This window comes from Ruegeria sp. BF10 (assembly GCF_056538725.1).
The window spans coordinates 1,740,210-1,851,312 of record NZ_JBQFTR010000001.1 but is presented as its reverse complement, the minus strand read 5'-3'; the positions used below and the strand labels follow the sequence as shown (position 1 = coordinate 1,851,312).

Here is a 111,103-nt window from a genome sequence, read left to right as displayed (position 1 = left end):
ACCGGGCCGGTCGTGGTTGCCGGCGGGGCCGGTGACAACGCAGCAGCGGCCTGTGGCATCGGAAGCATCGGTGAGGGCAGCGGATTTCTTTCATTGGGCACGTCGGGTGTGTTGCTTGTCGCAAAGGAAAGCTATGCGCCCGCGCCGGAAACAGCCGTTCATTGTTTTTGCCATGCGGTGCCGGATCGCTGGATTCAAATGGGTGTGATCCTGTCGGCCACCAACAGTCTCAACTGGCTGTCCCGTCACCTCGGTCAACCCGTCGGCACGCTGGCATCGACCCTGCCGGATTCGGTGAAGGGGCCGTCAAAGATCACCTTCCTTCCGTACCTGTCCGGTGAACGGACGCCTCATAACGACAGCGCCATACGCGGAGCATTTCTGGGCCTGGATATTGCATCGGAACCCGCTGATCTGACCCAGTCCGTGATGGAAGGAGTTTCCTTTGCGATGCGCGATTGTCTGGAAGCATTAAAGAGTACGGGCACCAAGCCCGAAAGTCTGCTGGTCGTCGGTGGCGGGGCGCGGTCGCGATTTTGGCTGGAGACATTGGCCACAGTTCTGAACACACCGCTTGCTCTGCCCAAGGGAAGTGAGTTCGGTGCCGCCATCGGCGCGGCCCGTCTTGCTGCCTGTGCTGTGCAGGGCGCCGACCCCGGGGATGTCATGCTTTCCCCGGAAATTGCTGAGCGTGTCGAACCTCGGGTCGAGCTGTCCAGCGCATATGAGGCGGAATACCAGCGGTATCGCGAGTACTATGCTGCTTTGTCCCCTCTGGCCGCGCGCTGATGGCTGATCCCAAATCCATGCCTGTCGAGCAGGTCCTTCTGGAAGACGGCAACATGTCCGTTTCCCTGTTGAATTATGGCGCAATCACGCAAGGATGGTGGCTTGGCAAAACGCCTTTGATATTGGGCTACGATAATCCGCAGGATTACCTGTCGGACCCGTTTTACCTTGGCGCGATAGTTGGGCGAGTGGCCAACCGCATCGGCGGGGCGCAGTTTGCATTGCAAGGGCGCGTTCATCACCTGACAGCAAACGAAGGGCCGACCACGCTGCATGGTGGTCCGGGCGGGCTGTCGCGCAAACACTGGGAAATCGTGAAAACCACTCTGAATCAGGCGGTTCTGTCTTTGACTTCGCCTGACGGTGAAGGTGGTTTTCCCGGAGAAGTCGAATTCGAGGTGCATGTCAAACTGACCTATCCGTGCCTGACTTACACGATCACGGCGCGACCGGATCGCCCCACGCCGATCAGCATCGCACAGCACACTTATTACTCTCTGGGCTGTCCAGGGGATATCCTGGGCTGTCGGCTCAGGCTAAGATCGAACCGGGTGCTGGAGTTGGACGCGCGTTCCGTTCCTTCCGGAGATATCTCCGCTGCCGGCGAAAATGTGCCAAATTTCGCGTTGTCCCGCACCGTCGGGGCAGAGGGGCGCGAGCTGGACCATTATTTTGTATTTGAGGAAAGTGGAACCCATGACCATCCGGTCGCAGAGGTCAGGGCATCTTCGGGATTGAGGATGAATGTGTATTCAGATCAACCCGGGGCGCAGGTCTATACCGGGGTATATCTGTCAGGCCGATTTAGCCCGGGTGCGGGGCTGTGTATTGAACCGTCAGGATATCCAAACGCCGTGAATATCCCTGCGTTCCCATCCGTCATCTATACGCCGGACAACCCGTATCGACAAACACTGACACTTGAGATTTCCGAGGGACGATCATGAGATTTCAGATCGCAGCAACTGCAGTGGGCATCTGGATATCTCTTTCAGTTGCCCAGGCGCAAGACCTTGGTTCGCGCCCTGAATTCATCGAACCTGACCTTTCCAGCGTAGAGTTGGGGCAACTGCTGTTTTATGATCCGATCCTGTCGGGGAATAGGAACATCAGTTGCGCAACCTGTCATCATCCGAAACTGGGAACATCCGACGGTCTTTCGCTGGGTATCGGCGAAGGTGGGGTCGGGCTGGGTGGTCAGCGTAAGCTCACTCAAGACAACAGGCCCGAGCAGCGTATTCCTCGAAACTCACCCGCGATGTGGAACCTCGGGGCGCTGGAATTCACGACGTTTTTCCATGACGGCCGCCTCGAGACGGATACGTCACAACCCAATGGCATCAGAACCCCGTTGGGGACGCATATGAGGCCGGGGTTCAAATCGGCTTTGGCGGCGCAGGCGATGTTCCCGGTGCTGTCACCTGACGAAATGGCGGGGCACTATTCTGAAAACGAAGTCAGCAAGGCCGTGCGTCTCGGCTTGCTGACCCAAGAGGGTGGCGCCTGGGATCTGATTGCCGCGCGTGTGGTGGCGATACCAGAGTATCAAAGGCGATTTGATGACATTGCGCCCGGAGAAGACATCACCTTTACCGCAATCGCCAATGTCATTGCCGATTTCATCGCGTTTGAATGGCGGGCTGACAACAGCCTCTTTGACCGAGCGATGCGAGGCGAAGACGCGCTGCACGATCAGGCGCAACTGGGGATGGAGCTGTTCTACGGAAAGGCTGGATGCAGCACCTGCCATTCCGGCTGGTTCCAGACCGATCACGGATTCCATTCCATCGCCATGCCTCAGATCGGTCCCGGAAAAACAGCCCGTTTCGAAAAACATGTGCGGGATGACGGGCGACTGCGCGTCACCGGTGACAAGGATGATGCGTTCGCATTTCGCACGCCTTCATTGCGCAACGTGACCCTGACGGCGCCATATGGCCACAGCGGTGCCTACACACGGCTTGAGGATGTCGTGCGCCATCATCTGGATCCGGTTTCCGCATTGCGGAACTACGCCATCGAAATGGCTGATCTGCCAGAGTTTGACGGGGCAGAGGATCAAAAGGCTTTGCTGGACCCCCGGCATGTCGAAGCCATAGCAGCGTCAAACGATCTGGCGCCCATCAATCTGAGTGAGGGCGAGGTTGACGCCATCCTGAGTTTTCTGGGCACGCTGGAAGATCCGTCAGTGCGGCTGGGTGTTCCTCAATCGGTTCCCAGCGGATTGCCCGTCGATCAGTGATCAACGGCTGAGGTGGATCACCTGATTGGCATCTACCTTCTGCCAATCTCCATGTTCTCCATCAGGCCAGATCACCCGTACTTCTGCGGTTTCGAAGTCTCCTAGCCCAAAGTGGTGGAACCCGGCAATTCCGCTGGCGTGCCCCCCGCCAATGGTCACTTCACGGGTTTGAATGCCCTCGGTCGTCCTGACTTCGATAAAACTGCCGACTGCCTGTCTGTTGGGATGGCTCTGGCCGAGATCAATCATGAGCCAGTTGCCGGTCGTCGGTTCATTCTGAAAAACCTCAAGGTCCGAGCCACGATTGACCACCACCAAATCCAACCATCCATCCCCGTTGAAATCCGCCAGGGCCCCGCCGCGGGATTTTGCCATGGACGCGACACCGGCTTGTGACGCTGTTTCGACAAACTGACCGTCGGCGGTCTGCATCAACAGGTTGTTGGGGTCGTCCTGCGCCGCGTCGGGCATCTGCTCAACATTGCCTTTGGCGACAAAAATGTCGTCCAGCCCGTCATTGTTGACGTCCCCGAACTGAGCATGCCAACCGGTCGAGGGGCGGCCGTCTCCTCCTGCATGCGGCCTGTGTGCGGTAGTGCCTCGGTCATAGGTTGCATCCCGCCATGTCGGCCCATCCGTTGCGGGATCGAAAACCTGGAATTTTTGGTCCCCCATGGACGTCAGATAAACATCGGGAAACCCATCACCGGTCAAATCCCGCGAGGCAATCCCCATGCCCCAGATCGAGTAGGGCAGCCATCCATCGTCCTCGCTGTACAGGCGCGGGGGGTCTTCCATGGCCCACAGTTGCTCTTGTCCGCCACGCACATAGTAGTGGCGGTCATTGCTGACGCGCAGATCCGCGCGACCCGTGCGGGCCCAGTCGGAAAACAGGATGGATAAGGAACAATGACCGGGTTCCAAACGGATAGGATCGCCATATTCGCTCCCTTCCGGGCGGTACAGAAGCGTCGGCCCGCAAGCCTCGAAAGGTCCATCCGGATTGCTTCGGTCGACATAGGTTCCAAAGGCCAGCGTTGGCAGGGTTTGCCCGCTTTCCCAAGTGGCGGAAAAGCCGGTGGTCCAATGGTCCTGAGATTGAAAACTCAGTGCCGTGAAAGGCTCGAACGCGCAGTTCGGTTTGCCGCCCAGCAACAGGTCTTTGCCTACGCGCAAAACCGCAAGGTCCAGGATCCCATCGCCATCAATGTCCACCGGGTATGCGCCGGTCACACCGGTCAAGGATAAGGGGCCGGGCGTATCCGGAAGAAAACTGACCTTTGTGTCGGATGTGTTGATGAACAATTGCGCTGGGTTTGATCCGCCTGCCACGAACAATTCAGGGCGGTCGTCATCATTGCAGTCGAAGACCGCGCCCCCCCCGCCGACGAAATGTTCCCAGCCGCCATCGTAAACATGGCTGGGGGTTTCCACCTTTTGAAAGCTTGGAGGAACGGTTTCCGCAGCAGCAGCGGAAGCCACCGCAAGCAAGACTGTCATCTTAATTCGCATGAGCCGCCAGTTCCCTGACCTTCAGGATAGAGACCTGTTCAATTCCATAAGCCGCTGCCCCCTTTGCCCACATTGAATCACCCCAGTGGTTGACCTTGATTTCGGGCAAAGGCGCGTCGACGCTGACGACACCGTTTTGGACACGTGCCATCACCTCGTCTGAATGCAGGTAGTCAAAGCGGCCTCTGGCGCCGGACAGGATAATGCACTCGGGGTCGAACAGATTGATCAGGTTCGAAACCCCCATGCCGAACATTTGGCCAGCGCGGGCCAGAACGGAAATGGATCGGGCGTCGCCGGCTTTTGCTGCTGCGAGTATATCGACAAGAGTGCGGGGGTCCGTCGCTTCACTGGCGATCGTCGCTTCGCGGATCAGGGCGTATTCGCCCACATAGGCCTCGAGGCATCCGCGCTGCCCGCACTGGCACAACGCACCGTCCAACTGAACTTTGAGGTGCCCGAATTCTGCTCCGCATCCGCGTTCGCCGCGATAGAGCTTGCCGTCAAGAACAATGCCCAGGCCGATGCCGTGCTCGATCGTAACAACCAAGAAGTTCTTCAGCCCCTTTCCCAATCCGAAAAGCTGTTCCGCTTTTGCGACCAGATTGGCGTCGTTTTCGATGAAGGCAGGGCAGGGGAGCACCTTGGACAACAGCGGGCTCAAATCCACATTTCGTTCCGTCAGGGAAGATGACCAATGCACGAAGTTCTGATTTGCATCAATAAGGCCGGCGATGCCGATGCAGACACCGGACAAATCGGCAAGGGATCGGTTTGCCGAGGCGCAGGCCTGATCAAGCACGGCGCGGATCTTCGCGGCAAACGCATCCGGGGCCATGCGGGCTTGGTCCAGCGGATGCGTGTACGAAGTGATTTCGGTTCCTTCGAAGTCCACGAGAATGACTGAAACCTGCTGGCGGGCGACTTTCACGCCTGCGATCAGATGTGACGCGCCATTCAGTTTCAGCTGTACCCGCGGCCTGCCGCGGCGCGCTGATTTGGAAGGTGTTTCGCTTTCTATTTCCTCAATCAGACCAGCGGACAGCAGATCGGCAGTGGCGGACGTGATGGTCGCTGGGCTGGTCTCCAACGCGCTGGCGATGTCGATTCGTGAAATGGCTCCCCTGGCCCGGATTTTTTCCAGAACGCGCAGGCGAGTGATGTTCCTTTGGTCCGTGGCATTTGAAGAAGCTTTGCTTTTCAGCATCTTGCCCTCGCGAATCTAATCTCTGTTTCAACCTAGGTGGTTTTTTCTGTTACCGATAGCATAAATATTTTACCGACTGAAATAAATATGCTACTCAGAATTGTCGGGGCCACGAATCATGAAGCGATGGCTCATTGAAACCGGGAGGAAATCATGAAACGAATTCTCAGCGCCTCTGCTGTGGCGGTCCTGATGGGGACAGTTGCATTCGCAGAGCCCACGGTCGGTGTAAGCTGGTCGAATTTCCAGGAAGAGCGTTGGAAAACCGACGAAGCGGCGATCAAGGCTGCACTGGAAGCGGGCGGTGCGGAATACATCTCGTCTGATGCCCAATCTTCTTCCGCCAAGCAATTGTCGGATATTGAAAGTCTGATCGCCCAGGGCGTTGATGCGCTGATCATTCTGGCGCAGGATTCCCAGGCCATCGGCCCGGCAGTGCAGGCGGCAGCAGACGAAGGCATTCCGGTCATCGCGTATGACCGTCTGATCGAAGATGACCGTGCCTTCTATCTGACATTCGATAACGTTGAAGTTGGCCGGATGCAGGCGCGCGCGGTGTTCGAAGCGATGCCCAAAGGCAACTATGTGATGATCAAGGGCTCGCCCACGGATCCGAACGCGGATTTCCTGCGCGGCGGTCAGCAAGAGATCATTCAGGCCGCCGTTGACAGCGGCGATATTGTCATCGTGGGTGAAGCTTATACCGACGGCTGGCTGCCTGCGAACGCGCAGCGCAACATGGAACAGATCCTGACTGCGAACGAAAACAACGTTGATGCCGTCGTGGCCTCGAATGACGGTACTGCCGGCGGCGTTGTTGCAGCACTGACCGCGCAGGGCATGGAAGGCATTCCGGTCTCGGGTCAGGATGGCGATCACGCAGCGCTGAACCGGGTCGCCAAGGGCACGCAGACCGTTTCTGTCTGGAAAGATGCGCGTGAACTGGGCAAAGCTGCCGGTGAAATTGCAGTTGCGTTGAGCAACGGAACCAGCCCCGAGGACATTGAAGGTGCCATCAAATGGACTTCGCCCGGCGGAACCGAGATGAATTCGGTCTTCCTTGCGCCTGTACCGATCACCAAAGACAACCTGTCCGTTGTGGTCGATGCTGGCTGGATTCCGTTGGAAGACCTGTGTCAGGGCGTCGAAAACGGCCCTGCACCCTGTAACTAGTCCAAGTTCCAAACCATGATATCTCTGGCCCGCAAGGGTGGGCCAGAGATCATAGCTGAACATGAAAGATCGGATATGACCGAAACTTCGTCTCAGCCGGTACCCCAAAAAGCAAAGTCCAACCTGTTTCAGCAACTGGAACTGGATATGCGGCTATTGGGCATGATCGGCGCCTTCATCATCCTGTGCATCGGCTTCAACATCTTTACGGACGGCCGCTTTCTGACGCCCAGAAACCTGTTCAATCTGTCGATCCAGACCGTCTCGGTCGCCATCATGGCCTGTGGCATGGTGTTCATCATCGTCATGCGCCACATTGACCTATCAGTTGGGGCGCTTCTGGCGACCACATCTGCTGTGATGGCGATGACACAGACCGAGCTGTTGCCGAATGTTCTGGGCATGGGTTTGAACCACCCGGCGACCTGGGCGATCACGTTGGTGGTGGGCCTTGTGGTTGGCACATTGATCGGCGCGTTCCACGGTTGGATGGTGGGGTATCTGACCATTCCGGCTTTCATCGTAACGCTTGGCGGGTTTCTGGTCTGGCGCAACGTTGCCTGGTACATGACTGACGGCCAGACAATCGGCCCGCTGGACAGCACATTCCTGATGTTTGGCGGCACCAACGGAACCTTGGGAACAACCGTCAGCCTCCTGTTCGGCCTTGCCGCCACCGTTATCGCGATCTGGGCGTTGTGGAGCGGTCGCCGGTCCAAAGCGGCTCATGGGTTCCCTGTCAAGCCAGTCTGGGCCGAAGCGACACTTGCCGGGATCGTTGGCATTGCCATCATAGGCTATGTCTTTGTCGTCAACAGCTATGCCATCCCGACACGTCGGCTTGAACGCATGTTCGAAGCGCGCGGCGAGACCATGCCGGAAGGGCTGGTTGTGGGATACGGCATCCCGATTTCGGTCCTGATCCTGATCATTGTGGCGGTGACGCTGACCGTCGTGGCCCGCAAAACCCGCTTTGGACGCTATATCTTTGCAACTGGCGGCAACCCGGATGCAGCCGAATTGTCGGGCATCAACACCCGTTTGATGACCGTCAAGATCTTTGCCCTGATGGGGTTCCTGTGCGCGCTGTCGGCGGTCGTGGCCTCGGCCCGTCTGGCCAATCACTCGAACGATATCGGAACGCTGGATGAGCTGCGCGTGATTGCCGCCGCCGTGATCGGTGGAACGGCGCTGTCCGGCGGCATCGGCACGATCTACGGCGCAATCCTTGGCGCGCTGATCATGCAGGCGCTGCAATCGGGCATGGCCATGGTCGGCGTGGATGCGCCGTTTCAGAACATCGTCGTCGGCACCGTCCTGGTTCTGGCCGTCTATATCGACATCGTCTATCGCAAACGTCTGGGGGCGAAATGATGCAAGCACAAGAAACACAAAACCGGGCTTCGGGTCGCGGATCGGGCCAGCCTCCGCTGGTGGAAATGCGCGATATCTCGATTTCCTTCGGGGGCATCAAGGCGGTAGACCATGTGTCGGTTGATCTCTATCCGGGCGAGGTCGTGGGCCTTCTGGGGCACAACGGGGCCGGCAAATCCACCCTGATCAAGGTGCTTTCGGGTGCCTATCAGATGGACCACGGCGAAATCCTGATCGACGGCAACAAGGTCGAGATCAACAACCCCCGCGACGCGCGCGCCAACAATATCGAGACGATCTATCAGACGCTGGCGCTGGCGGATAACCTGGATGCCAGTTCGAACCTGTTTCTGGGCCGCGAAATGGTCACGCCCTATGGTTTGGTCAACGACGCCGCGATGGAGGCGGAATGCCGCAAGATCATGGCACAGCTGAACCCGAACTTTCAGAAGTTCAACGATCCGGTCTCGGCCCTTTCGGGTGGTCAGCGTCAATCGGTGGCCATCGCGCGTGCGGTGTACTTCAACGCCCGTATCCTGATCATGGACGAGCCAACGGCTGCGCTTGGCCCGCACGAAACACAGATGGTGGCGGACCTGATCCAACAGCTCAAGGCGCAGGGAATCGGGATTTTCCTGATCGACCATGATGTACACGCGGTGATGGAATTATGTGACCGGGCCTCGGTCATGAAGAACGGACAACTGGTTGGAACGGTTGATATTGCAGACGTCACCGATGACGATCTGTTGTCGATGATCATTCTGGGCAAAAAGCCCGGCGAAAAGACGGAATGAGGTAAATGAAATGACGAGCGGTTTTTTTCAGGGAATTGAAAAAGTCCAATTTGAAGGCGAGGACAGCAAGAACCCGCTCGCGTTCCGTCACTACAACCCGGACGAGATCATCTTGGGCAAGCGCATGGAGGATCACCTGCGGTTTGCCGTGGCGTGGTGGCATTCCTTCGCGTGGGAGGGTGGAGATCCGTTTGGCGGCCCCACTTTCGAGCGCCCTTGGCACCCACAAGATGATATGGGCCGCGCCAAGATGAAGGCCGATATCGCGTTCGAGATGTTCCAGATTCTGGGACAGCCCTATTTCTGCTGGCATGATGCCGATATCCGCCCCGAGCAGGGGAACTTTGCCGACAATCTACGCACTCTGAACGAGATCGCCGACTATATCGGTGAAAAGATGCAGGCGTCCGGTACCAAGCTGCTGTGGGGCACGGCCAATATGTTCAGCCATCGTCGCTGGATGGGAGGGGCCAGCACGAACCCTGACCCGGATGTCTTTGCCTTTGCCGCCGCCACGGTGAAATCCTGCATGGATGCCACTCACAAGCTGGGGGGCGAAAACTATGTGCTTTGGGGCGGGCGTGAAGGGTACGAGACGTTGCTCAACACCGACATGAAAACCGAACTGGATCACATGGGCCGGTTCCTGAACATGGTGGTCGAGTACAAGCACAAGATCGGATTCAAGGGTGCGATCCTTGTCGAACCCAAGCCGCAGGAGCCATCGAAACATCAATATGATTTCGACGCCGCCACCTGCATCGGTTTCCTGCGCAAATATGGGCTTGAGGATGAGGTCAAGCTGAACCTTGAACAGGGGCACGCGATCCTGGCAGGTCACAGCTTCGAACACGAAATCGCTGTGGCTGCGGCCGAGGGGATGCTGGGATCCATCGACATGAACCGGAACGACTATCAGTCAGGATGGGATACGGATCAGTTCCCCAACAACACGCCCGAGGTTGCGTTGGCCTATTACCACATCCTGAAAGCGGGCGGGTTCACAACCGGCGGCACCAATTTCGATGCCAAGCTGCGCAGGCAGTCTATCGATGCCGAAGATCTGATCGCCGCGCATGTGGGCGGGATGGATATCTGTGCCCGGGGCCTGAAAGCGGCAGCAGCGATGATGGAAGATGGCGGACTGGAACAGGCGCTGGCTGATCGGTACGCGGGCTGGAATACGCCCGAGGCGCAGGCGATGCTGACCTCTGGTCTTGACGAGATCACCGCACGGGTTCTGGCCGAGGATCTCAATCCAAAACCGCGATCGGGACGTCAGGAAATCCTCGAGAACTACGTGAACCGTTTTGTCTGATCCCTGTGGGTTACGCCGGTCCGTAAAATAACTTGTGTACAATGCCCCGGAAACGCGTGAGTTTGCTTCAGCGTTGGCCGGGGTTTTTCCTGGCCGAACGCAAAGGAATCAGAGGCCCGTCCGGGTCGAGCAGGTGGGGCGAACTGGGTTTTGGCGGATCGATCGGCAGGCAAAGCGGTGTTTCTGAGCGGCAGCCTGATGCTGCATGTGACCCGTATGTCGCTGACCACCAGCATTGGCCTGATGGCCATTTTTGCCGTCGACTTTGTCGATATGATCTTCATCTCGATGTTGGGCAAAGACGCCCTTGCGGCGGCCGTGGGCTATGCCGGTACGCTGCTGTTTTTCACCAACGCGATCAATATCGGATTGTCGATTTCGGCCGGGGCGCTGGTTGCGCGCGAACTCGGGGCCGGGCGGGCTGAACAGGCAAGGCATTACGCGTCCAGCGTAGCCGTTATCGGGCTGATTGCCGGGCTGATGACATCGGGCCTGGTCTTGTTGAATCTCAGTTACTTGCTGTCGTTGCTTGGCGCGGAAGGAGAGGTTCTGAGGCTGGCGACGCGATATGTGTCGATCATCCTTCCCACCATGTGCGTGATGTCGATTGCGATGGCGGCAATGGCGGTGCTGCGCGCCCACGGCGATGCGCGACGGTCGATGATGGCAACGATTTATGGCGGTGTGGTGAATGCTGTTCTGGATCCGATCTTGATCTTTGCTGTCGGGTTGGGGCTGGATGGGGCCGCAATCGCCTCGGTCCTGGCGCGGCTGTGCATGTTGGGGGCGGCATTGTGGCCCGCGCTGCGGGTGCATCGGGGATTTGCACGCCCTTCACTGAAGCAAGTGGGACAGGATTTGCACCCCGTGCGGGCAATAGCAATTCCTGCTGTTCTGACGAATGTCGCCACGCCGATCGGGAATGCCATCGTGGTGCGGGAGATCGCGCAATATGGTACGGATGCGGTTGCGGGCATGGCTGTGATTGGGCGTCTGTTGCCAGTGGCGTTTTCGGTCATCTTCGCGCTGTCTGGCGCGATAGGGCCGATCATCGGGCAGAATTTCGGGGCCGAAAAGTTCGATCGTGTGCGTGCTGCCTTTTTGGCTGGAATCAAGTTTACGGCCATTTATGTACTTTGCATGTCGGCCATTTTGTTTTTGCTGCGCGCACCGATTGCGGACCTGTTCGCAGCCGAAGGCGAAACCCGAAGTCTGATATATCTGTTTTGTGGCCCGCTGGCATTGGCTTCGTTCTTCAACGGCGTGATCTTCGTGACAAATGCCAGCTTCAACAACTTGGGGCACCCGGTGTATTCCACATGGATAAACTGGGGTCGCCACACAATTGGAACATGGGTTTTCGCAACGATTGGTTCACAGATCGCCGGAGCTTCCGGCGTTCTGCTGGGTCAGGCTTTCGGAGGCGTCATCTTTGCAGGTGTTGGATGGGTTCTGGTCGCGCGGGTTGTGGCACGGTTGGAGCGCTCACAAGCGCTGGAGCCTTTTTCCGATCAAGGTCGACTCCATTCACTGTTCGGGCGTCGCGGATGGTGATCAGGTCGGATCAGTTCCCCTGATTGCGCGCTTCCAGCCGTTCCAGATTGACCACGGTCGACAGCATCAGGCGATCATGGCTCCAATCCTGTGTTTGCTGTAGCGACGCAGACCCCAGTGCAAGAAGGGTGGCGAAGGTCAATGCCATCCCCAGGAACAGAGCGGGGAGGGTGGGCACCGTCGGTTGCGCATCGGTCAATGCAAGCACGCGCTGGCGCAGCACACGCTTGGCCTTGCCGCCCGTCACAAAGGCAACATTCAGAACGCGGGGATTGTTAACCGAGATCGTACGTGCGCAATAATCCAGCAGGCACGCGGTGTACTCGCGCGCATCGATCCGTTTGCGGGCCACCACGGACTGGTCGCATGCCAGTTCACGCAAGCGGCCGAACTGATACTTGAGCATCAGATAGGCAGGGTTCCAGAACAACAGCGGGCGCAGCATTTCAAAGCCCAGTTCCCATTCCACGTCACCGGCCCGAACATGCTGAAGCTCGTGCGCCAACGCAAAGCGCAGTTCGTGCGGGGTATCCAGCAGGTGGCTTGGCAGAACGACATGGCGACGGCGCAATCCGCGCACGGCGAACGGTACGGTGATGCGATCAGAAAGACGGATGTCAACCTTGGCCGACTGCCGCCAAAGAAAGCTGGACTTGACTGTCTGACGGATCATTGCCGCGTCCCGCAGCGCGCGGGCCGCAAACACCGCTGCGACCATAACAAGCAGGGCTGCAAGGGCAGTGATCACCGGCTGTTGCCCTGACAGTGCAAGATCCACCCATCGTTCACGGGTGTTCAGCAAGGCTTCGAACTGGGTGGCGGGCATGGCGATATCGCCGCGCAGATAGGCGGCAACGGCGATGTCACCAAGCGCCATGGCGCTGCCCGGCCATGCGTAAGAGGCGAATGATGACACGCCGAACGCAAGAAACGGGCTGATCAGTACGCAAACGCACAGCGCCTTGAGTGCACGCAATTGCGCGACAAAGCTATGGCGCAGGGCTGTTCGGTTCAGGGCTGCGCGTGCCACCAGCCAGATGACGGCCGACAAGGCCAGCACGATGTTGAGTTCAATGAATGCGTCGAGAACCGGTCTAACCGCTGTCATTTTGCAGTCTCCTCTCTACCAGCGCTCGAATTTCCTCAAGATCGGCTTCGCTCAGCCCCGCATCATCGACAAGCCGTGCCACCAATGTGGCGGGGGTGTCGTCGAACAGTGTGCGGGACAGGTTTTGCAGCGAACGGGCCTGATATCTGCCCTTTTCCAGAAGTGGCGTATAGATCAGGGTCTTTCCTGTCTTGCGGCTTTCCACAAAACCCTTCTCGTCCAGAATACGCAGGATCGTGGCGCCGGATGTATAGGCCAGATTGCGTTCCGAAGGCAGGCGGTCAAGGACATCGCGCACCGAGCCTTGCCCGAGGGCCCAGAGCTCGTTCATGAACTCCAGTTCAACCTCGGTCAGCAGATTTGTTGTCTTTTTCTTTCGCATCGATCTCGGTGTTGTCATGTTTAGTATGCCTGACAGACAAGCATCCTTTCGCGATTTCTCAAAGTCTAAACTTTCCAGAACACAAAAACGCCCCAGCCGATAGACAGGAAAAGAGGTATCCAGACCGGTTGCCCGACAAGACCCAACCAGGCAAGGAAGATATAGGCGGACCCCAGAAGGGTGATAAAAAGCCGATCGCCCAATGTGGTTGTCAGCCCCAGTACGCCGCGCCGTTCTATACCATCGCGATATTTGAAGCCCTCAAGAACGCCTATCACAGCGATAGCCGAAAAGATTCCTATGAATACGGCCAGTGTCGCCGGGGTCCAGGCCATCCAGAAATCGGGCCACAGTGGGGCCGTCCAGGAAAAGCCTTTTTCCTCTGGCTGGCCGACGCTGCCCCATCCGGCCTGCTGGGCAAAAGTGGTGGAAGGCAGGAAAAGAAGGGTGAGAAGAAGTTTGCGCATATCGAACCTCACACACGTCCCATCGCGAAACCACGCGCGATGTAGTTGCGGACAAACCAGATGACGATGGCGCCGGGGATGATGGTCAGGGTGCCGGCGGCGGCCAGCAGGCCCAATTCGTACCCCGCGCTGGATGCGGTGCGGGTCATCACGGCGGCGATGGGTTTGGCCTCGACCGCGGTCAGGGTCTTGGCCAGCAGCATTTCCACCCACGAGAACATGAAGCAGAAGAAGGCCGCGACGCCGACACCGGCTTTGATATTGGGCAGGAAGATCGTCACGAAGAAACGCGGGAAAGAATAGCCGTCGACATAGGCGGTTTCATCCAGCTCCTTCGGAATTCCCCGCATGAAGCCTTCCAGAATCCAAACTGCCAGCGGCACGTTGAACAGTGTGTGGGCTAGCGCCACGGCCAGATACGTGTCGAACAGACCGATGGAAGAGTAGAGCTGAAAGAATGGCAGCGCAAATACCGCAGCCGGAGCCATCCGGTTGGTCAGCAGCCAGAAAAACAGCTGTTTGTCACCTAGGAACCTGTAGCGAGAGAACGCATAGGCAGCAGGCAGAGCGACACAAACCGAAAGTACCGTGTTCAACGTCACATAGGTGATCGAGTTGATATAGCCCCAATACCACGTCGGATCGGTGAAGATGGTGATGTAATTCTCCAGCGTAAAGGTCTGGGGGAACAGGGAAAAGCCCGACAGGATCTCGTTCGTTGTCTTGAAGGACATCGCCACCAGCCAATAGATCGGCAGCATCAGGAACGCGATATAGAGGATCGGGATAAGAGACCGCTTCTTCATTGCGCGTCATCCTTTGTCATCAGAGTGTAGAAGAGCCATGAGACCAGCAGCGTGATGGCGAAGTAGATCAGGCTCATCGCCGCCGCAGGACCAAGGTCGAACTGTCCCAGCGCGATCTTCACCAGGTCGATCGACAGCAGGGTGGTCGAGTTGCCGGGGCCGCCCCCGGTCAGTACGAAAGGCTCGGTGTAAATGTTAAAACTGTCCATGAACCGCAGCAGGACCGCGATGGTCAGAACCGTTTTCATCTTGGGCAGCTGGATGTACCGAAACACCGACCATGGGCTTGCGCCGTCGATCTTGGCCGCCTGATAATAGGCATCCGGGATCGACACGAGGCCCGCGTAGCACAGCAACACGACCAGCGACGTCCAGTGCCAGACATCCATGACGATGACGGTGATCCAGGCCGAAAGCGGCTGTTGCGTCATGTCATAGTTGATGCCCAGAACGTCATTCAGGAAATATCCCAACAGACCGATCTGGGGCAGGGTAAAGATGTTCCACATCGACCCGACCACGTTCCAGGGGATCAGCATCGGCAGGGCCATCAGCACCAGGCAGACAGGCACCCAGAAACCTTTGCGCGGCATCGACAGGGCAACGATGATGCCAAGCGGCACCTCGATGATCAGGATCAGGAAGGTAAACAGGAACTGTCGTCCAAGTGCGGCCTGAAACCGGTCCGACCGCAGGATCTGTTCGAACCAACCCAGGCCTTCCCAGAAAAACTGGTTGTTGCCAAAGGTTTCCTGCACCGAATAGTTGACCACCGTCATCATCGGCACCAGCGCGTTGAACGCGACCAGTGCCAGGACCGGAAGGACGAAGAACCACGCCTTTTGGTTTTCTGTTCTCATTGGGCCCGCTCCTCGGTTGCGATCCAGCCGTCGCGGTAGACGCGGGATTGTTCGGGTTTGAATTGAAGGAAAACCTGTGATCCGGGTTCGGGCACGCTGTGTTCGGTCACGGCCTTGAGAGCGGTATTGCCGACCATCGCGCTGACCACAAAGTGGCGACCGATGTCGGAAACCTTGGTCACATGCGCCGGGATGCCGGTCTCGCCAAATCCCACATATTCCGGGCGAATACCCAGATCGGTGCGGCCGCCATCACCGTGAATGGGACCTTCCAGTATGACTTCGTGCCCTTCGAACAGGGCGCGGTCGCCGCGCGCCTCGCAGGGCAGAACATTCATGCCGGGCGAGCCGATGAAATGGCCAACGAACGTGTGCTGCGGGCGCTCGAACAGTTCGACCGGCGTTCCGATCTGCACAACTTCGCCTTCCTGCATCACAACCACCTCGTCGGCGAAGGTCAGGGCCTCGGTCTGGTCATGGGTGACATAGATCATCGTCGCCTTGACGCGCTGGTGCAGTTCTTTCAGCTTGGATCGCAGCTTCCATTTCAGATGCGGGTCGATCACGGTCAGGGGTTCATCGAACATCACCGCGTTCACGTCGTCGCGGACCAGACCGCGACCCATCGAGATTTTCTGCTTGTTGTCGGGGCTGAGGCCGCTGGCACGGGTGTTCAGCATGTCAGTGACATCCAGCATCTCGGCAATCTCGTCGACGCGGCGCTTGATCGTCGCCGGATCGACGCCGCGGTTCTTCAGCGGAAAAGCCAGGTTTTCGCCCACGGTCATCGTGTCGTAGATCACCGGAAACTGGAACACCTGTGCGATGTTGCGCTGATCGGGGGGCAGGGCGGTCACGTCACGGTCACCGAACAGGATCTGCCCCTCGGACGGGGTCAGCAGGCCCGAGATGATGTTGAGCAGCGTGGACTTGCCGCAGCCCGACGGCCCCAACAGCGCATAGGCCCCGCCATCACGCCAGGTCACGTCGATTTCCTTCAGCGCATAGTCCTCGGGGCCTTTTGGCGACGGCATGTAGCTGTGGCGGAGGTTCGAAAGTTTGATCTGTGCCATGTCAGGCCACCCTTTTGCCGTCTTGGCCGAAATACCGGCAATGGGCCGGGTTCATGAAGAATGTGTGATCCTCGCCCACCTGATAGGGATGGACACCGGCGGCCAGCGACACCCAGGCGTCCTCGCCATGCTGGAAATGCGCGCTGGAATCCGAGCCCGAAAGCTCGGTCACGATCACGCGGCCGGTCAGTTCCACGTCCGCGTCAGACGTACGGAACGGCGTCACACGATGCGGCCGCACCGCGACCATGTAATCTCCGTCGGCCATGTCGGTGACGGCCCAGCCACCTCCACCGGCCAGTTGCGCCTGCGCAGCGGAAACGGTGATGCGTGCGACATTGATCGGGGGGTCTGAAAAGACCCGCGCGGCGGCGATGTTCTCGGGGTTGCGATAGATGTCAGCGGTTGGCCCGAACTGGGTTACGCGGCCATCTTCCATCAGGGCGGTGTAGCCGCCCAGCAGCAGCGCCTCTTCGGGCTCGGACGTGGCATAGACCACCACGGCCCCGCGCCCGGCGAACAGCTCGGGCAGTTGCTCGCGCAATTCCTCGCGCAGCTTGTAGTCCAGGTTGGCCAGCGGTTCGTCAAGGAATACCGCGCGGCTGTCCTTGGCGATGGCACGCGCCAGCGCGGTACGCTGCTGTTGGCCACCCGACAGCTCGTGCGGGCGGCGGCGCAGCATCGGGCGCAGTTGCAGCAGGTCGGCGGCCTCTTCCACGCGGCCCTCGATCTCGGACTGCGCCATGCCTGCCACGCGCAATGGCGAGGCGATATTGTCGAATACGGTCATATGCGGGTAGTTCACGAAGAACTGGTGCACGAGGCTGATTTTTCGCTTCTGCGTATTCAGCCGTGTGACGTCCTGCCCATCCATCAGGACCTTGCCCGAGGCGATCGGGTCCAGCCCGGCCATCATCTTGATCAGAGAGGTCTTGCCCGAGCCCGTCGCGCCCAGCAGCACGTTGAAGTGGCCTGTTTGAAGGGTCAGGTTTGTGGGCTTGATATGGATGACGTTGCCGACCCTTTTGGTCGCGTCTTGAAGTTCGATCATGTCCGTGGGTTCCGGTCCTTCAGTGCAATGCACTGGTCTTGAAGTGGGGGTGCCTGATGCGGCACCCCCGGGTTTCAACGGCTTACTGAGACTGCCAGCGCTGAACCAGTTCGTCATAGTTGACGGTCTGGCCTTGCGGCTTTTCGTTCTCAAGCTTGGCCTTGGGCGAACCCGGCTTTTCCAACCAGAAGGACGGATCCTGCGGCTCGTTCAGGCGTGGACCGCAGCCGCCGTAGACACCGGCGCTTTCATCCGCGGCCTGCATCCGGGCCATGGTGATGTCCATCTCTTCGGCCAGACGATCCATCGCCTCTTGCGGGGTGAAGGCGCCCGAGTTCACGTCACCGATCTGCTGCCACCAGATCTGGGCCAGCTTCGGATAATCCGGCACGTTGATGCCAGTCGGCGACCATGCCACGCGGTCAGGCGAGCGGTAGAACTCGACCAGACCACCCAGCTTGGGTGCGCGTTCGGTGAACGACTCGTGGTTGACCGAGCTGTCGCGGATGAAGGTCAGACCCACATGGGACTTCTTCACGTCGACAGTTTTGGAGGTCACGAACTGGGCATAAAGCCAGGCTGCCTGGGCACGATCCGAGGGGGTCGATTTGAGGAACGTCCAGGACCCCACGTCTTGGTAGCCAACCTTCTGGCCTTCTTCCCAATAGGGGCCGTGCGGGCTGGGTGCCATCCGCCACAGCGGCGTGCCTTCGTCATCCACGGTGTTGTTGCCTTCGGACTTCGGCTTGACCATGTCGGCGGTGAAGGCCGTGTACCAGAAGATCTGCTGGGCCACATTGCCCTGGCTGAGTGCCGGCAGTGACTGGTAGAAGTCATAAGACGCGGCACCCGGAGGCGCATAGGCCCGCAGCCATTCATCCCATTTCCGGATCGCATAGACCGCAGCGGGACCGTTTGCAGCACCACCACGCGACACCGAAGCGCCAACAGGGTTACAGGTGCCCGCTTCCATGCGGATGCCCCATTCGTCGACAGGCACACCGTTCGGTTCGCCCGTGTCGCCGGCACCGGCCATCGACAGCCAGGCATCGGTCATGCGCCATCCGAGGTCGGGCGCGCGCTTGCCGTAATCCATGTGGCCGTAGATCGTGGTGCCATCGATTTCTTTCACGTCATTGGTGAAGAACTCGGCGATGTCCTCATATGCGGACCAGTTGACCGGGACACCCAGATCATAGCCGTATTTTTCCTTGAACGCGGCTTTGTTGGCCTCATCATCGAACCAGTCCTTGCGGAACCAGTAAAGGTTCGCAAACTGCTGGTCGGGCAGCTGATACAGCTTGCCGTCCGGGCCGGTGGTGAACTGAATGCCCATGAAGTCATCCAGATCCAGCGTCGGCGAAGTTGTCGCCGCCCAGTCACCGTTCATCATGTCCGTCAGCGCATAGGCCAGCTGCAAACGCGAATGGGTGCCGATCAGGTCACTGTCGTTGACATAGCCGTCATACAGGTTCCGACCCGTTTGCATCTGGGTCTGAACGGCCTGAACCACTTCACCTTCACCCAGAATCTGGTGGTTGACCTTGATACCGGTGATTTCCTCGAACGCCTTGGTCAGCACCTCGGATTCGTAGGAATGTGTCGGGATACCTTCGGACAGGACGTTGATTTCCATACCTGCGTAAGGCTGTGCAGCTTCGATGAACCACTGCATCTCGGCCATCTGTTCGTCTTTCGACAATGTCGATGGCTGGAATTCGTCGTCGATCCAGCGTTGTGCTGCGGCTTCGTCGGCCCAAGCAGGACCGTGCCCCGCAATGACGGCAGCCGCCGCCACTGCGGAAAGTAGATGTCTCCGCATCTGTCTCCTCCCAAAAATTATGGTTCTCCGGCAGAAACCGGATGCCGGACAGCATCAGCGATTTCTTGCGTATGTGTCAAACTAAAAATTTAGTAATTGACGTTCAGGCATCCCGAAAGAGGGGGGCTGAACTCATTTGCCAATTTGTGAATTCGCTGTAAGCTGGCATTGTTAATACAAAAATTACCGCTGAACCGTGCAGCGCGAATTACGAAAAACGACTTGGAACAGTGAGGATAAGCAATGTCCCGAAGTCTGTTGAAGTACACGCGTGTTCTGGAAATCGTCGGGGACACAATCAAGGTTCGAGTGCCAATCGGGGGCACTCGTGAACCGACTGTCCGGTTCAACGACCTCGCTGTGATCGAGACGGTGGATGGCCGAAAAACACTGGCCCAGACGATCTTCATCGACCGGGATGTCGTCACGTTGCAGGTGTTTTCCGGCACCAAGGGCGTATCGACCGAAGCAACGGCAACCTTTCTCGGTCACCCGATGCAGACACCTTATTCGGCCAACATTCTGGGCCGCGTGTTTGATGGCGCCGGTGTGGCCATTGATGGAGGCCCCGACCTGTCTGCGGAACCGCACATCGATATTGGCGGACCGACCGTCAATCCGGCGGAACGCGCGGTTCCAAACAGAATGATCCGCACGGATGTGCCGATGATCGACGTGTTCAACACATTGGTCGAGAGCCAGAAAATTCCGATCTTCTCGGTTTCAGGCGAGCCGTTCAACGCGTTCCTCAGCCGAATCGGTATTCAGGCCGACGCGGATATCGTGATCTTTGGCGGGCTGGGGCTGATTTTTGACGACTACCACACGTTTCGCACCTCGTTCGAAGATGCGGGTGTGTTTTCGCGCACCGTCATGTTCGTCAATCAGGCGATGGATCCTTTGGTGGAACGTCTGCTAGTGCCGGACATGGCATTGGCAGTGGCCGAGAAGTTCGCTGTGGAAGAGGGCAAACGCGTGCTGGTCCTGCTGACGGACATGACCGCCTATGCTGACGCGATGAAAGAGGTCGGCATCAGTCAGGAAAGGGTGCCATCTCAGCGCGGCTATATGGGGGACCTGTATTCGCAGCTTGCGCGCCGATACGAAAAAGCCTGTGACTATGCCAAAGGCGGGTCGGTCACGGTTCTGACCGTCACGACCATGCCCGGAAACGACGTGACCCACCCGGTGCCTGATAACACCGGCTATATCACCGAAGGGCAGTTCTATCTGCATTCCGGTGTGATCGATCCGTTCGGCAGCCTGTCGCGCCTCAAGCAGAACGTGATCGGCAAGACCACTCGCGAAGATCACGGGCAGATCATGAACACGATGATCCGTTTCTATTCTGAAAGCCGCGATGCCGCGCAGAAACAGGCGATGGCCTTCGACCTGTCAGACTATGATCACCAGTTGCTGAAATTCGGCGGCCTGTTCCGGTCTCAGTTCATGGACATCAATGTTTCGATCCCGCTGGAAGAGGCGCTGGATCTGGGTTGGAAGACTCTGGCAGAGTGCTTTGCGCCTGAACAGTTGCTGATGAAGCAGGCACTGATCGACAAGTATTTCCCGAAGGATGCCAATGGCGCGGTTGCAGCTGAATAAATCGTCGCTTGCACGCGAACAGACACAGCTGAAAAGCTATGAGCGGTTCCTGCCGTCGCTGGACCTGAAGCGGCAACAGTTGATGGCTGAACGGGCCCGGGCCCGGGAAGAGGTCGACCGTCTTGAGCAAAAGGTACAGGCACTGGTGCAACAGGTTGGTGAAAGGCTTCCGATGCTGGCCCAGCAGGGTGTCGTTCTGGATGGGCTGGTCACGCTCAGGGACTACAAGGTCAAAGAGGTCAATGTGGTGGGGGTCAAACTGCCTGACCTTGATCGGATCGATGTGGTGGTGCGCCCGTATTCCGTTTTGGCCAAGCCCCATTGGGTCGATGCTGCTGCGCTTTTGCTGCACGACGTTATCGAAGCGCGGGTGCGGGTGAAAATTGCCGAAGAACGGGTTCGCATCTTCGAAAGGGCGGTGGCCACCATTACCCAGCGGGTCAACTTGTTCGAAAAGGTTCTGATCCCGCGCGCCAAGGCCAACATCAAAAAAATCCGCATCTACCTGAGCGACGAACAGATGCAGGCTGTCGTGCGGTCAAAGATCTCGAAACGCAAGCACGCGCAGGAAGCTGTGACATGAGCGTTGCGCGTTTGAAAAAGATGTCCCTGATAGGGCCGGCTGCAAAAAAGGCGGACACGCTTGAGGCGCTTCAGACCCTTGGCTGCATGCATGTTTTGCCGCTTGTACCGCCGCCAAACGAACCGGAAAAGATCAGCGATCGTGGTGCAAGAGATGCGTATAAGGCGTTGCGTTTCCTTGTAGAAGTGCCTGAACCACGCCGTCAGATCACGCGCGCCCCGGATTTCGACATGGACCGTTTCGTGCGCGAGGTGACCGACCTCATGCAGCGCATTCGGGATACGATGGACCGGCGTGACTTTCTGGCCCATCGCATCGCCCAGGTGCGACCCTGGGGTGATTTGGATTTTCCGCCGACCGATGCGCTGGCTGGCAACAGGCTGTGGTTCTATCAGCTGCCGCTGAAGCACCGGGATGCCCTGTCCGAGGTCAGATTCCCATGGGCAATATTGGCGGAAGACCACCGGTACCTGTATGCCGTTCTGATTTCACCTGACGAACCCGATGATGGCGTTCTTCCTGTTCCGCGAACGCATGTTGGCTCGCTGCCTGTGCACGAGCTTGAGGCCCAGTTGGAAGAGGCCGAGATCGCCCTCGAGGCGTTGGAAGCCGAACGCGTTGCGCTGACGCGCTATCTGACATTGATGCGCGGGAACCTGTCCGTCGCCGAAAGTGCCGCTGAGCTTGCCCATGCAACGCAGAAAGTGCGCGATGAAGAGGCAGTGTTTGCTTTGCAGGGGTGGGTTCCCGTGGATCAGGTGGAGACTGTTCTTGCCATGGCAAACGCCAAGGGCTCGGCCGTCCTGATTGAAGATCCGGGGCCGGGCGACACGCCCCCGACCTTGTTGGAGCAGCCTGAAAACCGCAGGGCCGCTGTCGATCTGGCGCTGTTCTATCAGGTGCCAGGATATCAGTACTGGGACCCCAGCGTCATCGTCTCGGCGTCCTTCGCGATCTTCTTTGCCATGATCGTGGCGGATGCCGGGTACGGTGCTGTCATCCTGCTGGCTGTGCTGGCCTTTTGGAGACGGATGGATGGCACGGCAGGTCAAAGATCCTGGCGTCTGTTCGGCCTGATCATCTCGGCTGTTTCGATGTTTTACGGCGTCATGGTGGGCAGCTATTTTGGGGTATCACCGGCTGCCGGCTCGATTTGGGCAAGGCTCAAGGTGCTGGATTTGAACGATTTCGGCGCGATGATGATGGTCTCGATCGTCGTTGGCGTTATACACCTTGTCCTGGCCAACGCACTTGCGGCCCGCGCGGCGTGGGGGCAACGCAAGGCGGTTGCCAATCTGGGCTGGATTGCGGCGCTGATCGGCGGCTTTGTCCTTTGGCTCGGCTACATGAACGGCAAATCGCCGGTGCCGGGCGCGGCTATTCTGGCCGCCGGCATCGTGGCGATTGTGCTGTTTTCCAGCGAGCGGGTCATCCAGAGGCCGGTGGACTGGATCTGGCGATTGATCGAAGGGTTTCAAAGCCTTGCCGGGGCGATGGGCGCGTTTGGGGATGTTCTCAGCTATATGCGTCTTTTTGCGCTGGGCCTTGCCTCGGCTTCGCTGGCGATCACGTTCAATGATCTGGCGGTGTCGGTCATGCAGGCCCTTAAGGGGCCGGGCATTCTGTTTGGGCTGCTGATATTGATCATAGGTCATGTTTTGAACTTTGCGCTCGCGATGATGAGCGGCGTCGTGCACGGCTTGCGTCTCAATTACATCGAATTCTTTAAATGGGGTCTGCCGGATGAAGGCATCATCTTTCGTCCGTTTGCCCGCAAGGAGGTTCAGGAATGAATGAGCTTGTTCTTACACTGGGTTGGCTGGGTATTTATGCGCCAATGGCATTGGGGGCTGCGGCCAGCGCCATAGGGTGTTCGATCGCCGGTATGGCCAGTATCGGGGCCATGACGGAAACCGAGGGCGGCTATGGCCGTTTCGTGGGTGTATCCGCGTTTCCCTCAACGATGGTCATCTATGGGATCGTCATCATGTTTACCCTGAACCGCGACGTGACGCCTGAAAACGCGGGCGGTCTGTTCGGCATCGGCATCCTGTCGGGCATCGCGCTGATGTATTGCGGCATCTGGCAGGGTCGGGCCTGTGCGGCTGCGATCAACGCGACCAAGGAAAAGCCCGAGATTTTTGGCCTTGCCCTGGCCCCCGCCGCAATCATCGAAGGGTTTGGTGTTTTTGCCTTCGTGTTTGCACTGGTCATTAGTGCGGGGATCAGCTGATGGCACAGAACGGAACGATTTCGCACGGCGTGGACGCCCTGATCGACAAATTGCGCAACGATGGGGTTGCCGCAGGTCAGGCCGAAGCCGAAAAGCTGCGCGCAGAAGCAAAAGCCGAAGCCGCGCGCATCGTGGCAGAGGCAAAGCGCGAAGCCGAGGAGTTGAAAAAGAAAGCCCGCACAGAGACCGACAATTACAGGGCTGCCGGGGAAGAAGCATTGAACACGGCGATGCGGGATGCCGTGCTGACCATGAAGGCAGGTCTGACGGATCGCTTCAAGGCAGATGTCGAACGCCTTGTAACCAAAGAGATGTCCGATCCCGAGCTTCTCAGGCAGATGATCCTCGAGGTGGTAGGCCGGGCCGGGGCAAGTGCAAACCTGGACGGCAAGGTTTCCGTTATCCTGCCTGCCAGGGTCGCCACGCAGGAAGACATCAAGCAAAATGCCGATGACATTCAATCCGGCAAGCTGACGAAATATGTTCTTGGGCTGACCGCGAAGATGCTGCGCGAGAATGTCGAGTTGCACGCAGCCGATGACGTGCAGGAAGGCATCCGCGTCCGCGCAGAAGATCAGGGTGTTGTTCTGGACCTGACGGATAAGGCGGTGGCGTCGCTGTTGATGGAGCACTTGCAGCCCCGGTTCCGTGCCGTTCTGGAAGGGGTCATCCGCTGAAATGTCAAAGCAGGACGCCTATATCGCGTTGATGTGCAGCCTTCCGGGTTCGGAACGGCTGTTCGTTGCCAGGCAGCCGCCCCTGTCACGTATCAGGCTGGACCGTCGATTGACGGCTTTGACACCGGAGGACAGCAGAGTTCTGAAGATCCTCGAGCATGCGTTGAGCTGGAGCGCCTACGACATGGATGTCACCGACGCTCAGGCGATCCAGCGCTGCAAACAAGCGATGCTGGACATCCCTCAGCCCACCTTGCGCAAGCTTTTCATGGAACGCATGGAACTGCGCTCGGTGGTCGCGGCATTGCGATTGAGAAAACGCGGAGAACCAGCGCCATCAGGCCCTTTCGGGGTCGGACGATGGAGCCGCCACATTCCCGCCAATTGGAGTGATCCCAGCTTTCGGATGGAACGGCTCATGCCCTGGATCAAAGAGGCAACCCAATTGCTGGAAAACGAAGATCCGCTGGGTCTGGAACGTCTGCTTTTGTCGATAAGCCACAAGCAGCTCAAGCGGCACGCGGCTCGTCACATGTTCGATTTCGAGGCGGTCGCCATTTACGTTCTGATCTGGAACATCTTCGACCGCTGGGCGCAAAGCAGCGCTGCGGAAGCCGCCAAGAGATTTGAGAAACTGGCACAACAGGCCATGGCCGATTTCGCTGAAGTCGATTTTGAGGGAGCAAGCGCATGACAGCCCCAATCTCAGCCAAACACTCATCGACCGCACGTGTCGTCCTGGTTCAGGAAGGGCTTGTGCGGATACAGGCCAATTCGGACACGACCGGCCACCCCGGTCAACTGGTCAAAAACGAAGTGGTTTACATATTGCCTTCGCGTTCCGGCCCCGGTGGGCGTCAGGAAAGGCTCAAGGGCGAAGTGCTGCGCGTACGTGGGGATATGGCGGACGTTCAGGTCTATGAAAGCACTGATGGGGTGGCGGTTGACGACCCGGTGGAGCAATCAGGTCAGCTTTTGTCGGTAGAGCTTGGTCCGGGGCTGCTGGGGCAGGTGTTTGACGGGTTGCAATCGCCTTTGCCCAAGGTGGCCGCCGAATTTGGAACCTTCTTGCCGCGCGGCGCAGATGTCGCGCCCTTGGATGAACATGCAAAATGGTCCTTTACGCCGTCGGTGACGGTGGGCGATACGGTCACTGCCGGGGACAACATCGGAACAGTGCCCGAAGGCCATCTCAGCCACAAGATCATGCTGCCGTTCAACTGGACCGGCGCGTACAAGGTGGTCTGGGTGCAAAAAGGCGCGGCCACGATCCATGACATCGTGGCCCGTCTGGAAGACGAAGACGGTGGCGAGCATACGCTGACGCTTTCGCAGAAATGGCCGGTTCGGCGACCACTGCCGGAAAATGTACTGAAGCGCGCGCTATCCGAACGGTTGTATCCGACGGAACCGGTTCTGACGTCGCAACGACTGATCGACACGTTCTTTCCGATTGCGCGCGGCGGCACCGCCTGTATTCCCGGTCCGTTCGGAGCGGGCAAGACCGTGCTGCAAAACCTGATCGCACGGAACGCGAAGGTTGATATCGTGATCGTCGTGGCCTGCGGCGAACGTGCAGGTGAGGTGGTCGAGACCATCGAGGAATTTCCGAAGATGACCGATCCAACCACCGGCGGCAGCCTGATGGATCGGACGATCATCATCTGCAACACGTCATCCATGCCGGTTGCCGCGCGCGAGGCGTCGATCTTCACCGGCATTACGTTGGGCGAGTATTATCGCCAGATGGGCCACGATGTCTTGTTGATTGCCGACAGCACCAGCCGGTGGGCGCAAGCCATGCGCGAGACCTCGGGCAAGCTCGAGGAAATTCCGGGCGAAGAAGGGTTCCCGGCCTATCTGGAAAGCTCGATCAAGGGTTTGTACGAACGCGCCGGGGCGCTGAAAACGAATGATGGGGATCTTGGCAGCCTGACGCTGATCGGAACGGTTTCGCCTGCTGGCGGCAATTTTGACGAGCCGGTAACCCAGTCAACCTTGTCGACGGTCAAGTGTTTCCTCGGGTTGTCATCCGAACGCGCCTACAAGCGGTTTTATCCAGCGGTCGATCCGATGCTCAGCTGGTCCCGGTATGCTGACCAATTGTCCGACTGGTATGACAGGAACGCCGAGCCGGGGTGGACAGCCAAAGTGCGCACCCTTTTGGCCCTGATCGAAAAAGGCGAACAGGTCGATCAGATGATGCAGGTCACCGGGGAAGAGGGCGTCACAATTGACGACTTTGTAACCCAACAGAAAGCGTTGTTCGTCGATATGGTCTATTTGCAGCAGGACGCATTTGACACAGTCGATGCGACGGTGCCGCTTGAACGGCAGATAAAGACGTTCAAGCTTGTGTACGATGTGACGCAATCCAAGGCGGTCTTTGTCGACAAGACCGAGGTCAGGCAGGTGTTCACGCAACTGACCGGGCTGATGAAAAACTTTCACTACGCGGCAGAAAACACACCCGAATACAAATCCACCTGGCAAAAGATCGAAAACCTGTGCCGAGAAAAGCTTGGGGTCTGAGACAGGTCGCGCCGAATTGTTCCGGTGATCCCCGAAGGCTGGAAATACCGCGCGTTGCAGAGGTTGCACCGGCTTGTCGCATGCAGCGATCCATGCCCTTATGATGCGAAACCGAGTATTCGGAGCCGACAGTGAAGAAAAAAGCCCCAAACACCCATCGTGAACTGGAATTGCTTGACGCATTGCGGCGTCTGGGCGGGGCAGCGCGAAACTCTGATCTGGTGAATGTGCTGGGTGTGTCCGAAGAAACGGTGCGACGTACGATCAAGTCCTTGTCCAAGGCGGGCATGATCGAACGCGTTCATGGCGGCGCCTACCTTGCCGGGGCACAAGGTGATCCCGGTTTCTTTCGCCGTATTTCGCAACATGCCGACGAAAAGCGTCTGATCGCTGTGCGTACGGTCAAAATGGTGTGGGATCACATGACGGTCTCCTGGATGTCGGCTCGACCACGGCCTTTGTCGCGGAGGAATTGCGCCGGGCCAACCGTCTGACGGTTGTCAGCAATTCCATCGGCGTTGTACTAGACATTGGCGGGGATCAACGGAAACCGTGTGCTTTTGCTGGGCGGAGAACTGCAAAGCGATGAGCGGGGCACCTTCGGCCACGTCACCCAAAGGCAGTTGCAACGATATGCGTTTGATCTTGCGATCCTCAGCACGGATGCGATCTCGGACAGCAGGGGAACCTCATGCAGCGTGACATAAATCACGCGCTGGAAAAGACCAATCGTCAGATCAGAAGTCAAAGGCTGAAGATGCAGGAAAATGGTAGCCCGTAGGGGAATCGAACCCCTCTTTCCAGGTTGAAAACCTGGCGTCCTAACCGATAGACGAACGGGCCACTTGGTAGTGACGCAAGCACAAGTGGTAGCCCGTAGGGGAATCGAACCCCTCTTTCCAGGTTGAAAACCTGGCGTCCTAACCGATAGACGAACGGGCCACGCTGGCTTGTGGGGGGCCTTTTACGGTTTCACCGTGACCCCCGCAAGCCGAAAAACGCAGGGACTTGAAAGTTTTTTGCGCGGTCAGAGCGAGATGTCAATTTGCCTCTGCCGCGTCCTCGAGCCTGAGCTGCACGGATTGCCGTCCGCCCCAGGTATTCACCTCAAGCCTGCCTGCAAAATGAAAGCGCGCGCCTCCATGATTTGACAGTCTCTCGCCCATCGGACCGTCAAAGGCACCAAAGGCAATCGCATCCAGCCCGCCGCCCATGCCATCGGACAATGACAGCTTCAGGTGCGTTTCCCCCACACGTTTGGCAAAACGCACCTGTAGATCCGGAATCGCGTATCGCGGGGCAGGGGCTCCGGCACCAAACGGTCCGGCCTGTTCGATCTGTTCGACCAACTCCACTGTTGCGGCACCGGGCATAAGAGCACCGTCCAGCTTCATATCCGCCGGGCCGCCCTGACCTGCGCCTTGTTTTGCCAGCAGTTCACTGAGACGTTCCATGGCAGGTTCCAGTTTGTCGCGCATGACGGTAAGTCCAGCAGCCATCTTGTGACCACCGCCCTTGACCAGCAACCCTTCGGCCGCGAGCCGCTGGATCGACGCCCCCAGATCCACGCCCGAGACCGAACGCCCCGAGCCTTTGCCCTCATCACCGTCAAAACCGATCACGATGGCCGGACGGTTGGCGGTTTCTTTCAATCGAGACGCCACGATGCCCACCACCCCCGGATGCCAGCCCTCACCGGCGGCCCAGACCAGTGGCGCGTCGAGTCCGCGACCCTCGGCCTGCTCCATCGCGGCGGCGCGCACGGCGTTTTCGATATCCCGGCGTTCTGTGTTCAGCGCGTCCAGACGTTCGGACAGGGCCTGTGCCTCGTGCAGGGAATCCGTGCTCAGCAGGCGGGCACCCAGATCGGCCTGCCCGATGCGACCACCTGCATTCACGCGGGGGCCAAGCAGAAAACCCAGGTGATAGCTGTTGGGCGCCGTATCCATGCGCGAGACATCGGACAATGCGACAAGTCCGGGGCGTTGCCTTTGCGCCATCACTTTCAGGCCTTGTCGAACCAGGGCGCGATTGGCGCCGATCAAAGGTGCAACGTCAGCCACGGTTGCCAGGGCCACCAGGTCCAGCATCGATATCAGGTCGGGCCCCTTTGCGCCCGCCGCGCGCAATTGGCGCCCAGCTTCGACCAGCATCAGAAACACGACACCCGCCGCGCAGAAATAGCCCAGATCGCCGCTTTCATCCTGCCGGTTGGGATTCACGACGGCAACGCAGTCCGGCAGGGTTTCGCCGCCGAGGTGGTGATCCAGAACAATCACGTCCGCCCCCGTGGCTGCGGCAATCGGTTCATGGCTGAGCGTACCGCAATCGACGCAAATGATCAGGTCGTGGCTGGTTGCCAGTTCCCGCATTGCCGGAACATTCGGACCATATCCCTCATCAATCCGATCCGGCACATAAAGCGTCGCCTGCAAGCCCATCTGCCGAAGCCAGACCAACAGCAGCGCGGCAGAACTGCCGCCGTCAACATCGTAATCCGCGAACACCGCGATCTTCTCGCGACGGCGTACGGCGTCCAGGAAGCGTGCGGCCGCGACTTCCATGTCTTTCATGTCTCGAGGATCGGGCAGCAGCTCTTTGAGCTTAGGGTCCAGAAAGCCGCGCGCCTCCATGACCGGCACGCCACGACGGGCCAGAACCTGACATACCGCACGCGGCAGGTCGGTCTGTTGAGTCATCATCTCGGCAGCCCGTTCCAACTCGGCTTCCGGGCCAACCCAGCGCCGCCCGGTCAGTGATTGTTCTACGCCAAGAAAACCCATTGCCTGCCCCTTATGAACCAAGGCCGGATCCTTTCGGACCCGGCCTCTTCATCTTTTCCCAAATACTCCCGCCGGAGGCAACGGCGCAAGCCGTTAGGCGTTATCATGCGGCCACGTGGGGGTGCGATACGACATGCGGCGTACGGACCCGGTCTTTGAACGCATCAGCAGCGTCGTGGTTTCCACCCAACCCGGCTCGCGCTTGATGCGCGGCAACAGAGAACCGCCGGTCACACCCGTTGCGGCAAAGATCACATCCGCAGTCACCATCTCGTCCCGCGAATAGACCCGGTCCAGATCGGTGATGCCTGCCTTGGCGGCACGGCCTCGTTCGTCATCGTTGCGGAACAACAGACGACCAAAGATCTGTCCGCCCATGCATTTCAGCGCAGCAGCAGCCAACACCCCCTCGGGGGCGCCACCCTGGCCCATATACATATCGATACCGGTCACTTCGCTTTCCGCGCAATGCATGACGCCAGCCACATCACCATCGGTGATCAGGCGGATCGATGCTCCGGTTTCGCGCACTTCGGCAATCATGGCTTCATGGCGCGGGCGTTCCAGAATGCAGACGGTGATGTCCGCAGGCTTGCAGTTCTTGGCCTTTGCCAAGGCTTCCACCCGTTCGCGTGGAGACATGTCCAGACTGACGACGCCCTCGGGCAGGCCCGGACCAACGGCAAGCTTGTCCATGTAGACGTCGGGCGCATGCAGCATCGAGCCGCGCGGGCCCATGGCAATCACGGTCAGCGCGTTGGGCATGTCCTTTGCGGTCAGCGTTGTGCCTTCCAGCGGGTCCAGCGCGATGTCCACGCCGGGGCCGTTTCCGGTGCCGACTTCTTCGCCGATATAAAGCATCGGAGCTTCGTCGCGTTCTCCTTCACCGATCACCACGACGCCAGCAATGTCCAGCAGGTTCAGCTGTTCGCGCATTGCATTCACGGCGGCCTGGTCGGCGGCTTTCTCGTCACCTCGCCCAACCAGAAAAGCCGAGGCCAGCGCAGCCTGTTCCGCCACCCTTGCCAGCCCCAGAGACAGCAGGCGGTCGTTGAAATCGGTTTTGGCAGCACTCATTGTTCAGTATCCTCTGGTCATTTAAGCCGTTTCTATGGGCATAGCTTGCGTTTCATGCAGGCTGCAAGTTCAAACCTCTTCAATCCGCAATGCGACGGGGGCACCGGCGACCACATCCGTTTCCCGGAAACCGTCCAGCGCAACGTCCAGCGCGGCGCGGGTGGTTTTGTGGGTAACGATCAACACAGGCGCCGTGCTTTCGGCATGGGCATACTGGCGCATCCTGTCTATGGAAACACCCGCATCGCCCAGAATGGCTGCAACCTTGGCCAGGGCGCCCGGTTTGTCCAACAGGCCCAGCCGCAGATAATAAGGCGCAGGCAGGCCCGTGACGGCGGGGGCCGCAGCCTCAAGCGTTTTGGCCGGTCGGCCAAAGGTCGGGATTTGCAGCCCGCGTGCCAGATCGCAGACGTCGCCCATCACGGCGCTGGCGGTCGGGCCCTCGCCTGCGCCGGGGCCGCGCAGAACAACCTGTTCCACCGCGTCGCCTTCGATCACCACCATGTTGGTGCCGCCTTCCAATTGACCCAGCGGCGAGTCGCTGGGCACAAGGCAAGGCTGCATGCGTTGCTCCAGCCCGCGCGCGGTGCGCTGTGCCACGCCCAGCAGCTTGATGCGAAAGCCCATATCTTCGGCCTGGTCGATATCGTCGAGGCTGATTTGCTGAATGCCTTCGATCTCAATCCCGTCGAAATTGGGCTTGGTGCCAAAAGCGATCGAGGCCAGCAAAGCCAGTTTGTGCGCGGCGTCGATGCCACCGACATCCAGATTGGGGTCGGCCTCAAGATACCCAAGTTCGGCGCATTCGTCGAACAGAGCGTTGTAGCCCTGACGCTGCGATTGCATCCGGGTCAGAATGTAGTTGCAGGTGCCATTCATCACGCCCATCACGCGCGTGATCTCGTTTCCGGCCAGTCCTTCGGTCAGGGATTTGATTACGGGGATACCGCCCGCGACCGCGGCCTCAAACCGGATGACGCGACCTGCGGCTTCGGCCTGTTCGGCCAATTCCTGCCCGTGAATGGCCAGCAATGCCTTGTTGGCAGTCACGACGTCTTTGCCGCTGGCGAGCGCGGCTTCGACCGAGGCTTTGGCAGGGCCGTTTTCTCCGCCCATCAGTTCGACATAGACATCGATATCGTCGCGTTTTGCCAGCGCAACCGGGTCGGTTTCCCACGCATAATCCGACAGGTTCACGCCACGGTCCTTGTTTGGATCCCGCGCAGATACGGCCACGATTTCAATCGACCGGCCCGTGCGCGCCTTCAGCAAATCTGCATGGCGGCGGACAATCTTGACGACACCCACGCCGACAGTTCCCAAGCCCGCAATTCCCAGCCGCAGTGCCTGTGTCATTTCGTGGGTTCCTTTCCGCTCGAAACTTGTCTGATTTCGGACGCCCGCCCGATCAGCGCTGCCTTATCGGGTTCAGGCCAAGGGTGCAATCCGTCACCGGGGGATTGTAGGCGTGAAATGCCGCGCTTTAGTTGGTTTGCGCGTTTTGCAGCGCCTGGGCCTTTTTCGCCAGCGCCTCGCTGCGCTGCGTCAGGTCTTCTTCCACCTCTGCGGCCTGACTGACGGGATCAATCGAAGGCCCCAACGTTTCCTGCACCGGAACAAGACGCGGGTAGGGGGCCGATTTGACCGAGGCCGGTTCGCTGCCTTCAAGTTCGGGAAAGTCTGAACACCCGGCAAACACAAGAATAATAGGCAGAACAGGCAACAGTTTCATGTGGCACGCTTTTCGGTTTCGTTGGTCCCTTCGTGATGCACCTTTTGCCGGCGCCGATCAAGCGGGGTTCTATATGAACATTTGTTCAGATACTGTGGGTGCATGGCACGTACTCAAGGCTCCCACTCTGATATCACAGGTCCGCGCATCCGAAAGGCGGCCCTGAGCCTGTTTGCCCGCCACGGCTATGCGGCGGTTTCGATGCGGCAGATCGCGAAAGAGGTCGGCGTTCAGGCAGGGGCTTTGTACAATTACACGCCGGACAAGCAGAGTTTGCTGTACCGGTTGATGCGGGAACATATGCAGGATCTGCTTTCAGCGCTCAATGCGCTGGAGCGCTGCGATGACTGCCAGCAAGCGTTGCGCCGATTTGTCGGTTTTCACATTCGTTTCCACCTGCAACGCCCTGACGAGGTGTTCATCGCCTATATGGAGCTGCGCAACCTCTCACCCGAAAACTTCGCCGAAATCGAAGATCTTCGGCGTCAGTACGAAAACGCGTTGGAAGACATCCTTCACTCTGGCCAGCAGGCTGGTCAGTTTGCGATACCGGACACCAAGATCGCCACGCTGGCGGTGATTGCCATGTTGAACGGTGTGATGACCTGGTACAGGTCCGGAGGGCGGCTGTCACTGGACGAGGTCGAACAGATTTATTGGAACATGGTGCATAAGGCGGTGACGGCCTGAAACGGCCAGACCGTCACAGTGTCAGTGCGCAGGGCGAATGAAGGTCCCGTTGCGCAGGTCCCGAAAGGCTTGTTCAAGTTCGGCCCGCGTGTTCATCACAATGGGCCCGTGCCATGCGACGGGTTCATTGATCGGAGCCCCCGAGATCAGCAGAAACCGCACGCCTTCGGGGCCAGCCTGAACGGTGATTTCGTCCCCCGTTCCGAAACGGACAAGCGTGCGGTCACCCGACATATCCCGGATATTCACCTCTTGCCCGGCGACCTCTTTCTCCAACAGCACACCGGACGGGCGTGATGCATCTGCAAAGGCGGCCTGACCTTGAAAGACATAGGCGAAGGCTCGGCGGTAAGTGTCGATGCGGAACGTCTTTTTCACACCTGCGGGGACCGAGATGTCCAGGTACTGCGGGTCTGCCGCAATGCCGTCCACGGGGCCGGTTTTGCCCCAGAACTCTCCGACAATCACCCGAACGGTGGTGCCGTCGTCATCAGTGACCTCGGGGATGTCCTTGCTTTGAACATCCTGATAGCGCGGGGCAGTCATCTTCTGATCCGAGGGCAGGTTGCCCCAAAGCTGAAATCCGTGCATCTGCCCCGAGGAGTTTCCCTGCGGCATCTCCTGATGCAGAATGCCGGACCCCGCAGTCATCCATTGCACGTCACCGGCGCCCAGAGTGCCGGTGTTGCCCAGCGAATCCGAATGCTCGACCGATCCGGCCAGAACATAGGTGATCGTCTCGATCCCGCGATGCGGATGCCAGGGAAAACCGGCCTGATAGTCCTGCGGGCGTTCGTTCCTGAAGTCGTCGAACAGCAGGAAAGGATCAAGTTCGGACGGGTCCTGAAACCCGAACGCGCGGTGTAGTTTCACGCCAGCCCCTTCCATCGTCGGGGTTGCCCTGCGTGTTTCCAGTGTGGGTCTAAGGGACATGTTGGCCTCCGGTTCGTTTGATCAGCATGTAACCTCTGCGTGAATGTGGTCAATTTGCGTGAACTAACCGGGGCTGTGCAAATTTGCGGCACAACCAAGCCCCTGTTGTTTCCCCCGGAAAATCGCTAAGCCGAAGCTGAACGGACAGGAGACATCCATGCAGGACGAAGTGCTGGCAACGATTCAGGCGTCATCCCCCAGACGGTGGACCGGAGTAGGGATGCTGTCGACGGTTGGTGCGCTGGTTACATATGTTGCTTTGGCATCGCCGCCAGAACCGGTGTGGCAGGTTTTTCTGTTTGCCGTTGGTGGCGCGTCGCTTTGGCTGGCCTATCGCGTTTGGCAGGCGACCCAGGACCATATTGAGCTGACTCAGTCGGAATTGCGTACCGGGTCAGGCCAGGTGATCGCAAAAGTGGACGATATTGAATCGGTGGATCGCGGTGCGTTTGCATTCAAGCCTTCAAACGGCTTTCTGGTTCGTACCAAGCACAAAGATACGAACCAATGGGCGCCCGGGTTGTGGTGGCGGATCGGTCACCGGGTCGGCGTGGGCGGCATGACGTCTGCCGCCGAGGCCAAGTTCATGTCAGAGGTTCTAAGCGCCATTATCCACGCAGACGACCGGAGGGCGCACTAGGTTGCAGGCGACCTTGGTGGAAAAGCGGGGACGGGTGAAGATGAAGTTCTGAAAGTTAATGCCGGTCGCCAGATCCCAACCGGGTTTGAACTGGGGAATATACTCGTTGGACGTTTCCACCAGAATGACCGTGTCCTGATCCGGCATTGGCGGCAGGCGGTTTGCGATTTCCTGGATGTTGTTGTTGTTCCATTCCGTGTCATAGCCGCGCACGGTCGACCAATCCACGTAATGGCGGTCGTCAGTCACGTCAAACCGGATCAGCGAGACACGCATGCGCACTTCAGACCGGTTGTTGATCATTTCGCCCATGAGTTCGTGAAGTGAGTCGATGTAGACATCCGTCACAGCGGCCGATTCACGTGAGATCAGATCGCTGACCGTATAGGCGGCCTTCAGGTTTGACGCGCTTTGACGAAACCCCTCGAATGCGGTGAACGTAAACGTAATCGTCCACAGCAACAGCGGGAAGATCATGATGGCCTCGACGGTCAGAATGCCACTTTCGTCCTGCTTGAAGGCCTTGATGCGGTTTTTCACGTTTCTGAATACAGACATAGCTTTACCGTGGCTCCTGCACGAATGCGGTCGTTGCGGTCACTGCATAGTGGCCGCTTTCGTCGACAACCGTGTTTGCGATGATCGAGCTTTCCAGAACCGGATCGATACGCAGGCAGGCACGCAAAATCATCAACTCGTTCGAGGCCCCGCTTTTGAAGTCGAGCACTGGTTTGGGGTCTTCGGAACTGTCGGTGCAGGGTATTTCGTCCGAAAGCACGATGCCATTGAATGCGTTCTGGCGGAGCATTTGCAGCCGCAGGTTGGTTTTACAATTCTTGATACCGGAAATGTCGCAAATCCGGTCCTTGATTACATCGTGGCTCCAGTTGGTGCCTGTGCCAAGACGGATATCCCGAACGACCAGGTCAACACCACGTTCCAGCGCGGCGTGCTTGGTGGTGATCAGTGACATCTCTCCACCGATACCAATGAATGCCAGGAAAAACGGAATGATCATGACAAATTCGATCGTCGCGTTCCCGGACTCGGATCGCTTGAAAGTACGGAGTTTTGACAGTGACTTGCGGATCATTGCGTCAGCCTCAATTTGCGGATGGACGAAGCAATCGCTGTAAACGCCTTGTCCAGATCCAATCCAGCTACATTGTGTACATGGCTGTCCGAGCTTGCGCAGGACTTGATGGTGTTCAAGCCGCTGGTGGGGGCCTCGAAAGCGATGCCATAGATGATGACACCCTTGTCTTTGGCGGCGCCACAGATACTGGCCGTGCGCGCGTTCTTTGTGGACGATCCCACTGACTTCCTTAGACTGTAGTACCAGTTATTCTCGTGGTTGCTTTGCCAGTAGAAGTTGTTCTTGGCGTTCCACCACAGCGAAGCCCGATTGAACAGTTCTGGATACGAAAGACGGGTGGCAGTTCCAACTTCTTCATTTGTCGGATTTTCATTCGGTGGATTGCCGAAAGGATGTTCTGCGGTAACGTAGTTGCCGTTTTCTTCGGTGTGTTGCATCCAAACCCACCGGTCCGGATTGTTCCCCTGCGGGTCATGGTAGTAGCGAATACTGTACTCACCTTTACTGCCATCCGCGCGTTCAAATTCTGGATTGAACCAGACGTCAGTCTGTCCGCTGCGAACCGACGGGTCCAACATGTACTGCGAGGTGTTTTGCCCGTCAGTCATTACGATCACGACCTTAAGCACGTCCGAGTCGTAAGATTCCGGGCGATTGGCAAATTTGGCAGGCACCTTGTTTTCGGTGGCCAGGGTGTTGATCACGGGCTTGAATGAAGGATCCAGCATGCCGACGCCCCATTTCATGCCAACATCAATGGATGTGTTGCCGCTTGCGGTCAGGGCATCGATACGATTGTGCAGATATTGGACGTTGTCGGTGACGGCTGTAATCTCACTGCCTGTGCGAACGGGGCAAACAAGGTAGGCAGGAGGTTCGCCATCAGTCGTCCGGCCGTTTACAGTTGCTCGCGTGTAACGCCATGGATCGAAATGTCCGGTGCGCTGATAAAAGGTAGTGGGATCAAGGGTTGCAGACCCAAATTGCCCCGAAGAAAAGTTCACGCAATGGGAATAGTTGTGCTCTGAGGTCACGTTGGTGAATTTGCCCAGGATATCCTGCCCGGCATTGACCTGCGTGGCATAGGGAACGATTGACATCGAAATCTTTGTTTCGCCCGATTCCTCAAGCATTTTCGTGACAAAACCTTTCGCCGCAGTCTTCAACACATCGATCTTCGATTTTCCGGCGGTCGCCGAAGACCGTGACATGGACCCGGACATGTCCAGAACCAACGATATTTCGACGGACCCGATGGATTCTATGGCGGTGCTTGCCGCTTTCATATTCAGTTCGGTAACTTTTCCGAATCTCATGAAACGCGTCGGAACAACGGCATTGGCGGTCGCGGCCACTTTTCTCGAGCCAAACCCTTCGGTGACGGTCACTGTTTTCTCAAGATGGCCCAACCCGGCCTTTTCCATATAGGCGTCGACAACGTCCTTGGGCGGCAGTTTCTGGTCAAGATCCGCGGCAGCAAGCACCGCGCGGTCCAGCGTGGATTGCAGGCTGGCCCGGTCGCGCTCGTACGTCATCAGATCCATCGCCATTCCGGTGATGGCCAGCATCAGGATCAAAATGAGCAGGGTGAATATCGTAAAAGTGCCGTCTTCTTCTCGGGAAAACAGCCGCAACCGGGAAATCTTGTGTTTCGGCTTCGAGCCGTCGTTCTGAAGCGAGAAAATTATCATTTGATGACTCCGCCTCGCACATACAAGTCGTGCGTCAAAGAAAGGAATTTCCGGTTAAATTTAGTTTTCAAACGTGGCGTGAATTGGGCGAAAAAGGCTTGGTTTTGGCCTTTTTGGGCACTCAGGGGGTATAATTTTCACGTTTTCCCATGGTCTGTCGATGAAATGAAGACAATCCGTTAAGCGATTGACCAGATTGGGCGACTCACCATCAGAAGCTCAAGTCTCTGTTAAGAAGGTGATGAAAAAAAGTGCATTGTTTGATTGCAGCCAGACTTGAGTGGTGCGACAAAACGTCGTGACGTTTCGTCATCCAGCGGTACGGAGGATTTTATGACCGGCATCCAAGAACCAAGCTTTCGCGAGAGTGTTGACCTGATGTTCAACAGGGCGGCCGCCCTGATGGAACTGCCGCCGGGGCTGGAGCAGAAGATCCGGGTTTGCAACGCGACCTACACCGTTCGGTTCGGTGTACGCCTGCGCGGCGAGATCCATACCTTCACCGGGTACAGGTCCGTCCATTCCGAACATATGGAGCCGGTCAAAGGCGGCATTCGCTATGCTACTGCGGTGAACCAGGATGAGGTCGAAGCGCTGGCTGCGCTGATGACCTACAAGTGTGCTCTTGTCGAAACACCGTTCGGCGGATCGAAAGGCGGGCTTTGCATCGATCCGCGGAAATACGAAGAACACGAACTGGAACAGATCACGCGACGCTTTGCCTATGAGCTTGCCAAGCGGGATCTGATCAACCCGTCGCAAAACGTTCCGGCGCCCGACATGGGCACGGGCGAACGCGAGATGGCCTGGATGGCCGACCAATACGCGCGGATGAATACCACCGACATCAATGCGCGTGCCTGTGTGACCGGTAAGCCATTGAACGCAGGTGGCATTGCCGGGCGGGTCGAGGCGACCGGACGCGGAATCCAATACGCTCTGCGCGAGTTTTTCCGTCACCCTGAAGACGTCCAGAAGGCTGGCCTGTCGGGCAAGCTGGATGGAAAGCGCGTCGTGGTGCAGGGGCTCGGCAACGTGGGCTATCACGCGGCGAAGTTCCTGAGCGAGGAAGACGGCTCGCGCGTTGTCGGTATCATCGAGTGGGACGGGGCGTTGTACAACCCGGATGGTATCGACGTCGAGGCCGTCCGCCAGTGGATCGTCAAGCATGGCGGCGTCAAGGATTATCCGGACGCGACTCATTCAGCGGAAGGCGCAAGCGTTCTGGAGGCCGAGTGTGACATCCTGATCCCGGCTGCCCTGGAGGGTGTCATCAATCTGACCAATGCGGAACGGATCAAGGCCCCTTTGATCATCGAGGCCGCGAATGGCCCGGTCACCGCCGGCGCGGATGAGGTTCTTCGCAAGAAAGGCACCGTTATCATCCCGGATATGTATGCCAACGCAGGCGGTGTGACGGTGTCTTATTTCGAATGGGTCAAGAATCTCAGCCACATTCGTTTCGGCCGGATGCAGCGTCGGCAGGAAGAGGCGCGGCATGAACTGATCGTCAGCGAGCTGGAGCGGCTGGACCGTTACCTGGGTGACGCGTGGTCGATGTCGCCGGACTTCAAGGCCAAATACCTCAAAGGTGCTGATGAGCTTGAACTGGTGCGCTCGGGCCTCGACGACACGATGCGTATTGCCTACCAGTCGATGCGTGAAGTGTGGCACAGCCGCGACGATGTCGAAGACCTGCGTACTGCGGCCTATATCGTGGCGATCGACCGCGTGGCCAAAAGCTATCGCGCCAAGGGCCTCTGAATCAGGCGGGCGGGGTGATCATTTCGCCCCGCCGCTGCGCGCTGCGGCTTGAATGTCGATGGCAGCCCGTTAGTTTGACGGATAATAGACACTCAGAGAAACGAATCCCGGAGACCTCCATGTTGCGTATAGCCATTGTCGCGGCTCTGCTGGCCACCCCTTTGGCCGCTCAGGAAACTAAGGAACAAAGCTGCAAGTATCAGGCGGATGTGGTGGCAGCGATCCAAAAGGCGCGGCTGGACCGTGTGAAGGAACGCGATGTGGCGCAAGCCGTGGCGGATAGTGGCCCGACATGGCCCGAGAACTACAATGCCGCGATTCCGCTGATCACGCCGTGGGTTTATGAACAAAAGATGCGCGATGTGCGCAAAAAGGATCTGGGCGCCGCTTGGCTTGAGCTGTGTTTGCAGCAATAATCCACAGCACCATCATTTCCCTGTGGACAAACGCGCGTCATACCCTTGGCGCGCGTTCCTGTTTCTGTCAGGTTTGATCCATGTCACTGCCCCCCGGATTTCTGGATGAACTGCGCACCCGCCTGAGCCTGTCTCAGGTCGTCGGGCGCAAGGTGATGTGGGATCAGCGCAAATCCAATCAAGGCAAGGGTGACATGTGGGCGCCTTGCCCGTTTCATCACGAAAAGACAGCCTCATTCCATGTCGATGATCAGAAGGGGTTTTATTACTGCTTCGGCTGTCACGCCAAGGGCGACGCGATCAGCTTCGTGAAAGAGACTGAGAATGTTTCGTTCATCGAAGCGGTGGAAATCCTCGCCCACGAGGCTGGCATGCCGATGCCTGCGCGCGATCCGAAAGCGCAGGAAAAGCAGGATCGCCGCAGTCAGCTTGCCGATGTGATGGAACAGGCGGTGCAGTTTTTCCGCTTGCAGCTCAAAACAGCGGCGGGCGCAGAGGCACGGGATTACCTGTCGCGCCGGGGTTTGGATCAAGGCGCGCTGGATCGGTGGGAGATCGGGTTTGCTCCTGACGGTTGGCAGGCGCTTTGGGATCACCTGCGCGGCAAGAGCATCCAAGAGGAGCTGATCCTTGGCGCCGGGCTGGCCAAGCCTTCAAACAAAGGCAAAAAACCCTATGACACTTTCCGCAATCGGATCATGTACCCGATCCGTGATCCGCGTGGGCGCTGCATTGCGTTCGGTGGCCGCGCGATGGACCCGAATGACAACGCGAAATACCTGAACTCGCCCGAGACCGAGTTGTTCGACAAGGGGCGCAGCCTTTACAATCAAGGTCCTGCGCGGCAGGCGGCGGGCAAGGGGCAGCCGCTGATCGTGGCCGAAGGGTATATGGACGTGATCGCGCTGGCCGAGGCGGGGTTTGGCGCGTCGGTTGCGCCTTTGGGAACGGCCATTACGGAACATCAGTTGCAACTGCTCTGGCGGATCGCGGATGAACCGATCATAGCGCTGGACGGGGATGCCGCGGGTCTGCGGGCGGCCATGCGGGCGGTTGATCTGGCACTGCCGCTGCTGGAGGCCGGAAAATCCCTGCGGTTTGCCTTGATGCCCGAAGGCAAGGACCCGGACGATCTGTTGCGCGCCGAAGGGGCAGGGGCCGTGAAGGCCGTTCTGGAAGGGGCCGTGCCGATGGTCAAACTGCTGTGGCAGCGCGAGACCGAAGGAAAGGTATTCGACAGCCCGGAACGCAAGGCAGCACTGGACAAGGCGCTGTGGGACAAGATCAAGCTGATCCGGGATCCCTCGATCCGCCAGCATTACGGTCAGGAAATCAAAGATCTGCGCTGGCAACTGTTTCGCCCACAACGACAACCACAAAACCGTCGGTGGCAACCGCGGGGAAAATGGCAGCCGCCGCAGACCGCGACGCCGGGCGCGCGCAGTTCGTTTCTGGCCTCATCGGAAAACGCGGATATCCAGCTGCGTGAAGCCGCTATTCTGGCGATCTCAATTCTGAATCCCAAGGTTGTTGTCCAATTTGAGCAACAGTTGGAAGAAATGGAATGTCACAATCCTGACTACGCGGCATTGCGCGATGCTGTGCTGCGTCACGCGATCGATGATCCGGACAACCTGAAAGACCACATTATCGCATCAATGGGGCCGGACGCCCTTGAAAACCTGCTGACCCTTCGCCATGTGGCAGTCATCCCCTGTGTGTCCAAGCCAGGCGACGTTGAAAAGGCCGAGATGACACTGGCCGAGGAACTCGCAAAGATCAAAGCGCTCCGGGGGTTGGATGCCGAGATTGCCGAAGCGGCAGAGGAACTGTCCGATCTGCCCGATGAGGCGCTGACATACCGGCTGGCGCAAGCCGCCGAAGAGCGCAACCGCGCGAGTCGAAGCCAGAACGAGGATAGGGCCGTTTTCGACATTGCTGACAATGGGGCGCGAATCAATCGTGACGAGAAAGACGCGTTTGCGGCGATCATGTCTGGCATCAAATTCGAGCGGAAACGCCGATAAGTGGTGTTTTCGTAAGGCACTGGAAAAGAAAAACGGGTAAACGGGTGGCCGAATCACTTATACGCGCTAATGATTCGGCTGAGACGAATCACCCATCCCTGCAGGAGCATTGAATGGCCGCCAAGGATACGAACGAAGACCGCAAATCCGACGAGCAGGAACAGGAAATCTCGCTGGACATGAGCCAGGCGAACGTCAAGAAGATGATCGCCGAAGCTCGCGAGAAAGGTTACATCACCTACGACCAGCTCAATCAGGTTTTGCCGCCTGATCAGGTCAGTTCGGAACAGATCGAAGACGTAATGTCGATGCTGTCCGAGATGGGCATCAACATCATCGAAGATGAAGAGGCCGAAGAAGAAGAGAACAAGGGCTCGACCGAACTGGTTGCCGCGGAAAGCAACCGTGAGGTGGCACTGGCCGGTTCCGGTACTGAAAAGCTGGATCGCACCGACGATCCCGTGCGCATGTATCTGCGTGAGATGGGGTCGGTTGAACTGCTGAGCCGCGAGGGTGAGATCGCAATCGCCAAGCGGATCGAAGCCGGTCGCAACACGATGATTGCGGGCCTGTGTGAAAGCCCGCTGACCTTCCAGGCGATCACCATCTGGCATGACGAATTGCTGTCCGAAGACATTCTTTTGCGGGATGTCATTGATCTGGAAACCACGTTCGGCAACCAGTTGGACGAAGACGGCGACGTTGATGAGCCGGTCGTTGATACGACGGCGGTGCAGGCGAACAAGCCAGCCAAGGATACCGGCCCCGAGCTGGATGCGGATGGCAACCCGCTGAACAACGACGACGATGACGATGACGACGACCAAGCCAACATGTCGCTGGCCGCGATGGAAGCGGCGCTGAAGGATCAGGTCCTGACCACGTTGGAACGTATCTCGACCGACTTTTCGATGCTGTCAGAAATGCAGGACAGCCGGATTTCGGCCACGCTGAACGAAGACGGCACTTTCAGCGAAAAAGACGAGGCTACTTATCAGAAGTTGCGGGCCGAGATCGTCGAGCTGGTGAATGGTCTTCACCTGCACAACAACCGGATCGAAGCGCTGATCGACCAGCTGTATGGCATCAACCGCCGTGTCATGTCTCTGGACAGCGCGATGGTCAAGCTGGCCGATCAGGCACGCATCAACCGCCGCGAGTTCATCGAAGCGTACCGGGGCCGTGAGCTGGATCCGAACTGGCTGGCCGAGATGGCCGAGAAGCCGGGCCGGGGATGGCAGATGTTCATCGAACGCTCGACCGCGAAGGTCGAAGAACTGCGCAACGATATGGCTCAGGTCGGCCAATATGTCGGTCTGGATATCTCGGAATTCCGCCGCATCGTGCAGCAGGTTCAGAAAGGCGAGAAAGAGGCGCGGCAGGCCAAGAAGGAAATGGTCGAAGCGAACCTGCGTCTGGTGATTTCGATCGCCAAAAAATACACCAACCGCGGCCTGCAATTCCTTGATCTCATTCAGGAAGGCAATATCGGCCTTATGAAGGCGGTGGACAAGTTCGAATACCGTCGCGGCTACAAGTTCTCGACCTATGCGACCTGGTGGATCCGCCAGGCGATCACCCGCTCGATCGCGGATCAGGCCCGCACGATCCGTATTCCGGTTCACATGATCGAAACGATCAACAAGCTGGTGCGCACGGGCCGTCAGATGCTGCATGAAATCGGCCGCGAGCCGACGCCGGAAGAGCTGGCCGAAAAGTTGCAGATGCCGCTCGAGAAGGTGCGCAAGGTGATGAAGATCGCCAAAGAGCCGATTTCTCTGGAGACGCCGATTGGCGACGAGGAAGACAGCCAGCTGGGCGATTTCATCGAGGACAAGAATGCCGTGCTGCCCTTGGACAGCGCCATTCAGGAAAACCTCAAGGAAACCACCACACGGGTTCTGGCCTCGCTCACCCCGCGCGAAGAACGGGTTCTGCGGATGCGCTTCGGCATCGGTATGAACACCGATCACACTCTGGAAGAGGTCGGCCAGCAGTTCAGCGTGACCCGCGAACGGATCCGTCAGATCGAGGCCAAGGCGCTGCGGAAGCTGAAACACCCCAGCCGTTCACGAAAACTCCGGTCTTTCCTGGATCAATAAGAACAAAGTTCAATAAGAACGAAGGCGCCCCGTCAGAGGCGCCTTTTTTCGTTCACATTGGCTGGTTCTCGCATCACGTTGGCGCGAATGCGCAAGGCCGGGGCGGTGTGCCTTTCTATATCGGTCTTGTCCACTCATGGGACAGGCCGGGGCGAGGCTTTTCAGGCTGACGACCCCCGGCCAGCTGTCCGAATGGGATGTTCCACCCGGGTCTTGAAGGCGCTGGGCGGCTGACCTGTCCACCGTTTGAAGGCGGTCGAAAAAGCCGCCTGATCGGCATACCCCAGCGCATATGAGATTTCAGACAGAGTCATGCCATTTGTGATGAAAGTCTGGGCCAGATCACACCTTAGATCGTCTACAATATCGCGATAGCTTGTGCCTTCATCCTTGAGACGTCGGCTGAAGGTTCTGAGGCTCATCCCCAGATCAGCCGCCGCATCTTCGGCTTGCAGGATTGCGCCGGGCAGGGATCGGGTGATCAGCCCTTCGACGCGGGCGCGGGTCTTGTGCTTGGCTGGTGTTTTCTCGGCCAGCAGACGTTCACCGTATTCCAGCAAATGCTCCCGCAGCTTGGGATCATAGGTCGGCACCTTCAGTTCCAGCGCAGAAAGCGGCAGAATGATTTCAATCTTTTCAGCTCCGAAAACCACCGGGCAGCCCGCCAGCTTTTCGTAGGTTTTGACGTGGTTTCCAACTTTGTGCTGAAATCGCATCTCGATCGGGTACACGTTCACCTGCGTGAGGTTCCTCATTCTGGCCAGCGCGGCAAACAGCAGGAATTCCGTGCGCCGATGATAGCGGGCAAAGCTGGCATCTTTCCAATCGGCCTCGAGGGCTGCGAAGTTGCCGGCAACACGTAAGCTGAGCCCGATGGCGGGATCGATGATGCCGTGAAAGCGTGACAGGTTTTCCATCACCTGCCTCAAATCGCGTGAGTATTTACTGATATACCCCGTCACGGTCGAAGCCGACGTGACCTCGAGCCCTGTGCGAGCCGCAAATGTGATGTCACCAACGGCGTCACAGGCGTGCCGGATGAACAGGGCCTCTTTATGTGCGCTGTAGACTGCGGCAGGGGGCGCGGTATCTTGCTGACGCAGCCCGGCCTGCTTCAATACCCGTTGGGATAGTTCACTGTTGTCGGCGTGGCGATCCAATGCCTGGCTCAAAAAATGTAGTCGGCCGATATCTACGTCCATCGTGGTACAACACCTTACGTTCTCAAATGCATTAACAGGTTATCACGGAAGTTCCTTTTTTGACTTTGGCTTTTGGCAAGAAGGATTTTGCACGCGAGCATCACGTGTTGGCAAGTTCTCGAAAGGTTTTGACCGGAACGCGCATGAAGTAAAACGCACGGCTGTCCAAATCAGCTTTGTTGCCGGGTCGGGACCTTCATGGGGATGAGGTCAGAGCCTCGGAGAAATCACCAATCTCTGCTCAGGGCTCCCCGGCACGCTCTTTTTCCCATAAGTGACGCATTGTTCTGCGACGCCGGTCTTGCGCCCGCTGATCCGTTGTCAAGGCTGGCTCACGCCGGATCACGCTATGTACCAGGCGGGCTGAATTGATCGTGAGGCACCCTGTGCGCGCGGTGAAGTTCGTCTAACCTATCTGGAGACCATCCTTTGGACCAAGCAATCAGGGAAGAGATTACCATGAAACAGTCATATACCTTCGCCGCGCTGGCCGCCTTGACCCTCAGTATCCCCATGACCGCAGATGCTGCGCCGAATGGATTTCGAACAGAACCCATCAACGCCACTGATTTCGAGGTCATCCCGCGCGGTGACAAGCGTGTCGAAGGCTATTGGTGCGCGGCCGCGGATTATGCGCGCCGGACCTTAGGGTTGGGTTGGATGGACCGGGTTTATGTGTTGCGAGGATACGGGCCCAGCGTCACCACCGGGCGCAGAACAGCAGTTCAGTTTTCGATTAAGCAGCCTCAGTCTGTTGATGTGCAACCAAGCAGCTTTGTTTCGTTCGGTTTTCAGCCCGGTAACAGTGAATCTGTACAAGGTGCGAATGCACGGTGTAACTATCGACCGTTCTTCAATGACTGACAAACGCGCAGGATAGTCACGATGCAGACTGAATTCGTTTTGCACACCCAAGGGCCGGGGCTGTACGAATTCACGTCTGATGTGCTGCAATGGCTTGAACGGTTAGAGACGGATGGGGTTTTGACTCTGTTCGTTCGCCACACTTCCTGCTCATTGCTGATCCAGGAAAACGCGGACCCCGAGGTTCAAACCGATCTTCAGGCGTTTTTCGAGCGGCTGGTTCCACCGTCAGACAGCCCCGCCATGTCCTACCTGAGGCACACCTATGAAGGCCCGGACGATATGCCCGCGCATATCAAGGCTGCGCTCTTGCCGGTTTCGCTGACGATTCCGGTGTCGCAGGGTCGGCCTGTGCTTGGAACATGGCAAGGGATCTACCTGTTTGAACACCGCACTGCGCCGCATCAAAGGAAGGTTGCAGCGCATCTGGCCTGACCCTTTATTTAGCGGTTTGAATTTCCGACTACCCAAACCCTAGCGGCTGCCCTATAGTTGTGGATAAGTAAGCCGCAGCGCTTACAAAAAGAGGCCGAACATGGGACGAGGAGACGGCGGATGCGCTGCCCGTTTTGCGGAAATATCGACACTCAGGTGAAAGATTCACGCCCGGCAGAGGACCACGTGGCTATCCGCCGACGCCGGTTCTGCCCGGCCTGTGGCGGACGGTTCACGACCTACGAACGTGTGCAGCTGCGCGATCTGGTTGTCATAAAAACCAATGGTAAACGCGAAGATTTCGACCGCGACAAGCTGGAGCGTTCGATCCGTATCTCGATGCAGAAACGCCCCGTTGATCCCGAACGGATCGATCAGATGATTTCGGGCATCGTGCGCCGTCTGGAAAGCATGGGCGACACGGATATCCCGTCCAACAAGATCGGTGAGATCGTTATGGAAGCTCTGGCGCGGATCGACACTGTCGCCTATGTTCGCTTTGCGAGTGTGTACAAGAATTTCCAGGCGGCCGATGATTTCGAGGAGTTCGTCCACGAACTGCGCCCGCCGCAGCCTTCGACTGACGAGTGAACGAAACAGATAAGCGATTCATGGCGCTTGCCCTGTCTTTGGGGCGGCGCGGTCAGGGGACGTGCTGGCCGAACCCCGCCGTGGGGTGTGTCATTGTTCGTGATGACCGGATCATTGGGCGGGGCTGGACGCAACCGGGTGGCCGCCCTCATGCCGAGACCGAAGCGTTGGCTCAGGCCGGGCAGGGCGCACGTGGTGCGACCGCCTTTGTAACGCTGGAACCCTGTGCCCATCACGGCAAGACGCCGCCCTGTGCCCAGGCCTTGATTGCGGCAGGGGTATCCCGCGTTGTAGCGGCTGTGGAAGATAGCGATCCGCGCGTGGCCGGGCAGGGTTTTGCCATGTTGCGCGAGGCCGGGATTGAAGTCGTAACCGGCGTTCTTGCGGAACAGGCAGAACGGGATCTGGAAGGCTTCTTCCTCAAGACTGAACAAGGCCGACCTTTTGTGACGCTGAAGATGGCCAGCAGTTTCGACGGGCGCATCGCAACCTCGACAGGGCACAGCCAATGGATCACCGGACCGCAGGCACGTCGTGTGGTCCATGCCATGCGCGCACGTCACGATGCGGTGATGGTCGGGGCAGGGACGGCGCGCGCCGACGACCCCTCGCTGACCGTTCGGGATATTGGCGTTGAGCATCAGCCTGTCCGCGTCGTGGTGTCCCGCCATATGGACATATCCCTGATGGGTCAGCTGGCGCGCTCGGCCTCAAGGATACCTGTCTGGCTCTGCCATGCGCATCACCCGGATGCCGAGCGTGCACAGGCGTGGGAGGGATTGGGGGCAAAGCTGATCCCCTGTGCATTGAAAGACCATCATATCGATGCAGTGGATCTGCTTCAGCAACTGGGTCAGGCCGGTTTGACCAGTGTCTTCTGCGAAGGCGGAGCTGCGCTTGCGGCCTCGCTGCTGGCCGAAGATCTGGTGGACGAGCTGGTCGGGTTCACTGCCGGTTTAACCATCGGGGCCGAAGGACTGGCCGCGGTCGGGACACTTGGCCTGGAGACGCTGGAGGTCGCACCGAGGTTCGAATTGATCGAAACGCAGGCGGTCGGCGGGGATGTATTGCACCGTTGGCGCAGAGCGTCGGAATAATGTCAACGCCAAAGATGAGCGTGCGTCGCGAACGCGCCCTGAAGCTTTGACAGAAACCGGTTGAACGGACCGGACGGTGCCGAATACCCCAGCGCCAAGCGTTCAACAGCCACTTCGACAGGGCAGGGTTGTCTGGTGATCGGATCGAAATAGCGTGGATAGTCAATCAAGGTGGCGTGCACCAGGCCCATCAGCGACGGCCGTGCACCTCGCCTGACGGGGACGGTATCCAGATCGGTGGTCAGGCCCCATCCCGCATAGAAGGGCGCGCCCAGGGTCGTGACCTTCACCCCGCGCAACAATGCCTCGAATCCCAACAGCGATGTCATCGTCCACACCTCGTCCACCTGCGTCAGTAACGAGGCGGGGTTAGTCCGGGTCACGACAAGGTCCGCAAGTGACTCTGCGTCTATCTGGCCATCCCGCAACCCGGCTTCGACATCAGGGTGCGGTTTGTAGATCAGGATTGCATCGGGGTTGGCCTCGCGCGCCGTTTGCAGCAGGTCCAGATTGCTGCGCACCGTGTTGGTGCCCAGCAGGATCGAGGCGTCATCTTCAACCTGTCCGGGCACCAGAATTCGGTGCCCATGGGGCAGAACCGGCGCGGATTGGCCCGTGTTGTATTTGCTCAAACCATCGGCCAGCAATCTCTCGACAAGCCGTTCAGCACGTAATTCCTGATCCGGGCGCAATGTTGCACGCTCGCCTATCAGGTTTTCCAACTGGCTGGGTTTTGTGGGGTCGTAGTAGATGCCGATTTCGTCGGTTACCAGGGATAGAGGCGGAACAAGTGCGGCCCCCAATCCGCGTGAACGCAAGAAACCGTCTTCCACACGAACGGCCCCTTCGGCGTCGCGCGCCTGACTAGCCCACACCATATGGGGGCGATCCGAGGTGTCGGGCTGTGTGGACGTAAAGCGCAACTTGCCATGTCGCCCGAAAATCTGCTGCATGTGCCTGCGTTTCCACAGACGCATGCCAGCGGCAGTCCAACCGTGCCTGTCCTGACGCCATGCGCGGGTCTGTGCCTCCAAAATGTCCAGAACCGTTTCCAGTTCGCACAGCTGATCGCGAAAGGGGTCGTACCAGGTCGGGTAAAGCAGCATCGCGGCCGCGAACAGTTGCGCGCGGGTCAGGTTGCGCTGTCGGCGTTGGACCGGGAATTCATCCTGCGTCAGGCCCCAACCGGCATAGAACGGTTGACCGAAAATGCGCGGTTTGTGACCGGCCAGGATTGCTTCAAAGCCCAGTTGCGACGACACGGTATAGACCGCAACGGCGCCGTCGAGCAGGGGCCAGGGGCTGATCGGTTTGTCAAACCACGTGACCCGGTCTGACAGGTCCTGATCGGTGAAATGCCCCTGACGATGACCCGCCATCGTTTCTGGATGTGTCTTGATCAGAATGCGCGCGCCGGGGTTTTCCTCCTGCGCGACCACAAGCATTTCAAGAAAACGGGCACGATCGGCACCGCTTGCCGTGACGGCGGCATCGCCAACCGTCTGGTCGACGACCAGTACATAACCGGGGTCGGGTGCGACAAGGTCGGGGTCAAACGCGGAATACTTGCTGAGGTGCAGTTCCCGGACTCGCTCCATCGCGGCACGCGCGCGGTTCAGCAGCGCGGTGTCGTCCAAGGGATCGGTGTTCAGCAGCTTCTCAAGGTCGGAAGGTTCTGCTGCATCGAAATGCGGGCCTGAACGGTCCAGCAAAAGGCCCAACGGGGGTTCACCGGCACGGCCCGGGTGCAGAGACCTGAGAAAGGCATCTTCGACCCGCAGAACCGGGGCATTGTGTTTTTCGGCGATGCGCAGGCCGCGATACGCGGTCGGGCTGTTGCCCCATATGCCCACGCAATCGCCATCCTTGGGAAGACCCAGACGAATGTCATATCCGGCAAGTGTCAGAATCCGTCTCAGGCGTTTTTGCGTAAGAAACCCGCCGTTGTAGACGAACAGCCGGGTGCGCTCGGCCCCGGCTGCGCTGTCCGGATCGGGTGCCATGTATCAGTTGCCGGTCAGCGTGGCGACGTTTGCGATGGGGGTCAGGCCACCAGCGATCAGCGAGATCGATTTGCTCCACTGTGCATAGGGTGCTTCGGTCACATAAATCGTATCATCGTCGCGGATCACGAAATCACGCGCGATGAACAGACCGTTGGGAGCCGTCAGATTCAGCAGGTAGATCATGCGTTGATCCCCCTTCAGGTCGGCGCGTCCCGTGATGCTGCGGGCGACGTCCTGGCGTTCTTTTCGCAGAATGAAAATGCCGGTTGGATCAGAGGACAGCGTCAGCAGACCACCGACCTGAGCCAATGCTTCCAGCGCAGACAGATCCTGGCTTTCAAAGGCGACGCGCGATTGGCCGCCTGTGGCACCTAGTGCGATGTATGATCTGCTGTCTTCTTCCACCAAAATGCGGTCTCCGCCACGCAATGCGACGTCCAGTTTCGGGTTGCGGAACAGGTCTTCGTACCAGACGGTGCCCTTTTGATCCCCTCGGATCAGAGTCACCAACGCGATATCTGACGCTACAGAAACCCCGCCCGCCTGAGACAGCATGCCAAGCAGGGAACGGGTTGGGCGTTCGATCGGATAGATGCCGGGGGATGCGACAGTTCCCGTAAGCGAGACGGTGGAACCGTCACCCGCAACACGCCGCACTTCGATCTGTGGGTCCGGTGTCTGTTCCCGCAGCTTGTTCGTGATCAAAACGCGAAGCTGTTCCGGCGTGTTTCCCGCGGCCCGGATCCGACCCGCGTAGGGGACGAAAATGAACCCATCGCTGTCGACCTGAACTTCATCCAGGGCGGTTGCCGTACCGGTTTCGCCGGATAGCAACCCGTCGTCCACGTTTTCCCATATGGTCAGGCCCAGCACGTCGCCGGGGCGAACAGTGTCGGCGGTCAAGGCCTGGGCGCTGCTGAACGAGGAAGAAAAGCCAAACTGAGGCACGGCGGATGTAAGGCGTGTCACGCGGTCATCGACTTCGACGACAAACGCGTTGCCGCCATTCTGGACCGCACCAGCCAGAATTTCGGTCTTGTTCGGCCCGGATTTCGGAAGTTGGCAGGCCGCCATCAAGCCGATTGCCGCCACAAGGGAAACCCCCCGCATCCATCGCTTAGGAGAGAATTGCACTGCCGGATATCCTCAGTCTTTTGTTGTTGCGGCGAGATTAGCCGGTAAGCAGCTCAACTTCCAGTCACAGAGCGCCCGAACTACTCGACGATTTTCAACTGTGGCGTCGGTGCCTCGTTCTTGTTCAGAAGGGCCTGATAAGGGTCGCTGCTGCTGAGCATCATGTCCACGGCGCGGCGTAACAACTGCCGACGGCCGCGCCGGGAATAAAAACCGCCCGGCACCTGGCTGGTTTCCAGCAGGAATTGCCGGTAACAGCGATAGGCGTCGACATCCGGCGCGTCTGGTTCAGCAAAAAAAGCGGCGATCGACTGCTGTGATACGAAGTCGGTCTTGTCATAAACCGAACGTCCGAAAATACGCAGCGGAATACCCCGCCACAAGACCTGCTGGCCCGCAGTGGAATTCACGGTGACGGCCGAATTTGCCTCATCCAGCAAACCTGCCAGTTTTCCGCCGGGGACATAGTGAACACGGGTCTGCACCCCGTGTTTCCTGGCAATCTCCATGGCGCGCAGGTGCAATGGTTCACGGTGGTTTTCCAAAGGGTGCTCTTTCACGACCAACCTGTGATGCGCCGGTGCGCCTTGCGCGAATCCTGCGATGACCAGTTCCAGAAAATCGGACATGCAGGCGAATTCGGAATGGGCCTGAACCGAACTGTCATGCCCGAGTTGCAGCAGCACGAGGTGATACGGGAAGCCCCCCCATCTGACGCGCGCCGTGGCCACGCTGCGTTGCAGGCGATGAACAGGCATCAACATCAGGCGTTTGAAATACAATCGGAATTCCTGTGAAACCGGCAGATCACGATGAGGCCGGAAGTTGCGGTATCTCTTGTTCAGGAACATGACGAACCAATGATAGAGGGCACCGTAGAAGATGTGTTGCCGCATATCCCCCCAATGTGACGGAGGCGGCGGCGCTTTGCTGTCCGACTGGGCCAGAGCCTGCCGCATCCGGTCCACATCCAATGACATCAGGCGCGAGTGTCCGTTTGATCCATCCCGCTCGTACGTGACCCACCAGGGCCGCAGGTAGCCTTCTTCGAAAACATGAATTGTCAGCCCACGCGACTTCGCAATCTCAACTGCGCGGGCGTGGACCGGTCTCGTGTCGCCATAAAGAACGATATCCGTGACGCCCTTGTCGGCAATCAATCTGTTCAATGTCTCGGGCCAATCGCCGGGCGTGTTCCGGAATGCGATGAAACTTGCCTTGTCGAACCAGAACGCCTGATCGCCCGCATTGAAGCCAACCCGCCAGACCTGTGCCCCCGTGGCGCGCAACATCTGCCCGAGTGACGAAAAAAACGGCCCGTGAGGTCCCTGAAGGAACAGGAAGACCCGTTTATCTGAGCCTGAAGGCATTTGCGGCATCTGGACTGCTCTTTTGGTTTTTGTTGCGGAAACTATGCCTGTTTGGGCCTGGTACGGCAAGGCGGGGCTTGCCCGCGCGGCCCATTGGGCTTACCTCGACTTTGACAAGCAGGCACAGGTTAGGAACTGAGGGTTAACGGAATGTTCACAGGTATCGTCACCGACATCGGCACCGTCACCGAGCTGGAACAGCAGGGGGATCTGCGCGCCCGGATCAGGACGGCCTATGACACGGCCAGTATCGATATTGGTGCTTCGATCGCCAGTGATGGTGTGTGTCTGACGGTGATCGCGCTGGGCGACGATTGGTATGATGTTCAGATCAGCGCCGAGACGGTTTCGAAGACCAACCTTGATACATGGGCCGTCGGCAAACGTGTCAATCTGGAGCGTGCGCTGAAAGTCGGCGATGAACTGGGCGGTCACATCGTTTCGGGTCATGTGGATGGCGTGGCCGAAGTGGTCGCGGTCGAGGATGAAGGCGACAGCACACGTGTCACCTTGCGCACGCCGAAGGAACTGGCCCGTTTCATAGCGCCCAAAGGGTCGGTTGCGTTGAACGGGACATCGCTGACGGTGAATGACGTGAGTGATTGCGAGTTTGGCATCAATTTCATCCCTCACACCAAGGAAGTCACGACCTGGGGCGATGTCGGTGTGGGCGATCGCGTCAATCTTGAGATCGATACGCTGGCCCGGTACGTCGCGCGTCTGGCCGAGATGTCCTGATACGTCGCGTCGGAAAGCACCTGCGCCGTTTGTGGACTGGTCTTTGCGCCCTCAGTGGTCTATTCCGCCGAGCAAACCCGCCATGTGAAAGGCTGCCCCATGAGCTTTGAAACCCCCGGACCGGTCGAGGCCCAGTTGCGTGACGCGATCAGCCCGATCGAAGAAATCATCGAAGAAGCGCGCGCAGGCCGGATGTACATTCTGGTCGATCACGAAGATCGTGAAAACGAAGGCGATCTGGTGATCCCGGCCGAGTTTGCGGATGCCGAGGCGATCAACTTCATGGCCACCCATGGGCGCGGTCTGATCTGTTTGCCGATGACGGCGGAACGGATAGATGCGCTGGGGCTGCCGATGATGGCCGTGAACAACTCGTCCCGCCACGAGACGGCCTTTACGGTTTCGATTGAGGCGCGCGAAGGTGTCAGCACCGGGATTTCAGCCGCCGACCGGGCGCTGACCGTGGCGACCGCGATAAATGAACAGAATACGATGGCGCATATCGCCACCCCGGGCCATGTCTTCCCGTTGCGGGCAAAGCGTGGCGGGGTGCTGGTGCGCGCAGGCCATACCGAGGCCGCCGTGGATATCTCGCGCCTTGCCGGGCTGAACCCGTCAGGCGTGATCTGCGAGATCATGAATGAAGACGGAACCATGGCGCGCCTGCCGGATCTGGTCGAGTTCGCCAAAAAGCACAACATGAAAATCGGCACGATCAGCGACCTGATCAGCTATCGGGCGCGCAATGACAATCTGGTTGTCGAGACCTCGCGTCAAACAGTCACCTCGGAATACGGCGGTGAGTGGGAAATGCGGATTTTCACCGATCAGACCCACGGCATTGAACATGTTGTCATGATCAAAGGTGACATCACCACGCCCGAGCCCGTTCTGACGCGTACACACGCCCTGCACGAAGCGCCGGATATCCTGGGGCTTGGCCCGAAATCATCCCGCGAGCTACCGCGCGCGATGGAAAAGATCGCCGAGGAGGGCCGCGGTGTGGTCTGCCTGTTCCGCCAGCCGCGCAACTCGTTGTATGCGGTCGAGGATGAAGGCCCGCGCACCATCAAGCAAACCGGTCTGGGGGCGCAGATCCTGTCCAAGATGGGGATTCAGGAACTGGTGCTTCTGACCGACTCTCCTGAAACGGTGTATCTTGGGCTGGACGCGTTTGGCCTGTCCATCGTCGGCACCCGCTCGATTCTGAAGGAAGACTGAACATGGCTGAACAAGACAAACACGGAATTCTGCCGACACCCAGCTTCGACAAGCCGGTGAAACTGCTGATCGTGGCGGCTCCGTTCTACCGCTCGATCGCCGACAACCTGATTGCGGGTGCCACGGCCGAGATCGAAGCGGCTGGCGGCACCTGCGAAGTGGTCGAAGTGCCCGGAGCGCTGGAAATTCCCACAGCCATCGCCATGGCCGACCGACAGTGCAACTTTGACGGCTATGTCGCGCTGGGCTGCGTCATTCGCGGTGAGACCACGCATTACGAGACCGTCTGCAACGATTCCAGCCGCGCGATCCAACTGCTGGGCCTACAGGGGCTGTGCATCGGCAACGGCATCCTGACGGTTGAGAATGACGAGCAGGCCGAAGTCCGCGCCAATCCCGAAAAGATGAATAAAGGGGGCGGCGCGGCTGCTGCGGCCTTGCATCTGATCGCGCTCAGCCGTAAGTGGGGCGCTTCGAAAAAGGGCGTCGGATTCAAGCCGCCGTCCGAGTCCATCCTGGTGGCGGGCGACAACAACGGACCCACGACAGCATGACCCAGACAGACACGCCGAAACCGGCAAACAGGAAACGCCTGATGAAATCCGCCGCGCGGCTTTATGCCGTGCAGGCGCTGTTCCAGATGGAGCAGTCGGGCCAGACGACCGAGCAGGTGGTCAACGAGTTTCTGGACCATCGGTTCGGCGCGGTCTACGAGGGTGACGAGATGCTTGAGGGCGACAGCACGCTGTTCCGCAAGCTGGTGGATGACGCGGTGAACTATCAGGCGCCGATCGACCAGATGACCGACCGCGCGCTGGTGGCGAAATGGCCGATCGCGCGCATCGACCCGACCCTGCGCGCGCTGTTTCGCGCGGCGGGTGCGGAACTGACCCAAAGCGGCACACCGCCCAAGGTGGTGATCACCGAGTTTGTCGATGTGGCACGTGCCTTTTTCCCTGAGGGTAAAGAACCAAAATTCGTCAATGCCGTGCTGGATCACATGGCGCGCGAGGCCCAGCCCGAGGCGTTCTGACACGTTTACCTGAACCAGACATGCGCTAGCATAGGCAACGAAGCGCAAGGAGGTTCGCCATGCCCAAACTGATCCGCCTGTATATCACGCAAGTCGCCTGGGGTTTTGTCATTTCGGCCGTGTTTGTCGGGGTGCTCTTGGCGCTGAATGTCGCGAATCTTCGGCACCTGATCACCGGGTCGGAAATCGGCCTGATCGCGTTGGTGATGATCTGGTTCATGAACGGTATCGTCTTTGCCGGCGTTCAGTTCGCGTACAAGATCATGAGCATGGCGGAAAAGCCGCAGGGGCCACGTCGGGGAACACCGGTCGCACACAGTTTCGAGCCGGCAACCGTGAAACAGGAAGCCCACGCAGGGCGCTGATATTTCAGGGAAAGTGCGGCGGGACCACCAGTCAACCGTGCGGTTTGATTCCCGAGGACCTGTATGTACAGGTGGGCGCCGGGTAATCAGGCCAGGACCTGAACAGAGCCAGCCCCCTCGGAATTGCTTAAGGCCACCAGAATGCTACCTGTCACAAGAAGGGCAGAACCCGCCACGCGCTTAAGTAGGGTGTCTGACGGGTTCGCGCAAGAGGTCAGGCGTCAACAGTTTCGTGCAATGCCACACGCAACTTGCCGAAATGTTCGTCCCATCCTTTGTCCAGGGCCAGGATCAGATCAAACGCTGCGACGCCTTGCGGTAATCCTTCGTGCACAAGCTCAAGACGTGTGCCGCCCAAGACCGGCTCCAATGTCCATTTGACCACGCTTACAGCGTCTCCCATCGGTTTGACGGTAAAGGTGTGTTCAAGGTATTTCGGGGGGCGGGCGACACGGACCTCTCCCCAGATCAACAAGTCGCCGCTTGTTGTGCCGAACATCTCAAGCTTCTGACCTTCTGCCAGTGTTCTTTCAGGTTTGTGGAACCATTCCGCCAGATGCTCAGGTTCCGTCAGATAGGCCCAAACGGTTTCCGGTTCCGCCCTGAGGAAGATCGATTTCTTCAATACGGCATCAGTCATTTTGTTTCCTTTCAATGGCTTCCTTGAGAGAGTTGAGGCGGTCGTCCCAGAACTGGTCAAAATAGCTGAGCCAATCGAGCACCGGGGCCATACCCTGTGGTTCAAGTCGATTGATGCGTTCCCGGCCGCGCGCTTCGACTGTGATCAATCCACCGTCGGACAGAACCGTCAGGTGCTTTTTGACCGCAGCCCGGGTCATGTCGAACCGGTCGGTCAACTGCCCGATCGTCATGTCCTGTGACGAGAGCAGTCGCACGATGTTCCGGCGTGTGGGATCGGCCAGCGCGCGAAATGCGTTTTGAGTTTGGTTCTCCATAAGCAACCCCAGAAATAATACCTTTTGGTGTCACATTAATGCGATACCAGAAGGTACTGTGTCAAGGTGCAAAGGTACTTTACTTTTGTTCGCTAATTGTTCACATTTTCAGCTATGACTTTGGATCTGCAACCTGGACAGAGACTGGCACGTGGCGTCGCGCGGCATCTTTCGGCGCATGGCTTTGTTTCCGTAGAGGAATTCGTGCCTGCGCGCGGATTGCGCGTAGATGTCATGGGGCTGGGGCCCAAGGGTGAGCTGTGGGTGATCGAATGCAAATCCAGCCGCGCCGATTATCAGTCGGATTCGAAATGGCAGGGCTATTTGGAATGGTGCGACCGATTCTTCTGGGCCGTCGATACAGAATTCCCGACCGATCTGTTGCCTGATGAAACAGGCCTGATCATCGCCGATGCCTATGATGCGGAAATCGTGCGCATGGCACCCGAGGACAAAATCGCACCGGCGCGGCGCAAGAAGATGATCCAGAAATTTGCAACGGATGCCGCGCGCCGCCTGCATGCGCTACGGGATCCCAGGCTGTAAGGTCAGCCTTTGACGGCAAGGGCGGCTTGTACCGCGGCGCGAATTTCGTCGGCGATTTCTTCTGCTTCTTCCGGGTCAAAATCCATCGGTATTTCGATGCCGTCAGCTTCGATGAACAGGCGGACCATACCCTGATCGGTCGGACCGATCTGCAGGTTTGCCTGAATGTCGCGTTCGGTATTGATGCCCATCTGTGCCTCCGAGACTGAGCGTTCCTGCTAGCGCGCACGGGGTTGAGAATCAAGTCACCTTTGCGGTCAGATGAGACATGGAAGACGCCGTTCTCAGATCCTTTCGCCCCGATGACGCCGCGTGGCTGGTTGAGCAGCACGGTCTGCTTTATGCGCGCGACGAAGGGTTTGATGACAGCTTTGCCCCCTTGGTGGCCAGCATCCTTGATGATTTCATGGACAGCAGTGACCCCGAGCTTGAAAGAGGCTGGATCGCGGAACGGGAAGGGCAACGTCTGGGCAGTATTTTTTGCGTTTCTGTTGATCGAAATACCGCCAAGCTGCGGCTGTTTCTGCTTGTCCCGAAAGCACGAGGGCTGGGGCTGGGAAAGCGCCTGCTGCAAGCGTGTACTGCCTTCGCACGCGAGGCAGGATACCGGGAAATGGTCCTTTGGACGCATGAAAGCCATACCGCCGCATGCGCTCTGTACAAGGCGTCTGGCTGGGAGCTGATGGACAGCAAAGCGGTGCATTCCTTCGGTGTCGATCTTGTCGAACAAAGCTGGAAATTTCGGCTTTAATCCTCTTGCATTCCGCGGGCGTGTTCGGTACATCGCCCCTCACGAGTGCCGCCTTAGCTCAGTTGGTTAGAGCGCTGGATTGTGGATCCAGAGGTCCCCTGTTCAAGCCAGGGAGGCGGTACCACTTCCCCCCCTTTGAATGTGCGGAAAAGCGCGCGGGCGCGCGGTGATTGGCGTCGATTTGGTTTGGTGTCCAGACGTGGCCGGCGCGCCGAAACTCAGCGCGCCAGGTTCAGTTTGAACCGCATCTTGGCCCGTTTTGCGACTGGCAGGTGCCGGTTCAGGCGTTTGTTGATCAGGCCAAAGCCTCCGACGATCACCAGCGTCAGCAGGATAAAATAGAACGCCAGTATCGGGTACGGGATGAACGGGTTGAACGTTTTGTCCGCAAAGTAACTGGCGTAATACAGGGCGTCTCCGCGTTGCTGCCATGCCGGGAAGGCTGAAAAGAAGACCAGCGTTGTTGCGTGGAAGAGGAAGATTGCTTCGTTTGTGTAGGCAGGCCAGGCAAGCCGCAACATGGTGGGCCAGACGATCCGACGAAAACGGGCCCAGCCTGACATGCCATAGGCATCCGCAGCTTCGATATCGCCCTTGGGAATGGACCTTAGCGCGCCATAGAAAATCTCGCCCGTATAGGCCGCGGTGTTGAGGAACAACACGATCAGCGCCCCCAGCCAGGCCGAGGTGAAGGCGTCGAACATCGGGTTGGATTTCTTCAGCGACAGGAACAGGAAATAGGCGAAGAAAAACTGGATAAACAAGGGCGAGCCGCGGAACAGGAAGATAAACCATTCCGAAGGCTTGCGGAGCCATTTGTTGCTGGATGCCTTACCTACTGCGAGGGCGGTGGCCAGGAAGAACCCGGTCGCCAGAGCCATGATCCCGAAATAGACATTCCAGATCATGCCCGACCCGATCAGTGTGAACTGTTCGCACAGGGTGAAGTCACTTTTGGGCAGCAGACGCTCGCCGATACCCAGGGACCGCAGGCCATAATCCTGAATGGTTTGCAAGCAGCTCATGCCGTGGTCTCCTTGCGCAGAAGCTCGCCGCCTGATGTGGCCTGTCCGTGGGACAGCCGCCGCATCAGCTTCTCCAGCCCAAGTTCAGACACGCGTGTCATGCCGAGGTAGAAGACAAGCAGGAACAGGAAGTACCACATGCGCCAGTCGCCATGCGGATACTGGGTAAACTTGGACGTCTTGGTGCCACCTAGTTCGCGGGCCCAATAGACGATGTCTTCGATACCCAGCAGGAACAGCAGCGGCGTGGCCTTGATAAGAACCATCCAAAGGTTCGACAAGCCAGGCAGGGCATAGACCCACATCTGCGGCACAAGGATGCGCCAGAAGGTCTGGCGACGGGACATGCCATATGCTTCGGCGGTTTCAAGCTGCGCGTGGGGCACGGCGCGCATTCCACCAAACAGTACGTTCGCGGCAAACGCGCCGAAAACGATTGAGAAAGTAATAACAGCCAGGAAAAAGCCGTAGGTTTCATGCATCCATTCCGGTGCGGTCCCCAATGGCAGCTTGGCCGCCTGACAGACGATAAAATCATTTCCCTGACGGATCGGGTCGGTCCATTCAGGGCACAGGATCTTATGCCGAGTCCATTCGAACGCCTGGTCCAAGGCTATCACGAAAAACAGGAAGAAGGCGATGTCCGGAACACCGCGCACAACGGCAATATACCCTTTACCCAGCCAGCTCAGAGGTGGGAAATGTGATCGGGCGGCCATTGCGCCCATAAAGCCAAACGCCAATGCAACCGGCGCGGTCACCGCCAGCAATCCCAACACCTTGAGGAAGGACAGGTAGAAGGACCAGTGCACGCCGTTGGTCAGGTAGCAGGAGAACCAGCGGAATGTTCCGAGCGTGTCAGGGTCAGCGCAATAGGAAAACATGGAGCGTCTTTCGAACGTCATACCCGGATTTCAACCGGGCAGGGTTCGGCGCGACGGACGCGCCGAACCGCTTGATACGGATTAGTTTGTAACGACCGAACCGTCAGCGTTGTAGGTCGGAACGCCTTCGCCGAACCACTTGATGATCAGTTCGTTCAACGAACCGTCCGCTTTCATCGAGGTAATCGCCTCGTCGAACTTTCCGCGCAGTTCGCCATCCGATTCACGGATGCCCAGCCCGATGCCACCGCCCAGCGGCACGTCATCACCAACGAAGACCAGCTCTCCGGCGGATTCTTCGACGATCGGCACCAGGAAGTCCTTGTCGGCAAACACGGCATCGGCTTCACCGTTGCGGACGGCAGCGATGGTTTCTTCCGGAGTCGCAAACTCGACCAGTGTCGCGCCCGACTCGGCTACGTGGCCTGCCTGAATGGTGGCGGTCTGTGCGGCAACGACGCCGGTGGTGACATCAACATCCTCGGACGCACCGACATATGCCGAAGCCGCAGGCGGGAAGTAGTTCTGGGTGAAGTCGATGACTTCGTCACGTTCGTCAGTGATCGACATGCCCGCGATGATGGTGTCGTAGTTGCCCGAGACCAGGTTCGGAATGATCGAATCCCAGTCGTTCTTGACCCATTCACATTCCAGGTTCGCGCGCTTGCACAGTTCGTCGCCGACTTCACGCTCGAAGCCGTCGATTTCGCCCGCATCATTGATGAAGTTGTACGGAGGGTAGGCGCCCTCGGTCCCCATGCGGACCGTGTCGGCCATGGCGATACCGGCGGTCAGCGCCAGTGCGGCAGTGGACAGAATCAGATTTTTCATTGGTTGCTCCCCAGTTTGGTTCTGTTTTTGAAGTTAAGCCGCCTGAGTGGCGGAGAGAAAACCCCGAAGCCGTTCGGATTCAGGAGATGTAAAGATATCTTCCGGCGTGCCTTCTTCCTCGATCAGGCCCTGGTGCAGGAACACCACGTGGCTTGAGATGTCGGCGGCCATTTTCATGTCATGCGTCACGATGATCATGGTGCGCCCTTCGGCGGCCAGGTCCTTGATCACCTTGATCACTTCCTGTTCCAGCTCGGGATCCAGTGCCGAAGTGGGCTCATCGAACAGCAGGGCTTCGGGTTCCATGCACAGGCCGCGGGCGATGGCGGCGCGCTGTTGTTGTCCCCCGGACAATTGCGCCGGATAAGCGTCGCATTTGTCGCCGATGCCAACCTTGTCCAGATACTTGCGCGCGCTGTCTTCCACCTCGGCCCTGTCGCGCCCCAGAACGGTCACTGGGGCCTCCATCACATTTTGCAGGATGGTCATATGCGCCCACAGATTGAACTGTTGAAACACCATCGACAGGTTGGTGCGTATGCGCAGGACCTGTTTGGGGTCGGCAGGACGGCGCCCGTGCTTTTCCCCGGACCATTTGACAGGCTCACCCTTGAAAAGGATTTCGCCCTGCTGGCTGTCTTCAAGAAGGTTGCAGCACCGCAGAAGCGTCGACTTTCCGGACCCGGACGACCCAATCAATGATACCACGTCACCGCGATGTGCCGTGATATCGACCCCTTTCAACACCTCTAGATTCCCGAAGCTTTTGTGAAGGTCTTTGATTTCGATGACGGGGGCAGTTTCTGTCACGGGCAGTCCAGTGGTTGGTGGTGTTGGTGCGGTACTAGGACCGAAAAAAAAGGTCAATGCAATGCGCAAATGACAGAATCGAGCGGAGAAACACCCAAATTGGCCAGAATCAGTCGACAAATCGGGCAGTCGCTGATCCGCCATCTTCGGGAGAAGGCGGAGTGGGCACAGCCAAGTAGTGCGCCGCGGGAATGTCGATCAACCCGCGTATATGCAGCAATCGTTGATCACCGTCGCAAAGCTGGTCAATCGCGGCCCGTACAGCGCCCGCAATGACCTGCGGATTCCGACCCATCGACGTGATGTAGGGAAGGGTCGGAGTCGGAGTCGTTCTTGCCATTTCGCGCAGTTTGGTCCCCAGATTGGTGTGTTGTTGCAGCATCAGCCATGTCAGTATGTCCAGCGCGGCAAAGTCGGCTTTGCCGTCTGCGACGGCTTGGGCGGACAGCGCATGCCCGCCGGTTTCCAGCAGTCCGGCGGGGCGCAGGTTTGCCTGAGCCATATGTGTAATCGGGGCTGCCCAGCCGGATTGGGACAAGCCCTCATTATACGCGAACACGCCTGTGCTCAGCCCCGCCAGATCCCGGTCGTCGTCATGCCGCGCCACAAAGACCGAGCAATAATAACCTGGGGGACATCCGGGCAGGCCATAGTCCGGGGTGCCAACCAGTTGCACGTGACCATGCAATCGGGTTCGAAACGGCATGCCACAGGTTTGGGCCAGAACCAGGTTCGGGGCTCGCCAGACCTCCCACACATCTTTGTCGCGGGTAAGGGTTTGGGGGCCTGATCCAAGTTCGGCGCGAATCAATCCCCAGAACCTGTCATTGGCGGCTTGCAGGGAGGGCATGTCATACATGCCCAGCATGGCAATCACGATTTTGCAGCCTTTTGCCGTGCCAAAGCGGAATCCACGTCACTTACGCCCAGAAGACTGACCACCAGGCGCAGCAGCGAATCTTCCTCGCTGGTGCGGTGCCCATCGGCCAAAGCCACGGACCACAGCGCCTGAACGACCGCCAAGCGGTCTTCATAAGCAACCGCCTCTTTGATGGCTCGGGTAAAGCGGACGGTGTCCGGGGCCTCGGCCTCAAGATCTTCGGCGCGGGTGCGCAGGGCGGCGCTTTCGAACGGCGACAGGCCATAGCGTTGCGCCGAGATTCGGTCGATACGGGCCATTTCGGAATCGGAATAGTCATTGTCGGACCGCGCCAGTCGCACCAACAGGGCCGTCAGGGCAAGGCGGGCGTCATCGTCGACAAGAGGATCGGGCTGAGGCTGCGTAAGCCTGGAAAGAAACTCACTGAACATGCGTTAGATATAGCGAGCGCCTAACTCACATCCAAGCGGCTTTGAACGCGTTCACGTGCGGCCTTGCTGTCGTTAAAGCTCAACCCCATGGCAACGCGGGCTTCCTCGACGATTTTCACCTCGCCTTCGTCGGTGTTTCCATCCGCCAGGACAACTTCCCACAGCGCATCCAGTGCGGCCAGGCGTTCCTTCAGATCCGTGGTCTCGCGGATCAGCTTGCCGAAGGTATCGGTATCCGGCGCGGCCGCGTGAAGCTTTTCGCAAGTGGCGCGCACCTTGGCTGCTTCGATCGCGTTATGCTGGTAAAGACGGGCGAGGATTTTGTCGATCAGGCGGATCTCTTCCAGCTTGTAGTCCCGATCAGCCTGCGCCACGCGCACCATGAGCGCGCCCAGAGCAAGTTCGGCATCCGGGTCCGGAAGATGTTCATGCTGAGGCGGTCTGAGCGCCTGAAGGAACTTTTTCAACATGGCAAAAGGTTATTCCATATTTTGTGGTGCGCCAAGCGTAGTCTACCCGTCATAGCCCTGAATGATCACAAGATCGCCCATCGAGACCGGGGCGCGCAGTGCTTTGGCTTTCTGGTACGCTTCGCTTTCGTAACAGGCAAGCGCATCCTCATAGCTGGGAAATTCGATCACGACGGTCCGGGCGCGCGCTGCGCCTTCCTTCACTTCGCGTTTTCCACCGCGCGCCAGAAAGCGCGCACCGTAAGCTGCAAAGGGTTCTGCATTTGCAGCAATGTAGGTCTTGTATGTGTCCATGTCGTCCACATCGACATGTGCAACCCAATAGCCTTTCATCGGGCTTGCCTCCTGTTCGGTTTCAAAAGCAGGGTGATTAGAAGTGGCGGCAATTGCAATCCCACAACTTCAGGGTGATCAGGTGCGGTAGTGAATAGCGGCATGCGCCTGATCTGTTAACCACTTGATCATCTGGCGATAAGGAACCGGTCCATAGCTGACGCGCGCAACCCCCAGTTCAGCCAGACGCGGTGTGCCGGGGGTGCCGGGCAGGGCGATGATGTTGACCGGTAGGTTCGTACGCTCGCACAGATGGCCGATCATCGCCTCGTCTTTCAGCCCCGGAGCAAAAAAACCACTGGCGCCCGCTGCCTCATAGGCCGAAGCACGGGCAATGGCGTCGTTCAGCATCGCCTCATCATGTGTTTCCGCCGGGGCCTTCAGGAAAATGTCGGTTCTTGCGTTGACATAGGCAGGTATGCCCGCGTCTTCGCAGGCCGCGCGCATGGCTTCGACGCGTTTGGCCTGAACCGTTATATCGTAGAGCCCGTCGCCGCCGATGATCTGATCTTCGAAGTTGAAACCAACTACGCCGCAATCCAGCGCACGCTTGACGTTTTGTGCAATGCCCTGTGGATCTTCGGCATATGCCCCTTCGAAATCCAGTGTCACCGGAAGATCAACCGCTGCAACGATGCGGCGCGCATTGTCCAATGCGGCCTCTAGCGGGATGTTCTGACCGTCGCCAAAACCCTGTGCCATGGCAACAGGTGCGCTGCCGGTGGCAATGGCTTGCGCGCCTGCATCCCGCACCGCGCCGGCACTGCCGGCATCCCAGATGTTGAACAGAATGACGGGGTCGCCCTTTTTGTGAAGGCTGGTAAAGGTCTTCGCGCTTTGGGATTGATCGCTCATCGGGGCTCTCCTGTCGTGGTGTGATCAACAGTTAACCCCATGAGGGCAGACCGAGTAGAGGTTTTTTTGCTCGGTCGCGTCACATTGAAGTGACGGAAACCGCATGACCCGGTCCACGGCAAGATGGTCCGAGCCATGCTGGTGCATGGGCAGGCGGCGGTGCGTGCCTCAGGCTTCTTCTGCCGCGCCGGATACGAATTTGGCGCTGAAGTTGGCCTCACCCAAACGCTTCAACAGGTTCAACTGGGTGTCCAGCCAGTCCTTGTGGCCTTCTTCTTCCAGCAAGATGCGTTCGAACAGGGTCCTTGACCCGACATCGCCGACCTCGGCGGCCTGCAACGCGGCCTTGGTATAGAAGTCGACCGCCTCGGTTTCATCCTTCAGATCCGCGGCAAACATGTCTTCCAGGGATCCCGCGGCTGCCGGGCTTTTCTGAAACGCAAGCTCGGGCACGCCGCCAAGGAACAGGATACGCTCGATGAACGCGTCGGAGTGGCCCAGTTCTTCCTGCATTTCAGCGCGCATTTTTTCGGCAAGGATGTCCAGCCCCCAGTCCTCCAGCACATGGGCATGCAGCTGATACTGGTGCGCCGCCGTCAGCTCCATGTGAAGCGCTTGTTGAAGGTTGGTAATCGTTGTTGCGTTGCTCATCGGACATCTCCTGAAACTCTGAACGGCATCGAACATGTGTAAGCAGAAGTTCTGCTTACACCCACAGTTAAGAGATCAGCCCACACAAAACAACGCGGGGTGACAGTCCGACACAGCCCAAGGTCAGACCAGGCGCGAGGTGTCTTTCGCAGCGCGGACAAAATCGCGGAAGAGGGGATGCGGGTCGAACGGTTTGGATTTCAGTTCCGGATGGTACTGCACGCCGATGAACCATGGGTGATCCGACCATTCCACGATCTCCGGCAAGCGACCGTCCGGCGACATGCCCGAGAAGTTGAGCCCCGCCTTTTCAAGCTGCTCACGGTACTTGATGTCCACCTCATAACGGTGACGGTGGCGCTCTTCGATTTGTGTGCCGCCATAAACCTCGGCGACTTTCGATCCCTCTGCCAGCACCGCGTTGTAGGCGCCCAGACGCATGGTGCCGCCCTTGTCGTCGCCGACTTTGCGCTCGACCTTGTGGTTGCCCTGCACCCATTCCTTCAGATGGTACACGACGGGCTCAAAACGCTTTTTCCCGGCTTCATGGTCGAATTCCTCGGACCCTGCTTCGGTGATTCCCGCCGCGTTGCGCGCCGCTTCGATCACCGCCATCTGCATCCCAAGGCAGATACCCAGATAGGGGACTCTGTGTTCGCGCGCATATTGCGCGGCTTTGATCTTGCCTTCGGTCCCGCGTTCGCCAAAGCCTCCGGGGACGAGGATGGCGTGGAAACCTTCAAGGTACGGTGCGACGTCTTCGTTGTCGAACACCTCGGCGTCAACCCATTCGACCTTGACCTTGACCCGGTTGGCCATGCCGCCATGGGTCAGCGCCTCGGCAATCGACTTATAGGCGTCTTCAAGCTGTGTATACTTGCCCACGATGGCAACTTTCACTTCGCCCTCGGCGTTGTGTATACGGTCGCTGACATCTTCCCATTTGGCCAGATCGGGCTTGGGCGCCGGGCTGATCTGGAACGCGTCCAAAACGGCCTGATCCAGACCTTCGCGGTGATAGGCCAGCGGCGCGTCATAGATGGTGCTCAGATCCTGCGCTGCGATCACACTGTCGGGGCGCACGTTGCAGAACAGCGCCAGTTTCTCGCGCTCTTTGGTCGGGATCGGACCTTCCGAGCGGCAAACCAGAATATCGGGCGCCAGACCGATCGAGCGCAGTTCCTTCACCGAGTGCTGAGTCGGTTTGGTTTTCAGCTCGCCCGAGGCCTTGATGTAAGGCAACAGTGTCAGGTGCATGAAAATGCACTGCCCGCGCGGTTTGTCCTGACTGAACTGGCGGATCGCCTCGAAAAACGGCAGGCCTTCGATATCGCCCACGGTGCCGCCGATCTCACACAGCATGAAATCAACCTCATCCTCGCCAATGGCGATGAAATCCTTGATCTCGTTGGTGACGTGCGGGATCACCTGAATGGTCTTGCCGAGGTAATCGCCGCGGCGTTCTTTCTCGAGCACGTTTGAATAAATCCGCCCCGAGCTGACCGAGTCGGTCTTGCGTGCGGCCACGCCGGTGAATCGTTCGTAATGGCCCAGGTCCAGATCGGTTTCCGCCCCGTCATCGGTGACGAACACTTCGCCATGCTCAAACGGTGACATCGTGCCCGGATCGACGTTCAGATAGGGGTCCAGCTTGCGCAGGCGTACCGAGTATCCCCGGGCCTGCAACAAGGCGCCCAACGCCGCCGAAGCCAGTCCTTTGCCCAAGGACGAAACCACACCACCAGTGATGAAAATAAAACGCGCCATAGTTTTTCGGCTGCTCCCGTGAGACGTCAAAATCAGCTGCCCGACGGTTTCGAAAAACCGCTGCATCACGGGACTTCACGTATAAAGGATTCGCGCCAAAAGCGCAAGAGAACCGCAAGATGCTGTTGCAGTCCTCTTCCAGGTTTCTAGGTTTTGTAGGTCAGTCGGCCTGCGGGATCAGCGGCGCGTTGTCGCCCTGTGCAGGCGGCAGAAGGTCATCCGCCGACGGAATTGCCGGAGTGTTTTCTTCGCTTGAAGCCGGAGCCGGGACGCCCAAACGGTCGATCACCGAACTGCCCGAAGACTTCTGCGCCGCCAGAATGGTCAGCGTGATCGAGGTCACGATGAAGCAAGCGGCGAGGATCCAGGTCAGTTTGCCCAAAGCGGTCGCTGCTGCACGGCCTGTCATGGCACCACCGCCGCCGCCCATGCCAAGGCCACCGCCTTCGGACCGTTGCATCAGAACAACGGCAATCAGGCCCAGAGCCAAAAGAAGGTGGATGATGAGAACGACGTTTTCCATGGTGGTCCTGTACAGCGTGGCGTGTATCGCGTGGTACTTATGCAAGTTTGCCAGCGGGGGCAAGTCACGAGTTCGCATCACCGCACGTGATATGTCATATCACGTCAAAGGGACTGGACAGAACGCCGATGCGTGACGCAGGCTGCGGCCCATGCCACATGACGACCACGACCACCCGCACGCCCTTTTGCCGCCCGAACCCGCGCTGCGCGTCAAAGCGCTGGAAACGATTCTGACCCGCAAGGGCCTGATCGACCCGGCGGCTCTGGACGAAATCATCGACACCTATCAGAACAAAATTGGCCCGCAGAACGGCGCGCGTGTTGTCGCAAAAGCCTGGAGCGACCCAGCTTTCAAGGCCGCGCTGCTGAAAGACGCCACCCCGGTGGTCGCGGATCTCGGCTATTATGGTCGCCAGGGCGAACACATGGTTGTCGTCGAAAACACGCCGGCCCGGCACAACATGGTCGTCTGCACCTTGTGCAGCTGCTATCCTTGGCCGTTGCTGGGTATCCCGCCGGGCTGGTACAAGTCTGACGCCTACCGGGCCCGAGCGGTGCGTGAGCCCCGCAAAGTGCTGGCCGAATTCGGTGTCACCTTGGACGAGCGAACGTCCGTAAGGGTCTGGGATTCGACGGCCGAGGTTCGCTATCTTGTTCTGCCGATGCGTCCCGAAGGTACCGATGGGATGAGTGAGGAGGCGCTTGCCGCACTTGTGACACGTGACAGCATGATCGGCACGGGTCTGCCGAAGGCCCTTTCATGACCCGCGTTCACGATATGGGCGGCCGCTTTGGAGATGGTCCGATAAATCCCGAGGCCGAGGATGCGCCGGTTTTTGCCGAAGACTGGCACGCACGTGCGCTGGCGGTGACACTTGCCTCCGGTTTTCTGGGGCAGTGGAACATAGACATATCCCGCCACGCAAGGGAACGGTTGTCGCCAAAAGACTATTCGCGGTTTTCCTACTACGAGAAATGGATCTCGGGCCTGGCTGACCTGTTGGTGGAACGCGGCGTTCTTTCCCTGGGTGACCTGCGCGGCGGCGGAGAGGATGGGCCGCATCCGTTGGCAGAACGGATGCTCAAGGCGGACGCCGTGTCAGCGGCTCTGGCCAAAGGTGGGCCAGCGGACAGGCCTTCGAACGTGTCGGTGCAGTTTTCTGTCGGTCAACAGGTGGTCACGACCCGCCCAGCGGGAAATCGCATTGTGGATGGCGGGCACACACGCCTGCCGAATTATGCGTCCGGTGCAAAAGGGCGAATACTGCGCCTGCACGGAACCCATGTCCTGCCCGATTCCAATGCTCATGGGCAGGGCGAAGCGCCTGAACCGATCTATGCCGTGGTCTTCCCCGCTTCGGAACTTTGGACCAGCCCGGAGCATCCGGATGACGAAGTGGTACTGGATCTCTGGCAAAGCTATCTGGAACCGGCATGAGCGGCTGCAACGAACATTCAGCCCCAGAACCGGTGTTTGCCGAACCCTGGCACGCTCAGGTCTTTGCCGTCACCGTTGCCCTGAACGAGGCGGGATGGTTCGATTGGTCCGATTGGGCGGCGCGATTCTCGGACACGTTGAAGCGCCACGGGCTCACGCGAGAGCTGGATGGCGGCGACGACTATTTCCAGGCATGGCTGGAAACGCTCGAGGGGTTGCTGGCCGAGCAGGGCGTCGCGCCGCCACGGGAGGTGAAAGGGCTACATCAGTCCTGGGAAGAGGCTTATCTGATGACACCTCATGGGCAACCGGTGCATCTGCGTTGATGTCGGGCAGGGGGCTCTGCCCCCGCCGCCCGTTCCGTGCGGCTCCCCCGGGATATTTTCAGCCAGATGAAGCAAGGGATCCGCTTTTCATCTGGCCATAAATATCCCCGCCGGAGGCATCGCGCGTTCGCGCGATTTTCATCTGCGGCGAAATATCGGTTTCCCTGCCGTTTGCGCCCCGCTATATGAGCCGGGTTTGATAACTCAGCGCAAAAGGACCGGATATGGCCAACGTGGTTGTTGTCGGCGCCCAGTGGGGTGACGAAGGAAAAGGCAAGATCGTCGACTGGCTCAGCGAGCGGGCGGACGTGATCGCGCGTTTTCAGGGCGGGCACAATGCCGGACATACGCTGGTGATTGATGGCGAAGTTTACAAGCTGCACGCTCTGCCGTCCGGTGTCGTGCGGGGCGGTAAGCTGAGCGTCATCGGCAACGGCGTGGTGTTGGACCCATGGCATCTGGTCAAGGAAATCGCGACCATCCAGGCACAGGGTGTAGAGATCACCCCCGATACGCTGATGATTGCCGAGAACACCCCGTTGATCCTGCCGATCCACGGAGAGTTGGATCGTGCGCGCGAACAGGCAGCCAGCAAGGGGACCAAGATCGGCACCACTGGTCGTGGAATTGGACCGGCCTACGAAGACAAGGTCGGGCGTCGTTCCGTTCGCGTCGCGGATCTGGCGGATGAGGCCACGCTCGAGGCTCGGGTGGACCGTGCTTTGCAGCACCATGACCCGCTGCGCAAAGGTCTGGGGATCGAACCGGTCGACCGCGACGCGCTGATCGCCCAATTGAAAGAGATCGCGCAAGAGATTCTGCCGTTTGCCGCGCCTGTGTGGAAAGTTTTGAACGAAAAGCGCAAAGCCGGAAAACGCATCCTGTTCGAAGGGGCGCAAGGCGCGCTGCTGGACATTGATTTCGGCACCTATCCATTCGTGACCTCGTCCAACGTGATCGCAGGACAAGCTGCGACAGGTGTGGGGATAGGACCGGGCTCGATCGACTTTGTTCTGGGGATTGTAAAAGCCTACACCACCCGAGTTGGCGAAGGCCCATTCCCGACAGAACTTGAGGATGCGGATGGTCAGCGCCTTGGGGAACGCGGACATGAGTTTGGAACAACAACAGGTCGCAAGCGCCGCTGTGGCTGGTTCGATGCGTGCCTTGTCCGTCAGACCTGTGCGACCAGTGGCGTGAACGGTATCTCGTTGACAAAACTGGACGTTCTGGACGGGTTCGAAACCCTGAAGATCTGTACAGGGTATGAGCTGGACGGTGAACGCTTGGACTATCTTCCGACAGCGGCTGACCAGCAGGCGCGCTGCACCCCGATCTACGAAGAAATGCCGGGCTGGAGCGAATCCACCGAAGGCGCGCGCAGCTGGGCCGATTTGCCTGCCAACGCAATCAAGTATGTCCGCCGCGTGGAAGAGCTGATCGAATGCCCTGTGGCCCTTTTGTCCACCAGCCCGGAGCGGGACGACACCATTCTGGTGACCGACCCGTTTGCTGATTGATGAACAAAGAGCAGAAAACAGGTCTGAGCTACAAGGCGCGCCGGCGCTGGTCGTTGGTTATACTTGTGATCGGCCTGCCACTTTATATTGTGGCGGTGGTGACGGTTCTAAACTGGCTGGAGCGCCCCAAAATATGGGTGGAACTTCTGGTCTATATCGTTCTGGGCATTCTTTGGGCCCTGCCGTTCAAGTTCGTTTTTCGCGGCGTTGGCAAAGAGGACCCGGATCAATCCTGAGCCGGGCCATTGCTCGGACCAAGGCGGCAGGTCGGGCCCGGTACAATGGGCAACGTCGAGTCGTGTTTGACTAACGGGCGTTTGTCTCTGGACGCGCCATAGCAAAAGGGACGGGGTGCACCCGGCCCTTTTTTTGTCAATTGGCGAGGTTAGTCAGCCTACCGCGCGCTCATCATCAGGACGGAAGCCGATCAGGTCAGAGGCCGCAAAACGGCCGCCACCGGCTTTTTCGATCTTTCCATCGCGCAGCAGCTGTCCGAAGGAGCGCAGGCTTTCTTCGCGATTGAACTCATCCTGCTTCAAAGAACGGACCTTGTTCATCAGTTGCGGGCGCGAGAATTGCTGCTGCCCTTCGATGAAGGACAGGTAGGCCGCCGCCGCTTCAAGCAGGTCCTGAAGCGACTGTGCACCCTGATCCTGTGCGAATTGCGCAAAACCGCCTTCTTCCGACCCGGCTTCTTCCACCTGAGTGGTTACGCGACGCGGCATCACGGGGCCATTGGATTCGCTTTGATCGTCCACGCGCTGCTCGGCAACCAGCTTCAACGGAGCCGGAGCGTCTGCTTCCGGGCGTATGCTGGTCACGTTTACCTCGGGGCGGCGTGGGCTGACCGCTGACGCCAGATCGACGCGATACTCATCGACAGGCGAGGTGTCCGGGGCCGGTTGGCCATCTCGATCGGCCTCGGTCGCGGCAACGGCGGTGCGAAGGTGCGAATAGGTTTCTCGCGCGTCGCTGCTGGAGGGGTCCTCCATATGTTCACCGGTTTTGGCCATCAGTCGCGAGATATCCTGATCAGGATCGGCGTCATCAGTCAGTTTTTGGCTTGAACGGCCTGCCATGTCTTTTTCGATCTCGGAAATCTCGGACAGCAGCTGAATTTCGTCCTCTTCCGTCAATACTCCTTGCGCCTGATCGTCTTGCGGCTCATCACCTGGCTCATCTTCGGATTCGATCGCCACGTCTTCGACGTTGAGGATGTTTGGAACATCCTCTTCGTCGATTTCCTCGTCGGTATCCTCTTCCAGATCCGAGAACAGGGGCTCAGCAGGAAGCTGCGCGTCGTCCGTTGCGACCTCGACTTCTTCATCCAGCAGGTGGTCGGGGGTCAGTTGCACCTGCTGTTCGGAATCGTTCTCGATAATCGGCTCTGCGGTTTCGAAGGCCTGGTTTTCAGATGCTGCCGGCGCGTCGTCGGTTTGTACGTCTTCCGCGTCAAGCGCTTGCAGATCCTCGATTTCTGCGGCCTCGGGCTGGGCGGGTTCCGCGAAGTCCTCTTCATTGAGAGCACCTGCTTCGAACGCGGCGGCCACGGCGTCCACCGGGGGGGCGGTGTTGGCCAGCAGCGAAGATTCTTCGTCTTCGGAATAGGCAGTGGGGGGGACGTCCGAATGGGAAACAACGGCCCGGATGCGTTGCAGTTTTGCTGCAATGCTATCGGCCGGCGGAGATGTGGTGGCGTCGACGGCCTTCGCGTCCGTGAATGCGGTCTGCACCGGGCTTGGTTGCGCATATTCGGGGGGCGGGGTGGTCATAGCATCTGCATCTGGCGCATGCGGGACCGGTGCGTCAGAACCGACCGGTGCCGGGGCTTCGGTATTTGGAGCGGCACGCAGCAGAAGCCCGGATTCGTTTTGGCTGGCTTCGACGCGTTGCGATGCGTCGCGGCGTGCGATGCGGGTCAGCATTTCGGCGTCTGGTTGTGGAGGCTCCGAGCCGAAGTAACGATCATCCGCAGCGAGATCGCGGAAATACTCGGCAATGGCTTTCATCGTTTCAAAGGAATCGTCGAATCCTTCCAAAGTGCAGGAGAAGGTTCCATATGAAACGGTCAATACCTTGTTATTCTGTACCATCAGACGCACGTCCTTTACAAACTACAAGAGCCCACTTACCCGGAATCGGGAGCACACGGAGGCTCTGAACTTTATGCATGAACCTATCATTTTGTGGTCTTAATGTGTCCAAATCCGGGAAAAATGGCCAATCTTAGGAAAAATGAACCAATTGTACGCTCTGCTGATCCAATCGGGTTGTTTGGGGGCGGTTATGTTGGTTTCGAGGACCTGAATTTGGTGCTGAACCGCGTCACTTCAGTCGTTGCAGCGGATGGTGGGGCGGCGGTTCTGACAGAATCAGGCCGGATTCCGGACGCGGTCATCGGGGACTTCGATTCGCTGGACACCGCGTCGAAAGCCAAAATCCCGTCTGACCGGCTTTTTGCCATTCGCGAGCAGGACAGCACCGATTTCGACAAGACCTTGCGCAATGTGCAGGCTCCGCTGGTTTTGGGGGCCGGTTTTCTGGGCGGGCGGCTTGATCATCAGCTTGCCGTTCTGAACGTGCTGGTCAGACGTCAGGAACAGGCCTGCATTCTGCTGGGTGCGCATGAGGTGGTTTTTCACGCGCCTCGCCAAATCCGGCTGCCGGTTGCGCCCGGAGATGTGGTTTCCCTGTTTCCAATGCGCCCTGTGACGGGGCGCAGCACCGGGCTGGAATGGCCCATCGACGGCCTGCGGTTGCAACCGGACGGGCAGGTCGGAACCTCCAATCGCGCACTGTCGGATGTTGAATTGCAGATGGATGGGCCCGGCCTGTTGGTGATGGTTCCCCGCGCCGCACTCGATCCGCTTATGCAGGTGTTTCTGTCGGGGCAGATCGAGCGGTGGCCCGTTCGCGAAGAATAACGTACAAACCGGCGGCGACGGTGATCATGATCCCAACCGCCGCCAGCCCGTCCGGCAGGTCGCTGAAGATTGCCCAGCCAATCAGGGTTGCCACCGGGATTTCCAGATATTGCATCGGGGCCAGCGTGGCCGAAGGTGCATAGCGCAGTGACCATGTCATCAGCAGATGCGCGACAGTTCCCAAAACTCCTATCGCGATCAGCAGCCAATACAAATCGGCGGCGGGCAAGGCGGCTGACAGGTTCCAGATACCAAGCGATGTTCCGATCACAAGGACAGGAACCAGCCCCACAGTGGCCATGACGCCAGACACCGCCTGCAAGGAAATCGGATCAGTTTCCTTGGCGATTTGCCGCGTGACCAGCATGAACAGCGCAAAGACCACGGCGACGATCAACGGCAGCAGGGCAGGTAGGCCCACCTCGGCAAAGCTGGGCTGTATGACCAGAAGTGTGCCGATGAAACCGACGATGCAGGCCACGAGGCGCCGAGCGCCGACCTCTTCGCCCAGAACGTATCTGCCCAGAAGCAACATGATGAACGGCATGACAAAGGCAATGGCGACGGCGTCAGCCAAAGGCAGGAACTGGAGCGCGCTGAACATCGCAGTTATGCCGATGATGTGCAGCAGCGTGCGGATGACTGTCAGGCGCAGAATCCGCCCGCGCATCCGCCAGGGCCGGCCCGTCATCACCACAAGGGGAATGAGTATCAACGCTTGCACCGCAAAGCGGACAGTAACCAGCAGACCTAACGGGGTCGTCTCACCCAACAGCTTTGCCATCGCATCCCCCAAGGGCGCGAGCACGCAAAAACCGAGCATCAGAAAGATGCCGAAGACGGGACGATCCTGAGTCATGCGCGCGACGCTATCTGCTTCGCGGCGCAGTGGAAAGGTCGAATGTCAGGCGTCGGGCAGGGGTTGAACCTTTGTATAATCCGGCCCGGTGCAGGTGGGCAGGTTGTCATCCAGATGCAGCCAGCTCAGCCTTTCTTCATGAGACACGTGCAATGTGGGCTGCATTGCCTCGGGGCTCTCCAAAGTGGCGACGTATAGATGCAGCACATCCGACATTTTGGCTGACCGGAATGAGATTGGTGTGCCGCAATGAGGGCAAAAGCTGCGCTCGACTCCGGGCGAAGAGTTGAAGCGTTTCGGCTCTTCCCCGATCCAGCGCCACTGACCGTCACGAACCGCGAAATAGGTTGCCATCGGCGCGGCGCATTGGCGTCGGCAACTGTCGCAATGACAGGTGACGCAGGACAGGGCAGGAGGGTCAATCTCGTACTTGATGCTGCCGCACAGGCAATGTCCACGCATATCGACCCCCTTTGTTGCGATCTCAGCAGTTTGGCACGTTCACGGCCAATCCACCAAGCGAGGTTTCCTTGTATTTTTCGTGCATGTCATGGCCGGTCTGACGCATCGTCTCGATCACCGCATCCAGCGGCACGAAATGCTCTCCATCCCCGCGAAGGGACAAAGATGCGGCGGACACAGCCTTGATGGCCCCCAGCCCGTTACGCTCGATGCAGGGCACCTGAACCAGACCGGCAACGGGATCGCAGGTCATGCCCAGATGATGCTCCAACGCGATCTCGGCGGCGTTTTCAACCTGTTCGGGCGTGCCGCCCATCACGGCGCAGAGCCCCGCCGCAGCCATGGCTGATGCGCTGCCGACCTCGGCCTGACACCCCGCTTCGGCCCCCGAGATGGACGCATTGTATTTGACCAGCCCGCCAATCGCGGCCGCAGTCAGAAGGAAGTCTTCGATATGGCTCTCCGAAGCACCGGGAACATGGTCCAGGTAATAGCGCAGTACCGCGGGAAGAACGCCCGCCGCCCCGTTGGTCGGTGCAGTGACGACTTGCCCACCGGCGGCGTTTTCTTCGTTGACCGCCATGGCGTAGACGCTCATCCAGTCGTTGATCGTGTGCGGCGCGGTCAGGTTCATGCCGCGTTCGGCCATCAGCGCGTCATAGATACCCTTTGCCCTGCGTCGCACTTTCAGCCCGCCGGGCAGAATGCCGTCGGTCGTCAGACCGCGTTCGATACAGGCATTCATGACGTCCCACAGGCGGGCGCAGCCCTTGGCGAAACTGTCGGCGCAGCCGCGCGCGATCTCATTGGCGCGCTTCATCTCGGCAATGGTTTTGCCGCTGGATTTGGCCATCTCCAGCATCTCGGCCGCGGTGTGGAACGGGAAGGGCACGGGCGGCCCGTCGTTGGTGTCCTTGCCTTGGGCCAGCTCTTCTTCGGTCAGGACAAAGCCGCCACCGATGGAATAGAACACCTGGCGCAGGATCACGTCCCCCTGCGCGTCCGTGGCCATCAGGATCATCCCGTTGGCGTGTCCCGGCAGGTTGGTGTCATAGTCGAAAACCAGGTCTGCTTTCGGATCGAACTGAAGCGTCGGCAGGCCGTCGGGAGAAACCGTGTGCGTCTTGGCGATGTCCGCCAATGCGGTCTCGGCCTTGTTGTTGTCGTAGGTGTCCGGAACAAAACCGGCCAAACCCAGAATGGTCGCCCGGTCGGTCGCATGGCCGACGCCGGTAAAGGCGAGCGAGCCATGCAGCGAGCCCTTCAGACCCGCAAATTCGAAAGGTGAAGCCCGCATCATATCCAGAAAGCGCGCCGCCGCCACCATGGGGCCCATGGTGTGCGAGGAGGACGGGCCGATGCCCACTTTGAACATATCGAAGACAGAGAGGAACATGTCAGGTAGCTGAGCCTTCTAAGGGGTTGGCGTAAATAGGAGAGGTGTAGGGTGCGGGGCCCAGACCCTCGGCCGCGATGGCTGCGACGGTGGCGGGGCGTGTCTCAAGCTGTGCCAGGATGGTTTGCAGGGCTGGGGTGTCAGTCAGTTGATACCAACTGCGATCTGCCTTGGCCGGGTACAAGGCCATCCAGCGCATCATGCATGCGACGTAATAGGTCAGAACCGACGGGCATTCCGCGCGGAACCAGGCTGGCGCGCGTTTTGCCAGCGCGTCCAGCAGTTGCAGGTGCTGCTTCAAACGGGGGCGGATGCCTGCACGCAGGGTATCGGCCTGTGGCGGGGTGATGTATTTCTCGGCATAGAACAGAATGCGCAGATCGGCGTGCAGCGTGTTGGACGCAAAGAACAGCCATTTCAAAAACTCGGCGCGTTCGGGGGCGTCTGCCGCCGGGGCCAGTTGCCCGTGGCACTCGGACAGCCACAGCAGGATTGCCGCCGTTTCAAAGATCGGCCCTTGCGGAGTTTCAAGCACCGGGATCAGCCCGTTGGGGTTCAATGCCCTGTACACCGCGCTGTCCTGTTCGTTGCGACGGCGATCGACCAGCACGGTTTCATAGGGCGCACCCATTTCCTCCAACACCAGCCGGATCACCAGCGAGGCGTTGTCAGGGGCGTAGTGCAGGCGGTAACGGGTCAACATGCGGGCAATCTATATGACAAAGATGAGGGCGTAAGACATGATTGCGACGTTTCCGATAGGAAACGCGCAGTCTTCAGGCATCTTTACGCTTGCCGAACCTCAAATTGTGGTCGCAGTCGCGCGGCGCATTCCCTATAACTCGGGCAGGCCAAACTGGGAAAGCTGCCATGACCGGAGAACTGTCGCCCATCGACACCGCAAAATACGTGGCCGCATGTCGTGCCGCCCAAATGGTCGAGGACGGCATGCGCGTGGGTCTTGGAACGGGATCCACTGCGGCCTGGCTGGTCCGTCGTTTGGGCGAACGGGTGCAGGACGAAGGTCTGCGGATCAAGGGCGTTCCCACATCCACCCGCACCGCGCAGCTGGCACGCGAAGTCGGGATCGAAGTCATTTCTCTGGATCAGGCCGGGTGGCTGGACATGACCATCGACGGCGCGGATGAATTCGACGCTGACCTGAACCTGATCAAGGGCGGCGGCGGCGCGCATTTGCAGGAAAAGATCGTTGCCACGGCCAGTGATCAGATGATCGTCATCGCCGATGCCGGGAAAGAGGTGGAAACGCTGGGTGCTTTCCCCTTGCCGGTCGAGGTTGTTCCATTTGGCTGGCAAACCACGCGGACACTGATCGAAGAAGCGCTGGACGCGATGGATGTACTTGGGACCTCGTCGGCGCTGCGTATGAACGGCGCGGCCCCGTTTGTGACTGATGAGGGCAACCACATTCTGGACCTGCATCTGCAACGCATCGGCAATCCCCGTCAGATGGCCTTGATCCTCAATCAGGTTCCCGGCGTGGTGGAAAACGGCCTGTTCATCGATATCTGTGACAAGGTCGTCATCGGCCATGGCGACGGGCGGGTCGAGCTGCGGGATATCAACGCGGGCACCCTTGAACTGGATCAACTGTTGAGTGGAACCCGGGAAAACCTGTTTTCCGACCAAACGGACTGAGTTTTATGCAAGCCAATCTGACAAGCGTCGGCAAAAGACCGAAAATTCCACGCCCGGGGGTTGGCACCGCGGTTTTCGCGCCCAGATATCCAGAGGATTTTTGCAAGTTGAACGAAGGAACCCGGCATGAGCTTTGACTATGATCTTTTCGTCATCGGCGGAGGCTCGGGCGGGGTCCGGGCGGCACGTGTGGCGGCGGGTGAAACCGGTGCAAAGGTCGCGCTGGCTGAAGAAGACCGATATGGCGGCACCTGTGTGATCCGAGGCTGCGTGCCAAAGAAACTGATGGTCTTTGCCAGCGAATACTCGGGCATGGTCGAAGACGCACAAGCCTATGGTTGGGACGTTCAGCCCGGCGCGTTTGACTGGGACATGTTTCACGGCAAACTGGTTGCCGAACTGGACCGGCTGGAAGGAATTTATCGCAGCATCCTGAAAAACAACGGTGTCGAAAGCTTTGATCATCGCGCGCGCCTGGTGGATGCGCACACGGTCGAACTGACCGATGGCACCCGGAAAACCGCCAAACACATCCTGATCGCCACCGGCGGCCGCCCGGTTGTACCGGATTTCCCGGGATCGGATCTTGCGATCACGTCGAACGAGATTTTCCATCTGGACAAGCTGCCCCAGAGCATTCTGATCGTCGGCGGTGGCTATATCGCCAGCGAATTCGCCGGGATCATGAACGGTCTGGGCGTCAAGACCACGCAATTCTACCGCGGTGCGCAGATCCTGCGTGGCTTTGATGAAGAAGCGCGTGGGTTGATCTGCGAAGAGATGCGCCAGAACGGCATAGACGTGCGTCTGGGCACCAATGTTCTGGAAATGGCCAGAGACGGCGACCAGATCCGCGTCAAGGCAACCGACGGCACCGAGGATCGTTTTGACGTGGTCATGTACGCCACGGGCCGCGCGCCGAATGCCGACAATCTCGGGCTGGAAGATCTGGGCGTCGAACGTGGTCGCAAGGGTGAGATCGTCGTGGATGAATACAGCCAGACCGCTGTTCCGTCGATCTATGCCATCGGCGATGTGACCGACCGGGTCAACCTGACGCCCGTGGCCATCCGCGAGGGTATGGCTTTTGTGGAAACCGTTTTCAAAGGCAACCCGACACCGGTGGATCACGACCTGATCCCGACCGCGATCTTCACGCAACCTGAATTCGGTACAGTTGGCCTGAGCGAGGAAGAAGCCTCGGCCCAGGAACCGATCGAGGTCTATGCCACGTCGTTCAAGCCGATGCAGAAGGCGTTTGCCGGTGGCACGCAGCGGGTTTTGATGAAACTGATCGTCTCTCAGGCCACGCGTAAGGTTCTAGGGTGTCATATCGTGGCCCCGGGGGCCGGTGAGATGATCCAGCTGGCTGGTATCGCCGTAAAGATGGGCGCGACGAAAGAAGATTTTGACCGCACGGTTGCAGTTCATCCGGTGATGGCCGAAGAACTGGTGACAATGCGGCAACCTGTACGCACCGCTTGATTTGCAAGCGCGCGCACACACGTTACAAGGGAACCCGTGATCACACGGTCCAATACAAGGGAAAAGATACATATGGCGGGCAACAGCGGCGGCCCCTGGGGGGGCGGAGGCTCATCCGGAGGCGGAGGAAATCGGGGTAACAACGGGGATGGGCGCAAGCCCCCCGAAGGCGAAGGCCCGCAGATTCCCGAAATCGACGAGCTGATGAAAAAAGGCCAGGAGCAGCTGCGCGTCCTGATGGGCGGTCGCGGCGGCGGTGGCCGTGGTGGCAGCGGTGGTCAGGGCGGTGGAGGCCCGGCCTTTACCAAAGGTACTGTTGCGATTGGCCTTGTGGCGGCTGCCGTTTTGTGGGGGCTGGCCAGCTTTTACACTGTAAAACCGGAAGAACAGTCAGTTGAGCTGTTTCTGGGTGAGTTCTCGGCCGTTGGCAATCCGGGTCTGAACTTTGCGCCATGGCCGTTTGTCACTGCCGAGGTGATTCCGGTCACCCGCGAACAGACCGAAGATATGGGCGGAGCCCGCGGCAGCGACGATGGGCTCATGCTGACCGGCGACGAAAACGTGGTCGATATCGACTATCAGGTCGTCTGGAACATCAGCGATCCGGCCAAGTTCCTGTTCAATCTGCGTGATCCACGCCAGACCATCCGCGCCGTGTCGGAATCGGCGATGCGCGAGATTATCGCGCAGAGCGAACTGGCACCGATCCTGAACAGGGATCGTGGAATCATCGCGGATCGTCTACAGGAACTGATTCAGGCGACCATGGACAGCTATGATTCGGGGATTAACATTGTTCGCGTCAACTTCGACAAAGCCGACCCGCCGCAGGACGTGATCGCCGCCTTCCGCGACGTTCAGGCCGCCGCGCAGGAGCGTGACCGGCTGCAAAACGTCGCCGACGCCTACGCCAACCGGGTTCTGGCTGAGGCGCGCGGTGAAGCTGCCCAGGTTCTGGAAGAAGCCGAAGCCTACCGCGCACAGCAGATCAACAGCGCCATGGGTGAAGCCAGCCGTTTCAGTGCGGTTTTGGAAGAATACTCCAAAGCGCCTGAGGTGACCCGCAAGCGTCTATATCTGGAACGGATGGAGCAGGTTCTGGGTGACGTCGACAAGATCATTCTGGACGAAAACTCGACCGGATCGGGGCAGGGCGTTGTACCTTACCTGCCGCTGAACGAACTGCGCCGCAATTCCGGACAGGAGAGCAACTGATGCGTAAAACGACCTTTATTCTACCGATCGTTTTCATCGCGATTGTTGGTGTTCTGTCCTCGATCTTTATCGTGGATGAACGTGAGCGCGCGTTGGTTCTGCAATTTGGCCGCGTTGTTGCGGTCAAGGAAGAGCCGGGTCTGGCGTTCAAGATCCCGCTGATTCAAGAAGTTGTCCGCTATGATGACCGGATCCTGTCCATCGACGTTCAACCGTTGGAGGTTACGCCTCTGGATGATCGTCGTCTCGTGGTGGACGCTTTTGCACGTTACCGGATTTCGGACCTGAACCAGTTCCGTCAGGCCGTTGGTGTCGGTGGTATTCCGGTCGCCGAAGACCGTCTGGATCGTATCCTGCGCGCCGAAACCCGCGAAGTACTGGGTTCGGTGTCGTCACGAGACATCCTCAGTTCAGACCGTGCCGCGCTGATGCTGCGCATCCGCAACAGCGCGATTGCCGAGGCACGTGCGCTGGGCGTCAACGTGATCGACGTACGCCTGAAAGCGACCGACTTGCCGCAAGCCAACCTCGAGGCAACCTTCGACCGGATGAAGGCCGAACGCGAACGTGAGGCGACCGACGAACGCGCCCGCGGCAACGAAGCTGCGCAGCGTGTACGCGCGCAAGCTGATCGTACCGTGGTCGAGTTGGTTTCGGATGCGCGCCGCGAGGCCGAGATCATCCGTGGTGAAGCTGACGCCGAACGAAACGCGATCTTTGCTGAAGCCTACGGTGCAGACCCGGAGTTCTTCGAGTTCTATCGCTCGCTGACCGCGTATGAAAAAGCGTTGCAGGGCGGCAATAGCTCATTGATCCTGAGCCCGGATTCCGAGTTCTTCAACTATCTCAGTTCACCAACGGGACGGTTGGCCCCGGCTGCCGCGCCGTCTGAATAATGGGTATGATCCTTCTGGCCTTCGGGCTGGTGCTGATTGTCGAGGGGCTGGCCTATGCGCTGGCCCCTTCGCTTGTCGAACGGATGCTTGAAGCCCTGCGGGACATGCCAGAGCAAGCCCGGCGTCTGGTCGGATTGCTGTGTGTGATCAGCGGGCTGATCCTGCTTTGGGGCGCGCAACACCTGGGATTTTGACGCTGCGGTTTCACTTGCCGGTGATTTCGTTGCGATCCCGAGTTGCTCGTGGGGTCAAACTGACTACATTGGTTTGTAAGAAAGGCCGTGAACAAGCGGTCTTGACGAGAATGTCGACAAGGAGAGCTCAAGTGCAGGCGAAAGCGCGCAGTGTATCCGTCCGGTGGGACGAAGTGAGTGTTTGGATGCGGCTGATGTGGCTGGCTTTTGCCGGTTCACTGCTTTTGCTGGCGCAATCGGCGGTGGCACAGGCGAAGGGCGAAAGCCTGGCACCACTGGCCGAGAAAGTCAGCCCGGCGGTTGTGAACATCACCACCAGCACCCTGATCGAGGGCCGGACTGGCCCGCAGGGCATCGTGCCCGAAGGCTCTCCGTTTGAAGACTTCTTTCGCGAGTTCCAGGATCGAAACGGCGGAGAAAACGACAACGCGCCGCGTCGCAGCAATGCGTTGGGGTCGGGGTTCGTGATCTCGGAAGACGGCTTTATCGTCACGAACAACCATGTGATTGCCGAAGCTGATGAGATCCTTGTGGAATTCTTTCCCGGCGATGGGCAACCCAAGAAAGAGCTGGTGGCCAAGGTTATCGGAACGGATGAGAAAACCGATATCGCGCTGCTCAAGGTCGAGGCTTCGGGCCCACTGAAATACGTGAAATTCGGCGACAGCGACGTAGCGCGTGTGGGTGACTGGGTTATCGCCATGGGCAACCCGCTTGGGCAAGGCTTTTCGGTATCGGCGGGGATCGTTTCAGCCCGCAACCGAGCGCTGAGCGGAACCTATGACGATTACATTCAAACGGACGCGGCGATCAACCGGGGCAACTCGGGCGGGCCGCTGTTCAACATGGACGGCGAAGTGATCGGTGTGAACACCGCAATCCTGTCGCCCAACGGCGGTTCGATCGGCATCGGTTTCTCGATGGCGTCGAATGTTGTCGTGAAGGTCGTGGATCAATTGCGCAAATATGGCGAGACCCGCCGCGGTTGGTTGGGCGTCCGTATTCAGGACGTAACCGAGGACATGGCCGAGGCCATGGGCCTGGAAAAGCCGGGCGGGGCGCTGATCAGCGATGTACCGGACGGCCCCGCCAAGGAAGCTGGGTTGAAGGCGGGTGACGTGATCCTCAGCTTTGATGGCGTCGAGGTGGAAGACACGCGAGGTCTGGTGCGTCAGGTCGGTGAAGCAGAAGTTGGCAAGTCGGTCAGAGTGGTCGTGCACCGCGACGGCGGAACCCAGACCGTACTTGTGACACTGGGGCGTCGGGAAGATGCGGAACGCGCTGACACTGGCGAGGAGGAACCGCAGGAAGCTCCGATTGAAGAGAACGCGGATATTCTGGGCCTGACGATTTCCCCCCTGACCGATACGCTGCGTGCAGATTTGGGTCTGGATGGTGATGCAGACGGCCTTGTGATTACGGATGTCGATGAAGCATCTGAGGCCTATGCCAAGGGAATGCGGGCAGGTGATCTGATCACCGAAGCAGGCCAGCAAAAGGTGGAAACCATCGGAGATCTTGAAGCCCGCATGGAAGAATCGCGCGAAGCTGGTCGCAAATCTTTGCTGCTGTTGGTGCGCAGGGGCGGCGATCCGCGTTTTGTGGCGCTGAGCCTCGAGAACTGATTGAACAGGCCGGGAAACCCTCCCGGCCTTTTTTCTGATTGCGGGCCAGACCAGGTATCACTGATGCGCCAAAAAAATGAGCCATACGCAGTGATTGCGTATGGCTCAGATACAGGGAGAGGTCAGTGGACAGATATCGGGGATGATTCTCTGACCTCCTACGGTAACAAACTCACCTTAGGTCAACGCGGAATCAATGGTCTGTGAACCAGGTCACACCTGATCAAATAAGATCTGAATCAGCCAATTCCCGCAGGGCTTCAAAATCCTGGATCAGCAAACCGCCACGAGAGGCTTCGACCATGTTGTCGCGTTTCCATGTCGAGATGGTTTTGGAAACCGCCTCGCGCGTGGCTCCGACAAACTCGGCCAGCTCGCTCTGCGACAGGGTGATGCGCGCGGACGGGTCGTCCTGCAAACCCGACAGGTGCAGCAGCTTGCGGGCCAGCCTGATCGGCATGGGCAGAAACACCTGTTCGTTCAATTGCGATCCCATCCATCGCATCCGCAATCCGGCAAGTCGGATCATATCCACTGCCAGATCAGGCTGTTGTCTGATCTGGTTCATAACGTCGTTGCGGCGCACACGCAGAACACGTGATTGTTCTGCCGCCGCAATGGTGGCCGTACGCGGGCCATTGTCAAACAACGCGATTTCACCGAAGACTTCACCGGGGCGCATCAAGGTCAGCGTCAGTTTGCGGCCGCTCATTGCCAGAAAGGAAACCTCCAATGTGCCTTCCAGAATGGCATAGAGAGAGTCGCCCTCGTCGCCTTGTTCAAAAAGTACATCACCTTGGGACAGAGATATTTCGGTCGCCTGCGCCGAAAGCATTTCTCTGAGCCCGTCGGAAGCTTCGGCAAGGAAGCCGCTGTTGGGAAAGGCCGTCATGTATGCACCGATCTTGGGCAAAGTATGAGTGTGGGTGGTGGTACAACTTCCCATAGCTGGGCGCTCAAGCCAAGAATTTTGTTTGTTTTGGCAGGTCTGGCGGGTGCAGGGGGCTATTTCTGCTCGGGATCGTCCATATATCGTTGCAGAATGCTGAACTGAAGCATCAGGAAGGCCATCAGCGCGATGGGAAAGCCGAAGGTCTCGATCTTGACCCATAGATCCGTCGACATGGTGCGCCAGACGAATTCGTTTGCGGTGGCCAGTACGGCGAAACACGCGCACAGGCGGCGCGTGAGTATCATCCAGCCTTCGTGTTTCATCGGCAGCATTTCGTCCAGAACATAGGCCAGATAGGATTTCTTTTGCATCAGACCGATGCCGAGGATCAGGGCAAAAAGCCCATAGACAAGCGTGGTTTTCATCTTGAAGAACCGCTCGTCGTTGAACCAGGCTGTGAGGCCGCCGAAGAAAATCACCATGAAGGCCGTGAAGATCTGCATCCGGCTGAGTTTGCCGGTCAGATACCACAGGATACCCATTGCCCCCAGCATTAGCGGGACGAAGATTATCGTGGCGATGATAAACCCGGAATACTCGATGCCGCCGATCAGAAAGCTGTCGTCGCGCAGGCGCAGGTAGATGAAGAAGAAGGCCAGCGGGGGGCCAAGTTCCAGAACCTGTTTCAGAAACGGGTTGATGTCTTTTTTGCCTGTCATCTGTACTTCCTGCTGCTTACCCGCCCATTTCAACTATTACGGCGCCAAGTGCAATCAATGCCATCAGGGCAATGCGTCTTGGGCCGACAGTTTCCTTTAGCACAAGCCAGCCGATCAGCGCGGCAAAAACCGTTGAGGTTTCGCGCAGAACGGCTGCTTCACCGACCTTGTCCAACCGGGTGGCCAGCATGATGGCCCCGAAGGACAAGGGGGCGATGATACCGCCGGCGAGGCCGCGCAGCATCAGCGGGCCAGGTGCAGGTCTGTGCGCCATCGCGCGCCACCTGAGAAATGCGTAGATCGGCATGGCCGCGCCGTCGATCATGAAGAACCAGGCCAGAAAGGTGAACGGATCGGCGGTGGCGCGAATGCCATAGGCGTCATAGGTGGTGTACAGGGCCACAAACAGGCCTGTGATGATCGCCAGTGTCAGCGCGATGCCCAGCGTATCCCTGTCGGTTTCCAGGAACCTGAAGTTGTAGGCGGCCAATCCGAATATCCCGGCCAGCAACGTAGCTACGCCCAGCCATTGCACGGCCGAGAATGTTTCCCCGAACAGAAGATAGGCACCGATGACGGTGAACAGCGGACCCGTCCCGCGCACCACCGGATAGACGACGGTGTAAGAGCCTTTGGTGTATGCCATGGCTTGCAGGGTCTTGTAGGCGATGTGGATCAGCCAGACGAGTGCGAAGATCGGCCACATATGAGGTTCGGGCCATGGGACCACGAAAAAGGCGAAGGGGGCTGCCATAAGGCAATAGCAGGCGTCGATCGCGCCACGGGACAGCCACGGGTCGTGCCTGCCTTTTTGCAATGCACCGAAGACCGCGTGCAGGAACGCCGCCATCAAGGCCAGCGCCAATGCCAGTTGGTGTCCGGTCTCGGTGCCTTCGAGAGAGATCAGCCAGTCGCTCAAATACGCGGACCTTTTGCGGAGCGGAGAAGGTGGGGGGCTGTCTGCCCCCCACACCCCCCGAGGATATTTGGGGCTAGATGAAGCCTGGGATCAGCCTTTGTCGAGACCGGTGAGGGCGGCGGCGAATTCTTCGGGGTCGAAAGGGGCAAGGTCGTCGATCTGTTCGCCGACTCCGATCGCGTGGATGGGCAACCCGAATTTGTCTGCCAAGGCAACAAGAACACCGCCCTTGGCCGTGCCGTCCAGCTTGGTCATGACCAGACCGGAAACGTCCGCCAGATTGCGGAACGTTTCCACCTGGCTCAGTGCGTTCTGTCCGGTGGTGGCGTCGAGTACGAGCAAGGTATTGTGTGGAGCGGTGTCGTCAACCTTGCGGATGACGCGGACGATTTTGGCCAGTTCCTCCATCAGGTCGGTGCGGTTTTGCAGGCGGCCTGCCGTATCTATCATCAGCAGATCGGCGCCCTCTGCCTGTGCACGGGTCAGCGCGTCAAAGGCGAGGCTGGCAGGGTCCGAGCCTTCTGGTGCGGTCAGAACCGGAACTCCGGCGCGATCGCCCCAGACCTGCAACTGTTCCACGGCCGCAGCGCGGAAGGTGTCGCCGGCGGCGATGATGACCTTTTTGCCGGCCTCTTTGAACTGGCTGGCCAGTTTTCCAATTGTCGTGGTCTTGCCCGAGCCGTTGACGCCGACGACCAGTACCACTTGTGGCCGTTTGGGATAGATCGGCAGAGGCTTGGCCACAGGCTCCATCACGCGGGCGACTTCCTGGGCCAGAAGTTGCTTGATCTCTGTGGTCGACAGTTTGCGGCCAAAGCGGCCCTCAGCCATGTTAGACGTGACCCGCAAGGCCGTGTCGACGCCCATGTCCGAGGCGATCAGCAGCTCTTCGAGCTGTTCCAGCATGTCATCGTCCAGGGTGCGGCGCATTTCCGTGGCGGCGCCTCGATTGAACAGGCGGTTCAGGATACCCTTGGATTCCGGTATTTCCGGCGGTGGAGCGACAGGCGTGGGGTCAGCCGGGATCGGTGCCGGCGGTTCAACCGGTTGCGGCGCCGGGGCTGGCTCTGGCACTTCTGGAACGGGTTGCGGATCGGGCTGCGGCTGGGGGATCACCGGGTCCGGCGCCGCTGTTTCCTCGCCGCCATCCTCGACGATGGCTTCCAGCCCTTCTTCAAGACGAGATGAAGATTTGAACAGCTTGTCCTTTAGCTTTGAGAAAAACGCCATACTTGGTCTCCACAGGTGTTCCCTTCACCTAATGCGGATTTGCGGCAGTTGCAAAGGGTCACACAAACGCAAGGACAAAGCCAAGCTGAGCACCCCAGTAAAGGGGCCACACCAGATAAGGCGTTACCTTGAGGGCAGGGTGGTTCGGTGGCAGCAGGAATTTCTCGGTTGCGAGGATCAGATCTGACGCGATGAAGGCCATGGCGGCGGGCAAGGCCCACTGAAGCGGGCCGGCATCCGGCAGTGCCAGCACAGTGATCCCCATTCCGAGAATGATCGGGATATAGGCCAGAACGGGCCCCTTCAGGTCTCCGGCGCGGGGCGCAAGCAGTGTGGCCATGATGATGCCTAGAATGATCAAGGACCATACAATCGCTGGTGCGTTCCAAATCAGCGCAACGGAACTGGTCGGATGAGACAGGAACAGAGCGATATAGGCCAGATGCCCGGCGGCAAAAGCGGCGATGCCCGCCATGAACGTGGTATCTGTTTCGTGTGACAGCATAGCGTCGCCGGACGCACACAGAGCGAGCGCAAGAACCAACAACCAAGGCCCACCGTGCAAGACGGCTATGACCGCCAACAAGACGACCGAAGCGGTTTTCAGCACGGTGCGCAAAGATCCGGCGGGTCGGGAGGTCAGCGGCAGATAACCAAGGGCACAGCCAAGGGCGATCCAGAACAGTATGGTTGGCATGTCATCTCCTCGCCGATTGAGAATAATCTGATCTGCGGCGTGGCGTGAAATCAACCGCTTACGTTGAGTTAAGTGTTATGTGATGACACCGGTCCAACAGGCGAATGGCATGACCGGAGCGCTTCTGCCAAAATGGAAACATGTTCAGATCCTTTATGATTCTTGCAACTTTTGCCGCACAGTCAGTGGCGGCACAAACGCCTTTGTCTGACTCGGAGTTCGACAAGTATACGCAGGGTAAAACTCTGTTCTACGGGTTCGAAGGTCAGATTTACGGGGTGGAGCGGTATCTTCCGAACCGTCGTGTGATCTGGTCTTTTCTCGACGGGAATTGCAAGGAAGGTATCTGGTATCAGCAGGGTGAACAGATTTGCTTTGTCTACGAAGACAGGCTGGATCCGCAATGCTGGGTTTTCACTCAATCCGGTGGCGGTTTGATTGCGCAATTCGAAGGTAATCCGGAAGCGACCGAACTGTATGAGGCAGAGGATCTTGGGGAAGAAATGGTTTGTTACGGGCCCGACGTTGGCGTTTGATCAGTTTCGGCGCAGCTCGTCATAGCTGATCATGACATGGGTCTGGTAGGCTGGCCTTTCGGTCAGCGTGTCATAGTACCGGCGCAAATTGGGCAGTGATGTACGTGATATATCGATGTCGTAGTAGCGATAGAGAACGTGTCCCAACTGGATATCGGCCAAAGTCAGGCAGGAACCGCACAGGAACGCATGTTCAGACAGTTGCGCATCGGCGATTGCCAGCGTGTTTTCAAGCGCTGTCAGGGCTTTTTTGATCGCTTGGTGGTCGTGCTCTGCCTCCGGTGTCCGCACAACCCGCCAGAACACAGGTACCGTGAATGCCATCGCGACGTTGATCTTGGCCCATTCCGCCCACTTGTCCACTTCGGCTTGCCGGGTCGGGTCGCGTGGCCAGAAATCATCTTCACCATACGCGGAGGCCAGATACCGCAGGATTGGGCCCGTCTCCCAAAGCGGGGGGCGTTCGCCATCCTGTATCACAGGGATGGTGCCGTTTGGGTTCAGTTTGCGAAAGCCATCCTTGTTCAGCCCGCCGAACCTGTGCCCCACATCGTGGCGCTGAAACTCCAGCGCCAGTTCACCGACGCACCACATCAGGGCCTGTACATTGGATGATGTTCTTCGGCCCCAGATGGTCAGCATGGCCTAGAACAGCGATCCCTGATCCGGGGTGTCCGGTCTGGGTTTTTTCGAAGGTGACTTCGCGGCCGGGCCCGTGCTGAGAACACCATCGGCGAATTCGATTTCGAGCGCCGTTTGTTTGGCGGCCTGAGCCTTGGTGGTGATCACATTCCCTTCGGCCCGGACGACCGCGTATCCGCGGTCCAAAGTGGCCTTGTAGCTCAACGTCTCGCGCAGGCGATCCGTCGCTTCGAGTTGCTGTTTGAGGCGGTCCAGGCGCGTGGTTTGGGCCGCATGCATTCGATCGCCAAGACGGTTGAGGTTTTGCCGCTGCTGGTCGATTTCCTTTTGGATCGGTCGCAGGGACAGGCGCGAGGACAGGTTGTGTAGTGATTCCTGTCGTGCAGATACCAGACTGCGCAGGGTTGAGGGGCGCAGATGGGCAGACAGTTCCACCACTTGAAGGCGACGGTTCTGAACCCCGCGGATCAAGGCGGGCGTGAGTCGATCTGCAATCAAATCAAGGCGTTGTCTGGGAGAGTTCAACAGGCTATCCGGGCGCGGCAGGGCGCGGGACAGATCGCGCAGCCTTTGCGTTCGGCGTTGGACTGCATCCGTTGCCGCGCGGGACAGGCGTGCGCCTTGCTCGCCAGTCCAGGCAAGCAGTTCCATGCGCACCGGAACGGCCAGTTCGGCGGCCGCGGTGGGTGTTGGTGCGCGCTGATCCGATACGAAATCAATCAGGGTGGTGTCGGTTTCATGCCCAACGGCCGAGATCAACGGTATGTCCGACGCGGCTGCGGCGCGGGCGACGATCTCTTCATTGAAGCCCCAGAGGTCTTCGATCGATCCGCCGCCACGGGCCACGATGATCAGGTCGGGCCGGGGCAACGCGCCGCCGGGTGTCAATTGGTTGAAGCCTTCGATGGCGCGGGCAACCTCGGGCGCGCAGTTGGCCCCTTGAACCGCCACAGGCCAGATCAGCACCTTGCGCGGGAACCTGTCCCTGAGCCGATGCAGAATGTCGCGGATCACGGCGCCTGAGGGGGATGTGACCACGCCAATAACCTGCGGCAGGTATGGCAGGGGTTTTTTGCGTTCGGGCGCGAATAATCCTTCGGCCTCAAGCTGTTTCTTGCGCTTCTCCAGCAGCGCCATCAGCGCGCCCTGACCCGCGACGGAAACCTCATCGACATTCAGGTTGTATTTGGATTGCGCCCCGAAAGCCGTGAGGCGACCGGTGACGACGACCTCCAATCCTTCTTCGGGCACAACGGACAGGCCGGAAATCTGACCTTTCCACGTGGTGCAGGCCAAAACGTTCCTGTCGTCCTTGATGTCGTAGTACAGATGCCCGGATCGGGCTTTGAACACGCGCCCAACCTCACCGCGCACGCGGATTCGACCGAACGAGCCTTCGAGCGTCCGTTTCACCTCACCCGAAATTTCGGACACAGTGTATTCAGGGGTGTTTTGGCCTGGAATCGGGTCATCAAGCAGGTCGGACATTTCAGCGCCTTGTTTCAAATGCGCGCCCAGCTTAGAACGCCGCGCAGGCAAGGCCAAGCAGATCGGAGAGCTTTCATGAATATCCTCATTCTCGGCAGCGGCGGGCGCGAACACAGCCTGGCATGGGCAGTGCTGCAAAACCCCAAATGCGACCGTCTGATCGTGGCTCCGGGGAATGCGGGGATCGCTCAGATCGCTGACTGTGCCGCTCTGGATATTGAAAACGGCGGCGCTGTTGTCGGCTTTGCCGAAGAAAATGCGATTGATTTCGTGATTGTCGGACCCGAGGCGCCTTTGGCGGCCGGTGTGGCCGATCGGTTGCGCGAAGCCGGTGTATTGGTTTTTGGACCTTCAGCCGAGGCGGCGAAGCTGGAAGCGTCGAAAAGCTTCACCAAGGAAATCTGCGACGCGGCCAACGCCCCCACCGCGGCTTATGCCCGGTTTACCGAGGCTGAGCCTGCCAAAGCCTTTATCCGCGAACAGGGCGCGCCGATTGTGGTCAAGGCCGATGGTCTGGCCGCAGGCAAGGGCGTGATCGTTGCGATGGACGAAAAGACCGCACTGGACGCCATTGACGACATGTTCGGCGGTGCCTTTGGCGGTGCGGGCGCGGAAGTCGTCATCGAAGAATTCATGGATGGTGAAGAAGCCTCGCTGTTCGTTCTGTGCGATGGTGAGGACATTCTCTCAATCGGCACGGCCCAGGATCACAAACGGGTTGGCGAGGGCGATACCGGCCTGAACACCGGCGGGATGGGCGCTTATTCTCCGGCACCGGTGTTGAGCGAAGAGGTGGAGGCGCGTGCGATGGAAGACATCGTGCGCCCTACCATCGCCGAGATGAAGCGCCGGGGAACGCCGTTTCAGGGCGTTCTCTATGCAGGTTTGATGATCAAGGAAGGGCAGCCAAGGCTGGTCGAATACAACGCCCGCTTCGGTGACCCGGAATGTCAGGTTCTGATGATGCGTTTGGGCGCGCAGGCGATGGACCTGATGCACGCGGCTGCCGAAGGCAGGTTGGGTGAGATGCGGGTGAATTGGGCGGATGACCATGCCATCACGGTGGTGATGGCGGCCAATGGCTATCCGGGTACTTACAAGAAAGGCACTGCGATCAAAGGGCTTGAAGGCCTGCCGGAAGACAGCCGGAACATGGTGTTTCACGCTGGTACAAAGAGTGCCGATGGGCAGGTGGTTGCATCGGGCGGGCGCGTGCTGAACGTGACCGCCCGTGGGAGCACGCTGAAGGAGGCGCGCGACCGGGCCTATGAAATGGTTGAAGCCGTGGATTGGCCTGACGGGTTTTACCGGCGCGATATCGGATGGCGTGCATTGGATGGTTGATCGGGCAGGGGGTTTGCCCCTCGGCCTTGCGGCCTCCCGGCGCTGCGCGGGTTCGCGGTCGAATTCGTCCACTGGACGATTTCCTTTTAACCGCTCATCCCTCAGGATATTTTTGGCCAGATGAAGAGGCGGATCAGCAGTTCAGGGCTTGGGCTAGGCTTTTGCGGCCGTTGAACGGGCCCCGGTCGGATGTGATCCAGCCGTTGTCGTAAGAGACGCTGACGATCCGCGTCCAGTCGGCGCTGGCCACGATCAGTTCCGGGCGGTCGCCGCAGGTGCGCAGGCCACCGGAAATGAAATCTTCACCGATCCTGTGGTTGGTCAATCCGGGCAGAGCCGCAATTTCAGTCAGACCACCGTCTTTGAAGCGCCAGATGCGCAGTGTTTTGGCCAGATGAGGACGGTCGATATAAGCGATTTCGATATGCCCGTCGCCGTCCAGGTCGGCGGCCCCGATCGGGGCAAGCCAGCGGAAGCGGGTGCCGATATGAGGTGTGGCCGCGATCTTGTCTCCGGCGGCGTCGTAAATCGCAAGTTGAGCCCCTGCTTTGTTGTGGGATTCAACGACAATTGCTTCGCGTGCGCCGTCCAGGGTGACGTCTGCCAAGCGCGGGGCGATGTCTTCGAACACACGATCCTGCGGCAGACGAACAATTACGACCGTAGTGTCGGTCGTGAATTCCAGCGCGCCATATTCGATCGTGTCACCCAAGACGCCATGGGCGTAACGAGTGGTTGGTTCTGTGAAGCGGGCGTCGTTTATGGTATCTGCCGTGCCAGCTTGTGGCAGCGCGAGCCAAAGTCCGAAAGATAGCAAAGCGCCGCGTGCCCGACGTTGCCAAAAGCGGCGGGGCAGGCGCGGCGCCTTGTTGTGCATCAGATCTGCTTTTCGGGCATCTGAACGACCAGCCCGTCCAGCGCATCGGTGACCTTGATCTGGCATGTCAGGCGCGAGCGGGCCGGGTCGGGCTCGAACGCAAAGTCCAGCATGTCTTCTTCCATGTCATCCTTGGCCGGAATTTTCTCGACCCAGTCGGGGTGGATGTAAACATGGCAGGTCGAGCAGGCGCAGGCGCCGCCGCAATCGGCCTCGATGCCGGGGATGTTGTTGTCGCGGGCCCCTTCCATGACGGTCAGTCCGTTGGCGACCTCGACTGTGTGTTCGGTACCGCCGTGCTCGACATAGGTGATCTTTGCCATTGCGTGCGTCTTCCTTTTACGATGTTCGATTTCTTCCTTAGTGAAGGCATTTAGGTCTTTCCAGCCTCATTTGCGACTCAGCGCGCCATGTCTGGACTTTCTTGTTGTTTGTTCTATTTTTGTTCTCATGCTTGTTGCACCCGTTCGCCCTGTGGTTTCAAACCGGGATTGGCCGCGCCCGCCGTCCTGTCTGCCTTCCAGCCAACTGGATTCCCCGCCCGAGGGCGCGCGCGTGGCTGTGGCCGGGCTTGTGATCCTGCGGCAGAGGCCGGGAACGGCCAAGGGGGTGATCTTTCTGACGCTTGAAGACGAGACCGGGGTCGTGAATGTGGTGGTCTGGCGCAAAATCTACGAACGGTTCCGCCGTGCGGTGATTTCGGGGCGGTTGCTGAAAGTGACAGGCCGGATGCAGCGGGCGCATTCAGTGACCCATGTGATTGCGGAAGAAATCGAGGATATTTCGGGGATGCTGGATATGCTGGTGCAGGGCGCAGGGTAGGCCTGATGTGACGGGAAATAACAGGCGGCTACCTTGTTGCCTTGCGCGCAACAAGACCTGTGCGCCGATGAATGTCGGTAAGTTCCCGCATATCACGCTGGGTCAAAGGCGCTTTTCCGCCAATTCGGCATTGGCCGGTCGACTCTTTGATGCCGTGTTAGTACTGCGGGCATCTCTATGCGTCGGCCTGTGTCTGAACGCAGGCGCGATGGCACGCCACTCAACATCTTCTCAGAGTCAGTTCAGATGCCTGAAGTAACACGAAATGGATCGTTCGAAAAAACCGTCCAGATGGATGAGAGCCAGATTGCCGGTCGCCTTGGCGAACTGTTGGAGCATACGCGTTCAAAAGGATACGTGCATACCGCCAGAATGATCGAGGAAGCATTGAGTGCCCACTCTTTCGAGCGCAGACACCTTGGGAACACCCAAAAACACCTCTCGGAATTGCAGCGTCTAAAGCGCAAAGAGATGACACGCTTGGTGCGGGAAACGGGTGGGAAGAAGCAGGCGGCTTTTGTCCTGACGCCCCGGATGCGCGTTGACCACAGAAATCCTGCCGCGCTGCGCAGTGGGGTTTGGAGGAACACCCCGATGCCTTTCCTGGCGGAACCCGAATTCAAGTTTCGCTAGCCGATCCTGCTGCGGCCAAGGCAGCCAGGGCTGATGATCAGCGTCAATCCAAACGGGTTTTCAACGCAGTCATCGTTTGAACAAGACCTCCTGCGCCTGCTTGTCACGATTGTCTCCTCGTAGCTCTGCGTGCAGAGCGCGCCCGGCCTGAACACCGGGGCGGGCGCCGACGGCCTTCAGCCAGCGCGCAAAGTGGGGTTTGTCCTCCAGCACTTGCTGCTGCCCTTCCCACAGGCTGGCCCAGCCCCAGATCGACATGTCTGCAATCGAATAGAAGTCTCCGGCAACGTATTCGTTCTCGGCCAGCCGTCTGTCGAGCACCCCGTACAGACGACCGACCTCGGCCCGGTAACGATCTTTGGCATAGGGCAGGTCCTGTGGCGGGTTCAGTTGCGGGGCGTATTTCAGGAAGTGATGCGCCTGACCGGCCATCGGGCCAACACCGCCCATCTGCCACATCAGCCATTCTTCGACGGCGATCCGATCACGCTCGGTCTTGCCATAGAACTGCCCGGTCTTGCGGGCCAGATACATCAGAATTGCCCCGCTTTCAAAAACCGAGATCGGTGCACCATCTGGCCCGTCTGGATCCACGATTGCTGGCATCCGGTTGTTCGGGGCGATCTTCAGGAACTGCGGGTCGAACTGATCACCCTTTCCGATATCGATCAGATGAGTGGTGTAGGGCAGCTCCATCTCCTCCAGGGCGATGGACACTTTCCAGCCGTTTGGTGTGGGCCAGAAATACAGATCAATCGGGTCAGCCATGTGTTCTCCTGATATTGGGGGGATCATGCGGGTTTCTGCCGGTTCGGCAAGGGCCGCTTACGAAAGCGTGACCGAAACGCAAGCCGGGCTTGACCGCAAACCGCCCGAGGCGTATTGCCATCCCAAAGCTACGTGGCGATTTGTTACCGGATTGCGGGCCACGCTAAACAACACCGCTAAAAGGTCAGGATGAAAGACCCCTTTCGCTTGGCCGCGTCTGGGGTTTTTTGTTTGCCTCCGCCGGAGGCTGAAAGGGAATGAGATGAGCGAGAACTGGAACAAGCGCACACAAGCCGTCCATGGCGGTATCCGCCGCAGTCAGTACAACGAGGTGAGCGAGGCGATTTTCCTGACGCAGGGCTTTGTGTACGAAACTGCCGAACAGGCCGAAGCCCGGTTTCTGGAATGCGGCCCTGATGAGTTCATCTATGCCCGCTATGGCAATCCGACCGTATCTATGTTTGAACAGCGCATCGCGGCCCTTGAAGGTGGCGAGGATGCGTTCGCGACGGCCTCGGGCATGGCGGCGGTCAACGGTGCGCTGACCTCGATGCTGAAGGCCGGGGACCATGTTGTTTCAGCAAAGGCATTGTTCGGGTCCTGCCTGTATATCCTTGAGAACATCCTGACCCGTTTCGGCGTCGAAGTGACCTTTGTGGACGGCACGGACCTGAAACAGTGGCAGGCAGCGATCCGCCCGGACACCAAGGCGGTCTTTTTCGAATCGATGTCGAACCCGACACTTGAAGTGATCGACATCGCATCCGTGTCCAAGTTGGCCCATGCCGTTGGGGCGATTGTGGTGGTGGACAATGTGTTTTCGACGCCCGTCTTCTCGCGCGCGATAGAACAGGGCGCGGATGTGGTCGTTTATTCGGCAACCAAGCACATTGACGGGCAGGGCCGTGCGCTAGGCGGTGTGATCATCGGCACCAGGGACTTCATCCGCGGAACCGTTGAGCCCTATCTGAAGCATACCGGCGGCGCGCTCAGCCCGTTCAATGCCTGGGTCATGCTCAAAGGTCTGGAAACCATGGCGCTGCGCGTCAATGCGCAGGCCGACAGCGCGCAAAAGATCGCAGAGGCGCTTGAAGGGCATCCCGCGCTGTTGCGTACCCTTTACCCTGGTTTGAAGACCCACGCGCAAAATGCTCTGGTTCAATCGCAACTTGGCGGAAAAGGCGGAACCGTATTGTCCCTGGATATCAAGGGCGGCAAGGACGCTGCTTTTGCGTTCCTGAATGCGATGACCATTCCTGTGATCTCGAACAATCTGGGCGATGCCAAGTCGATCGCGACGCACCCGGCGACCACCACGCACCAGCGTCTGAGCGATGCGCAGAAAGACGAGCTGGGTATTACGCCGGGGCTGATCCGTTTTTCCGTTGGCCTGGAAGACGCCGGGGACCTGCTGGCGGACATCCAGCAGGCATTGGAGGCTTCGCAGAAATAAACTGGAGCACAGTAAAGAACCTCTTGCCGCTGGGGGCATCGCGTTGTCTGTGAACGCGGCGTCTTTTCGGGCGGTATTCGCGGTTGAAGCCTGGTCTTTGTGCCTGCAAAAGGCGTAATTCGTTGCGAAATGACGGTTTTGCGCCGGTTTTTTCAATCCGGACTGCTATTGCCTGCGTATTGGGTTAAACTGGTAAATCACCTGTAGTCGTATATATTCCTACGACCAATCGAGGAACCGCAGCCGATGAACATTCACCCGCGCGACATTGATGAGACCCCGGATCAGGAACAAGCCGCCGAGGCCCTGAAAGTTCTGCGGCAATGGGCGGAATCTGCGACGGCATCCGAGATCAGCCAGCTGGACCCGGCCATTGCGCGGCTGGTGCCCGGCCTGACGCAGGTGAACTATCCTTCGCTGTCGCGCGCGTACCCGGAGGGTTTCTCGGTTGACGCGGATTACCGCGCGTCACTGCCCGACTTGCAAAACGGCCCGTCCAGCCTGATCCGCGGTGCCAAACAGCAGATTCAGCATGTTGGCATCTCGAATTTCCGCCTGCCGATCCGTTTCCACCGGAAAGATGGGGAAGACCTGACGCTTGAGACGTCTGTTACGGGCACCGTCAGCCTTGAGGCCGAGAAAAAGGGCATCAACATGTCCCGGATCATGCGGTCATTCTACAAACATGCCGAGCGTACTTTCAGCTTTGAAGTCATGCAGGCGGCGCTTGACGACTACATGACTGATCTGGACAGCTTTGACGCACGTATCCAGATGCGGTTTTCCTACCCCGACAAGGTCAAGAGCCTGAGATCGGGTCTGGAAGGGTACCAGTATTACGACATCGCTCTGGAACTGGTGGAATCCAACGGTGTACGCCAGAAGATCATGCATCTGGACTATGTCTATTCCTCGACCTGCCCATGCTCTCTGGAGTTGAGCGAGCATGCCCGCGTCATGCGGGGACAATTGGCGACACCGCATTCACAACGTTCCGTCGCGCGAATTTCCGTGGTCGTGGATTGCGATGCCGATTGTCTTTGGTTTGAAGACCTGATCGGGCTGTGCCGACGCGCGGTTCCGACCGAAACGCAGGTCATGGTCAAACGTGAAGATGAACAGGCTTTTGCCGAGCTGAACGCCGCCAATCCGATTTTTGTCGAAGATGCGGCGCGCTTGTTCTGCGCTGAATTGCTGGCAGATCATCACGTCGGTGATTTTCGGGTTGTCGCCAGCCATCAGGAAAGCCTGCACAGCCACGACGCCGTGTCGATTCTGACCGAAGGTCCAACCTTTGCGGCCTCCAGCCTGGATCCAAGACTGTTCACCACCCTGTTTCACGTTGGGTGAATACACCTGCGTAAGCGGCTAGAATTTAATCAGAGATTTCATCTGCAAGCGTTCTTTTGCCGCAACGCAGCAAAAATGCTGCATCTGCGCTGTTCTTGTTGTATATCCATAGGGAATGCAGCAGCCGTTTGTATGCCAATTGAATGGTGAACGGCCCCGAAAGGAAGCCGAGACGTGAGACGCCTTGGACTGCAAGACCGCGATCACCGTTCGAGAAATCGAAGCGGACAAGCCACTTTCGTCACAAATCTCGGGCTGCATCGTTTTTACAGGAGAAACATGTAATGAATCCGATTACCCAACCGCTGGAGTTTCAAGCTGCGGCAATTCGCATGGCTGGTTACGCAATGGTCAACCAGATGAAGATCATGCAGATCGTGACCCGTTCAGCGTTTGAATTGCCGATGGCGCCTGTGCACGCGTTGCACGTGGCTGCGGCGTCTCCGGAAAAGCCGGTGGAAAAGGCGCCGGTCAAGGTAAAAGCCACCGCGCAGCGTGTGCCAAAACCTGCCGTCAAAAAGACCGCAGCAGTGAAAAAAACCGTAAAGAAGGTTGCCGTCGTTGAACCCAAACCGGCGGAGTTTTCCGCGAAGCCACGCGCTGCCGTCACGCCACGGGCTGAACCTGCGGCGAAAGCAAAGCCCGCACCCAAGCCGGCGTCGCAGCCAAAAACCCATGCGAAACCGGCCGCAACTGTAGCCAAGAACGCCAAACCGGTTGCGCGGAATACAGCCCCCGCCGCGTCTTCCACTGCGGCGACCCCGCCGAAGAAATCTCGGGCCCGTCCGGCGGCTTCGGCGACCAAGGCGTCTTCTGCTGCGCAGTCAAAACCTGCGGCAGCGGCAGAACAAACAAAACCGCAAGCGCGCAAAACGCGACCGCCGTCGAAACCGCCCGCAATGCCGGGGGCAGATACCAAAACAGTCACGTAAACCGGGATCATCTGCTTGACACGGTCGGGCTGGCGCGCCAACGCTGCGCGTCATGATGGATCTTCGCCCGGTCGGATATGTGATTGGCTTGCTGGTCGCCATTCTTGGGGCGACCATGCTGTTTCCTATGCTTGCGGACATCATCGAGGGTCGCGGCGAATGGAATGTCTTCCTGGAAAGCGCGATCATCACGATACTGACCGGATCCTTTCTGGCGATGAGCTGTTCCAACGGCGTGGGCGAGGGCTTGACCATTCGGCAGACCTTTCTGTTGACAACAGGGGTCTGGGTTGCGCTGCCGGTCTTCGGGGCAATTCCGTTTCTGTTCGGTGAAACCGAGCTGCGCTTTGTCGATGCATATTTCGAGGCGATGTCAGGTCTGACGACCACAGGTTCGACCGTGATATCAGGGTTGGACACGCTGCCAAAGGGTCTTTTGTTGTGGCGGGGCATCCTGCAATGGCTGGGGGGCATCGGTATCATCGTTGTTGCGATGGTGTTCCTGCCGGAATTGCGGGTTGGTGGCATGCAAATCTTCCGTTCGGAAGGGTTTGAGACCATGGGGAAAATCCTACCTCGCGCGCAGGAGATTGCGGGGCAGATTTCCCTGATCTACGTCTTCCTGACACTTGTATGCGTGCTGGTCTATGCCGCGTTTGGGATGAGCTTTTTTGACGCGTTGGTCCATGCTTTCACGACGGTGTCCACGGGCGGTTTCTCGAACTATGATGCCTCGTTTGGTACATTTTCAGGCCCGGCCGAATATGCTGCATCCGTCTTCATGATCTTGGCGGCTCTTCCCTTTGTGCGTTATGTGCAATTGGCCAATGGTCATACATCTTCACTGTTGAAAGATAGTCAAATTCGGGCGTTTCTGGCGACCATTCTGGTTCTGGTTGTCATCATGTCAGTCTTTCTGACCTCGGTCTTTCCCCATCACTGGGAACAGGCGTTCCGCGAGTCGTTGTTCAATATTACCTCGATCATCTCGGGGACAGGATATGCCAGTGTCGATTACATGGGGTGGGGCAGCTTTCCGATCATGTTGTTCTTCCTGATCGGATTGATCGGTGGATGCGCGGGGTCGACGGCGTGTTCGATCAAGGTTTTCCGGTATCAGTTGCTGTTTGCCTCGATCAAAAGCCAGATCAAACGGATCCGGTCCCCACATGGCGTGTTCATGCCGCTCTATGATGGAAGGCCGGTCGGACGGGACGTTCTGACCTCGGTGATGAGTTTTTTCATGTTCTTCGTTCTGTCGATGGGCGTATTGTCCTGGGCGTTGGCACTGACAGGTCTGGACTTCATTACTTCGGTGTCCGGGGCCGCGACAGCGCTGGCCAACGTTGGCCCGGGTCTTGGCGATCAGATCGGACCGGCGGGTAATTTCGCAGGTCTCAACGATACGGCCAAATGGCTGCTGACAACCGGAATGCTGGTCGGGCGGCTCGAGCTTTTAGCGGTATACGCGATCTTCACCGTTCAATTCTGGAGAGGCTGATGAAAAGACCCCTTGGCGCGCAAATTTCGCATATGCTCAAGGATCGTGGCGTGGATGTGATTTTCGGCATTCCCGGTGTCCACAATCAGGAAATGTATCGTGGTATCGAAGAGGCCGGGATCACGCATGTTCTGGCCCGGCACGAGCAGGGGGCTGGATTCATGGCTGATGGTTACGCGCGCGCGACCGGCCGCCCTGGCGTCGCCTATGTGATCACCGGTCCCGGTTTGTGCAACATCATGACCCCGATCGGACAGGCCTACAGCGACTCGGTTCCGATGCTGGTTCTGTCTTCCTGTCTGGATGAAACGCAGGCTTTACGGGGGCAGTTGCACCAGATGAAAGATCAACGTGCCGCCGCCGGTACAGTTGCGGATTGGTCTGTACAGGCCAACTCCGCCGAAGCTGCCTATGGGCTGATAGAACGGGCGTTTGAAGAATTCGAGCTTTCGCGCCCGCGCCCCAAGCACATTCAGGTGCCCATCGCGCAGCTGGAGGCCGAGGCCGACCCGGCGCCGTTCCCCAACCAGCCCGCGCTGCGCACCAAGGCCTTGCCGCCTGACGTGTCATCGGTCGTGTCCATGTTGAACCTGGCCCGCAGGCCGCTGTTCATTCTGGGTGGGGGCTGCAAATCCAATGAATGGCGGCAGATTCTGACGCAGCTGGGGGCGGCGTGCTTTACCACCTATGCCGGGCGCGGGCTGCCGGGCGCTAACTATCCGCTGGATTTCGGGTCCATGTTGCCGCGTCCCGGCAGTGCCGAGGTAATCGCCTCGGCGGATCTGGTAATCGCTGTCGGGGCCGAGCTGGGCGAGGTCGATTTATGGCGGCAGGATTTGGGGCACAAGGCGACCTTGATACGCGTTGATCTCGACCCCGAGGTTCTGTCTGATCGCCACCGCGCCGCCATCAAGCTGCAAGTCGACAGCCAGAGCTTTGCCCGCGCCCTGTGGCACGCAACCCAGGAGATGAAACCGGCAACAGGCTGGTCACCCGAGGAAGTGGCCGATGCGCGCGCGCGCTGGCGTGCTGAGGTGGATGCCGAGCGGCCCGGAATCGTACCGATCGCAGATGCCCTGCGCGCGGCCATGCCGGCCGATACGATGATCTATTCGGACATGACCCAATTTGCTTATGTTGCAAAAGAGGTCTGGGACATGGCCTACCCCCATCATTGGCACCACCCGACAGGGTTTGGCACTCTTGGCTACGGGTTGCCCGCCGGTATCGGTGGGGCGGTTGCCCGACGCGGCAAACCTACGGCCGTTATCGCCGGGGATTACGGGTTCCATTACACGATGCAGGAACTGGGCGTGGCGGTTGAACTGGGATTGTCGCTTCCGATCATTCTTTGGGACAATGGCAAGCTGAAGGAAATCGAGGACAGTATGGTGCGCAGCCAGATCGCCCCCAATGCGGTCATGGCCCACAATCCTGATTTCTGCAAACTCGCCCAAGCCTTCGGTGCGCGCTCTTCAGCACCTTCGAATGTGGCAGAGATGCAAAGTGCCGTCCGAGCCGCATTCGATGCGCCTGTGCCGACCTTGATCCACGTGACACCTGACATTCTGTAACGAAAAAGCGCCGCATTTTCATGCGGCGCTTTTTTTTGTTGATGTGCTGTCGGATCAATCCCAGCAGTGAACCAGAACCGTCATGCCGGTTGCGCGCCGGTTCAACTCATTGGGTGAGATCCGTGTGGTTTCCTCGCTCGACTGACCGGACACTCCGGCCTCTGCCAGAATTTCCGTCAACCGATCAACGGTGGCCGCAAGGCTGACCGAAGCGGGCAGGGTGCGCCCTTCGGACGGTGTGGGCAACAACATTCCGACGACGTTGCCGCTGTCGTTGAAGACGGGGCCGCCTGCATCGCCGGGTTGGGCATTCAGCGCCAGACGTTTGACGCCGGTCTCACCGTTCAGCCCACGAACGTCCGCGACCTGCCCGTAGGTCAGAGAGGGGCCGCCCAATGCGCCCTGATAGGAAAAGCCGGACACGGCCACTTCTGACTGGATGCGCGGCTTGGCGGCACTGAACGCGGCGACGCTCATGGGGGCGAGAGTCTTTGCAGGGCGCAGGACTGACACGCCAAGTTCAGGGTCCGTCAGGGCCAGTTGAACCTCGTGATCACCATCCAGAGTGATCCGCGTGCAGCTGTCCGCGGCCTCAGAAACCGTCAGTACTGTCCCATTCTCATCCGCAAAGAAACCAGAGCGCGTCAGCCGAGGCTTGCGGACCTGAAGGCCCGACACCAGATCGATGCGCTGTTCTGCGGATGCACCGGCGGAGGCATCCAGAACTGCATCCGTCGTGCTGAAGCTGGAGGTCATCGCTGACAGAACCCGCAGGCGACTTGCTTCGTCTCCTTCGGGCCAGACAAGGGTGAAGCCCTTGATTTTTCCATCCGCCAATTGCGCTTGCGTAAAGGACACTATGCCGTTGCCGCGCCCTTCAAGGGTAAACCGGTCGCGGCCCAGTTCACGAGGGCCATTCAGCGGAACGATCTCAAGCGATTGCATCACCTCGTAAAGCGCGCGGAGCGTGTTCTTGTCCCCCTCCTGGCTGATCAGGAGCGCCTTGGCGTTCAGGTCAGAGATGCTTTTGAAATGTGCAAACGGGGCTTGATAGCGATCAAGGCTCACAGCGCCCAGAGGCATGTCGAGCACAATCCCGGCCTTGTCGTCGGAATACCGCTCCATTCCGACAGAGATCAGCGGCGCGTTGTATTCATCCATCAGGGCCTTGCGCTGCAACGTGGTCAGAACACCCGTGGCGTCAAACCCGTTATAGCGCTGCCAATCGCTCATTGATCGGCGGGTGCCTTGCCCGAACGCACCATCAATGGTCGAGTTGTAAAACCCCGCCGCGCGCAGAGCCGTTTGCAGATCCTTGCGTTCCTGCGCGGTCAACAGACGTTCGGACTGAAGCGCCTGTGCGCGGGTTTCATCGGAATCCTGTGGTGTGACCACAGCCGGAGCCTCTTCCGGTTGTGCCACAGGTTCAATTGGTGCCGCGACGGCGCCGCGGTTCAGCACGTTTGCCCCGACGGGCCAGAACTGTTGCCCCATCGAGCTGGAAAACGCGATGTAACTGTCGCGCGGGATCTGGCCTTCGGCCCGATAGACGCGCAGCACCTGTTCGGCGTCGGTACGAGCATAGGGGCCGATCACGATCGCGTACCAGCCGCTGTTCAGGCGAAACCCGTTCACGTCCGGCAAGGTGCCGGCATAGGCCTGTGCCCGTTCCTGCGCTTCGCGCAGTGATGGCTGGGCCTCGACCTGGACCCAGACGCCGGGATCTTGTTGTGCGGTTGCGGCGCGCAGGCCGACCAGAAGAAACAATAGGATTGCTGAAAATACGCGTGTCATAGTCTGCCCGTCTTATGCAGTGTTTGTGCTTTGGTGCAGAATACGCGAATTCATTTGCGAAACGCCATGCCGCGAATGCGGGGAATTTCCGGTGTGGCTCCGCAGATACAGGCTTGGACCCAAGCCCCGTTGACGCCCCTTGGCCCCTTGCATAGGAAGGGCAAAACCGACCGGAACCGGGCGCAGAGGCGCCCAGAGGGAATGCCATGACCGAACCGACCAGCGCACCGCGTTCATTTCAGGAGATCATCCTGCGGCTTCAGACTTATTGGGCGTCGAAAGGCTGTGCGATTCTACAGCCCTACGACATGGAAGTCGGGGCCGGAACGTTCCATCCCGCGACGACCCTGCGCGCGCTGGGGTCCAAGGCTTGGGCCGCGGCTTACGTTCAGCCGTCGCGCCGCCCGACGGATGGGCGTTATGGCGAAAACCCGAACCGGTTGCAGCACTACTATCAGTATCAGGTACTGATCAAACCCAGCCCACCGGATTTGCAGGAACTGTATCTGGGAAGCCTTGAAGCCATCGGCATCGACATGGACCTGCACGACATCCGGTTCGTCGAGGATGACTGGGAAAGCCCGACACTCGGCGCGTGGGGTCTGGGTTGGGAAGTCTGGTGTGACGGAATGGAAGTCAGCCAGTTCACCTATTTCCAGCAGGTCGGCGGGCATGACTGCGCGCCGGTCTCGGGCGAATTGACCTATGGGCTTGAGCGTCTGGCCATGTATGTTCTGGGCATCGATCACGTGATGGACATGCCGTTCAACGATCCCCAGTCGCCCAGCCCTTTGACATACGGCGATATCTTCAAGCAGACCGAAGAGGAATATGCCCGCTGGAACTTCGACGTGGCCAACACCGAGGTTCTGCTGCGCCACTTCGAAGAGGCCGAGGCCGAGTGCGCCGCAATTCTGAGCCAGGAGCATGTGGATCCGAAGACGGGCAAACGCATCATCATGGCGCACCCGGCCTATGATCAATGCATCAAGGCCAGTCACATCTTCAATCTGCTGGACGCGCGCGGCGTGATCTCGGTGACCGAACGGCAGGCCTATATCGGGCGTGTTCGGGCGCTGGCCAAACAATGTGCGGATGCGTTCATGCAGACCGAGGCCGCCGGGTTTCAGGCCTGATGAGGCAATCAGGCCAGTCCGGGCAAAAGTGCTTTGAGTCCGTCTGCGATCATGCTGACGGCAATGGCCGCAAGGATCATGCCCATGAAGCGGCTCATGATCACGCGCGCGTTGCTGGACAGGCGTTCAGCCAGCCATGCGGCGTTCCAGAAGGTGATCAGAAGCAGACCAACTACGGTGAGGAATACTGCTGCATAAACAAAGGCTTCGACCGGAGTTTTGACCTGATGTGCATACAGGATCAGGGTGGTTATCGTGCCAGGGCCGACCAGGATGGGAAAGGCCAGCGGGTAAAAGGCCACAGTGTCTGGTTCGGGGTAAGCTTCCTTTTCGCCTTTCGTTCCGTGGTGAGAGGTGCTTTCATTCCCGTTCAGCATATTGAGGCCGATCATCATGACGACAAGGCCACCGGCGACGCGCAGGTGGTTGACGCTGATGCCAAAAAGGCCAAGCGCCTGACTTCCGACCAGCGCAAAGGCTCCACCAAGGATCAGGCAATAGATCACCGTCTTCACCGCGATCTTGCGCTGGTCGGCGGCAGGCAGATCCTGAGTGACGCTCAGAAACACCGGCAGGTTGGAAACCGGGTTCATGATCGCAAACAATGCGCCGAAAAAACCGACAGCAAGCGTGGAATCCATGGTGTTGACCTCATTGATGCCTGTACCCGGATGAAACCTGTCCTATTTTACAAGAACTTGAAAGAGGCGGCTTAAGAGATGACGGGAAAACTGCTGGCAATTGTCCTGTTGCTGTCGGCCCTGGCGGCCGGGGCCGGAATGTATTATTTGCAGATTTACGGTTTCTACTATGAGGTCGAACCGCAACCCGGTCAGGACGTGGTCCTGATGACGGAAGAAGGCGATGCGCCCGTCCCGATCCCCTATTCAGAATTTCAGGCGATCGATGCAGACAGTTCTCCGATCCGCTACCGTGGCTGTTTCGAAACGGATCTGAAACCGGATCAGATGGCCGGGTTTATTCCTGTCGAAAACCCCGAACCCTTGACCGCGCCGGGTTGGTTTGACTGTTACGATGCCGTGTCGCTGGGCGATGCACTGAAATCAGGTCAGGCGCAGGCGTTCTTGGGTGTGAAGAACATCCATTTCGGCGTCGACCGGATCGTGGCGATCACCAGGGATGGCAAGGGATATGTCTGGCACGCGTTGAACAACTGCGGTGAAAAAGCCTATGACGGTACGGTGGTGGGTGAGGAGTGCCCGAAACGCCCTGAAAACTGAGGAAAACCATGGCTGATGCCGTTTTGATCCCGGACTTCATTACCGCGACTCTGGGATTTGCGGTGTATTTGCTGGGTGCCCGGATCAACGGCAAAGTCGCAGTTCTGAGGCAGTTCAACATTCCTGAACCGGTCACAGGCGGCCTTTTGGCCTCGCTCGTGGTTTTGCTGCTCTATCTCGTTGCCGATGTAGAGCTGTCATTCGAGTTGCAGACCCGGGACGCTCTGCTGGTTCTGTTCTTTGCCGGGATCGGACTGAACGCGCGGCTTTCTGACTTGATTGCCGGTGGTAAGCCTTTGTTGATCCTGCTGATTTTGACGTTTGTTACGATTGTTGCGCAGAACGTTATCGGCGCGGCAGGTGCGTCCTTGTTTGGCTATCCTGCGCAAGCTGGCGTTCTGTTCGGTTCGGCCGCGTTGATTGGTGGGCACGGTACCGCAATCGCATGGGCACCCGAAGTTGCCAGCGCAACGGGTCTGGACGGTGCAACCGAACTTGGCGTTGCTGTGGCGACGCTCGGACTGGTGCTTGCCGCGCTGGTAGGTGGTCCTATTGCACGTCTTCTGGTGGAAACACGAGACCTTTCGCCGAACCGACCTGACGAAGAACACACGGTCGGACTGCCGGAAAAAGCGACCGTGGCCACGGAAATTGACCATGTGACCATTATGCGCGTGCTGCTGCATCTGAACCTTGCCATCATTCTGGGATATGCGCTGGGCGAGGCGATTTCGGCCGCGGGGCTGAAGCTGCCGCTGTTTGTGCCCTGTCTGATCATGGGCATCGTGATCTCGAATGTCCGAACGGCCATTGCTCCGTCCGCGCCGCCGGTTGCGCGTACACCGTCGCTGGCATTGCTGTCTGAATTTGCTCTTGGTGCCTTTCTGGCAATGTCACTGATGAGTTTGCAGTTGTGGACCATAGCGGAACTGGGTGTGGCAATTACCGTGATCATGTCGGCGCAAACTCTGTTCACGGTCGTTTTCGTGATATGGGTGCTGTTTCCCCTGATGGGCTCGAATTATCGCGGAGCGGTGCTGGCCGCGGGCTTCGGAGGCTTTGCCCTGGGCGCCACACCCACGGCGATTGCAAATATGACGGCAGTAACCAAGCGATATGGGCCTTCACCTATTGCCTTTATCGTGCTGCCCCTTGTATCCGCCTTCTTTGTGGATATCGCCAATGCCATCGTCATTCAGACGATTGTGAACTTCTAAGGACCGACTATGCCCGACCTGCTGATCGAACTGTTTTCCGAAGAAATTCCTGCGCGGATGCAAACCCGTGCCGGTGAGGATCTGAAAAAGCGGATTACCGATGGTCTGGTCGAGGCCGGCTTGACCTATTCAAACGCTGCCGCACTGACCACACCCCGCCGCCTGACATTGGCGGTGGAAGGTCTGCTGGCGCAAAGTCCGACAATCCGGGAAGAGCGCAAAGGACCCAAGGTCGGCGCGCCGGACAAGGCGATCGAAGGTTTCCTGCGGGGCGCGGGCCTGACCCGCGACCAACTGGAAGAGCGTGAGACCCCCAAGGGCGCCGTTTACTTCGCCACCATCGAGAAACCGGGCCGTCCGGCCGCCGAGATCATTGCCGAAGTGCTGGAGGCCACCATTCGCAATTTCCCATGGCCCAAATCCATGCGTTGGGGCAGTGGCAGCCTGCGGTGGGTCCGTCCGTTGCATTCCATTCTGTGCATCCTGTCGGATGATTCCGGGGCGCAGGTTGTTCCGATGGATGTCGACGGCATCCGTTCCGGAGACACCACAGCCGGTCATCGTTTCATGGCCCCCAACCGGTTCCCGGTTACGTCTTTCGAGGACTATGCCGCCAAGCTGAAACGCGCATTCGTGATTCTCTCGCCGGATGAACGTTCCGAACACATCTGGAATGATGCACAGAACATGGCTTTTGCCGCAGGTCTGGAAATCGTCGAAGATAAGGGCCTGTTGGCCGAGGTTGCCGGGCTGGTGGAATGGCCCGTGGTTTTGATGGGCCAGATCGATGACGAGTTTCTGGAACTGCCGCCCGAAGTGTTGCAGACCTCGATGAAAGAGCATCAGAAGTTCTTTTCGGTGAAGAACCCCAAGACAGGTCGGATCGAACGGTTCATCACCGTCGCCAACCGCGAAACCGCCGACAACGGCGCAACCATTCTGGCGGGGAACCAAAAGGTGCTGTCGGCACGTCTGGCCGATGCCAAGTTCTTCTGGGAGAACGATCTGCGCATTGCCAAGTCGGACATCACCCAATGGACCCGAGCGCTGGAGAACGTGACCTTCCACAACAAGCTGGGCACTCAGGCCCAACGTATCGAGCGCATCGCCGCGCTGGCCCGCGAACTGGCCCCGGTGACGGGCGCCGACCCGGACCAGGCCGAGAAAGCCGCGCGCCTGGCCAAGGCCGATCTGAGTTCAGAGATTGTCTATGAATTCCCCGAACTTCAGGGGCTCATGGGGCGGTATTACATCGAAGCCGCCGGCGAGGATGCCGCGGTGGCAGCTGTGGCGCAAGAACACTACTCGCCGCTGGGGCCGTCGGATGATGTGCCTGCGGCACCTCTGTCGGTCGCCGTGGCGCTTGCGGACAAACTTGATACTCTGGCCGGGTTCTGGGCGATCGATGAAAAGCCCACCGGGTCGAAGGACCCGTTCGCGCTGCGTCGCGCGGCCTTGGGGGTGATCCGGTTGATCCTGAACAATGATCTGCGGCTGAAGCTCGACCGTTTCTTCGACGCGCAACTCGTTCGGGCCGAAGCGGCTTCGAACGAAGCCTTGCACGACGGGCATGTCGCAGAGCTGTTGGATGAGATTGCCGACCACGGTGTTTTCGGAGCAGCGTTCCGTACGGTGAAGGAGAAGCTTGCGGACGACAAGGCCGGGACGCACCAAATGGCGGACTTTCTGCATCTTGAACGGAAGGTACCCGATACGTCAGATGACCTTTTGTCCTTCTTCCACGACCGGCTCAAAGTCTTCCTCCGAGACGAGGGCATCCGCCATGACATCATCGACGCCTGCATCGCGATGGAGGGCAATGACGACCTGAACCTGCTGGTCAAACGTGCGCGCGCGCTGAATGCGGTGATCGCGACCGAGGATGGGGAAAACCTCGTGCAGGGGTTCAAGCGGGCCAACAACATCCTGACCCAGGCCGAGGAAAAGGACGGCGTGGAATACTCTTACGGTGCGGATGTGAAATTCGCCGAGACCGAAAGCGAGAAGGCGCTTTTCGCGGCTTTGGACAGGGCTCAGTCGCAGATCGATGTGGCTCTGAAGTCCGAAGACTTCGCAGCTGCCGTGGCCGCCATGGCCGCGCTGCGCGGCCCTGTGGATGGTTTTTTTGAGGACGTGCAGGTCAACACCGACAATGATGTGATCCGCCGCAACCGGCTGAACCTGCTCAGTCAGATCAGGCAGGTTTGTTCCAGCGTGGCCGATCTGTCGCGGATCGAAGGTTAAAACCTCGGGCACGCAGCGATGCGTGCCCACAACGCCCTTGCACGAAGGGCGCAAGCGCTTATGCTGCACGCAAATCAAAAGGTGCTGCAGTGCAGAATAATCCGCATACCACGCTCATTACACCCGATGCGCCGGTCTCGGCCCATACCCATGGCGGGCGGGCCAAGTGTCTGCAACGACTGGTTCGACTGGACCTGCCGGTGCCCCGGACCGTCGCGTTGTCGTTTGATGCGGTCCATCAGATTGCGGAAGGCGAAGTTCCGAACCTTGACGCGATCCTTGAGCAATTCGATCCGGCGACCTTGCTGTGCGTCCGACCAAGTTCCGAAGATCCCGACTGGGGCGGGCCCGGTGCGGTTCTGAACATTGGCATGAATGATGCACGCTATGTGGACCTGTCCGATACGATGGGGGCAGAGGCCGCTGCAGCGCTGTATCTCAGGTTCGTTCAAAGCTATGCGATCCACGTGGCGCGGCTGGACGCGGACGTGTTCGATGACATCGACATGGATGGCAGCGAAGGTCTGCGCCATTCCCTGCGCGCGTACGAAGATGAAACGGACGAAGCCTTTCCGCAGGACCGCGGTGAACAGCTGATCGGTGTTTTGCGCTCGATGGCCCGCGCATGGGACGGGACATCCGCTCGGCTGTTGCGGCAGGCCAAGGGCGCCCCGGCAGATGCCGGTCTTGGGCTTGTCATTCAAGAGATGATCCCGGGGGTCGGGCAGGGTGAATGCGGATCAGGTGTGCTTCAACTGGTCGACTCGACCACAGGAATGCCGCAGATCACGGGGCGCTACCTGAGCCAGAGCCAGGGCCGTGATGCGCTGGGCGAAGATGTGGCGGCGCTGTTTCTTGAAAAAGACCCGCGTGGACCGTCGCTTGAAGAAGTCGCACCCAAAGCCTTTGCCGAGTTGAAGCAACAAGCTGCGCTGATGCGTGAAAAACTGCGCGAAGAAATGCAGGTCGAGTTCGTCATTCAAAACGGCAACGTGCATATTCTGGACGGCGTCCGGGTTCAGAGAACGTCGCGCGCGGCGATGCGGATCGCCGTTCGTCTGGCCGAAGACGGGATCATACCGCCGCAAGAGGCGGTGATGCGTGTGGACCCCCACGCGCTGAATGAACTTTTGCACCGGCAGGTCCATCCGGAAGCGCGGCGTGACGTGCTGACGACGGCCATCGGTGCCAGCCCGGGCGCTTCAACG

General features: G+C 58.7%; 114 protein-coding genes, 3 tRNA genes and 1 riboswitch (2 of these 118 only partly in view). Of the genes, 60 read left to right on the top strand and 57 right to left on the bottom strand.

All coding sequences use genetic code 11. The features are described from left to right. The 3 genes in view from xylB to ACR0DJ_RS09340 are tightly spaced (each overlapping or abutting the next) and all read left to right on the top strand, a layout consistent with a single transcriptional unit that may run on beyond the window. A protein-coding gene (gene xylB / locus ACR0DJ_RS09350) for a xylulokinase (protein ID WP_480684675.1) crosses the window boundary here: on the top strand, positions 1–789 show its 3' portion. 669 nt of this gene lie to the left of the window's left edge; only the last 789 of its 1,458 coding nucleotides appear in the window; its start codon lies beyond the left edge, outside the window; it ends in the stop codon at positions 787–789. Next, a complete protein-coding gene (locus ACR0DJ_RS09345; protein ID WP_480684673.1) occupies positions 789–1,736 on the top strand; it encodes an aldose epimerase family protein in 948 nt (315 codons plus the stop codon). The genes xylB and ACR0DJ_RS09345 overlap by 1 nt, the downstream gene beginning before the upstream one ends. Then, positions 1,733–3,031: a cytochrome-c peroxidase gene (locus ACR0DJ_RS09340; RefSeq protein WP_480684672.1), complete on the top strand. Its 1,299-nt coding sequence runs from the start codon at positions 1,733–1,735 to the stop codon at positions 3,029–3,031. Before ACR0DJ_RS09345 ends, ACR0DJ_RS09340 begins: the two co-directional genes overlap by 4 nt. On the opposite strand, the gene ACR0DJ_RS09335 is transcribed toward ACR0DJ_RS09340, so the two are convergent. Both ACR0DJ_RS09335 and ACR0DJ_RS09330 read right to left on the bottom strand, forming a co-directional pair. After that, positions 3,032–4,531, bottom strand: coding sequence for a CRTAC1 family protein (locus ACR0DJ_RS09335; RefSeq protein WP_425077990.1), 1,500 nt, complete (start codon positions 4,529–4,531; stop codon positions 3,032–3,034). It lies immediately after the preceding gene. A gap of 1 nt (position 4,532) precedes the next feature. Then, a complete protein-coding gene (locus tag ACR0DJ_RS09330; protein WP_425077991.1) occupies positions 4,533–5,750 on the bottom strand; it encodes an ROK family transcriptional regulator in 1,218 nt (405 codons plus the stop codon). Positions 5,751–5,903: 153 nt separating this feature from the next. Here ACR0DJ_RS09330 and xylF point away from each other — a divergent pair, with 153 nt between their 5' ends. From xylF to ACR0DJ_RS09305, 5 genes are all read left to right on the top strand, one after another. Next, complete coding sequence (gene xylF / locus ACR0DJ_RS09325; protein ID WP_170346506.1) at positions 5,904–6,923, top strand: D-xylose ABC transporter substrate-binding protein; 1,020 nt, start codon at positions 5,904–5,906, stop codon at positions 6,921–6,923. 75 nt (positions 6,924–6,998) lie between these two features. Continuing rightward, positions 6,999–8,297 (top strand): sugar ABC transporter permease, encoded by a 1,299-nt coding sequence (locus ACR0DJ_RS09320; protein WP_480684671.1) that lies wholly within the window; start codon positions 6,999–7,001, stop codon positions 8,295–8,297. After that, positions 8,297–9,094 carry an ATP-binding cassette domain-containing protein gene (locus ACR0DJ_RS09315; protein WP_480684782.1) on the top strand — a complete coding sequence of 266 codons (798 nt, stop codon included), beginning with the start codon at positions 8,297–8,299 and terminating at the stop codon, positions 9,092–9,094. Before ACR0DJ_RS09320 ends, ACR0DJ_RS09315 begins: the two co-directional genes overlap by 1 nt. Before the next feature lie 10 nt (positions 9,095–9,104). Then, a complete protein-coding gene (gene xylA, locus ACR0DJ_RS09310) occupies positions 9,105–10,412 on the top strand; it encodes a xylose isomerase (protein WP_480684670.1) in 1,308 nt (435 codons plus the stop codon). Positions 10,413–10,610: 198 nt separating this feature from the next. Beyond that, positions 10,611–11,966 carry an MATE family efflux transporter gene (locus tag ACR0DJ_RS09305; RefSeq protein ID WP_480684780.1) on the top strand — a complete coding sequence of 452 codons (1,356 nt, stop codon included), beginning with the start codon at positions 10,611–10,613 and terminating at the stop codon, positions 11,964–11,966. Positions 11,967–11,976: 10 nt separating this feature from the next. Here the strand turns inward: ACR0DJ_RS09305 and ACR0DJ_RS09300 are convergent, their stop codons facing one another. From ACR0DJ_RS09300 to ACR0DJ_RS09265, 8 genes are all read right to left on the bottom strand, one after another. Further along, positions 11,977–13,074, bottom strand: a complete 1,098-nt coding sequence (locus ACR0DJ_RS09300; protein WP_480684668.1) for a M56 family metallopeptidase — start codon at positions 13,072–13,074, stop codon at positions 11,977–11,979. Then, a complete protein-coding gene (locus ACR0DJ_RS09295) occupies positions 13,061–13,456 on the bottom strand; it encodes a BlaI/MecI/CopY family transcriptional regulator (RefSeq protein ID WP_480684779.1) in 396 nt (131 codons plus the stop codon). The genes ACR0DJ_RS09300 and ACR0DJ_RS09295 overlap by 14 nt, the downstream gene beginning before the upstream one ends. A gap of 65 nt (positions 13,457–13,521) precedes the next feature. Beyond that, positions 13,522–13,923 (bottom strand): DUF2160 domain-containing protein, encoded by a 402-nt coding sequence (locus ACR0DJ_RS09290; protein ID WP_480684667.1) that lies wholly within the window; start codon positions 13,921–13,923, stop codon positions 13,522–13,524. 8 nt (positions 13,924–13,931) lie between these two features. Next, positions 13,932–14,729 (bottom strand): carbohydrate ABC transporter permease, encoded by a 798-nt coding sequence (locus tag ACR0DJ_RS09285; protein WP_170346512.1) that lies wholly within the window; start codon positions 14,727–14,729, stop codon positions 13,932–13,934. Continuing rightward, positions 14,726–15,589, bottom strand: coding sequence for a carbohydrate ABC transporter permease (locus tag ACR0DJ_RS09280; protein ID WP_257600416.1), 864 nt, complete (start codon positions 15,587–15,589; stop codon positions 14,726–14,728). Before ACR0DJ_RS09280 ends, ACR0DJ_RS09285 begins: the two co-directional genes overlap by 4 nt. Continuing rightward, a complete protein-coding gene (locus ACR0DJ_RS09275) occupies positions 15,586–16,662 on the bottom strand; it encodes an ABC transporter ATP-binding protein (protein ID WP_480684665.1) in 1,077 nt (358 codons plus the stop codon). Before ACR0DJ_RS09275 ends, ACR0DJ_RS09280 begins: the two co-directional genes overlap by 4 nt. Before the next feature lies 1 nt (position 16,663). Beyond that, a complete protein-coding gene (locus ACR0DJ_RS09270) occupies positions 16,664–17,713 on the bottom strand; it encodes an ABC transporter ATP-binding protein (RefSeq protein ID WP_480684664.1) in 1,050 nt (349 codons plus the stop codon). An 82-nt stretch (positions 17,714–17,795) separates the two neighbouring features. Beyond that, positions 17,796–19,535, bottom strand: coding sequence for an ABC transporter substrate-binding protein (locus tag ACR0DJ_RS09265; RefSeq protein ID WP_480684663.1), 1,740 nt, complete (start codon positions 19,533–19,535; stop codon positions 17,796–17,798). A gap of 243 nt (positions 19,536–19,778) precedes the next feature. Between ACR0DJ_RS09265 and ACR0DJ_RS09260 the strand changes: the two genes are divergently transcribed. From ACR0DJ_RS09260 to ACR0DJ_RS09220, 9 genes are all read left to right on the top strand, one after another. Continuing rightward, the gene (locus ACR0DJ_RS09260; protein WP_480684662.1) at positions 19,779–21,140 is read left to right on the top strand and encodes a V-type ATP synthase subunit B; all 1,362 of its coding nucleotides are present in this window, start codon (positions 19,779–19,781) and stop codon (positions 21,138–21,140) included. Then, the gene (locus ACR0DJ_RS09255; protein ID WP_170346518.1) at positions 21,118–21,723 is read left to right on the top strand and encodes a V-type ATP synthase subunit D; all 606 of its coding nucleotides are present in this window, start codon (positions 21,118–21,120) and stop codon (positions 21,721–21,723) included. Before ACR0DJ_RS09260 ends, ACR0DJ_RS09255 begins: the two co-directional genes overlap by 23 nt. Continuing rightward, complete coding sequence (locus tag ACR0DJ_RS09250; RefSeq protein ID WP_480684661.1) at positions 21,720–23,516, top strand: V-type ATP synthase subunit I; 1,797 nt, start codon at positions 21,720–21,722, stop codon at positions 23,514–23,516. The genes ACR0DJ_RS09255 and ACR0DJ_RS09250 overlap by 4 nt, the downstream gene beginning before the upstream one ends. Continuing rightward, the gene (locus ACR0DJ_RS09245; RefSeq protein ID WP_152457528.1) at positions 23,513–23,956 is read left to right on the top strand and encodes an ATP synthase subunit C; all 444 of its coding nucleotides are present in this window, start codon (positions 23,513–23,515) and stop codon (positions 23,954–23,956) included. Before ACR0DJ_RS09250 ends, ACR0DJ_RS09245 begins: the two co-directional genes overlap by 4 nt. Continuing rightward, positions 23,956–24,633 (top strand): hypothetical protein, encoded by a 678-nt coding sequence (locus tag ACR0DJ_RS09240; RefSeq protein WP_170346520.1) that lies wholly within the window; start codon positions 23,956–23,958, stop codon positions 24,631–24,633. The genes ACR0DJ_RS09245 and ACR0DJ_RS09240 overlap by 1 nt, the downstream gene beginning before the upstream one ends. 1 nt (position 24,634) lies before the next feature. Beyond that, the gene (locus ACR0DJ_RS09235; RefSeq protein ID WP_425077999.1) at positions 24,635–25,327 is read left to right on the top strand and encodes a hypothetical protein; all 693 of its coding nucleotides are present in this window, start codon (positions 24,635–24,637) and stop codon (positions 25,325–25,327) included. Continuing rightward, positions 25,324–27,165, top strand: a complete 1,842-nt coding sequence (locus ACR0DJ_RS09230) for a V-type ATP synthase subunit A (RefSeq protein WP_480684659.1) — start codon at positions 25,324–25,326, stop codon at positions 27,163–27,165. Before ACR0DJ_RS09235 ends, ACR0DJ_RS09230 begins: the two co-directional genes overlap by 4 nt. Before the next feature lie 131 nt (positions 27,166–27,296). After that, positions 27,297–27,659: a DeoR family transcriptional regulator gene (locus ACR0DJ_RS09225; protein WP_425078001.1), complete on the top strand. Its 363-nt coding sequence runs from the start codon at positions 27,297–27,299 to the stop codon at positions 27,657–27,659. 36 nt (positions 27,660–27,695) lie between these two features. Continuing rightward, positions 27,696–27,872: a hypothetical protein gene (locus ACR0DJ_RS09220; protein ID WP_480686246.1), complete on the top strand. Its 177-nt coding sequence runs from the start codon at positions 27,696–27,698 to the stop codon at positions 27,870–27,872. A 61-nt stretch (positions 27,873–27,933) separates the two neighbouring features. Here ACR0DJ_RS09220 and ACR0DJ_RS09215 read toward each other — a convergent pair. The 6 genes from ACR0DJ_RS09215 to ACR0DJ_RS09190 form a co-directional block, all read right to left on the bottom strand. Next, a tRNA-Glu gene (locus ACR0DJ_RS09215) sits at positions 27,934–28,008 on the bottom strand. Between the two features lie 24 nt (positions 28,009–28,032). Then, positions 28,033–28,107 (bottom strand) — tRNA-Glu (locus tag ACR0DJ_RS09210). Between the two features lie 98 nt (positions 28,108–28,205). Beyond that, on the bottom strand, positions 28,206–29,948 hold the full coding sequence (gene recJ, locus ACR0DJ_RS09205; RefSeq protein ID WP_480684656.1) for a single-stranded-DNA-specific exonuclease RecJ: 1,743 nt from the start codon (positions 29,946–29,948) through the stop codon (positions 28,206–28,208). A gap of 93 nt (positions 29,949–30,041) precedes the next feature. Beyond that, on the bottom strand, positions 30,042–31,025 hold the full coding sequence (glpX, locus tag ACR0DJ_RS09200) for a class II fructose-bisphosphatase (protein ID WP_257600425.1): 984 nt from the start codon (positions 31,023–31,025) through the stop codon (positions 30,042–30,044). A gap of 69 nt (positions 31,026–31,094) precedes the next feature. Next, the gene (locus ACR0DJ_RS09195) at positions 31,095–32,381 is read right to left on the bottom strand and encodes a homoserine dehydrogenase (RefSeq protein WP_170346525.1); all 1,287 of its coding nucleotides are present in this window, start codon (positions 32,379–32,381) and stop codon (positions 31,095–31,097) included. Positions 32,382–32,508: 127 nt separating this feature from the next. Beyond that, a complete protein-coding gene (locus ACR0DJ_RS09190) occupies positions 32,509–32,757 on the bottom strand; it encodes a hypothetical protein (protein ID WP_170346526.1) in 249 nt (82 codons plus the stop codon). A gap of 102 nt (positions 32,758–32,859) precedes the next feature. Between ACR0DJ_RS09190 and ACR0DJ_RS09185 the strand changes: the two genes are divergently transcribed. Then, complete coding sequence (locus ACR0DJ_RS09185; protein ID WP_425078003.1) at positions 32,860–33,447, top strand: TetR/AcrR family transcriptional regulator; 588 nt, start codon at positions 32,860–32,862, stop codon at positions 33,445–33,447. Positions 33,448–33,468: 21 nt separating this feature from the next. Here ACR0DJ_RS09185 and ACR0DJ_RS09180 read toward each other — a convergent pair whose 3' ends face one another. Next, positions 33,469–34,380: a pirin family protein gene (locus ACR0DJ_RS09180; RefSeq protein ID WP_170346527.1), complete on the bottom strand. Its 912-nt coding sequence runs from the start codon at positions 34,378–34,380 to the stop codon at positions 33,469–33,471. 157 nt (positions 34,381–34,537) lie between these two features. On the opposite strand from ACR0DJ_RS09180, the gene ACR0DJ_RS09175 reads away from it, so the two are divergent. Next, positions 34,538–35,020 carry a hypothetical protein gene (locus ACR0DJ_RS09175; RefSeq protein ID WP_480684653.1) on the top strand — a complete coding sequence of 161 codons (483 nt, stop codon included), beginning with the start codon at positions 34,538–34,540 and terminating at the stop codon, positions 35,018–35,020. Here ACR0DJ_RS09175 and ACR0DJ_RS09170 read toward each other — a convergent pair. The 3 genes from ACR0DJ_RS09170 to ACR0DJ_RS09160 are packed head-to-tail and all read right to left on the bottom strand — an operon-like array spanning position 34,979 to position 37,807. Then, the gene (locus tag ACR0DJ_RS09170) at positions 34,979–35,578 is read right to left on the bottom strand and encodes a TadE/TadG family type IV pilus assembly protein (RefSeq protein ID WP_425078004.1); all 600 of its coding nucleotides are present in this window, start codon (positions 35,576–35,578) and stop codon (positions 34,979–34,981) included. The genes ACR0DJ_RS09175 and ACR0DJ_RS09170 overlap by 42 nt on opposite strands. A gap of 4 nt (positions 35,579–35,582) precedes the next feature. Then, positions 35,583–36,113 (bottom strand): TadE/TadG family type IV pilus assembly protein, encoded by a 531-nt coding sequence (locus ACR0DJ_RS09165; RefSeq protein WP_170346530.1) that lies wholly within the window; start codon positions 36,111–36,113, stop codon positions 35,583–35,585. Next, positions 36,110–37,807, bottom strand: a complete 1,698-nt coding sequence (locus ACR0DJ_RS09160; protein ID WP_480684651.1) for a pilus assembly protein TadG-related protein — start codon at positions 37,805–37,807, stop codon at positions 36,110–36,112. The genes ACR0DJ_RS09165 and ACR0DJ_RS09160 overlap by 4 nt, the downstream gene beginning before the upstream one ends. Before the next feature lie 333 nt (positions 37,808–38,140). Here ACR0DJ_RS09160 and ACR0DJ_RS09155 point away from each other — a divergent pair, with 333 nt between their 5' ends. The 4 genes from ACR0DJ_RS09155 to rpoD all read left to right on the top strand — a co-directional run bounded on the left by ACR0DJ_RS09155 (position 38,141) and on the right by rpoD (position 44,116). Beyond that, positions 38,141–39,571, top strand: coding sequence for a Glu/Leu/Phe/Val family dehydrogenase (locus ACR0DJ_RS09155; RefSeq protein ID WP_170346532.1), 1,431 nt, complete (start codon positions 38,141–38,143; stop codon positions 39,569–39,571). 119 nt (positions 39,572–39,690) lie between these two features. Continuing rightward, positions 39,691–39,987, top strand: coding sequence for a hypothetical protein (locus tag ACR0DJ_RS09150; RefSeq protein WP_152457544.1), 297 nt, complete (start codon positions 39,691–39,693; stop codon positions 39,985–39,987). Positions 39,988–40,067: 80 nt separating this feature from the next. Next, a complete protein-coding gene (gene dnaG, locus ACR0DJ_RS09145) occupies positions 40,068–42,014 on the top strand; it encodes a DNA primase (protein ID WP_480684650.1) in 1,947 nt (648 codons plus the stop codon). A 113-nt stretch (positions 42,015–42,127) separates the two neighbouring features. Further along, positions 42,128–44,116: an RNA polymerase sigma factor RpoD gene (gene rpoD / locus ACR0DJ_RS09140; protein ID WP_170346534.1), complete on the top strand. Its 1,989-nt coding sequence runs from the start codon at positions 42,128–42,130 to the stop codon at positions 44,114–44,116. A 161-nt stretch (positions 44,117–44,277) separates the two neighbouring features. Here the strand turns inward: rpoD and ACR0DJ_RS09135 are convergent, their stop codons facing one another. Continuing rightward, on the bottom strand, positions 44,278–45,318 hold the full coding sequence (locus tag ACR0DJ_RS09135; protein WP_480684649.1) for a helix-turn-helix domain-containing protein: 1,041 nt from the start codon (positions 45,316–45,318) through the stop codon (positions 44,278–44,280). Between the two features lie 459 nt (positions 45,319–45,777). Here ACR0DJ_RS09135 and ACR0DJ_RS09130 point away from each other — a divergent pair, with 459 nt between their 5' ends. The 4 genes from ACR0DJ_RS09130 to ribD all read left to right on the top strand — a co-directional run bounded on the left by ACR0DJ_RS09130 (position 45,778) and on the right by ribD (position 48,305). After that, positions 45,778–46,182, top strand: coding sequence for a hypothetical protein (locus tag ACR0DJ_RS09130; protein WP_170346536.1), 405 nt, complete (start codon positions 45,778–45,780; stop codon positions 46,180–46,182). 21 nt (positions 46,183–46,203) lie between these two features. Further along, positions 46,204–46,617, top strand: a complete 414-nt coding sequence (locus ACR0DJ_RS09125; RefSeq protein ID WP_480684648.1) for a secondary thiamine-phosphate synthase enzyme YjbQ — start codon at positions 46,204–46,206, stop codon at positions 46,615–46,617. A gap of 120 nt (positions 46,618–46,737) precedes the next feature. Next, positions 46,738–47,208: a transcriptional regulator NrdR gene (gene nrdR / locus ACR0DJ_RS09120; RefSeq protein ID WP_117869416.1), complete on the top strand. Its 471-nt coding sequence runs from the start codon at positions 46,738–46,740 to the stop codon at positions 47,206–47,208. After that, positions 47,205–48,305, top strand: a complete 1,101-nt coding sequence (ribD, locus tag ACR0DJ_RS09115) for a bifunctional diaminohydroxyphosphoribosylaminopyrimidine deaminase/5-amino-6-(5-phosphoribosylamino)uracil reductase RibD (protein WP_480684646.1) — start codon at positions 47,205–47,207, stop codon at positions 48,303–48,305. The genes nrdR and ribD overlap by 4 nt, the downstream gene beginning before the upstream one ends. A 2-nt stretch (positions 48,306–48,307) precedes the next feature. On the opposite strand, the gene ACR0DJ_RS09110 is transcribed toward ribD, so the two are convergent. From ACR0DJ_RS09110 to ACR0DJ_RS09100, 3 genes are all read right to left on the bottom strand, one after another. Then, the gene (locus tag ACR0DJ_RS09110) at positions 48,308–50,308 is read right to left on the bottom strand and encodes a capsular polysaccharide biosynthesis protein (RefSeq protein ID WP_480684645.1); all 2,001 of its coding nucleotides are present in this window, start codon (positions 50,306–50,308) and stop codon (positions 48,308–48,310) included. Positions 50,309–50,311: 3 nt separating this feature from the next. Then, complete coding sequence (locus ACR0DJ_RS09105) at positions 50,312–51,421, bottom strand: polysaccharide biosynthesis/export family protein (RefSeq protein WP_257600439.1); 1,110 nt, start codon at positions 51,419–51,421, stop codon at positions 50,312–50,314. 104 nt (positions 51,422–51,525) lie between these two features. After that, complete coding sequence (locus ACR0DJ_RS09100) at positions 51,526–52,815, bottom strand: capsule biosynthesis protein (protein ID WP_480684777.1); 1,290 nt, start codon at positions 52,813–52,815, stop codon at positions 51,526–51,528. A 150-nt stretch (positions 52,816–52,965) separates the two neighbouring features. On the opposite strand from ACR0DJ_RS09100, the gene ACR0DJ_RS09095 reads away from it, so the two are divergent. The 5 genes from ACR0DJ_RS09095 to ACR0DJ_RS09075 all read left to right on the top strand — a co-directional run bounded on the left by ACR0DJ_RS09095 (position 52,966) and on the right by ACR0DJ_RS09075 (position 56,172). Continuing rightward, the gene (locus ACR0DJ_RS09095; protein ID WP_480684643.1) at positions 52,966–53,553 is read left to right on the top strand and encodes a riboflavin synthase; all 588 of its coding nucleotides are present in this window, start codon (positions 52,966–52,968) and stop codon (positions 53,551–53,553) included. Between the two features lie 99 nt (positions 53,554–53,652). Further along, positions 53,653–54,774, top strand: coding sequence for a 3,4-dihydroxy-2-butanone-4-phosphate synthase (gene ribB / locus ACR0DJ_RS09090; RefSeq protein ID WP_171119533.1), 1,122 nt, complete (start codon positions 53,653–53,655; stop codon positions 54,772–54,774). A gap of 2 nt (positions 54,775–54,776) precedes the next feature. Beyond that, on the top strand, positions 54,777–55,328 hold the full coding sequence (locus ACR0DJ_RS09085) for a 6,7-dimethyl-8-ribityllumazine synthase (protein WP_170346544.1): 552 nt from the start codon (positions 54,777–54,779) through the stop codon (positions 55,326–55,328). Further along, entirely contained in the window at positions 55,325–55,807 is a 483-nt protein-coding gene (gene nusB, locus ACR0DJ_RS09080; RefSeq protein ID WP_171119535.1) for a transcription antitermination factor NusB, read from the top strand. The genes ACR0DJ_RS09085 and nusB overlap by 4 nt, the downstream gene beginning before the upstream one ends. A 59-nt stretch (positions 55,808–55,866) precedes the next feature. Continuing rightward, a complete protein-coding gene (locus ACR0DJ_RS09075; RefSeq protein WP_171170548.1) occupies positions 55,867–56,172 on the top strand; it encodes a hypothetical protein in 306 nt (101 codons plus the stop codon). Between the two features lie 214 nt (positions 56,173–56,386). Here the strand turns inward: ACR0DJ_RS09075 and ACR0DJ_RS09070 are convergent, their stop codons facing one another. Continuing rightward, on the bottom strand, positions 56,387–56,812 hold the full coding sequence (locus ACR0DJ_RS09070; RefSeq protein WP_171363161.1) for an SRPBCC family protein: 426 nt from the start codon (positions 56,810–56,812) through the stop codon (positions 56,387–56,389). After that, the gene (locus ACR0DJ_RS09065) at positions 56,805–57,128 is read right to left on the bottom strand and encodes an ArsR/SmtB family transcription factor (RefSeq protein ID WP_170346548.1); all 324 of its coding nucleotides are present in this window, start codon (positions 57,126–57,128) and stop codon (positions 56,805–56,807) included. Before ACR0DJ_RS09065 ends, ACR0DJ_RS09070 begins: the two co-directional genes overlap by 8 nt. 114 nt (positions 57,129–57,242) lie before the next feature. Between ACR0DJ_RS09065 and ACR0DJ_RS09060 the strand changes: the two genes are divergently transcribed. After that, positions 57,243–57,674 (top strand): MmcB family DNA repair protein, encoded by a 432-nt coding sequence (locus ACR0DJ_RS09060; RefSeq protein WP_170346549.1) that lies wholly within the window; start codon positions 57,243–57,245, stop codon positions 57,672–57,674. 2 nt (positions 57,675–57,676) lie between these two features. Here ACR0DJ_RS09060 and ACR0DJ_RS09055 read toward each other — a convergent pair whose 3' ends face one another. Further along, positions 57,677–57,865, bottom strand: coding sequence for a DUF6324 family protein (locus ACR0DJ_RS09055; RefSeq protein WP_152457562.1), 189 nt, complete (start codon positions 57,863–57,865; stop codon positions 57,677–57,679). A gap of 77 nt (positions 57,866–57,942) precedes the next feature. On the opposite strand from ACR0DJ_RS09055, the gene ACR0DJ_RS09050 reads away from it, so the two are divergent. Continuing rightward, positions 57,943–58,425: a GNAT family N-acetyltransferase gene (locus ACR0DJ_RS09050; protein WP_170346550.1), complete on the top strand. Its 483-nt coding sequence runs from the start codon at positions 57,943–57,945 to the stop codon at positions 58,423–58,425. Between the two features lie 47 nt (positions 58,426–58,472). Beyond that, positions 58,473–58,549 (top strand) — tRNA-His (locus ACR0DJ_RS09045). 94 nt (positions 58,550–58,643) lie between these two features. On the opposite strand, the gene ACR0DJ_RS09040 is transcribed toward ACR0DJ_RS09045, so the two are convergent. The 12 genes from ACR0DJ_RS09040 to secG all read right to left on the bottom strand — a co-directional run bounded on the left by ACR0DJ_RS09040 (position 58,644) and on the right by secG (position 67,885). Continuing rightward, positions 58,644–59,450: an ABC transporter permease gene (locus ACR0DJ_RS09040; RefSeq protein ID WP_170346551.1), complete on the bottom strand. Its 807-nt coding sequence runs from the start codon at positions 59,448–59,450 to the stop codon at positions 58,644–58,646. Then, positions 59,447–60,334, bottom strand: a complete 888-nt coding sequence (locus ACR0DJ_RS09035; RefSeq protein ID WP_480684775.1) for an ABC transporter permease — start codon at positions 60,332–60,334, stop codon at positions 59,447–59,449. The genes ACR0DJ_RS09040 and ACR0DJ_RS09035 overlap by 4 nt, the downstream gene beginning before the upstream one ends. 81 nt (positions 60,335–60,415) lie before the next feature. Continuing rightward, a complete protein-coding gene (locus ACR0DJ_RS09030; RefSeq protein ID WP_152457566.1) occupies positions 60,416–61,165 on the bottom strand; it encodes a transporter substrate-binding domain-containing protein in 750 nt (249 codons plus the stop codon). Positions 61,166–61,198: 33 nt separating this feature from the next. Beyond that, positions 61,199–61,975, bottom strand: coding sequence for an ABC transporter ATP-binding protein (locus ACR0DJ_RS09025; protein WP_170346552.1), 777 nt, complete (start codon positions 61,973–61,975; stop codon positions 61,199–61,201). Between the two features lie 109 nt (positions 61,976–62,084). Continuing rightward, positions 62,085–62,852: a phosphate/phosphite/phosphonate ABC transporter substrate-binding protein gene (locus tag ACR0DJ_RS09020; protein WP_480684638.1), complete on the bottom strand. Its 768-nt coding sequence runs from the start codon at positions 62,850–62,852 to the stop codon at positions 62,085–62,087. Further along, positions 62,849–63,286, bottom strand: a complete 438-nt coding sequence (locus tag ACR0DJ_RS09015; protein WP_170346554.1) for a tellurite resistance TerB family protein — start codon at positions 63,284–63,286, stop codon at positions 62,849–62,851. The genes ACR0DJ_RS09020 and ACR0DJ_RS09015 overlap by 4 nt, the downstream gene beginning before the upstream one ends. A 20-nt stretch (positions 63,287–63,306) precedes the next feature. After that, a complete protein-coding gene (locus ACR0DJ_RS09010) occupies positions 63,307–63,756 on the bottom strand; it encodes a tellurite resistance TerB family protein (protein ID WP_152457570.1) in 450 nt (149 codons plus the stop codon). Between the two features lie 42 nt (positions 63,757–63,798). Next, a complete protein-coding gene (locus tag ACR0DJ_RS09005; RefSeq protein ID WP_170346555.1) occupies positions 63,799–64,089 on the bottom strand; it encodes a DUF1330 domain-containing protein in 291 nt (96 codons plus the stop codon). Positions 64,090–64,167: 78 nt separating this feature from the next. Then, on the bottom strand, positions 64,168–64,944 hold the full coding sequence (locus ACR0DJ_RS09000; protein WP_425078017.1) for an isocitrate lyase/PEP mutase family protein: 777 nt from the start codon (positions 64,942–64,944) through the stop codon (positions 64,168–64,170). A gap of 168 nt (positions 64,945–65,112) precedes the next feature. Next, positions 65,113–65,595: a bacterioferritin gene (locus ACR0DJ_RS08995; RefSeq protein ID WP_170346557.1), complete on the bottom strand. Its 483-nt coding sequence runs from the start codon at positions 65,593–65,595 to the stop codon at positions 65,113–65,115. A gap of 123 nt (positions 65,596–65,718) precedes the next feature. After that, positions 65,719–67,362 (bottom strand): CTP synthase, encoded by a 1,644-nt coding sequence (locus ACR0DJ_RS08990; RefSeq protein WP_480684634.1) that lies wholly within the window; start codon positions 67,360–67,362, stop codon positions 65,719–65,721. 160 nt (positions 67,363–67,522) lie between these two features. After that, positions 67,523–67,885: a preprotein translocase subunit SecG gene (gene secG, locus ACR0DJ_RS08985; RefSeq protein WP_170346559.1), complete on the bottom strand. Its 363-nt coding sequence runs from the start codon at positions 67,883–67,885 to the stop codon at positions 67,523–67,525. Between the two features lie 151 nt (positions 67,886–68,036). Between secG and nthA the strand changes: the two genes are divergently transcribed. The 5 genes from nthA to ACR0DJ_RS08960 all read left to right on the top strand — a co-directional run bounded on the left by nthA (position 68,037) and on the right by ACR0DJ_RS08960 (position 71,407). After that, on the top strand, positions 68,037–68,651 hold the full coding sequence (gene nthA / locus ACR0DJ_RS08980; protein WP_257600453.1) for a nitrile hydratase subunit alpha: 615 nt from the start codon (positions 68,037–68,039) through the stop codon (positions 68,649–68,651). After that, positions 68,648–69,325, top strand: a complete 678-nt coding sequence (gene nthB, locus ACR0DJ_RS08975; protein ID WP_480684632.1) for a nitrile hydratase subunit beta — start codon at positions 68,648–68,650, stop codon at positions 69,323–69,325. Before nthA ends, nthB begins: the two co-directional genes overlap by 4 nt. After that, positions 69,322–69,651 (top strand): nitrile hydratase accessory protein, encoded by a 330-nt coding sequence (locus ACR0DJ_RS08970; protein ID WP_480684630.1) that lies wholly within the window; start codon positions 69,322–69,324, stop codon positions 69,649–69,651. Before nthB ends, ACR0DJ_RS08970 begins: the two co-directional genes overlap by 4 nt. 224 nt (positions 69,652–69,875) lie before the next feature. Continuing rightward, positions 69,876–71,171: an adenylosuccinate synthase gene (locus ACR0DJ_RS08965; protein WP_257600455.1), complete on the top strand. Its 1,296-nt coding sequence runs from the start codon at positions 69,876–69,878 to the stop codon at positions 71,169–71,171. Continuing rightward, positions 71,171–71,407: a DUF2842 domain-containing protein gene (locus ACR0DJ_RS08960; RefSeq protein ID WP_170346564.1), complete on the top strand. Its 237-nt coding sequence runs from the start codon at positions 71,171–71,173 to the stop codon at positions 71,405–71,407. The genes ACR0DJ_RS08965 and ACR0DJ_RS08960 overlap by 1 nt, the downstream gene beginning before the upstream one ends. 153 nt (positions 71,408–71,560) lie before the next feature. On the opposite strand, the gene ACR0DJ_RS08955 is transcribed toward ACR0DJ_RS08960, so the two are convergent. Then, on the bottom strand, positions 71,561–73,264 hold the full coding sequence (locus ACR0DJ_RS08955; protein ID WP_480684627.1) for a hypothetical protein: 1,704 nt from the start codon (positions 73,262–73,264) through the stop codon (positions 71,561–71,563). Between the two features lie 123 nt (positions 73,265–73,387). Here ACR0DJ_RS08955 and ACR0DJ_RS08950 point away from each other — a divergent pair, with 123 nt between their 5' ends. Then, on the top strand, positions 73,388–74,095 hold the full coding sequence (locus ACR0DJ_RS08950; RefSeq protein WP_480684625.1) for a thiamine diphosphokinase: 708 nt from the start codon (positions 73,388–73,390) through the stop codon (positions 74,093–74,095). Here ACR0DJ_RS08950 and ACR0DJ_RS08945 read toward each other — a convergent pair. The 4 genes from ACR0DJ_RS08945 to ACR0DJ_RS08930 are packed head-to-tail and all read right to left on the bottom strand — an operon-like array spanning position 74,040 to position 77,515. Beyond that, on the bottom strand, positions 74,040–74,954 hold the full coding sequence (locus ACR0DJ_RS08945; RefSeq protein ID WP_257600458.1) for a DMT family transporter: 915 nt from the start codon (positions 74,952–74,954) through the stop codon (positions 74,040–74,042). The genes ACR0DJ_RS08950 and ACR0DJ_RS08945 overlap by 56 nt on opposite strands. Positions 74,955–74,999: 45 nt before the next feature. Beyond that, entirely contained in the window at positions 75,000–75,416 is a 417-nt protein-coding gene (locus ACR0DJ_RS08940) for a GFA family protein (protein ID WP_480684623.1), read from the bottom strand. A gap of 22 nt (positions 75,417–75,438) precedes the next feature. Continuing rightward, positions 75,439–76,812 carry an L-serine ammonia-lyase gene (locus ACR0DJ_RS08935; RefSeq protein WP_170346569.1) on the bottom strand — a complete coding sequence of 458 codons (1,374 nt, stop codon included), beginning with the start codon at positions 76,810–76,812 and terminating at the stop codon, positions 75,439–75,441. Between the two features lies 1 nt (position 76,813). Then, the gene (locus ACR0DJ_RS08930; RefSeq protein WP_480684622.1) at positions 76,814–77,515 is read right to left on the bottom strand and encodes a glutathione S-transferase family protein; all 702 of its coding nucleotides are present in this window, start codon (positions 77,513–77,515) and stop codon (positions 76,814–76,816) included. A 167-nt stretch (positions 77,516–77,682) separates the two neighbouring features. Here ACR0DJ_RS08930 and rpiA point away from each other — a divergent pair, with 167 nt between their 5' ends. From rpiA to ACR0DJ_RS08900, 6 genes are all read left to right on the top strand, one after another. Continuing rightward, positions 77,683–78,471, top strand: coding sequence for a ribose-5-phosphate isomerase RpiA (gene rpiA / locus ACR0DJ_RS08925; RefSeq protein ID WP_257600462.1), 789 nt, complete (start codon positions 77,683–77,685; stop codon positions 78,469–78,471). A gap of 126 nt (positions 78,472–78,597) precedes the next feature. Continuing rightward, positions 78,598–79,956 (top strand): glutathione-disulfide reductase, encoded by a 1,359-nt coding sequence (gor, locus tag ACR0DJ_RS08920; protein WP_480684621.1) that lies wholly within the window; start codon positions 78,598–78,600, stop codon positions 79,954–79,956. Between the two features lie 72 nt (positions 79,957–80,028). Continuing rightward, the gene (gene hflK / locus ACR0DJ_RS08915; protein WP_257600463.1) at positions 80,029–81,171 is read left to right on the top strand and encodes an FtsH protease activity modulator HflK; all 1,143 of its coding nucleotides are present in this window, start codon (positions 80,029–80,031) and stop codon (positions 81,169–81,171) included. Beyond that, a complete protein-coding gene (hflC, locus tag ACR0DJ_RS08910; protein ID WP_480684620.1) occupies positions 81,171–82,067 on the top strand; it encodes a protease modulator HflC in 897 nt (298 codons plus the stop codon). Before hflK ends, hflC begins: the two co-directional genes overlap by 1 nt. Beyond that, positions 82,067–82,261: a DUF2065 domain-containing protein gene (locus ACR0DJ_RS08905; RefSeq protein ID WP_480684618.1), complete on the top strand. Its 195-nt coding sequence runs from the start codon at positions 82,067–82,069 to the stop codon at positions 82,259–82,261. Before hflC ends, ACR0DJ_RS08905 begins: the two co-directional genes overlap by 1 nt. A gap of 110 nt (positions 82,262–82,371) precedes the next feature. Further along, entirely contained in the window at positions 82,372–83,886 is a 1,515-nt protein-coding gene (locus tag ACR0DJ_RS08900) for a DegQ family serine endoprotease (RefSeq protein ID WP_480684617.1), read from the top strand. A 223-nt stretch (positions 83,887–84,109) separates the two neighbouring features. Here ACR0DJ_RS08900 and ACR0DJ_RS08895 read toward each other — a convergent pair whose 3' ends face one another. From ACR0DJ_RS08895 to ACR0DJ_RS08875, 5 genes are all read right to left on the bottom strand, one after another. Further along, on the bottom strand, positions 84,110–84,778 hold the full coding sequence (locus ACR0DJ_RS08895; protein ID WP_170346577.1) for a Crp/Fnr family transcriptional regulator: 669 nt from the start codon (positions 84,776–84,778) through the stop codon (positions 84,110–84,112). Positions 84,779–84,891: 113 nt separating this feature from the next. After that, positions 84,892–85,497, bottom strand: coding sequence for an inner membrane-spanning protein YciB (locus ACR0DJ_RS08890; RefSeq protein WP_170346578.1), 606 nt, complete (start codon positions 85,495–85,497; stop codon positions 84,892–84,894). 16 nt (positions 85,498–85,513) lie between these two features. Then, on the bottom strand, positions 85,514–86,416 hold the full coding sequence (locus tag ACR0DJ_RS08885; RefSeq protein WP_170346579.1) for an EamA family transporter: 903 nt from the start codon (positions 86,414–86,416) through the stop codon (positions 85,514–85,516). 90 nt (positions 86,417–86,506) lie between these two features. Then, positions 86,507–87,646 carry a signal recognition particle-docking protein FtsY gene (ftsY, locus tag ACR0DJ_RS08880; RefSeq protein ID WP_170346580.1) on the bottom strand — a complete coding sequence of 380 codons (1,140 nt, stop codon included), beginning with the start codon at positions 87,644–87,646 and terminating at the stop codon, positions 86,507–86,509. Between the two features lie 58 nt (positions 87,647–87,704). Then, positions 87,705–88,343 (bottom strand): lysoplasmalogenase, encoded by a 639-nt coding sequence (locus ACR0DJ_RS08875; RefSeq protein ID WP_480684615.1) that lies wholly within the window; start codon positions 88,341–88,343, stop codon positions 87,705–87,707. Between the two features lie 155 nt (positions 88,344–88,498). Here ACR0DJ_RS08875 and ACR0DJ_RS08870 point away from each other — a divergent pair, with 155 nt between their 5' ends. Then, positions 88,499–88,879 carry a hypothetical protein gene (locus ACR0DJ_RS08870; RefSeq protein ID WP_210092790.1) on the top strand — a complete coding sequence of 127 codons (381 nt, stop codon included), beginning with the start codon at positions 88,499–88,501 and terminating at the stop codon, positions 88,877–88,879. On the opposite strand, the gene ACR0DJ_RS08865 is transcribed toward ACR0DJ_RS08870, so the two are convergent. Beyond that, positions 88,880–89,521, bottom strand: coding sequence for a glutathione S-transferase family protein (locus tag ACR0DJ_RS08865; RefSeq protein WP_480684614.1), 642 nt, complete (start codon positions 89,519–89,521; stop codon positions 88,880–88,882). 3 nt (positions 89,522–89,524) lie between these two features. Then, positions 89,525–91,009: an exodeoxyribonuclease VII large subunit gene (gene xseA / locus ACR0DJ_RS08860; RefSeq protein ID WP_480684613.1), complete on the bottom strand. Its 1,485-nt coding sequence runs from the start codon at positions 91,007–91,009 to the stop codon at positions 89,525–89,527. A 75-nt stretch (positions 91,010–91,084) separates the two neighbouring features. Between xseA and purD the strand changes: the two genes are divergently transcribed. Then, positions 91,085–92,353: a phosphoribosylamine--glycine ligase gene (gene purD, locus ACR0DJ_RS08855; protein ID WP_480684611.1), complete on the top strand. Its 1,269-nt coding sequence runs from the start codon at positions 91,085–91,087 to the stop codon at positions 92,351–92,353. 133 nt (positions 92,354–92,486) lie between these two features. On the opposite strand, the gene ACR0DJ_RS08850 is transcribed toward purD, so the two are convergent. Next, positions 92,487–93,230: an FG-GAP repeat domain-containing protein gene (locus ACR0DJ_RS08850; RefSeq protein ID WP_480684610.1), complete on the bottom strand. Its 744-nt coding sequence runs from the start codon at positions 93,228–93,230 to the stop codon at positions 92,487–92,489. Continuing rightward, positions 93,230–93,553: a 2Fe-2S iron-sulfur cluster-binding protein gene (locus tag ACR0DJ_RS08845; RefSeq protein WP_170346586.1), complete on the bottom strand. Its 324-nt coding sequence runs from the start codon at positions 93,551–93,553 to the stop codon at positions 93,230–93,232. The genes ACR0DJ_RS08850 and ACR0DJ_RS08845 overlap by 1 nt, the downstream gene beginning before the upstream one ends. 127 nt (positions 93,554–93,680) lie before the next feature. Here ACR0DJ_RS08845 and ACR0DJ_RS08840 point away from each other — a divergent pair, with 127 nt between their 5' ends. Further along, on the top strand, positions 93,681–94,052 hold the full coding sequence (locus tag ACR0DJ_RS08840; protein WP_480684608.1) for an OB-fold nucleic acid binding domain-containing protein: 372 nt from the start codon (positions 93,681–93,683) through the stop codon (positions 94,050–94,052). Positions 94,053–94,298: 246 nt separating this feature from the next. Continuing rightward, positions 94,299–94,685, top strand: coding sequence for a hypothetical protein (locus ACR0DJ_RS08835; protein WP_480684607.1), 387 nt, complete (start codon positions 94,299–94,301; stop codon positions 94,683–94,685). 69 nt (positions 94,686–94,754) lie between these two features. Here the strand turns inward: ACR0DJ_RS08835 and ACR0DJ_RS08830 are convergent, their stop codons facing one another. Beyond that, entirely contained in the window at positions 94,755–95,453 is a 699-nt protein-coding gene (locus ACR0DJ_RS08830) for a glutathione S-transferase N-terminal domain-containing protein (RefSeq protein WP_480684605.1), read from the bottom strand. 122 nt (positions 95,454–95,575) lie between these two features. Continuing rightward, positions 95,576–95,653, top strand: a riboswitch (SAM riboswitch). Between the two features lie 62 nt (positions 95,654–95,715). Between ACR0DJ_RS08830 and metZ the strand changes: the two genes are divergently transcribed. Next, the gene (gene metZ / locus ACR0DJ_RS08825; RefSeq protein WP_425078035.1) at positions 95,716–96,906 is read left to right on the top strand and encodes an O-succinylhomoserine sulfhydrylase; all 1,191 of its coding nucleotides are present in this window, start codon (positions 95,716–95,718) and stop codon (positions 96,904–96,906) included. 246 nt (positions 96,907–97,152) lie between these two features. Next, entirely contained in the window at positions 97,153–98,256 is a 1,104-nt protein-coding gene (gene folE2 / locus ACR0DJ_RS08820) for a GTP cyclohydrolase FolE2 (protein WP_480684604.1), read from the top strand. Between the two features lie 340 nt (positions 98,257–98,596). Here folE2 and ACR0DJ_RS08815 read toward each other — a convergent pair whose 3' ends face one another. Continuing rightward, complete coding sequence (locus ACR0DJ_RS08815) at positions 98,597–99,229, bottom strand: hypothetical protein (RefSeq protein WP_480684602.1); 633 nt, start codon at positions 99,227–99,229, stop codon at positions 98,597–98,599. Between the two features lie 11 nt (positions 99,230–99,240). Between ACR0DJ_RS08815 and ACR0DJ_RS08810 the strand changes: the two genes are divergently transcribed. Both ACR0DJ_RS08810 and ACR0DJ_RS08805 read left to right on the top strand, forming a co-directional pair. Continuing rightward, the gene (locus ACR0DJ_RS08810) at positions 99,241–100,689 is read left to right on the top strand and encodes a TrkH family potassium uptake protein (RefSeq protein ID WP_170346593.1); all 1,449 of its coding nucleotides are present in this window, start codon (positions 99,241–99,243) and stop codon (positions 100,687–100,689) included. Beyond that, positions 100,689–102,263: a 5-guanidino-2-oxopentanoate decarboxylase gene (locus ACR0DJ_RS08805; protein WP_480684601.1), complete on the top strand. Its 1,575-nt coding sequence runs from the start codon at positions 100,689–100,691 to the stop codon at positions 102,261–102,263. The genes ACR0DJ_RS08810 and ACR0DJ_RS08805 overlap by 1 nt, the downstream gene beginning before the upstream one ends. Before the next feature lie 54 nt (positions 102,264–102,317). On the opposite strand, the gene ACR0DJ_RS08800 is transcribed toward ACR0DJ_RS08805, so the two are convergent. Continuing rightward, positions 102,318–104,057, bottom strand: coding sequence for a serine protease (locus ACR0DJ_RS08800; protein ID WP_480684600.1), 1,740 nt, complete (start codon positions 104,055–104,057; stop codon positions 102,318–102,320). Between the two features lie 206 nt (positions 104,058–104,263). Here ACR0DJ_RS08800 and ACR0DJ_RS08795 point away from each other — a divergent pair, with 206 nt between their 5' ends. Next, complete coding sequence (locus ACR0DJ_RS08795) at positions 104,264–105,193, top strand: glycine--tRNA ligase subunit alpha (RefSeq protein WP_480684599.1); 930 nt, start codon at positions 104,264–104,266, stop codon at positions 105,191–105,193. Between the two features lie 8 nt (positions 105,194–105,201). On the opposite strand, the gene ACR0DJ_RS08790 is transcribed toward ACR0DJ_RS08795, so the two are convergent. Beyond that, positions 105,202–105,834: a MarC family protein gene (locus tag ACR0DJ_RS08790; protein ID WP_170346597.1), complete on the bottom strand. Its 633-nt coding sequence runs from the start codon at positions 105,832–105,834 to the stop codon at positions 105,202–105,204. Positions 105,835–105,912: 78 nt separating this feature from the next. Here ACR0DJ_RS08790 and ACR0DJ_RS08785 point away from each other — a divergent pair, with 78 nt between their 5' ends. The 4 genes from ACR0DJ_RS08785 to ACR0DJ_RS08770 form a co-directional block, all read left to right on the top strand. Next, positions 105,913–106,434 carry a DUF6446 family protein gene (locus ACR0DJ_RS08785; protein ID WP_480684597.1) on the top strand — a complete coding sequence of 174 codons (522 nt, stop codon included), beginning with the start codon at positions 105,913–105,915 and terminating at the stop codon, positions 106,432–106,434. Between the two features lie 8 nt (positions 106,435–106,442). Next, positions 106,443–107,651: a sodium/glutamate symporter gene (gene gltS / locus ACR0DJ_RS08780; protein ID WP_480684596.1), complete on the top strand. Its 1,209-nt coding sequence runs from the start codon at positions 106,443–106,445 to the stop codon at positions 107,649–107,651. Positions 107,652–107,660: 9 nt separating this feature from the next. Then, positions 107,661–109,895 carry a glycine--tRNA ligase subunit beta gene (gene glyS, locus ACR0DJ_RS08775; protein WP_480684595.1) on the top strand — a complete coding sequence of 745 codons (2,235 nt, stop codon included), beginning with the start codon at positions 107,661–107,663 and terminating at the stop codon, positions 109,893–109,895. Between the two features lie 89 nt (positions 109,896–109,984). Beyond that, positions 109,985–111,103: the beginning of a putative PEP-binding protein gene (locus tag ACR0DJ_RS08770; protein ID WP_170346601.1), read on the top strand. It continues 1,422 nt past the right edge of the window; only the first 1,119 of its 2,541 coding nucleotides appear in the window; its start codon is at positions 109,985–109,987; its stop codon lies off the right edge, out of view.

Coding starts and splice junctions, on each gene's coding strand:
- ACR0DJ_RS09345 (WP_480684673.1), top strand. CDS start 789: ATGGCTGATCCCAAATCCATGCCTGTCGAGCAGGTCCTTCTGGAAGAC.
- ACR0DJ_RS09340 (WP_480684672.1), top strand. CDS start 1,733: ATGAGATTTCAGATCGCAGCAACTGCAGTGGGCATCTGGATATCTCTT.
- ACR0DJ_RS09335 (WP_425077990.1), bottom strand. CDS start 4,531: ATGACAGTCTTGCTTGCGGTGGCTTCCGCTGCTGCTGCGGAAACCGTT.
- ACR0DJ_RS09330 (WP_425077991.1), bottom strand. CDS start 5,750: ATGCTGAAAAGCAAAGCTTCTTCAAATGCCACGGACCAAAGGAACATC.
- xylF (WP_170346506.1), top strand. CDS start 5,904: ATGAAACGAATTCTCAGCGCCTCTGCTGTGGCGGTCCTGATGGGGACA.
- ACR0DJ_RS09320 (WP_480684671.1), top strand. CDS start 6,999: ATGACCGAAACTTCGTCTCAGCCGGTACCCCAAAAAGCAAAGTCCAAC.
- ACR0DJ_RS09315 (WP_480684782.1), top strand. CDS start 8,297: ATGCAAGCACAAGAAACACAAAACCGGGCTTCGGGTCGCGGATCGGGC.
- xylA (WP_480684670.1), top strand. CDS start 9,105: ATGACGAGCGGTTTTTTTCAGGGAATTGAAAAAGTCCAATTTGAAGGC.
- ACR0DJ_RS09305 (WP_480684780.1), top strand. CDS start 10,611: ATGCTGCATGTGACCCGTATGTCGCTGACCACCAGCATTGGCCTGATG.
- ACR0DJ_RS09300 (WP_480684668.1), bottom strand. CDS start 13,074: ATGACAGCGGTTAGACCGGTTCTCGACGCATTCATTGAACTCAACATC.
- ACR0DJ_RS09295 (WP_480684779.1), bottom strand. CDS start 13,456: ATGCGAAAGAAAAAGACAACAAATCTGCTGACCGAGGTTGAACTGGAG.
- ACR0DJ_RS09290 (WP_480684667.1), bottom strand. CDS start 13,923: ATGCGCAAACTTCTTCTCACCCTTCTTTTCCTGCCTTCCACCACTTTT.
- ACR0DJ_RS09285 (WP_170346512.1), bottom strand. CDS start 14,729: ATGAAGAAGCGGTCTCTTATCCCGATCCTCTATATCGCGTTCCTGATG.
- ACR0DJ_RS09280 (WP_257600416.1), bottom strand. CDS start 15,589: ATGAGAACAGAAAACCAAAAGGCGTGGTTCTTCGTCCTTCCGGTCCTG.
- ACR0DJ_RS09275 (WP_480684665.1), bottom strand. CDS start 16,662: ATGGCACAGATCAAACTTTCGAACCTCCGCCACAGCTACATGCCGTCG.
- ACR0DJ_RS09270 (WP_480684664.1), bottom strand. CDS start 17,713: ATGATCGAACTTCAAGACGCGACCAAAAGGGTCGGCAACGTCATCCAT.
- ACR0DJ_RS09265 (WP_480684663.1), bottom strand. CDS start 19,535: ATGCGGAGACATCTACTTTCCGCAGTGGCGGCGGCTGCCGTCATTGCG.
- ACR0DJ_RS09260 (WP_480684662.1), top strand. CDS start 19,779: ATGTCCCGAAGTCTGTTGAAGTACACGCGTGTTCTGGAAATCGTCGGG.
- ACR0DJ_RS09255 (WP_170346518.1), top strand. CDS start 21,118: ATGGCGCGGTTGCAGCTGAATAAATCGTCGCTTGCACGCGAACAGACA.
- ACR0DJ_RS09250 (WP_480684661.1), top strand. CDS start 21,720: ATGAGCGTTGCGCGTTTGAAAAAGATGTCCCTGATAGGGCCGGCTGCA.
- ACR0DJ_RS09245 (WP_152457528.1), top strand. CDS start 23,513: ATGAATGAGCTTGTTCTTACACTGGGTTGGCTGGGTATTTATGCGCCA.
- ACR0DJ_RS09240 (WP_170346520.1), top strand. CDS start 23,956: ATGGCACAGAACGGAACGATTTCGCACGGCGTGGACGCCCTGATCGAC.
- ACR0DJ_RS09235 (WP_425077999.1), top strand. CDS start 24,635: ATGTCAAAGCAGGACGCCTATATCGCGTTGATGTGCAGCCTTCCGGGT.
- ACR0DJ_RS09230 (WP_480684659.1), top strand. CDS start 25,324: ATGACAGCCCCAATCTCAGCCAAACACTCATCGACCGCACGTGTCGTC.
- recJ (WP_480684656.1), bottom strand. CDS start 29,948: ATGGGTTTTCTTGGCGTAGAACAATCACTGACCGGGCGGCGCTGGGTT.
- glpX (WP_257600425.1), bottom strand. CDS start 31,025: ATGAGTGCTGCCAAAACCGATTTCAACGACCGCCTGCTGTCTCTGGGG.
- ACR0DJ_RS09195 (WP_170346525.1), bottom strand. CDS start 32,381: ATGACACAGGCACTGCGGCTGGGAATTGCGGGCTTGGGAACTGTCGGC.
- ACR0DJ_RS09190 (WP_170346526.1), bottom strand. CDS start 32,757: ATGAAACTGTTGCCTGTTCTGCCTATTATTCTTGTGTTTGCCGGGTGT.
- ACR0DJ_RS09185 (WP_425078003.1), top strand. CDS start 32,860: ATGGCACGTACTCAAGGCTCCCACTCTGATATCACAGGTCCGCGCATC.
- ACR0DJ_RS09180 (WP_170346527.1), bottom strand. CDS start 34,380: ATGTCCCTTAGACCCACACTGGAAACACGCAGGGCAACCCCGACGATG.
- ACR0DJ_RS09175 (WP_480684653.1), top strand. CDS start 34,538: ATGCAGGACGAAGTGCTGGCAACGATTCAGGCGTCATCCCCCAGACGG.
- ACR0DJ_RS09170 (WP_425078004.1), bottom strand. CDS start 35,578: ATGTCTGTATTCAGAAACGTGAAAAACCGCATCAAGGCCTTCAAGCAG.
- ACR0DJ_RS09165 (WP_170346530.1), bottom strand. CDS start 36,113: ATGATCCGCAAGTCACTGTCAAAACTCCGTACTTTCAAGCGATCCGAG.
- ACR0DJ_RS09160 (WP_480684651.1), bottom strand. CDS start 37,807: ATGATAATTTTCTCGCTTCAGAACGACGGCTCGAAGCCGAAACACAAG.
- ACR0DJ_RS09155 (WP_170346532.1), top strand. CDS start 38,141: ATGACCGGCATCCAAGAACCAAGCTTTCGCGAGAGTGTTGACCTGATG.
- ACR0DJ_RS09150 (WP_152457544.1), top strand. CDS start 39,691: ATGTTGCGTATAGCCATTGTCGCGGCTCTGCTGGCCACCCCTTTGGCC.
- dnaG (WP_480684650.1), top strand. CDS start 40,068: ATGTCACTGCCCCCCGGATTTCTGGATGAACTGCGCACCCGCCTGAGC.
- rpoD (WP_170346534.1), top strand. CDS start 42,128: ATGGCCGCCAAGGATACGAACGAAGACCGCAAATCCGACGAGCAGGAA.
- ACR0DJ_RS09135 (WP_480684649.1), bottom strand. CDS start 45,318: ATGGACGTAGATATCGGCCGACTACATTTTTTGAGCCAGGCATTGGAT.
- ACR0DJ_RS09130 (WP_170346536.1), top strand. CDS start 45,778: ATGAAACAGTCATATACCTTCGCCGCGCTGGCCGCCTTGACCCTCAGT.
- ACR0DJ_RS09125 (WP_480684648.1), top strand. CDS start 46,204: ATGCAGACTGAATTCGTTTTGCACACCCAAGGGCCGGGGCTGTACGAA.
- nrdR (WP_117869416.1), top strand. CDS start 46,738: ATGCGCTGCCCGTTTTGCGGAAATATCGACACTCAGGTGAAAGATTCA.
- ACR0DJ_RS09110 (WP_480684645.1), bottom strand. CDS start 50,308: ATGGCACCCGATCCGGACAGCGCAGCCGGGGCCGAGCGCACCCGGCTG.
- ACR0DJ_RS09105 (WP_257600439.1), bottom strand. CDS start 51,421: ATGCGGGGGGTTTCCCTTGTGGCGGCAATCGGCTTGATGGCGGCCTGC.
- ACR0DJ_RS09100 (WP_480684777.1), bottom strand. CDS start 52,815: ATGCCTTCAGGCTCAGATAAACGGGTCTTCCTGTTCCTTCAGGGACCT.
- ACR0DJ_RS09095 (WP_480684643.1), top strand. CDS start 52,966: ATGTTCACAGGTATCGTCACCGACATCGGCACCGTCACCGAGCTGGAA.
- ribB (WP_171119533.1), top strand. CDS start 53,653: ATGAGCTTTGAAACCCCCGGACCGGTCGAGGCCCAGTTGCGTGACGCG.
- ACR0DJ_RS09085 (WP_170346544.1), top strand. CDS start 54,777: ATGGCTGAACAAGACAAACACGGAATTCTGCCGACACCCAGCTTCGAC.
- nusB (WP_171119535.1), top strand. CDS start 55,325: ATGACCCAGACAGACACGCCGAAACCGGCAAACAGGAAACGCCTGATG.
- ACR0DJ_RS09075 (WP_171170548.1), top strand. CDS start 55,867: ATGCCCAAACTGATCCGCCTGTATATCACGCAAGTCGCCTGGGGTTTT.
- ACR0DJ_RS09070 (WP_171363161.1), bottom strand. CDS start 56,812: ATGACTGATGCCGTATTGAAGAAATCGATCTTCCTCAGGGCGGAACCG.
- ACR0DJ_RS09065 (WP_170346548.1), bottom strand. CDS start 57,128: ATGGAGAACCAAACTCAAAACGCATTTCGCGCGCTGGCCGATCCCACA.
- ACR0DJ_RS09060 (WP_170346549.1), top strand. CDS start 57,243: ATGACTTTGGATCTGCAACCTGGACAGAGACTGGCACGTGGCGTCGCG.
- ACR0DJ_RS09055 (WP_152457562.1), bottom strand. CDS start 57,865: ATGGGCATCAATACCGAACGCGACATTCAGGCAAACCTGCAGATCGGT.
- ACR0DJ_RS09050 (WP_170346550.1), top strand. CDS start 57,943: ATGGAAGACGCCGTTCTCAGATCCTTTCGCCCCGATGACGCCGCGTGG.
- ACR0DJ_RS09040 (WP_170346551.1), bottom strand. CDS start 59,450: ATGAGCTGCTTGCAAACCATTCAGGATTATGGCCTGCGGTCCCTGGGT.
- ACR0DJ_RS09035 (WP_480684775.1), bottom strand. CDS start 60,334: ATGTTTTCCTATTGCGCTGACCCTGACACGCTCGGAACATTCCGCTGG.
- ACR0DJ_RS09030 (WP_152457566.1), bottom strand. CDS start 61,165: ATGAAAAATCTGATTCTGTCCACTGCCGCACTGGCGCTGACCGCCGGT.
- ACR0DJ_RS09015 (WP_170346554.1), bottom strand. CDS start 63,286: ATGTTCAGTGAGTTTCTTTCCAGGCTTACGCAGCCTCAGCCCGATCCT.
- ACR0DJ_RS09010 (WP_152457570.1), bottom strand. CDS start 63,756: ATGTTGAAAAAGTTCCTTCAGGCGCTCAGACCGCCTCAGCATGAACAT.
- ACR0DJ_RS09005 (WP_170346555.1), bottom strand. CDS start 64,089: ATGAAAGGCTATTGGGTTGCACATGTCGATGTGGACGACATGGACACA.
- ACR0DJ_RS09000 (WP_425078017.1), bottom strand. CDS start 64,944: ATGAGCGATCAATCCCAAAGCGCGAAGACCTTTACCAGCCTTCACAAA.
- ACR0DJ_RS08995 (WP_170346557.1), bottom strand. CDS start 65,595: ATGAGCAACGCAACAACGATTACCAACCTTCAACAAGCGCTTCACATG.
- ACR0DJ_RS08990 (WP_480684634.1), bottom strand. CDS start 67,362: ATGGCGCGTTTTATTTTCATCACTGGTGGTGTGGTTTCGTCCTTGGGC.
- secG (WP_170346559.1), bottom strand. CDS start 67,885: ATGGAAAACGTCGTTCTCATCATCCACCTTCTTTTGGCTCTGGGCCTG.
- nthA (WP_257600453.1), top strand. CDS start 68,037: ATGCCACATGACGACCACGACCACCCGCACGCCCTTTTGCCGCCCGAA.
- nthB (WP_480684632.1), top strand. CDS start 68,648: ATGACCCGCGTTCACGATATGGGCGGCCGCTTTGGAGATGGTCCGATA.
- ACR0DJ_RS08970 (WP_480684630.1), top strand. CDS start 69,322: ATGAGCGGCTGCAACGAACATTCAGCCCCAGAACCGGTGTTTGCCGAA.
- ACR0DJ_RS08965 (WP_257600455.1), top strand. CDS start 69,876: ATGGCCAACGTGGTTGTTGTCGGCGCCCAGTGGGGTGACGAAGGAAAA.
- ACR0DJ_RS08960 (WP_170346564.1), top strand. CDS start 71,171: ATGAACAAAGAGCAGAAAACAGGTCTGAGCTACAAGGCGCGCCGGCGC.
- ACR0DJ_RS08955 (WP_480684627.1), bottom strand. CDS start 73,264: ATGGTACAGAATAACAAGGTATTGACCGTTTCATATGGAACCTTCTCC.
- ACR0DJ_RS08950 (WP_480684625.1), top strand. CDS start 73,388: ATGGCCAATCTTAGGAAAAATGAACCAATTGTACGCTCTGCTGATCCA.
- ACR0DJ_RS08945 (WP_257600458.1), bottom strand. CDS start 74,954: ATGACTCAGGATCGTCCCGTCTTCGGCATCTTTCTGATGCTCGGTTTT.
- ACR0DJ_RS08940 (WP_480684623.1), bottom strand. CDS start 75,416: ATGCGTGGACATTGCCTGTGCGGCAGCATCAAGTACGAGATTGACCCT.
- ACR0DJ_RS08935 (WP_170346569.1), bottom strand. CDS start 76,812: ATGTTCCTCTCTGTCTTCGATATGTTCAAAGTGGGCATCGGCCCGTCC.
- ACR0DJ_RS08930 (WP_480684622.1), bottom strand. CDS start 77,515: ATGTTGACCCGTTACCGCCTGCACTACGCCCCTGACAACGCCTCGCTG.
- rpiA (WP_257600462.1), top strand. CDS start 77,683: ATGACCGGAGAACTGTCGCCCATCGACACCGCAAAATACGTGGCCGCA.
- gor (WP_480684621.1), top strand. CDS start 78,598: ATGAGCTTTGACTATGATCTTTTCGTCATCGGCGGAGGCTCGGGCGGG.
- hflK (WP_257600463.1), top strand. CDS start 80,029: ATGGCGGGCAACAGCGGCGGCCCCTGGGGGGGCGGAGGCTCATCCGGA.
- hflC (WP_480684620.1), top strand. CDS start 81,171: ATGCGTAAAACGACCTTTATTCTACCGATCGTTTTCATCGCGATTGTT.
- ACR0DJ_RS08905 (WP_480684618.1), top strand. CDS start 82,067: ATGGGTATGATCCTTCTGGCCTTCGGGCTGGTGCTGATTGTCGAGGGG.
- ACR0DJ_RS08900 (WP_480684617.1), top strand. CDS start 82,372: ATGTCGACAAGGAGAGCTCAAGTGCAGGCGAAAGCGCGCAGTGTATCC.
- ACR0DJ_RS08895 (WP_170346577.1), bottom strand. CDS start 84,778: ATGACGGCCTTTCCCAACAGCGGCTTCCTTGCCGAAGCTTCCGACGGG.
- ACR0DJ_RS08890 (WP_170346578.1), bottom strand. CDS start 85,497: ATGACAGGCAAAAAAGACATCAACCCGTTTCTGAAACAGGTTCTGGAA.
- ftsY (WP_170346580.1), bottom strand. CDS start 87,646: ATGGCGTTTTTCTCAAAGCTAAAGGACAAGCTGTTCAAATCTTCATCT.
- ACR0DJ_RS08875 (WP_480684615.1), bottom strand. CDS start 88,343: ATGCCAACCATACTGTTCTGGATCGCCCTTGGCTGTGCCCTTGGTTAT.
- ACR0DJ_RS08870 (WP_210092790.1), top strand. CDS start 88,499: ATGATTCTTGCAACTTTTGCCGCACAGTCAGTGGCGGCACAAACGCCT.
- ACR0DJ_RS08865 (WP_480684614.1), bottom strand. CDS start 89,521: ATGCTGACCATCTGGGGCCGAAGAACATCATCCAATGTACAGGCCCTG.
- xseA (WP_480684613.1), bottom strand. CDS start 91,009: ATGTCCGACCTGCTTGATGACCCGATTCCAGGCCAAAACACCCCTGAA.
- purD (WP_480684611.1), top strand. CDS start 91,085: ATGAATATCCTCATTCTCGGCAGCGGCGGGCGCGAACACAGCCTGGCA.
- ACR0DJ_RS08850 (WP_480684610.1), bottom strand. CDS start 93,230: ATGCACAACAAGGCGCCGCGCCTGCCCCGCCGCTTTTGGCAACGTCGG.
- ACR0DJ_RS08845 (WP_170346586.1), bottom strand. CDS start 93,553: ATGGCAAAGATCACCTATGTCGAGCACGGCGGTACCGAACACACAGTC.
- ACR0DJ_RS08840 (WP_480684608.1), top strand. CDS start 93,681: ATGCTTGTTGCACCCGTTCGCCCTGTGGTTTCAAACCGGGATTGGCCG.
- ACR0DJ_RS08835 (WP_480684607.1), top strand. CDS start 94,299: ATGCCTGAAGTAACACGAAATGGATCGTTCGAAAAAACCGTCCAGATG.
- ACR0DJ_RS08830 (WP_480684605.1), bottom strand. CDS start 95,453: ATGGCTGACCCGATTGATCTGTATTTCTGGCCCACACCAAACGGCTGG.
- metZ (WP_425078035.1), top strand. CDS start 95,716: ATGAGCGAGAACTGGAACAAGCGCACACAAGCCGTCCATGGCGGTATC.
- folE2 (WP_480684604.1), top strand. CDS start 97,153: ATGAACATTCACCCGCGCGACATTGATGAGACCCCGGATCAGGAACAA.
- ACR0DJ_RS08810 (WP_170346593.1), top strand. CDS start 99,241: ATGATGGATCTTCGCCCGGTCGGATATGTGATTGGCTTGCTGGTCGCC.
- ACR0DJ_RS08805 (WP_480684601.1), top strand. CDS start 100,689: ATGAAAAGACCCCTTGGCGCGCAAATTTCGCATATGCTCAAGGATCGT.
- ACR0DJ_RS08800 (WP_480684600.1), bottom strand. CDS start 104,057: ATGACACGCGTATTTTCAGCAATCCTATTGTTTCTTCTGGTCGGCCTG.
- ACR0DJ_RS08795 (WP_480684599.1), top strand. CDS start 104,264: ATGACCGAACCGACCAGCGCACCGCGTTCATTTCAGGAGATCATCCTG.
- ACR0DJ_RS08790 (WP_170346597.1), bottom strand. CDS start 105,834: ATGGATTCCACGCTTGCTGTCGGTTTTTTCGGCGCATTGTTTGCGATC.
- ACR0DJ_RS08785 (WP_480684597.1), top strand. CDS start 105,913: ATGACGGGAAAACTGCTGGCAATTGTCCTGTTGCTGTCGGCCCTGGCG.
- gltS (WP_480684596.1), top strand. CDS start 106,443: ATGGCTGATGCCGTTTTGATCCCGGACTTCATTACCGCGACTCTGGGA.
- glyS (WP_480684595.1), top strand. CDS start 107,661: ATGCCCGACCTGCTGATCGAACTGTTTTCCGAAGAAATTCCTGCGCGG.